Annotated in this window: 100 protein-coding genes, 4 pseudogenes and 1 other annotated feature (1 of these 105 only partly in view); of the genes and pseudogenes, 36 read left to right on the top strand and 68 right to left on the bottom strand. The window is 36.9% G+C overall.

Going from position 1 to position 96839, the window contains the following annotated elements; genetic code table 11:
* Positions 1 to 442: 442 nt before the first annotated feature.
* From AC1DCY_RS04115 to comGA, 3 genes and pseudogenes are all read right to left on the bottom strand, one after another.
* Positions 443 to 595, bottom strand: a pseudogene (locus AC1DCY_RS04115) (prepilin-type N-terminal cleavage/methylation domain-containing protein); the annotation flags it as partial.
* A 10-nt stretch (positions 596 to 605) separates the two neighbouring features.
* On the bottom strand, positions 606 to 1679 hold the full coding sequence (gene comGB, locus AC1DCY_RS04110) for a competence type IV pilus assembly protein ComGB (protein ID WP_477347684.1): 1074 nt from the start codon (positions 1677 to 1679) through the stop codon (positions 606 to 608).
* The gene (gene comGA, locus AC1DCY_RS04105) at positions 1657 to 2676 is read right to left on the bottom strand and encodes a competence type IV pilus ATPase ComGA (protein ID WP_477347682.1); all 1020 of its coding nucleotides are present in this window, start codon (positions 2674 to 2676) and stop codon (positions 1657 to 1659) included. The genes comGB and comGA overlap by 23 nt, the downstream gene beginning before the upstream one ends.
* A gap of 326 nt (positions 2677 to 3002) precedes the next feature.
* Between comGA and AC1DCY_RS04100 the strand changes: the two genes are divergently transcribed.
* Together AC1DCY_RS04100 and AC1DCY_RS04095 are read left to right on the top strand one after the other, a co-directional pair.
* On the top strand, positions 3003 to 3713 hold the full coding sequence (locus tag AC1DCY_RS04100) for a helix-turn-helix transcriptional regulator (RefSeq protein WP_477347680.1): 711 nt from the start codon (positions 3003 to 3005) through the stop codon (positions 3711 to 3713).
* Positions 3714 to 3833: 120 nt separating this feature from the next.
* Positions 3834 to 4076: a DUF2626 family protein gene (locus AC1DCY_RS04095; RefSeq protein ID WP_376074512.1), complete on the top strand. Its 243-nt coding sequence runs from the start codon at positions 3834 to 3836 to the stop codon at positions 4074 to 4076.
* 278 nt (positions 4077 to 4354) lie between these two features.
* On the opposite strand, the gene AC1DCY_RS04090 is transcribed toward AC1DCY_RS04095, so the two are convergent.
* Positions 4355 to 4999, bottom strand: coding sequence for an MBL fold metallo-hydrolase (locus AC1DCY_RS04090; RefSeq protein WP_477347678.1), 645 nt, complete (start codon positions 4997 to 4999; stop codon positions 4355 to 4357).
* 168 nt (positions 5000 to 5167) lie between these two features.
* Here AC1DCY_RS04090 and AC1DCY_RS04085 point away from each other — a divergent pair, with 168 nt between their 5' ends.
* Positions 5168 to 5347 carry a DUF2759 domain-containing protein gene (locus tag AC1DCY_RS04085; protein WP_477347676.1) on the top strand — a complete coding sequence of 60 codons (180 nt, stop codon included), beginning with the start codon at positions 5168 to 5170 and terminating at the stop codon, positions 5345 to 5347.
* A gap of 342 nt (positions 5348 to 5689) precedes the next feature.
* Here AC1DCY_RS04085 and AC1DCY_RS04080 read toward each other — a convergent pair whose 3' ends face one another.
* The 6 genes from AC1DCY_RS04080 to rpmG all read right to left on the bottom strand — a co-directional run bounded on the left by AC1DCY_RS04080 (position 5690) and on the right by rpmG (position 9634).
* On the bottom strand, positions 5690 to 5845 hold the full coding sequence (locus tag AC1DCY_RS04080; protein WP_477347674.1) for a hypothetical protein: 156 nt from the start codon (positions 5843 to 5845) through the stop codon (positions 5690 to 5692).
* 205 nt (positions 5846 to 6050) lie between these two features.
* Complete coding sequence (locus AC1DCY_RS04075; RefSeq protein WP_477347672.1) at positions 6051 to 7946, bottom strand: LTA synthase family protein; 1896 nt, start codon at positions 7944 to 7946, stop codon at positions 6051 to 6053.
* A gap of 281 nt (positions 7947 to 8227) precedes the next feature.
* Positions 8228 to 8437, bottom strand: a complete 210-nt coding sequence (locus AC1DCY_RS04070; RefSeq protein WP_387081991.1) for a YqgQ family protein — start codon at positions 8435 to 8437, stop codon at positions 8228 to 8230.
* A 1-nt stretch (position 8438) separates the two neighbouring features.
* The gene (locus AC1DCY_RS04065) at positions 8439 to 9023 is read right to left on the bottom strand and encodes a 5-formyltetrahydrofolate cyclo-ligase (protein ID WP_477347669.1); all 585 of its coding nucleotides are present in this window, start codon (positions 9021 to 9023) and stop codon (positions 8439 to 8441) included.
* Between the two features lie 13 nt (positions 9024 to 9036).
* Positions 9037 to 9261, bottom strand: a complete 225-nt coding sequence (locus AC1DCY_RS04060; protein ID WP_477347667.1) for a hypothetical protein — start codon at positions 9259 to 9261, stop codon at positions 9037 to 9039.
* Between the two features lie 223 nt (positions 9262 to 9484).
* Positions 9485 to 9634: a 50S ribosomal protein L33 gene (gene rpmG / locus AC1DCY_RS04055; protein ID WP_008408521.1), complete on the bottom strand. Its 150-nt coding sequence runs from the start codon at positions 9632 to 9634 to the stop codon at positions 9485 to 9487.
* A 150-nt stretch (positions 9635 to 9784) separates the two neighbouring features.
* On the opposite strand from rpmG, the gene AC1DCY_RS04050 reads away from it, so the two are divergent.
* Positions 9785 to 10231, top strand: a complete 447-nt coding sequence (locus AC1DCY_RS04050) for a hypothetical protein (RefSeq protein ID WP_477347698.1) — start codon at positions 9785 to 9787, stop codon at positions 10229 to 10231.
* 3 nt (positions 10232 to 10234) lie between these two features.
* Entirely contained in the window at positions 10235 to 10732 is a 498-nt protein-coding gene (locus tag AC1DCY_RS04045; protein WP_477347663.1) for a hypothetical protein, read from the top strand.
* 89 nt (positions 10733 to 10821) lie between these two features.
* Here AC1DCY_RS04045 and AC1DCY_RS04040 read toward each other — a convergent pair whose 3' ends face one another.
* The 10 genes from AC1DCY_RS04040 to AC1DCY_RS03995 all read right to left on the bottom strand — a co-directional run bounded on the left by AC1DCY_RS04040 (position 10822) and on the right by AC1DCY_RS03995 (position 20493).
* The gene (locus AC1DCY_RS04040) at positions 10822 to 11394 is read right to left on the bottom strand and encodes an anthranilate synthase component II (protein ID WP_477347661.1); all 573 of its coding nucleotides are present in this window, start codon (positions 11392 to 11394) and stop codon (positions 10822 to 10824) included.
* Positions 11391 to 12776: an anthranilate synthase component I gene (gene trpE, locus AC1DCY_RS04035; RefSeq protein WP_477347659.1), complete on the bottom strand. Its 1386-nt coding sequence runs from the start codon at positions 12774 to 12776 to the stop codon at positions 11391 to 11393. Before trpE ends, AC1DCY_RS04040 begins: the two co-directional genes overlap by 4 nt.
* 183 nt (positions 12777 to 12959) lie before the next feature.
* Positions 12960 to 13205: a binding site (T-box leader), on the bottom strand.
* 39 nt (positions 13206 to 13244) lie between these two features.
* Positions 13245 to 14315: a mechanosensitive ion channel family protein gene (locus AC1DCY_RS04030; protein WP_477347657.1), complete on the bottom strand. Its 1071-nt coding sequence runs from the start codon at positions 14313 to 14315 to the stop codon at positions 13245 to 13247.
* Between the two features lie 73 nt (positions 14316 to 14388).
* The gene (locus tag AC1DCY_RS04025; RefSeq protein ID WP_477347655.1) at positions 14389 to 15261 is read right to left on the bottom strand and encodes a vWA domain-containing protein; all 873 of its coding nucleotides are present in this window, start codon (positions 15259 to 15261) and stop codon (positions 14389 to 14391) included.
* A gap of 494 nt (positions 15262 to 15755) precedes the next feature.
* The gene (gene phoU / locus AC1DCY_RS04020; RefSeq protein ID WP_477347653.1) at positions 15756 to 16415 is read right to left on the bottom strand and encodes a phosphate signaling complex protein PhoU; all 660 of its coding nucleotides are present in this window, start codon (positions 16413 to 16415) and stop codon (positions 15756 to 15758) included.
* A gap of 12 nt (positions 16416 to 16427) precedes the next feature.
* The gene (pstB, locus tag AC1DCY_RS04015; protein ID WP_477347651.1) at positions 16428 to 17261 is read right to left on the bottom strand and encodes a phosphate ABC transporter ATP-binding protein PstB; all 834 of its coding nucleotides are present in this window, start codon (positions 17259 to 17261) and stop codon (positions 16428 to 16430) included.
* Between the two features lie 12 nt (positions 17262 to 17273).
* Positions 17274 to 18152: a phosphate ABC transporter permease PstA gene (pstA, locus tag AC1DCY_RS04010; RefSeq protein ID WP_477347650.1), complete on the bottom strand. Its 879-nt coding sequence runs from the start codon at positions 18150 to 18152 to the stop codon at positions 17274 to 17276.
* A gap of 1 nt (position 18153) precedes the next feature.
* Positions 18154 to 19101 carry a phosphate ABC transporter permease subunit PstC gene (gene pstC / locus AC1DCY_RS04005; protein ID WP_477347648.1) on the bottom strand — a complete coding sequence of 316 codons (948 nt, stop codon included), beginning with the start codon at positions 19099 to 19101 and terminating at the stop codon, positions 18154 to 18156.
* Positions 19102 to 19165: 64 nt separating this feature from the next.
* Positions 19166 to 20140: a PstS family phosphate ABC transporter substrate-binding protein gene (locus AC1DCY_RS04000; protein ID WP_477347646.1), complete on the bottom strand. Its 975-nt coding sequence runs from the start codon at positions 20138 to 20140 to the stop codon at positions 19166 to 19168.
* A gap of 17 nt (positions 20141 to 20157) precedes the next feature.
* A complete protein-coding gene (locus AC1DCY_RS03995) occupies positions 20158 to 20493 on the bottom strand; it encodes a hypothetical protein (protein ID WP_477347644.1) in 336 nt (111 codons plus the stop codon).
* Between the two features lie 103 nt (positions 20494 to 20596).
* On the opposite strand from AC1DCY_RS03995, the gene AC1DCY_RS03990 reads away from it, so the two are divergent.
* Complete coding sequence (locus AC1DCY_RS03990; protein ID WP_477347641.1) at positions 20597 to 20791, top strand: hypothetical protein; 195 nt, start codon at positions 20597 to 20599, stop codon at positions 20789 to 20791.
* 133 nt (positions 20792 to 20924) lie between these two features.
* Here the strand turns inward: AC1DCY_RS03990 and AC1DCY_RS03985 are convergent, their stop codons facing one another.
* The 5 genes from AC1DCY_RS03985 to AC1DCY_RS03965 form a co-directional block, all read right to left on the bottom strand.
* On the bottom strand, positions 20925 to 23129 hold the full coding sequence (locus tag AC1DCY_RS03985; protein WP_477347640.1) for a peptidoglycan D,D-transpeptidase FtsI family protein: 2205 nt from the start codon (positions 23127 to 23129) through the stop codon (positions 20925 to 20927).
* A gap of 292 nt (positions 23130 to 23421) precedes the next feature.
* A complete protein-coding gene (locus AC1DCY_RS03980) occupies positions 23422 to 23667 on the bottom strand; it encodes a hypothetical protein (protein WP_477347638.1) in 246 nt (81 codons plus the stop codon).
* A 265-nt stretch (positions 23668 to 23932) separates the two neighbouring features.
* Positions 23933 to 24538 (bottom strand): superoxide dismutase, encoded by a 606-nt coding sequence (locus tag AC1DCY_RS03975; protein WP_053485466.1) that lies wholly within the window; start codon positions 24536 to 24538, stop codon positions 23933 to 23935.
* Positions 24539 to 24715: 177 nt separating this feature from the next.
* A complete protein-coding gene (locus AC1DCY_RS03970; protein ID WP_477347637.1) occupies positions 24716 to 25195 on the bottom strand; it encodes a DUF456 domain-containing protein in 480 nt (159 codons plus the stop codon).
* Positions 25196 to 25407: 212 nt separating this feature from the next.
* Positions 25408 to 27039, bottom strand: coding sequence for a Na/Pi cotransporter family protein (locus AC1DCY_RS03965; protein WP_477347635.1), 1632 nt, complete (start codon positions 27037 to 27039; stop codon positions 25408 to 25410).
* 195 nt (positions 27040 to 27234) lie between these two features.
* Between AC1DCY_RS03965 and AC1DCY_RS03960 the strand changes: the two genes are divergently transcribed.
* The 4 genes from AC1DCY_RS03960 to AC1DCY_RS03945 all read left to right on the top strand — a co-directional run bounded on the left by AC1DCY_RS03960 (position 27235) and on the right by AC1DCY_RS03945 (position 29947).
* Entirely contained in the window at positions 27235 to 27753 is a 519-nt protein-coding gene (locus AC1DCY_RS03960; protein WP_477347633.1) for a DUF1189 family protein, read from the top strand.
* A 53-nt stretch (positions 27754 to 27806) separates the two neighbouring features.
* The gene (locus tag AC1DCY_RS03955; protein ID WP_477347631.1) at positions 27807 to 28151 is read left to right on the top strand and encodes a hypothetical protein; all 345 of its coding nucleotides are present in this window, start codon (positions 27807 to 27809) and stop codon (positions 28149 to 28151) included.
* 95 nt (positions 28152 to 28246) lie between these two features.
* Positions 28247 to 29362, top strand: coding sequence for a flavodoxin-dependent (E)-4-hydroxy-3-methylbut-2-enyl-diphosphate synthase (gene ispG / locus AC1DCY_RS03950; RefSeq protein WP_477347629.1), 1116 nt, complete (start codon positions 28247 to 28249; stop codon positions 29360 to 29362).
* A 12-nt stretch (positions 29363 to 29374) separates the two neighbouring features.
* Positions 29375 to 29947 carry a 5' nucleotidase, NT5C type gene (locus tag AC1DCY_RS03945; RefSeq protein WP_477347627.1) on the top strand — a complete coding sequence of 191 codons (573 nt, stop codon included), beginning with the start codon at positions 29375 to 29377 and terminating at the stop codon, positions 29945 to 29947.
* A gap of 351 nt (positions 29948 to 30298) precedes the next feature.
* On the opposite strand, the gene AC1DCY_RS03940 is transcribed toward AC1DCY_RS03945, so the two are convergent.
* Positions 30299 to 30427: a hypothetical protein gene (locus AC1DCY_RS03940; protein WP_477347625.1), complete on the bottom strand. Its 129-nt coding sequence runs from the start codon at positions 30425 to 30427 to the stop codon at positions 30299 to 30301.
* 256 nt (positions 30428 to 30683) lie between these two features.
* Here AC1DCY_RS03940 and AC1DCY_RS03935 point away from each other — a divergent pair, with 256 nt between their 5' ends.
* On the top strand, positions 30684 to 31178 hold the full coding sequence (locus tag AC1DCY_RS03935; protein ID WP_477347696.1) for a hypothetical protein: 495 nt from the start codon (positions 30684 to 30686) through the stop codon (positions 31176 to 31178).
* 21 nt (positions 31179 to 31199) lie between these two features.
* Here AC1DCY_RS03935 and AC1DCY_RS03930 read toward each other — a convergent pair whose 3' ends face one another.
* The gene (locus AC1DCY_RS03930; RefSeq protein WP_477347623.1) at positions 31200 to 31559 is read right to left on the bottom strand and encodes a hypothetical protein; all 360 of its coding nucleotides are present in this window, start codon (positions 31557 to 31559) and stop codon (positions 31200 to 31202) included.
* Between the two features lie 375 nt (positions 31560 to 31934).
* Here AC1DCY_RS03930 and AC1DCY_RS03925 point away from each other — a divergent pair, with 375 nt between their 5' ends.
* From AC1DCY_RS03925 to AC1DCY_RS03905, 5 genes are all read left to right on the top strand, one after another.
* On the top strand, positions 31935 to 32339 hold the full coding sequence (locus AC1DCY_RS03925) for a MerR family transcriptional regulator (protein ID WP_477347694.1): 405 nt from the start codon (positions 31935 to 31937) through the stop codon (positions 32337 to 32339).
* 32 nt (positions 32340 to 32371) lie between these two features.
* A complete protein-coding gene (locus AC1DCY_RS03920) occupies positions 32372 to 33700 on the top strand; it encodes a hemolysin family protein (RefSeq protein ID WP_477347621.1) in 1329 nt (442 codons plus the stop codon).
* 168 nt (positions 33701 to 33868) lie between these two features.
* Positions 33869 to 34273, top strand: coding sequence for a hypothetical protein (locus AC1DCY_RS03915; protein WP_477347619.1), 405 nt, complete (start codon positions 33869 to 33871; stop codon positions 34271 to 34273).
* 158 nt (positions 34274 to 34431) lie between these two features.
* Positions 34432 to 34881 carry a helix-turn-helix transcriptional regulator gene (locus AC1DCY_RS03910; protein ID WP_477347617.1) on the top strand — a complete coding sequence of 150 codons (450 nt, stop codon included), beginning with the start codon at positions 34432 to 34434 and terminating at the stop codon, positions 34879 to 34881.
* A gap of 467 nt (positions 34882 to 35348) precedes the next feature.
* Complete coding sequence (locus AC1DCY_RS03905; protein ID WP_477347615.1) at positions 35349 to 36083, top strand: metallophosphoesterase; 735 nt, start codon at positions 35349 to 35351, stop codon at positions 36081 to 36083.
* 36 nt (positions 36084 to 36119) lie between these two features.
* Here AC1DCY_RS03905 and cyoE read toward each other — a convergent pair whose 3' ends face one another.
* The gene (gene cyoE, locus AC1DCY_RS03900; RefSeq protein ID WP_477347613.1) at positions 36120 to 37070 is read right to left on the bottom strand and encodes a heme o synthase; all 951 of its coding nucleotides are present in this window, start codon (positions 37068 to 37070) and stop codon (positions 36120 to 36122) included.
* A gap of 679 nt (positions 37071 to 37749) precedes the next feature.
* Here cyoE and proC point away from each other — a divergent pair.
* On the top strand, positions 37750 to 38550 hold the full coding sequence (gene proC / locus AC1DCY_RS03895; protein ID WP_477347611.1) for a pyrroline-5-carboxylate reductase: 801 nt from the start codon (positions 37750 to 37752) through the stop codon (positions 38548 to 38550).
* Between the two features lie 251 nt (positions 38551 to 38801).
* Positions 38802 to 39080, top strand: coding sequence for a hypothetical protein (locus AC1DCY_RS03890; protein WP_477347609.1), 279 nt, complete (start codon positions 38802 to 38804; stop codon positions 39078 to 39080).
* 88 nt (positions 39081 to 39168) lie between these two features.
* On the opposite strand, the gene AC1DCY_RS03885 is transcribed toward AC1DCY_RS03890, so the two are convergent.
* From AC1DCY_RS03885 to AC1DCY_RS03860, 6 genes are all read right to left on the bottom strand, one after another.
* Positions 39169 to 39822, bottom strand: coding sequence for an alpha/beta hydrolase (locus tag AC1DCY_RS03885; RefSeq protein WP_477347607.1), 654 nt, complete (start codon positions 39820 to 39822; stop codon positions 39169 to 39171).
* A 61-nt stretch (positions 39823 to 39883) separates the two neighbouring features.
* On the bottom strand, positions 39884 to 40087 hold the full coding sequence (locus AC1DCY_RS03880) for a hypothetical protein (protein WP_477347606.1): 204 nt from the start codon (positions 40085 to 40087) through the stop codon (positions 39884 to 39886).
* A gap of 268 nt (positions 40088 to 40355) precedes the next feature.
* Positions 40356 to 40910, bottom strand: a complete 555-nt coding sequence (locus AC1DCY_RS03875; RefSeq protein WP_477347604.1) for a hypothetical protein — start codon at positions 40908 to 40910, stop codon at positions 40356 to 40358.
* Positions 40911 to 41077: 167 nt separating this feature from the next.
* Positions 41078 to 43258, bottom strand: coding sequence for a bifunctional diguanylate cyclase/phosphodiesterase (locus AC1DCY_RS03870; protein ID WP_477347602.1), 2181 nt, complete (start codon positions 43256 to 43258; stop codon positions 41078 to 41080).
* Between the two features lie 299 nt (positions 43259 to 43557).
* The gene (locus AC1DCY_RS03865; protein WP_477347600.1) at positions 43558 to 44259 is read right to left on the bottom strand and encodes an O-linked GlcNAc transferase; all 702 of its coding nucleotides are present in this window, start codon (positions 44257 to 44259) and stop codon (positions 43558 to 43560) included.
* A gap of 224 nt (positions 44260 to 44483) precedes the next feature.
* Positions 44484 to 44963 (bottom strand): thioredoxin family protein, encoded by a 480-nt coding sequence (locus AC1DCY_RS03860; RefSeq protein ID WP_477347598.1) that lies wholly within the window; start codon positions 44961 to 44963, stop codon positions 44484 to 44486.
* A gap of 192 nt (positions 44964 to 45155) precedes the next feature.
* Between AC1DCY_RS03860 and AC1DCY_RS03855 the strand changes: the two genes are divergently transcribed.
* Both AC1DCY_RS03855 and AC1DCY_RS03850 read left to right on the top strand, forming a co-directional pair.
* Positions 45156 to 47468 (top strand): YhgE/Pip domain-containing protein, encoded by a 2313-nt coding sequence (locus AC1DCY_RS03855; RefSeq protein WP_477347596.1) that lies wholly within the window; start codon positions 45156 to 45158, stop codon positions 47466 to 47468.
* Between the two features lie 80 nt (positions 47469 to 47548).
* A complete protein-coding gene (locus AC1DCY_RS03850) occupies positions 47549 to 48058 on the top strand; it encodes a PCYCGC motif-containing (lipo)protein (RefSeq protein WP_477347595.1) in 510 nt (169 codons plus the stop codon).
* 36 nt (positions 48059 to 48094) lie between these two features.
* Here the strand turns inward: AC1DCY_RS03850 and AC1DCY_RS03845 are convergent, their stop codons facing one another.
* Positions 48095 to 48631, bottom strand: a complete 537-nt coding sequence (locus AC1DCY_RS03845; RefSeq protein WP_477347593.1) for a hydrolase — start codon at positions 48629 to 48631, stop codon at positions 48095 to 48097.
* A gap of 97 nt (positions 48632 to 48728) precedes the next feature.
* A complete protein-coding gene (locus AC1DCY_RS03840; protein ID WP_477347591.1) occupies positions 48729 to 49013 on the bottom strand; it encodes a hypothetical protein in 285 nt (94 codons plus the stop codon).
* A gap of 601 nt (positions 49014 to 49614) precedes the next feature.
* On the opposite strand from AC1DCY_RS03840, the gene serC reads away from it, so the two are divergent.
* The gene (gene serC / locus AC1DCY_RS03835) at positions 49615 to 50703 is read left to right on the top strand and encodes a 3-phosphoserine/phosphohydroxythreonine transaminase (protein ID WP_477347589.1); all 1089 of its coding nucleotides are present in this window, start codon (positions 49615 to 49617) and stop codon (positions 50701 to 50703) included.
* 86 nt (positions 50704 to 50789) lie between these two features.
* A complete protein-coding gene (locus tag AC1DCY_RS03830; protein ID WP_477347587.1) occupies positions 50790 to 50954 on the top strand; it encodes a hypothetical protein in 165 nt (54 codons plus the stop codon).
* A gap of 428 nt (positions 50955 to 51382) precedes the next feature.
* Here AC1DCY_RS03830 and AC1DCY_RS03825 read toward each other — a convergent pair whose 3' ends face one another.
* Genes AC1DCY_RS03825 through AC1DCY_RS03815 form a run of 3 tightly spaced genes read right to left on the bottom strand, consistent with a single transcriptional unit; the run spans position 51383 to position 53426 of the window.
* Positions 51383 to 51805, bottom strand: a complete 423-nt coding sequence (locus AC1DCY_RS03825) for a Fur family transcriptional regulator (RefSeq protein WP_477347585.1) — start codon at positions 51803 to 51805, stop codon at positions 51383 to 51385.
* Positions 51802 to 52665, bottom strand: a complete 864-nt coding sequence (locus AC1DCY_RS03820) for a metal ABC transporter permease (RefSeq protein ID WP_477347583.1) — start codon at positions 52663 to 52665, stop codon at positions 51802 to 51804. The genes AC1DCY_RS03825 and AC1DCY_RS03820 overlap by 4 nt, the downstream gene beginning before the upstream one ends.
* Before the next feature lie 14 nt (positions 52666 to 52679).
* A complete protein-coding gene (locus AC1DCY_RS03815; RefSeq protein WP_477347581.1) occupies positions 52680 to 53426 on the bottom strand; it encodes a metal ABC transporter ATP-binding protein in 747 nt (248 codons plus the stop codon).
* A gap of 231 nt (positions 53427 to 53657) precedes the next feature.
* Here AC1DCY_RS03815 and AC1DCY_RS03810 point away from each other — a divergent pair, with 231 nt between their 5' ends.
* Positions 53658 to 53894, top strand: coding sequence for a Nif11 family protein (locus AC1DCY_RS03810; RefSeq protein WP_477347579.1), 237 nt, complete (start codon positions 53658 to 53660; stop codon positions 53892 to 53894).
* 137 nt (positions 53895 to 54031) lie between these two features.
* Here AC1DCY_RS03810 and AC1DCY_RS03805 read toward each other — a convergent pair whose 3' ends face one another.
* A complete protein-coding gene (locus AC1DCY_RS03805) occupies positions 54032 to 54925 on the bottom strand; it encodes a deoxyribonuclease IV (RefSeq protein ID WP_477347577.1) in 894 nt (297 codons plus the stop codon).
* 12 nt (positions 54926 to 54937) lie between these two features.
* A complete protein-coding gene (locus AC1DCY_RS03800; protein WP_477347575.1) occupies positions 54938 to 56239 on the bottom strand; it encodes a DEAD/DEAH box helicase in 1302 nt (433 codons plus the stop codon).
* Between the two features lie 594 nt (positions 56240 to 56833).
* Here AC1DCY_RS03800 and AC1DCY_RS03795 point away from each other — a divergent pair.
* On the top strand, positions 56834 to 57889 hold the full coding sequence (locus AC1DCY_RS03795; protein ID WP_477347573.1) for a 2,3-butanediol dehydrogenase: 1056 nt from the start codon (positions 56834 to 56836) through the stop codon (positions 57887 to 57889).
* Positions 57890 to 57956: 67 nt separating this feature from the next.
* On the opposite strand, the gene AC1DCY_RS03790 is transcribed toward AC1DCY_RS03795, so the two are convergent.
* The 5 genes from AC1DCY_RS03790 to kdpA all read right to left on the bottom strand — a co-directional run bounded on the left by AC1DCY_RS03790 (position 57957) and on the right by kdpA (position 63012).
* Positions 57957 to 58121, bottom strand: coding sequence for a hypothetical protein (locus AC1DCY_RS03790; RefSeq protein ID WP_477347571.1), 165 nt, complete (start codon positions 58119 to 58121; stop codon positions 57957 to 57959).
* Positions 58122 to 58204: 83 nt separating this feature from the next.
* The gene (gene kdpC / locus AC1DCY_RS03785; RefSeq protein ID WP_477347569.1) at positions 58205 to 58843 is read right to left on the bottom strand and encodes a K(+)-transporting ATPase subunit C; all 639 of its coding nucleotides are present in this window, start codon (positions 58841 to 58843) and stop codon (positions 58205 to 58207) included.
* Between the two features lie 11 nt (positions 58844 to 58854).
* Positions 58855 to 60918, bottom strand: coding sequence for a potassium-transporting ATPase subunit KdpB (gene kdpB / locus AC1DCY_RS03780; protein ID WP_477347567.1), 2064 nt, complete (start codon positions 60916 to 60918; stop codon positions 58855 to 58857).
* Positions 60894 to 61139: a hypothetical protein gene (locus AC1DCY_RS03775; protein WP_477347565.1), complete on the bottom strand. Its 246-nt coding sequence runs from the start codon at positions 61137 to 61139 to the stop codon at positions 60894 to 60896. Before AC1DCY_RS03775 ends, kdpB begins: the two co-directional genes overlap by 25 nt.
* A 169-nt stretch (positions 61140 to 61308) precedes the next feature.
* Complete coding sequence (kdpA, locus tag AC1DCY_RS03770; protein WP_477347563.1) at positions 61309 to 63012, bottom strand: potassium-transporting ATPase subunit KdpA; 1704 nt, start codon at positions 63010 to 63012, stop codon at positions 61309 to 61311.
* A 372-nt stretch (positions 63013 to 63384) separates the two neighbouring features.
* Between kdpA and AC1DCY_RS03765 the strand changes: the two genes are divergently transcribed.
* The 6 genes from AC1DCY_RS03765 to AC1DCY_RS03740 all read left to right on the top strand — a co-directional run bounded on the left by AC1DCY_RS03765 (position 63385) and on the right by AC1DCY_RS03740 (position 70190).
* A complete protein-coding gene (locus AC1DCY_RS03765) occupies positions 63385 to 66105 on the top strand; it encodes an ATP-binding protein (RefSeq protein ID WP_477347561.1) in 2721 nt (906 codons plus the stop codon).
* A 147-nt stretch (positions 66106 to 66252) separates the two neighbouring features.
* Positions 66253 to 66957 (top strand): response regulator transcription factor, encoded by a 705-nt coding sequence (locus tag AC1DCY_RS03760; RefSeq protein ID WP_477347559.1) that lies wholly within the window; start codon positions 66253 to 66255, stop codon positions 66955 to 66957.
* A gap of 517 nt (positions 66958 to 67474) precedes the next feature.
* On the top strand, positions 67475 to 67702 hold the full coding sequence (locus AC1DCY_RS03755; protein WP_049663835.1) for a FeoA family protein: 228 nt from the start codon (positions 67475 to 67477) through the stop codon (positions 67700 to 67702).
* Positions 67699 to 69678 carry a ferrous iron transport protein B gene (gene feoB / locus AC1DCY_RS03750; protein WP_477347557.1) on the top strand — a complete coding sequence of 660 codons (1980 nt, stop codon included), beginning with the start codon at positions 67699 to 67701 and terminating at the stop codon, positions 69676 to 69678. Before AC1DCY_RS03755 ends, feoB begins: the two co-directional genes overlap by 4 nt.
* Before the next feature lie 10 nt (positions 69679 to 69688).
* On the top strand, positions 69689 to 69868 hold the full coding sequence (locus AC1DCY_RS03745) for a FeoB-associated Cys-rich membrane protein (RefSeq protein WP_400723044.1): 180 nt from the start codon (positions 69689 to 69691) through the stop codon (positions 69866 to 69868).
* 169 nt (positions 69869 to 70037) lie between these two features.
* Positions 70038 to 70190 carry a hypothetical protein gene (locus tag AC1DCY_RS03740; protein ID WP_477347555.1) on the top strand — a complete coding sequence of 51 codons (153 nt, stop codon included), beginning with the start codon at positions 70038 to 70040 and terminating at the stop codon, positions 70188 to 70190.
* A 6-nt stretch (positions 70191 to 70196) separates the two neighbouring features.
* Here the strand turns inward: AC1DCY_RS03740 and AC1DCY_RS03735 are convergent, their stop codons facing one another.
* A complete protein-coding gene (locus AC1DCY_RS03735; RefSeq protein WP_477347553.1) occupies positions 70197 to 71885 on the bottom strand; it encodes a methyl-accepting chemotaxis protein in 1689 nt (562 codons plus the stop codon).
* Positions 71886 to 72229: 344 nt separating this feature from the next.
* On the opposite strand from AC1DCY_RS03735, the gene vrrA reads away from it, so the two are divergent.
* Together vrrA and AC1DCY_RS03725 are read left to right on the top strand one after the other, a co-directional pair.
* On the top strand, positions 72230 to 72754 hold the full coding sequence (gene vrrA, locus AC1DCY_RS03730) for a VrrA/YqfQ family protein (RefSeq protein ID WP_477347551.1): 525 nt from the start codon (positions 72230 to 72232) through the stop codon (positions 72752 to 72754).
* A gap of 73 nt (positions 72755 to 72827) precedes the next feature.
* Positions 72828 to 73796, top strand: coding sequence for a 4-hydroxy-3-methylbut-2-enyl diphosphate reductase (locus AC1DCY_RS03725; protein ID WP_477347549.1), 969 nt, complete (start codon positions 72828 to 72830; stop codon positions 73794 to 73796).
* Positions 73797 to 74007: 211 nt separating this feature from the next.
* On the opposite strand, the gene AC1DCY_RS03720 is transcribed toward AC1DCY_RS03725, so the two are convergent.
* On the bottom strand, positions 74008 to 74709 hold the full coding sequence (locus AC1DCY_RS03720; RefSeq protein ID WP_477347548.1) for a response regulator: 702 nt from the start codon (positions 74707 to 74709) through the stop codon (positions 74008 to 74010).
* Between the two features lie 203 nt (positions 74710 to 74912).
* A complete protein-coding gene (locus AC1DCY_RS03715; RefSeq protein ID WP_477347692.1) occupies positions 74913 to 76493 on the bottom strand; it encodes an ATP-binding protein in 1581 nt (526 codons plus the stop codon).
* A 112-nt stretch (positions 76494 to 76605) separates the two neighbouring features.
* Here AC1DCY_RS03715 and AC1DCY_RS03710 point away from each other — a divergent pair, with 112 nt between their 5' ends.
* The 3 genes from AC1DCY_RS03710 (at position 76606) to AC1DCY_RS03700 (ending at position 79955) form a co-directional block, all read left to right on the top strand.
* The gene (locus tag AC1DCY_RS03710) at positions 76606 to 77655 is read left to right on the top strand and encodes a TRAP transporter substrate-binding protein (protein ID WP_477347547.1); all 1050 of its coding nucleotides are present in this window, start codon (positions 76606 to 76608) and stop codon (positions 77653 to 77655) included.
* Positions 77656 to 77943: 288 nt separating this feature from the next.
* Positions 77944 to 79209: a dicarboxylate/amino acid:cation symporter gene (locus AC1DCY_RS03705; RefSeq protein WP_477347546.1), complete on the top strand. Its 1266-nt coding sequence runs from the start codon at positions 77944 to 77946 to the stop codon at positions 79207 to 79209.
* A 209-nt stretch (positions 79210 to 79418) separates the two neighbouring features.
* The gene (locus AC1DCY_RS03700) at positions 79419 to 79955 is read left to right on the top strand and encodes a tubby C-terminal domain-like protein (protein WP_477347544.1); all 537 of its coding nucleotides are present in this window, start codon (positions 79419 to 79421) and stop codon (positions 79953 to 79955) included.
* Between the two features lie 434 nt (positions 79956 to 80389).
* On the opposite strand, the gene AC1DCY_RS03695 is transcribed toward AC1DCY_RS03700, so the two are convergent.
* The 3 genes and pseudogenes from AC1DCY_RS03695 to AC1DCY_RS03685 form a co-directional block, all read right to left on the bottom strand.
* On the bottom strand, positions 80390 to 80848 hold the full coding sequence (locus AC1DCY_RS03695) for a hypothetical protein (RefSeq protein ID WP_477347542.1): 459 nt from the start codon (positions 80846 to 80848) through the stop codon (positions 80390 to 80392).
* 438 nt (positions 80849 to 81286) lie between these two features.
* A complete protein-coding gene (locus AC1DCY_RS03690; protein ID WP_477347541.1) occupies positions 81287 to 82231 on the bottom strand; it encodes a DNA/RNA non-specific endonuclease in 945 nt (314 codons plus the stop codon).
* A gap of 428 nt (positions 82232 to 82659) precedes the next feature.
* Positions 82660 to 82887, bottom strand: a pseudogene (locus AC1DCY_RS03685) (alpha/beta fold hydrolase); the annotation flags it as partial.
* Positions 82888 to 83101: 214 nt separating this feature from the next.
* Here AC1DCY_RS03685 and AC1DCY_RS03680 point away from each other — a divergent pair.
* Complete coding sequence (locus AC1DCY_RS03680) at positions 83102 to 83281, top strand: hypothetical protein (RefSeq protein WP_049663817.1); 180 nt, start codon at positions 83102 to 83104, stop codon at positions 83279 to 83281.
* Between the two features lie 69 nt (positions 83282 to 83350).
* Here AC1DCY_RS03680 and AC1DCY_RS03675 read toward each other — a convergent pair whose 3' ends face one another.
* From AC1DCY_RS03675 to rpoD, 16 genes and pseudogenes are all read right to left on the bottom strand, one after another.
* Positions 83351 to 84241, bottom strand: a complete 891-nt coding sequence (locus tag AC1DCY_RS03675) for a PhzF family phenazine biosynthesis isomerase (protein WP_477347538.1) — start codon at positions 84239 to 84241, stop codon at positions 83351 to 83353.
* A gap of 55 nt (positions 84242 to 84296) precedes the next feature.
* A complete protein-coding gene (gene lepB, locus AC1DCY_RS03670) occupies positions 84297 to 84863 on the bottom strand; it encodes a signal peptidase I (RefSeq protein WP_477347536.1) in 567 nt (188 codons plus the stop codon).
* A 196-nt stretch (positions 84864 to 85059) separates the two neighbouring features.
* Positions 85060 to 86402 (bottom strand): annotated as a pseudogene (locus AC1DCY_RS03665) (purine-cytosine permease family protein).
* Between the two features lie 81 nt (positions 86403 to 86483).
* On the bottom strand, positions 86484 to 86801 hold the full coding sequence (locus AC1DCY_RS03660) for a cupin domain-containing protein (protein WP_477347534.1): 318 nt from the start codon (positions 86799 to 86801) through the stop codon (positions 86484 to 86486).
* Between the two features lie 16 nt (positions 86802 to 86817).
* Positions 86818 to 88550, bottom strand: a pseudogene (locus AC1DCY_RS03655) (hydantoinase B/oxoprolinase family protein).
* Entirely contained in the window at positions 88550 to 90592 is a 2043-nt protein-coding gene (locus tag AC1DCY_RS03650; protein ID WP_477347690.1) for a hydantoinase/oxoprolinase family protein, read from the bottom strand. Before AC1DCY_RS03650 ends, AC1DCY_RS03655 begins: the two are co-directional and overlap by 1 nt.
* Positions 90593 to 90622: 30 nt before the next feature.
* Entirely contained in the window at positions 90623 to 91168 is a 546-nt protein-coding gene (locus tag AC1DCY_RS03645; protein WP_477347533.1) for a helix-turn-helix domain-containing protein, read from the bottom strand.
* A 460-nt stretch (positions 91169 to 91628) separates the two neighbouring features.
* Complete coding sequence (locus tag AC1DCY_RS03640; RefSeq protein WP_477347531.1) at positions 91629 to 92165, bottom strand: NADPH-dependent FMN reductase; 537 nt, start codon at positions 92163 to 92165, stop codon at positions 91629 to 91631.
* Between the two features lie 163 nt (positions 92166 to 92328).
* Positions 92329 to 92577, bottom strand: a complete 249-nt coding sequence (locus AC1DCY_RS03635) for a DUF2164 domain-containing protein (RefSeq protein ID WP_477347529.1) — start codon at positions 92575 to 92577, stop codon at positions 92329 to 92331.
* Between the two features lie 83 nt (positions 92578 to 92660).
* On the bottom strand, positions 92661 to 92822 hold the full coding sequence (locus AC1DCY_RS03630) for a hypothetical protein (RefSeq protein ID WP_477347527.1): 162 nt from the start codon (positions 92820 to 92822) through the stop codon (positions 92661 to 92663).
* An 82-nt stretch (positions 92823 to 92904) separates the two neighbouring features.
* On the bottom strand, positions 92905 to 93129 hold the full coding sequence (locus AC1DCY_RS03625; protein WP_427524020.1) for a hypothetical protein: 225 nt from the start codon (positions 93127 to 93129) through the stop codon (positions 92905 to 92907).
* Positions 93130 to 93144: 15 nt separating this feature from the next.
* Positions 93145 to 94266 (bottom strand): Nif3-like dinuclear metal center hexameric protein, encoded by a 1122-nt coding sequence (locus AC1DCY_RS03620; RefSeq protein ID WP_477347525.1) that lies wholly within the window; start codon positions 94264 to 94266, stop codon positions 93145 to 93147.
* A gap of 1 nt (position 94267) precedes the next feature.
* A complete protein-coding gene (locus tag AC1DCY_RS03615) occupies positions 94268 to 94960 on the bottom strand; it encodes a tRNA (adenine(22)-N(1))-methyltransferase (RefSeq protein WP_477347523.1) in 693 nt (230 codons plus the stop codon).
* Positions 94961 to 95146: 186 nt separating this feature from the next.
* A complete protein-coding gene (locus AC1DCY_RS03610; RefSeq protein ID WP_477347521.1) occupies positions 95147 to 95494 on the bottom strand; it encodes a c-type cytochrome in 348 nt (115 codons plus the stop codon).
* Positions 95495 to 95939: 445 nt separating this feature from the next.
* Positions 95940 to 96503, bottom strand: a complete 564-nt coding sequence (locus AC1DCY_RS03605; RefSeq protein ID WP_477347519.1) for a hypothetical protein — start codon at positions 96501 to 96503, stop codon at positions 95940 to 95942.
* Positions 96504 to 96808: 305 nt separating this feature from the next.
* On the bottom strand, positions 96809 to 96839 hold the 3' end of the coding sequence (gene rpoD, locus AC1DCY_RS03600; RefSeq protein WP_049663796.1) for an RNA polymerase sigma factor RpoD. It continues 1097 nt past the right edge of the window; only the last 31 of its 1128 coding nucleotides appear in the window; its start codon lies beyond the right edge, outside the window; it ends in the stop codon at positions 96809 to 96811.

Raw genomic sequence — 96839 nt, 5'->3', positions numbered from 1 at the left:
CTCCATAGCCTTACGTATCTCGTTCTGTTGCTGTAGAACCTGCTTCATTGGACTCTCCATAGCCTTACGTATCTCGTTCTGTTGCTGTAGAACCTGCTTCATTGGACTCTCCATAGCCTTACGTATCTCGTTCTGTTGCTGTGTGATTTGATTGAATATTTTTTCTGAACGTTCCATTATGTACCTCCTAACTAACAATAACCTTATATTACTAATTAAACCATAAATGGTTTCATAACCGAAACTATTAACCCTAGATAGTTTCACTAGATTCTATAATTGCTATTGAATGGTTAGAAAAATTCGAAATGTTATGTGTAAATAAAACAATACTCTGTATTTCTTATAGAACAACAGCTAATTTCATTTATGTATTTTCACTAAAAAGCTCCAAACCCTTGATATGACTGATTTAATTGCATAGGTTGCTTTTCAACTCTTTTATAGAAATATACGCTTTACAGCCCTTCTCATCGACGGTGGCAAAATGTTTCGTAACATTTGGGATTGTTATTAAAATTAATACGGAAATAATTAGCAAAACAATGAGCATTTCGATCAATGTAAATCCAGCTTGCTGCTTTATCCGTTTCATTATTATCCTCCTATACTAGTTCAATCATGTGATATATCGGTAATAATAAACTTAAATATGCGGCAACTATGCACATTGCAATAATGATAAAGAAGGTCGGCTGCACAAACGCAAGAATTTTATGCAATAGTTGCTCTTGCTTTTCAGTCAATAATTCGCTGTACAGTACCAGCTCTTTTCCTAGATAGCCACTTTGCTCTCCATGTTCAACAAATGTCGAGAAATCCTTTTGCCAAACTGTCATCAATTGAACAGCTTGTGTCAGCGTATCACCAAAAACAACACGTTCCTTTATACATCGTGCCAGATATTGTAGAAACGGCTGAAGTCGCTGTTCCTCTAAAATTTGTAGACTCGCCTGTAAAGAAAAACCACTTTGGAGTAGACTTCCTAAATAAGCAGCAAATTGTCTCGTCAAAGACATTCGGATATAAATTCGAATCAATGGCGTTTTTAGGATAATATTTAGCCGGTGAGCAATCCGACGGCGTTTAAGATAAAGGTGAAAAATCAAAATACTACAAATTACTGCTATGCCTACGACAATTAAAGCATCGGGAAAATGCAATAATACTTTTGACAAAGCAATGCTTGTCTCCTCAGTGCCAGTAGTTCGACTTGTCACCATTTTTTCTATTTTAGGAAAGAATATGGTGCGAAACACTAAAAACAACAGCATCAAAAATAAAAGGAGTACTACTGGATATAAGAGTAGCTTCATTAATTTTTTCTTCGTCGATTCACTTAAAGCCATTTGCTTTGCCACACCTTTTAACGTCTCGATCATATGCCCATTGTTTTCGGCAACTGTAATTGCTACTAAATGCTGCTTTGGAATTTGCAATGCTTCAAAAACTCCTGAAACACCTACACCCTGCCTCAGCTTTTCATTGACTAGTTTTTGTATTTCTTCATGCGCTTCAATATGATGGGGTAATAGAATAGAAATAGCCTGTGAGAATAAATAACCTTCTTGCATTAACACGCTTAATCGACTAAAAAAATGAGCTTGCTCCCTTACTCGCCATTTTGTTGCCTTTTTGTAATCTAATCGAATTCTTTCAATAAACTTTTGCATTCGCATAGATCCGACTCTCTATCAATTCTTTTTGACCTGCAAGCGTTAGATTATGTGGTAGCTCAAAGCTAGTTTTTTGCATAATTGCTTTGATGGCCATTTGAAGATGAACATCGCTTAGTATTTCAAACAATGCACGGCGTTCTTCCTGAACTATTGGTGATTGAAAAAGCGTTTGAGCAACAATGCCTACCACAGTTTGACGAAGTTCTTCTACTGAAATACCTAAGTCAATAAATCGATAAAGGCAGTTTACCGAATCTTTAGCATGAATACTTGTTAACACTAAATGACCTGTTAAAGATGCTTCGATTGCGATTTTTGCAGTCTCTTTATCACGTATTTCACCAATCATAATAACGTCAGGTGAGTGGCGTAAAATAGCCTTTAAGCCTGTAGCGTATGTAACGCCAGCTCGTTCGTTTACTTGTATCTGCAAAAGGTTAGCCTGGTTATTTTCCACAGGGTCTTCTAAGGAAATGACATGTCGATTTAGCTCTGTCGAACAATAATGGATAAGAGAATACAAGGATGATGACTTACCAGAGCCAGTTGCACCTGTGAAACACAAAAGTCCTTGTCGATGTTTCACTAGTTCCATTAACATTTCTGCAACATATTTGGAATAGGATAAGGAAGTAAGTGGGAATGCATGATTTTGTAGAAGTAGTCGGATAATTAGGCTTTCTTTTAAAAATACCGAGGGAAGTGTCGAGACACGGAAGGCATATTGATTTTGTTCCATAGCTTTTTGGAAGGAGCCGCTTTGGGGTTTGCGTCGCTCGCTAATATCTAATGCCGCTAAAAATTTATAAAAGGAAATCATTCGTTCTGCCAGCTCATTCGGTAATTCACCGGCTTGGAGTAACTTATCATATTTTCGAAAATAAATACGATATCGCACACTTTCTGGAACTAATAATAAATCTGACGCACCGAAATGGTAGGCCTTTAGTAAAAGTTGCTCACATTTTTGCTCAACAATCGTTTCAAAATTTTGCATATTCGCACCCCTCTTCTGGTTCATTCGAATATGACCGCTCTATTCGTTATTTCCTAGTATAGATAGGAAGCTGTTAAGTGAAAAGCCCTTTTCTTAAAATAAAAATTTGCTATAAAATTTCCTGCCAAACCTGCTTTTTGCTATAAAAATGTTGATAACATGCAAAATTCCACTAAATATGAACATAATCTTATGAAAAAGTTAATATTTATGTCTAAAGGAACTGTATCTTTTTCAATAATGCAATATAATAGAATTAACATGATTTTTTTCCTACACTTGGTAGAACAGCTATATTTCAAAAAAAATACATAGAGGTGAAGCAAATGATCAATCCATTAAAAATTACTAGTACATTGGCCGATGAAACTAGATATTCTATTTATGAGTACATACTGCAAGAGAAGAAAACTGTAACAGTCCAAAATATCGCTGATAAATTCGGCATCCATCCAAATGTTGCACGTCTACATTTAACAAAACTCTCAGAAATTAATATCATTACAGCTGATTTTGCCAAAACTGGGAAGGGTGGTAGACCTGGGCGTGTTTATAAGGCCTCAGATAAAGGTGTATCATTAACGTTCCCGAGACGTGATGAAGATCGACTATTAAAATGGACAATCCAATTAATTCAAGAATTTGGACCATCTGCATTAGAAAAATGCAAGGAAATTAGCTACCAAGACGGCTACCAACAAATGAAGAATTATGTAAATGCTGAGTTACAATTAAATAATACCCTTTCCTTCGAACAGAAACTTCAGTTATTAACTGACAATGCAGCATTAATTGGCTATATTCCGCAAGTACAACAAACAGAGCATGGTAAAAGTGTGACTTTCTCCATTTTTAATTGTCCATTCCAGGAGCAGCTTTCTAGTCATTCAGAAATTGTATGTTCTTTACATGAATCCTATTTAAAGGGACAGGTTGATGCGTTATATGCAAGCAATGAATTTGTACAAATTGATAGCATGATACATAATTGCGATTTATGTAAGTATGAAATAAACGTGACAGAAATTGATAGTTAATTTTTAAATATCCAATTGTTTGTCACAAAGAAGAAGAAGTTCCAGTTTACAGATACCTTTCATATCATTTATAATGAGTAAGAGATTATTGTGTCGTGGGCAAAAGGAGGGGAAATCTTCATGGATAATATGTATAAAGTTATGGCATTCTGGACAGGTATTTTTGCAGTCATGTTCTACCTTGGTGGTATGAACGAAGTATCGCTATTATTCGTAGGTAATACAGGTTTATTCTTATTATTAGGCTTCTTAAACCTTTCAGAACGTATGTACATGTACATTTTCGGAGCATATTTAACTGTGTTCTTTGCTGGCTTCACGTACTATACAACATTCATTCACGTACCTGGTGTCGGTCATTAATACAAAGAAAAACGCGTGTCTCACCGAAAGTGAGACATGCTTTTTTTATGTAAATGCATTCACCAGATGCATGATCATATATCAAGACATAGTAAAATCCCCCTTTGCAATTACATGGTTAGATTTTGGTTATTTTATCTATCCAACGAATTGCAAGGGGGATTTTTGTATTTTATGAAGTTAATTTAGGTTTTAATAACCACGAAGTTCTGTAGTTGATTGGAAACGGAAATCACCTCACGCTATGATGATGAGCCATTTCTAACTATCGCCTAACCTTAAAAACCATTCAAGAAAGGATTTGTCTCCATTTCTGCACCGACCGTTGTATAATTCCCATGACCAGAGTAGATAATAGTATCCTCAGGTAGTGTCAATAGCTTATCATGAATGGATGTAAGTAATGTTTTTGTCGAGCCTCCAAGTAAATCTGTACGACCTACACCTTGTTCAAATAGTGTATCTCCAACAATAGCGAAGCCATCATTTTCAAATATATATGAAATACTACCTGGTGAATGTCCCGGCGTAAAAATCGCTTTAAAATAAAAATCGCTTATTTCAAATAGCTGTTCTTTTTTTATAATATTTTCATCAGCTGGTGCATCAACAATATAATCTGGTAATGCTGCGTATTTACTAGAGCCATTTTTTGTTGGATCTCCTAACCAACTCACTTCTTTTTCATGAATCCATAATGGCCCATTAAAAGCCTTGCGGACTGCATCCACGGCACCGATATGGTCGAAATGTGCATGTGTTAAAAAAATGGCTAATGGTTTTAGATTGTTACTACGTATAGCCTTGATAATTCGATCTGCTTCTTCTCCTGGATCAAATATTAAGCATTCCTTATTTTTATTCGATACGATATAACAATTCGTTTGGACAGGTCCAAGAGAATAACTTCGTACGTTTATCATTGTTATCACCTCTATTTCAATTATACAGCCTTTGCCACAATTTGACGATAAATGTTCATAGTTTAATCTATTTTAGTTCTCGACAAAAACAGGTAGAACGTTTACAATTAAGGAGGAATATTGTTTACGACATTCATTTTCTGATGTCGAAAGGAGTGTCAATTTTTAATGAACTTATTAATGGTTATTTTTGGTCTAGTTGCAATTTTAGCTGTAGTTGGTACATTCCAAGCAATTAAAGAAAAGAACCTTTTAAGCGTTGTTTTCAACTTATTAAGTGCTGCAGTATTCGGTTGGTTCGTAATTATGACTCTAATTAATAGCGGATACCCACCAAAACTACACTAAAATTCAGACAGAAAAAAGAGTGGCCTCCATTTCGAGGCTGCTCTTTTTCTATCGTTTATATATATTTTTGTTTTAACTCTTCTATTGGAGCAGTTCTTTTTGACTTTTTTGAGCTGCTACGAGCAATTCTTCACCTTTCCTAAAACGACAATACCTTTCCCCTTAGCTGTTAATTTGGCTGCACATGAGCGTTTAAAACTTCAATTTGATATTATACATGAAAATTAATCTATACTCCTATTTATGTGGAACGGGAATTTTTTTTATCATTCAGGTTCATCATCAAAGGTTGTGAATGACATTTGTTAAACCTATGCCATTTACCTTCATTCAGTAAAACCATCACGTCCTGTGATAACGCCTTCGTGACCAACATCGTGTTGTTGCCGCTGACGCTACGTTAGCACTGCGTTTTCGCACAAACAACATCTGCCGCTGACGCTTCGCTTTCGCGCAAAAAACATTTGTTGGCCGAGGCCCTGCAGCGAAGCAGCTCATCGGACGCCTCCAAAAAAGTGCTCAGTCGGAACGGAAATCAACCACTCTTTATGTGATAATCCACTATTTATCGAAATGGCCATAATACAGTTCGGAGTAGATACTTCTTCACTCCTGCTAAAAATCGCCTAATGAAATTGAATATTATGCTTTTTGATACAGAGCAAAAAAAGAGATCTCACTAAACATGAGATCTCTCTTATTATTACTTGGCTGCTCCTTGCTTCAAGTTACCAGTCTTTTGGTCATAGAAGCGGAGTAAATCACCATTAATGATGGCATCCGAACTTTCAAGTTCTTTCGTAGCTCGATCAGCGTATGGCTGACATGGCTCACCATCAATTTCTTCGCCAGTTGCTTTGTCATAACAAGCTTCACCAGCATATACATATTTATCTGTTACAAAACGACCATCGCGGAATACAACGAAGTCTTCATGCTCTGGTGAGAATAGGTCTGCACCAAGTTGCATATCTTTTGAAGTTTCAACACCCAGAAGGTGTAAAATTGTTGGACGTAAATCCATTTGTCCAGAAATCTCTGTCATTTCTTTACCATCACCTGATCCAGGAATATGGATGTATAAAGGTACTTCTTGTAGCATTGCATTATCAAATGGTGTAATGCTATCTTTTCCTAAATATTGAGCCATCGCTTTGTTGTGGTTTTCTGAAATACCGTAATGGTCACCATACATTACAATAATAGAGTTATCATATACACCTTGATCTTTTAAACTTTGGAAGAAGTCTTTAAGTGCTTCATCCATATAACGTACTGTTTGGAAATAACGATTTAATGTACCTGAGTTTGAAGTATATTCAGGAATCATTACATCTTCTGGATCCAATGTGAATGGATAGTGGTTCGTTAAAGTAATTAGACGAGAATAGAACGGCTGTGGCATATCTTTCATTAATGCTGCAGATTGCTCTAGGAATGGGACATCTTTCATACCCCAGTTAACAGCTTGCCCTTCGCCAATCTTATATGAATCTATGTCATAAAATTTATTAATGTGTAATGATTGATACATCATGTCACGGTTCCAGAATGATTTATTATTTGGATGCATGACATTTGTAAAGTAGCCATTATCTCCAAGGCGCTCAGCCATTGAGTTATACGTATTTCCACCGTGCGTGAAAAATACCGCACCACGACCTAAACCGAACAATGAGTTTTCAGTAATAAACTCTGAGTCAGAAGTTTTCCCTAATCCAGTTTGGTGATAGAAGTTACTGAAATAATACGTATCTTTATCTTTAGTTAAAGAGTTTAAGAATGGTGTAATTTCATGACCGTCCATTTGATTATTAATCACAAAGTTTTGTAATGATTCCATTGACACAACAATCAAATTACGATCCTTGTATTTACCAAACATTTGAGGGTTGACCGCTGCTTGATTAGAACGAATATAGTTGTTCACTTCTACTAATTCACTGCCATCCGCTAATGCACGTTGGGCAGAAGATTTTGATTGAATATAAATGTCATATAAATGGTAGTTATAAGTACCGATGTTTTTTACAAGTAATTCACGATCAAAGCTACGTGTTAATAATTGTGGACGCTCTGTTTCAGCTAATCCTAAGTTTAAGAACGAAACAGCAATCGCTAATACGAAGTACGCGCGACGGAATTCAACGTTTACTTTTACTGCATTTTTCATCATAGGCAAATATTTATTAGCTAAAATTAGAATAAGTACGTCAACGAAATATAATAAATCCCAAGGGCTAACAATCGCTGCTACTGAAGTTCCTAAATCCCCAAAGTTACTTGTTTGGAATAATACCGGTAACGTAATAAAGTCGTTGTAGAAACGATAGAACGCGACATTCCCGTATAAGACAATAGACAAAATAACACTGATAGTTATTATATAACGATTTTTAACTTTTGGTGATTTAAAGAATAACGATATACCATAAGCAAATAGCACGAAGCTTAATGGATTAATAAACAAAATAAATTGTTGCATCGCATTTTCGATTTTCATCTCAAAGCTTGTGTGATAAACAATGACCGTTTTTATCCAAGTTGCTACAATTGCTAGTATCATAAATGAATGTTTAGGCCACTTTATTGATTTCATCCTTAACATCCTCCCTACTTTCTTACAAAAAAATAATAATTTTTAACAATTTGTTACTGAAACAAAATATATCTTAATCCATTTTTTACAGATAATCAATAGATATATTTTTGGAAAAACTGTACTACTCGTTCGTATATGCGCCAGATAGTAATATATACGTTTTTGTTTGTAAAAAGTTTCGTAAATCATAAAAACAGTGGAACACCACTGTTTTTTAAGAATATTACATACATGTTACATTATTTTTACAATACCACAAATGAATTATATTTAAAACATTACTGATTATTTTCTTTCATGCGAAGCTTTGTTGTTTCTTGTCGAATTAGTAATAATGCCATTTGGTAATCTTTTATATCTAGTACATTCGCTTTATACAACTCACGAATTTCATCCTCCATTAACATCAAATCACCAATGGGATCACGTGTGTAAATATAAGTGCCATATGTTTTTAATAATTGGTAAATATCTAACATTTTGTCCATTTTAGTTCGCTCCTCGTTGTGTTACACAGTCAATTCGTTTTGTCGGTGTCACAATGATATCTACTGGGCAATCGTGCGCTTCTGTAGGTACGTGTTCATATAGCTGCTCATTAAATAGCAGAGACATGAGCTTACCCTTCTTATAGTTTAATATATAGCGATCATAATAACCACCGCCATAGCCTATTCGATAGCCGCACTTATCAAAAACAACTCCTGGAACAAGTATGACATCCATTTCATTTGCGTCAACAAACTCACACTTCTCCGGAATTGGCTCACGCAAATGCATATAAACAGTTTCTAACTGGGCAAACGATTCAATGACATAAAATAACATTCCCCTTGATTTTGGGTTGCATTTAGGTACAGCGACTTTTTTACCAAGTTGCCATAGTTCTTCTATCAATTGAATTGTGTCGACTTCTGGCTTATTGGAAATGGTAATGCCAATTGTAGTTGCTTCTATTATATATGGTTCCTGTAGCACTTTTTTAACTACAGCATTCGATAGATCGTGGTAAGCTACCTCGCTCATTTTGGCAAGAGCTTCCTTGACCTCGTTCCGTAAAGTTGTTTTATCCATGCTAAGTTACCCCCTAATCAATTTCGCCTTGGCGTAATTGCCGCTGACGCTTCGCTTTCGCGCAGAAAACATTTGCCGCTGACGCTTCGCTTTCGCGCAGAAAACATTTGTAGCTGACGCTTCGCTTTCGCGCAGAAAACATTTGTAGCTGCCGCTTCGCTTTCGCTACAGATAAACAATGCGTCCGGATTTTGGATTGTGCCCAGGCCTGCACGAGGGCCGACACGATGTCGGTCATTTCGGTAATGCCACAGGATGTGGCGTTCTTAGACTGAGTCCCTCTATTTCAGTAGGTGTTTGGACACCCACTGAAAAGTACTTAAATTCGCATTCTTCACACCACCTATAGAGGTGCGAGACTTCTGTACCTGTCGTTACGCTTTCGGTGCAAAAGACATTTGCTGAAAGCAAGTTAAAATGTAGAAAGCCAAAACCACAAGTGGTTTTGGCTTAATGAGCGATTACTTAGTTTCACGGTGAAGAGTGTATTTCTTCTCGCGAGAGCAATATTTTTTAAGTTCAAGACGCTCTGGATTGTTACGCTTGTTCTTTTTAGAAATGTAGTTACGTTCGCCGCAATCTGTGCAAGCTAAAGTAATGTTTACGCGCATTATTAACCCTCCCACTCTATATCAAGAATTTAAATTTTGAGCATGATTTATACGACTAACCTATTATAACATAAAATGAAAAAAAATCTACCTTCATTTCATATTAAGTTTGCATATGGTAAAATACCTTATAATTACATACTTAATGAGGTGAAACTATTGGATTTATCCATCATACTTATGATTGTGGGAGTTCTCCTAATTATTGCGTCGTTCTTTTTCAAAAACAGCTCGAAAAAGGTCGAACAAGATGTAGAGGAGCTATCCATCTCTATTTTTCAAGAAACAAATAATTTAAAACGTCGTCTGAAAATTGTTGAGGAAGAGCTGTTATTAGAGCCCGAGTTTCAGGTTAAATCAGCGCAAAATAATGCTATACCAAATCCACAGGTTCAACAGGTCATGCAAGCTGTTCAACAGGCTGCTCAGGCATCGAAGACAGGACAAGCGGCTCCAAAAACGAAACCTATACATCAAATTATTGTAAGTCAAGTGCTTGAATTAAATAAGCAAGGTCTTTCTGTAGCAGATATAAGTATTCGTTCAAATTTAACTGAAGAGCAAGTCCGCCAAGTGATTGCAAACGGAGGTCGGTAATTCATGAATAAGTCCGCTATCCGTGCATTTGGTATTGCACTTTTTCTTGTCGGAGCTTTACTTGCTTTAGCAGCACGTTTTGATCTCAATATCGGTCTTCCAACTAAAGCTTCCACAAATACAGAACATGTAGAGGAGCTACAAAAAAAGCTTGAACAGGCAAATAAAGAAATTGCATCGTTAAAGGAACAAGCTAAGCAAGCTCCGAAGGAAAATAATCAGAAGACAGATGCTCCTGAAACAAAGGCTAAAGACAATCATAAACCAGCAGATACACCGACAAATGCTACAACAATGACACTTCAAATTTACAGCGGTATTACACTATATATTGTGGCGCAAAAACTTGAAGATGGTGGCATCATCGACAATAGTGTTGAAATGGAACTTTTACTTGCTAACCCTAAATACTCTCGAAGCTTACAAATTGGCTCCTACGAGGTCAATTCTTCGATGTCCTTAGAGGAAATTGCAAAATTGATTACAGGGAAAAAGCAATAACACACCCTTCCTTTTGATTGGAAATATTATAAAAAAGGCTGTCATCCAAAAATCACAACTACTGATTTTTGATGACAGCCTTTTGATTTTTATGAAATTTGTTCTAAGAAAGCTCGCATCATTATACTGCCCTCTTGTGTCCCAATGGATTCTGGATGAAATTGCAGCCCAAAGAGCGGGTACTCCTTATGTTGAATTGCCATAATTTCACCATCATCACCGGACTTTGCTACAATATTAAAATCCTCATGTAACGTGTTTTGCTCAATGACGAGGGAATGATAGCGCATTACTTCGATTTTACCGTCTAACTGAGCAAATAAGCCTGTTTTTTCATATTGAATCGTCGATAATTTTCCATGCATTATATTTTTTGCTTGAACAATGTTACCCCCAAAAGCCTGCCCTATCGATTGGTGCCCAAGACAAATGCCCAAAATCGGAAATTTCGTATAAAGCTCTTTGACAACATCCACTGTTATTCCTGCATCAATTGGCGTACCTGGACCGGGCGATAAAATAATGGCTTCAGGTTGCATTTTCTGAATGTCTTCAATTGTTATTTCATCATTACGTACTACTTTCACATCTTTCTCAAGCATTCGTATTTGCTGAAATAAATTATATGTGAATGAATCATAGTTATCGATTAGTAAAATCATTTTTTTACCTCCAATAGCGCGCGAGCTTTATTTAGCGTTTCCTCGTATTCAGACAAGGGCACAGAATCGTAAACAATACCAGCTCCTGCCTGCACATGGGCACGATGATCCTTTATGATCATTGTCCGAATGGCTAGTGCTAAATCCATATCCCCTGTAGCGGAAATATAGCCTACTGCACCTGCATAGACACCACGTTTCACAGGCTCGAACTCATTGATTAACTGCATAGCGCGAATTTTCGGTGCACCTGATACTGTACCAGCAGGTAAGCAAGCTCGAAGAACATCCAAGACATGTACATCATCACGTAATTCGCCGATAACCTCTGAAACAATATGCATAACATGTTTATATCGCTCAATACTCATATATTTTATAAGCTTCACTGAACCCACTTTGGCAATACGTCCAAGATCATTACGCCCTAAATCCACTAGCATACGATGTTCAGCGATTTCTTTGTCATCATTTAATAACGCTTCCGCGATCGCGTTATCATGCTCCACTGTTTTACCTCTAGGCTTCGTTCCCGCGATAGGATTTGTCGTAACCTTTCGATCTTTCACCTTAACGAGACTTTCAGGTGATGTTCCTAAAATGGTATACGTACCAAAATCCATATAAAACATATAAGGTGAAGGATTAGAAGTACGTAATTGACGATATAAAGCGAAAGAATTACCTGTATATGGTGAAGTGAAGCGTTGAGATAAAACAATCTGGAAAATATCTCCCTTACGAATATGCTGCTTTGCACGTTCAACCAGTGCCACAAAATTTTCTTTGGTGATCATCGGTCTGAAATCTAGCTTTTCAAACGTCGTGTCGTCAAACGTTGTTCCAGCATAAAGCTGCTCTTTCATCGTAGAAATAGCCATTTCCATCGCTTCAAGAGAACGCCCTTCATCAAATAAATCGATTGCTGCTAGTGTAATCTCTTGCTTTAAATGATCAAAAACGATAAATGTATCATAGAAGAAGATATGAACATCCGGCATTTCTAAATCATCCTGCAAGTATTCACCTATTTTTTCTGTATAAAACGCTGTTTCATAACCAAAGAACCCAATTGCTCCTCCAAAAAAAGCGAACGGATACTGTGCCTTATGCAATGGCATAACTTGCTGTAATTTTACTAATACATTGTCACTCGATTTTTCTGTTTCTCCACTTTTGGTAAAAGAATAACCATTCCTATCTCCAATCAGTTCTGCAATTGGATTGACGGCAATAAATGAGTAACGCCCACTTTCTTCATGCTTGGCTGACGATTCGAAAAGCATCTTATGCTCCCCTTCAAGTGATTGATAAACGGAAATTGGCGTCATCATATCACCCTGTAATGCCTTCATGGCAAACTTTCTAAGCTCAACTGTCATACTCTTTCTCTCCTTTTCTACGCTCTGCTCTTCTACACCAAAATCTATCAAGTATGCATTGACGGAATGGACGCTACCACTTAGTTAGCATTTCGCTTACATTTCTATAAACATTGCGTCCGGATTTTGAACTGTGTAAACACTATTCATTCCGCCAAAACATATAAAAAGGCCTTCCCATCGCAAAAGGACGGAAAAGCCGTGGTGCCACCTTCATTGGTCTTCATTACAATCAGCTGATACTCGGATACCCACTGAAAGAGTTAAAAGACCCACTCTATACCTTGTAACGTAGGCAGACGCTAATCCATACTTTGTTCAGGATTAGAGCTCCGAAGTCCATTCACTATTTATTTGTACTAGTTTCCACCAGCCACTAGCTCTCTATAACAAATAATAATAGCTACTACTCTTCATCAAAGCTGATTACATGTATTCATTGTAAAGTAAAAAAACTAACAATTCAATTTATTTTTTATTACGAAGCCATTCATCTTCAGCTGGATTTGCTAGTATAATATTTAGCTCTTGAAAGACTTGACGTATAGCAAATAAAATATCTTGTCGCACATTTAGCATCTCTGCCGTATCATTTGTTGTCACATAGAAACGCACAAGGACGCGATAAGAAGTTGGATAAAATTCATCTATAAATACATGAATCAATTCTTTTTCTGTTTGAGCATGCAAATAAATTTCCTTTTGAATAGCACTTAAAGCACTGCGTAGTATTTCTTCTTCGTTTTCAGCAGCTACAAATAAAAATTGCTCACATTTTCGTTTTTCTCGTCTCGATAAATTATAGATTGGTCGATTTACCAAATAGGAGTTAGGTACATAAACAAGCCCTTTATCTCCCGTTTGAATTAAAGTACTTCGAAGATTAATATCCTCGATGGTCCCTTCAATTTTTTGGTCCTCCGTTGCTATCCAATCGCCAATTTGAAACGGGTTATCTAGTGCGACTGACATCCCACCAAAAACATGTGCTAGTGTATCTCGAATACCAAAGGCAATCGCGACACCAGTTAAGCCAATCCCGGTTAAAAAGCCATTCAAATTAAAATCCCAGAAAGAAGCAATCGTAAACATCGCCAATATCATAATAAGCACTTTTCCTATACGAAGAAAAAATGGTAACAGGACATTTGGTTCCTCATCGTTATTCAACGGTAGTGGCTGCTTTGTATAAAAATTTAAAACATCGTATACGCCTTTGAAAGCAAAAAAGACCATAATAGACAATACAAAATTTTTAGTTGCTACATGTGTAAATAAAAAGATTTCTAATAATATTGATAAGCTGAGTACAATTACCGCAGACATAAATGCATAGCGAATCGCTTTATTAAATTGTGCGAGTACTGTTGCCTGAAAGTTACGCTGACGATCTCTCAGAAATTTAACAGTACGATTAATAATTTTCTTTATAACAAACTGCTGAAAAAGCCAACCAATTACACAAAGTGCAACGGCAATAATAATTTCCATCCACGTTGGGGCTGAAATATTAGGAAATAACCATTTCAATGAATTCAAATTTCATTCTCCTCTAACTACTATGTATATTCGCAGAAAAGGAGCCGATCAACAATGGCGACCAGCTCCGTTTTTATTGAATTGCATCATCCGTAAAAAAAGCCTTATTAGCAAACCAAAATTGCTGCTCATTAAAATTATGTTCATGCATAGCGATAACCGAAAATTCAGCATGGTACTTACGCTTCATTTCTTCAAGCACAGCCTTCGCTTGCTTTCCAACAAGATACTGTCCATCGATTGGAGTCCCTTCTGTAAAAATAATAATATCCGCTTCTGTACAATGTTGATTTTCTTGGAGCAAGCCCTTTACAAAATGGAGCACAGGCAGAATGGCAGCTTCTCCCTTTGCCTTATAATCAATAAAATCCTTAAAATCGGATAAATTTACATGCCCGTTTTCGAATCGAAAATGCACATGAACTTGACAGTCATATGGAACGATATATAAATCTCGACGTTCGCGGTGCGCGGTCATAAATAACGGTAAAATTATGCTTTTACAAAGCTCAGAATATGCCTCCATACCAGTTGTTTGCTCAAGACAAATAATTATTGGACCTGTTTCTTTTTTGTATTCATCAAACGGAACATATAGGATATTTCCTTTTTTTATTGTTTGACGATCAAGCTTTCTACGCCTAGCTACCTGCCTCTTTCGCTCATAATATAAGCGCTGCTCTTTTCCATTGGCTAATCGTTCGGCTTGCTCAATGGCCGGTATATTTTCGCAAATTTCATGCATGATATCTGCCATTTCAAGTGCAAATGCTGCCATGTTCCGTAAAGTTTCACTCTTGTAAAAGAAATCAATAAAAAAATGTTGTTCCTTGTTACTTAATTCCTCAAGATGTAAGTTTTCATATAGAAAACGTAAAAAATCACGTTGTTCCGATGTGAATTCCACATCAAATTTCTTTATGAGTGATTCTACATCGTCTTTCACGAAGCAGCACCTCCTCAGCACATTTTTTTGGATAATGTCTATAGTATATCCAAAATAATTTTTTGACAATACAATAACGTTTGCTGTATCTTGACGCTATTTTGATTAATAATGTTGCTGTTATTTATTATTAATAAAGTATGACTCTTCGGCAAAACAAAGGTTGATTTTCGTTCCGACTGAGCGCTTTCTAAGGGGCGCCCGAGGAGTCGCTCAGTCTCCACTCCAATCAACCATTTCACTTAGCATGTACTTCTGGCATGTCACTCAAATTTATAGTGATAAATCATCAAGATGTGTTTTTGTGCGAAAGCGCAGTGTTAACAAAGCTGCAGCAATAATGTAAGTGGAGGGAGCAGTTGGAATGCTCGCTCACAAGAAAGCGAGTAGCATGAAATACACCTCATTTAAAACACTTCAACATTTACAAAGATTTTCTCGACCATTTTGTTTTTCAACAATAAAAAAAGAGCCTATAATCGGCTCTTCTCTTACTAATTATTTAATTCATAATGTTTACCTTTAACTAAGTAAAATAAGTGTTCAGCAATATTTGTTGCATGGTCAGCTGAGCGCTCTAAATATCGGCAAACAAAGGTTAAGTGTGTAATTTGAGAAATATGTGCTGGATTTTCAGCTCCTGCGCGTAGCAATAGCGGGATTGTCGCTCCATATAAATCATCCACGTAATCATCTAGCTCAGCAATTTCCTTAGCATGAACAGTATCTTCCTCTGTAAAAGCTTTGATAATACTCTCTAGCATTTCTACAGTCTTGTTACACATCGTTTGCAAATTTGTTGTAGGAAAAACAAGCGGTTCTTTGCCAATTCGAATTGTCTCTTTGGCAATATTCACTGCATAGTCCCCTACTCTCTCCATATCAGATGCCGCTTTGACAAGCACCATGAGACGACGTAAATCAGTAGCTACAGGCTGCTGCTTAGCAATCATTAAAATAACATGGTCATTGATTTCTTCTTCAAGACGATTGATGATTAAATCGTCCTCAAGAATCTTTAAGGATGTCTCTAAATCCTGATTTAATAATGCTTCAAATGCTATTTTAAGAGCGTTGATACTGCTATTGGCGATCTCGATAAATTGTTCTTGGACTTCTTTTAATTCCTGTTCAAAACGTTCACGTACTACCATCTAATCTCCTCCTTAACCGAAACGGCCTGAAATATAATCTTCAGTACGTTGATCTGCTGGTGTTTGGAAGATAACGTCTGTTTTATCGTACTCAACAACCTCTCCACTTAGGAAAAATGCTGTACGATCTGAAATTCGTGCTGCTTGTTGCATATTATGTGTCACGATAATAATTGAATAATCTTTTTTCAGCTCTTGTACAAGCTCCTCGACTTTTAATGTTGAAATCGGATCAAGTGCAGATGTTGGTTCATCCATTAAAATAACATCTGGTTCAATCGCTAAACAACGCGCCATACAGATTCGTTGTTGCTGACCACCTGATAAACCATATGCATTTTGATTTAAGCGATCTTTTACTTCATCCCAAATAGCCGCACCGCGTAAAGATTTTTCGACAATCTCATCAAGAATCTTCTTATTTTTGATGCCATGGATACGTGGACCATATGCAATATTATCGTAAATAGACTTTGGGAATGGGTTTGGTTTCTGGAATACCATCCCTACTCGAGTACGTAATTCTTCGACAGTATAGCTTTTATCTAAAATATTACGCTCACGATATACTATTTCCCCTGATGTTCGAACACCTGGCACAAGCTCTACCATTCTATTTAGCGTTTTTAAATAAGTAGATTTCCCACAACCTGAAGGGCCAATTATAGCTGTCACTTCATTTTCATAGATGCTTAAATTGATGTCTTTTAATCCATGATGATCACCATACCACAAATTTAAATTACGTGTATCATATACTACTTTTTTGGCAACATTAGGAGATGGCGTTGTAGCCGTATGAATTGGTTTGACAATTGATTTTTCCTCTTTAATACCCAGTACCATAAGGTCACCTCATTAATAACGTTTTTGGAATTTATTTCGAATAAAGATGGCAATAGAATTCATCAGTAAAAGTACTATCATAAGCACTAAAATACCAGCCGCAGCTACACTTTGAAATGCCTCTTGCGGACGCTTTGCCCAATCATAAATTTGCATTGGTAAAGCGGTGAATTGACTCAATAAACCATTCGGTAAAAACTGTAAAATAACAGGGACCCCAATAACAACAAGTGGTGCTGTTTCCCCAATAGCACGAGACAGTGCTAATATGCTTCCTGTTACAATCCCAGGGATGGCTGCTGGTAGTACAACATGCATAATCGTTTGCCACTTCGTTGCACCCATACCATATGAAGCTTCTCGTTGCTCATTTGGTACTGCACGAATGGCCTCCTGTGCCGCAACAATAATAACTGGTAAAATTAATAAACTCATTGTTAAGCCGGCTGCTAAAACACTTTTTCCTAGTCCCATCATTCGAACGAAAATTGTTAACCCAAGTAAACCAAAAACAATGGAAGGTACACCTGATAGGTTAGAGATATTCATACGAATAAAGTCATTTAGTTTATTTTTCTTTGCATATTCCTCTAAATAGATTGCAGTCCCTACACCTAAAATAATGGACACTGGAGCAACAACTGCCATCAGCCACAGAGAACCTACTAAAGCTGTCTTGATCCCCGCTTTATCTGCAAAACGCGATGCAAAATTTGTTAAAAAGTCCATCGATAAAGAGTCGATGCCTTGTGTCACAATACGATAAAGCAAAATTGCTAATGTCACTAATGCAAAGGCAGTTGCTAGGAAAAATAAAGCTTTCCAGACTTTATTGAAAGTAATACGCTTTGTCATTCGTTTCATGACGACCGTGTCATCAATATAGCGCATGTTAGTAAACCTCCCTGAAGCGTTTCGAAATATAGTGAGCAACTAAATTCATCACTAATGTAAAGATAAATAATGTGAATCCAACTGCATAAAGAGAGTAATAGATCGTCGTACCATAACCAGCATCACCTGTTGAAACTTGTACAATATAGGCAGTCATTGTTTGAATCGAGTCTGTCACATTGAAATCAAATTTAGGTGTAGATCCACCAGCAAGTGATACAATCATTGTTTCTCCAATTGCCCGGGAAATAGCGAGAACAACCGAAGCGACAATACCTGATAATGCAGCTGGTAAAACTACTTTAATAGATACTTCAAACTTCGTTGCCCCAAGAGCTAAAGCCCCTTCACGCATACTATTCGGAACAGATGACATCGCATCCTCTGAAAGTGACGTAATCATCGGTAAAATCATAATCCCAACAACAATCCCTGGACTTATTGCATTAAAAAGTTTCAATCCTGGAATAATTTCTTGTAATAATGGTGTCACAAATGTTAATGCAAAGAAACCATAAACGATGGTTGGTATCCCAGCTAAAACCTCTAAAACAGGTTTAACAATACGTCTTGTTTTTTCACTTGCATACTCACTTAAATAAATTGCTGAACCAATTCCAAATGGTACCGCTACTACCGCAGCAATTAGCGTGATTTTCATCGTTCCAGCGATTAGTGGTAAAATCCCAAATAACGGTTCCTTTCCTGAAAACGGTAGCCACTGTGTACCAAATAGGAAATCCGTAATCGAAACACGTTTAAAGAATTCAAACGTTTCAAAAATAAGGGTGAAAACAATGCCAAATGTCGTCAATATGGAGATAAGAGCTGCAGAAAATAATAGAGCTGGCATGGCTTTTTCCACTATTTTCTTAGTTTTATGATTGCGCGATTTTGCAATTAATTGCTGCACAGATGATGTCTTGTTTTCTTTTTGAGAAACCATTGGGAACTCCTTTCAAATAAGAGAGGGAAAGAGCATACATCTCTTTCCCTCTATGCATGTCTACTTATTTTAAGCCTTCTAAAGTTTTTAAAGCCTCTGCATACTTATCTTCAGGTAGACTGACATAACCTACTGCATCTGCCATTTCTCCTGCGTTTTCAAGTGTAAATTTCATGAAATCATATGCCGCATCGCTCTCTTTTATAACACTATTTTTTACATATACGAATAATGGTCGAGAAAGTGGTTTGTATTCACCTGATTCAATTGTTTTATTATTTGGCTCAACGCCATCCACTTTTACAACCCCTAATTTATCTTTATTTTCTAGATAATAAGCGTAGCCAAAGAAACCAATTGCATTTTTGTCAGCTGCAACACCTTGCACAAGGATATTATCATCCTCTGATAATGTTGCTGACTTTGCTAGATCAGCGCCGTCTAAAATAACTTCATCAAAGTAATCAAACGTCCCTGATACTGTAGGTTTTGCGTAATACACGATTTTTTCGTTTGGCCATGATGGATCAATGTCAGACCATTTTTTTTCTTTACCATCTTCCATCCAAATTTTCTTTAATTGCTCAACTGTTAAATCCTTTGCCCAATCATTTTCAGGATTCACAACTACTGATATACCGTCATATGCTAAAGGAAGCTCTGTATAAGCAATTCCTGCTTTTTCAAGTTTCGCTTTCTCTTCATCTTTTATACTACGAGATGCGTCCGAAAAATCTGTCTCACCTGCGATGAATTTTTCAAAACCACCACCTGTACCAGAAATACCTACCGATACTTTGACATCTGGTTGAGTCCCAGCATACTTTTCTACAACTGCTTCAATAATTGGTGCAACTGTTGACGAACCATCTCCCGTTACAGTCCCTTGCAGTTTTTCGTCAGCAGCGTTTTGTCCTGTGCTAGATGGTGCGTTTGTTTCTGCATTGTTACCTTTTTGTGCAGAGTCGCTACCACATGCCCCAAGCATTAATGCTGACCCCATTACCGCTGTCATCGTTAAGTACTTCCACTTTTTCATCTCATTTGCCTCCGTCATTAACATTTTATAGTTGTTTGTCTTACAATCTTTACTATAATGACTGAATGTTGAAGTCGTATAAACAGTTCGTAAAAGAGTCGTAAATGATTGTAATGCTTTGTAAATGATTGTAAAGATGAATTTACAATTGCAATCATTTTCGCCTTAGCGCAATTGTAGCTGTCGCTTCGCTTTCGCACAGAAAAACAATGTAGCTGTCGCCTCGCTTTCGCTACAGAAAACACTTGCCGCAGACGCTTCGCTTTCCCACAGATACCTGAGTTCCTATATTTCAGTAGGGGTTTGGCCCCCCATTGAAATTGGACCACATTAAATTCATCTCCCTCATTCAAAGATAGGAGTCCTCTTCTAAATGAAGATAAAACTTGCTTCATTTTGGAAAAATGCTATAATAAGCAATTGTGTCAGGAAATAATCTATGAGGAGTTTTACTTTGTGATAAAGCATGCAAAAGTACAAAATGCTGATTACTTTAAAACGTATTTAACACTTGTTATGGAACATCGGGAATTTACTTTACCGGAAGCCGTTGATTTTATGGTAGAGTCTTATTTCTGTAATAATATAGAGCTTTATGGATTAAAACCGAAACAACAATTTGAAATAGCTATTCAACAATTATCTGTCTAATAAGACATTTATAAAACAAATAAAACACGGTATGAAAATGTTGATCTTCATACCGTGTTTTTTCGTGGGTATTCAATAATACTCTGAAACTGTAAAAAAACCGCTAGGCATAGAAATGCACTAGCGGTTTTTCTTATTTTTGCTCATCTTCACCAATTTTGTCTTGTGTAATAGCTGGTAAAATTGGCTGTTTTACGTTACTGTCAGTCACTTTTTCAGCTTCGTATTTTGCTTTTAACTCAAAATATTTATCTACAGCTTCTCTAGCAATAACATTATTATTCGTTAAATGCGCACCTGTGTTAGTCGTTGCCCATGGAATGACAACTGCATAGGCAATTTCAGGATTTTCATAAGGAGCAAAACCAACATGAGTAAAGGTAAGTGTATCCGTACCATTATACTCTTTTAAAGGTCCATAATATACTACCTGAGCAGTACCTGTTTTTCCTGCCGCTGTATACGGTGCATTTGCAAATTGAGCTCGCGCAGTACCTTGCGAACCTGTATAAACTAGGCGTAATCCTTTTTTTATCCAATCAATTTCTTCTGTAGGATTATCGATACGATTTAAAATTGTTGGCCCTATTTCAGTCACTAATTGACCTAACTGTTGCCCATCATTTGATGGCTCACGTACCTCTTTCACAACATGGGGCTTAATACGATAACCACCATTAGCGATTGTCGAGATATACTGCGCCAATTGTAAAGGCGTGTACGTATCATATTGTCCAATCGCTAAGTCGAGTGTTTTACCACCCATCGTTGGACCAGATGGACCCTCTACACCACTAAATTCATTCGGTAAATCAATACCTGTTTTTACACCTAAGCCAAATTGCGCATAATTATTACGCATTTTAGGGAATGTATCGTCTTTTAAACGAAGTGGCATCCCATAGCTATACGGTGTTCCATTAATAAGCATTGCAATTTTAAACATATAAACATTTGACGAACGTTCTAGAGCAGTTAAGTCATTCAGCGAAATATAACCATTTCTGTTGAAAATTGAAGTTTTTGGAGATGTCCCTGCTAATACAATTGGTTCATCTCCCATTGTGGTACCCATTGAAACAACTCCTTGATTATAACCAGTAAGGAGAGTTGCTGCCTTCACTGCAGAACCTGCCTCATAAGCTGTTGTAAAGGTACCATATGAATAATCGACTACTTCATTTTTCCCTGTTTCAGGATTTTTCTCAATCTTCTTACCGACCATTGATAAAACATCGCCTGTATTTGGGTCCATCATGACTAAAAAGGCACGATCAAGTAAATACGAACCACCTTGGGATTTTAATTTAAGCAATTCTCGCTCGACAATTTTTTCTGTTTCTAATTGTAGTTCACTATCAATTGTAAGTTTTAAATCTTTACCTGGCTCACCTTCAAAGGTAGTAACGGTATCAACTACCTGCCCTTTTTTATTCGTAATATTTTTAACAACTGATTTTTGTCCTTGCAGTAAATCTTCATATTGTGCTTCTATATAACTTTCACCAACACGGTCATTTCGTGAATAATCACGAGCTAAATAATAATTCAGCTTTTCTTTTGGAATCCCTTTTGTTGGTACTGTTGTACGTCCTAAAATACCAAGTGTTGATAATTTTAAACGCTTCCAGTCAGTTGTTGTGTTCACGCCTGGTAGTTGAGTTAAACGCTCAGAGACACGTGCAAATTCATCCGCAGACACATTTTCACTCTTAATAATTTGTGGTGATAAACTGTAGCCTGATACCATCTCTCGATAGATTGCTAATACTTCTAAGTCATGTTCTGTCAATTGCAACAATTCTTCGTTCGTGATTCGTTCACGAACAAGCTTATCTATCTGTGCATTGATTTGACTTTCCGATACATTTTCTTGTGCTCTAATTTTCTTTTGTTCTTTCTCTGTTACCTTTGCATAGGCAGCGTCATGATTTTTTAGCATCCAAAAATCCTGTTTATCACGTAAAGTGACACGGTTTGTTGGCTGCTCAATCAATTGTGACAGCTTTTCTGCTATGTCTAGCATTTCGTCCGTTTTTGTCGATGGCATTTTCGTATACGTAATGGCATTTTCTGGTTGGTTATCCACTAAAATTCGCCCGTATCGATCATACATTCGTCCCCTTGGCACACTTGTATTGACAGCTACTTCCTCTTTACGCTCTAAATCGCGTACATAATCTTCCCCTTTTACGATTTGCATATAGCCTAGCCTAAAAATTAGCATCGAAAATACGATAAATATAGCAAAGAAAAGGACATTCATACGAAATGTTAAATTAGAGTGATGTTTTGCTTTAACACTCGTCGCGCGATTTTTTCCCGGTGCTTTGCGCATATGTATTCCTCCTCATCTAATTACAATTTAAATACACGATATTTAGTATACCATTCGAAGGTACGACAGGAAAGCATGCACTTGAGAATTTATAATTGAAAACATCATTTATTTGACGGCACTTTAAGATGAAAAGTTTCTGTTTTTTATCGATTGCTTGAAAAATAGTTTTAACAATCAATTATGCCTCGGCATAATTGCGTCCGTAATCGGCTTTGTGTTTGCACAAAGCACTCCTTCCCGATTTCCGTGACATCCGCCAGAGGCTTTAGGCCAGCATTATGTTGGTCACTCAGTCGTGTGTTGTTGTTGCTGCCGCTTCGCTTTCGCACAGATAAAACCGTGTTGCTGCCGCTTCGCTTTCGCACAGATAAAACCGTGTTGCTGCCGCTTCGCTTTCGCACAGATAAAACCGTGTTGCTGCCGCTTCGCTTTCGCACAGATAAATTGCCACAGGACGTGGCGTTCTTAAACTGAGTTCCTCTATTTCAGGGGATGTTTGGACACCCGCTGAAAAGTAACTTAAAACCGCATTCATCACACCACCTATAGATGCGGGAGACTTCCGCTGAAAGAAGTTAAATATTGGGAGGGTGAGGCACAATGTGAAGCTTCCCCAAACGATCCTGCTTCCCCCTTTTTCAGCCCAACAGACAGTAAATTTCTCTCCGACGTGTTGGTGCATTCTTCTCCACTTTGAATTGTATTGGATACCTCAAACATTATAGAACCTAAATAGAAAGCAAAAAAGGCTATGCCTTGGCGAGTAATCACCTTTGGCATAGCCTTCTAATAAACAGTAATTATTTTGCAGCTTGGAATTTAGCTTCCACTACATCCCAGTTTACTACGTTCCAAAATGCACCGATGTAATCTGGACGACGGTTTTGGTAGTTTAAGTAGTAAGCATGCTCCCAAACGTCTAAACCTAGGACTGGAGTTTTACCTTCCATAACTGGAGAGTCTTGGTTTGGAGTAGATGTAACAGCAACTGAGTCACCATCAACGATTAACCAAGCCCAACCTGAACCGAAGCGAGTTGTAGCAGCTTTTGCAAATTCTTCTTTGAATGCATCGAAAGAACCGAATTTCGCATCGATTGCTTTTGCAACTTCGCCAACTGGAGTTTTTGAACCGCCTGGAGCGATTAATTCCCAGAATAATGTATGGTTAGCATGTCCGCCACCGTTGTTACGTACAGCAGTTTGTTTGTCAGCTGGAAGAGCATCAATGTTTGCGATAAGATCGTTAATGTCTTTTTCAGCAAATTCAGTGCCTTCTACTGCTGCGTTTAAGTTTGTTACATAAGTATTGTGGTGTTTAGAATGGTGAATTTCCATTGTTTTTGCATCGATATGTGGTTCTAATGCGTCATAAGCGTAAGTTAATTGTGGTAATTCGTAAGCCATTGTTAAGTTCCTCCCTAAAGTAAAGAAATAATTAGTACATTCATAGATTATCAAAATTGGTCAAACCATTCAACGAAAAATACTTCAAATTGAAGATTTCAGCCTTTTGACTGAAAAACCAATACGATTACTATCCTACCCTGTTTTTTAAATCGCTAAACTTTGTATGAAAGAAAATCATATCGCTATAAAGAACACAACGATCATGACGATTTGAATCACTGCTTTTGAAAGTGTTGATGCCAAGAAGCCAACGAGAGATCCAATCCCGCTTTTCACAGCCTCTCCAAATGTACGACGCTCTACGATTAACTCTCCAATCACAGCTCCTAAAAATGGGCCGACTAATATACCTACAACCGGAATGACGAACGGACCAATTAATAAACCAATGGTACTGCCCCACATACCAGCATTTGAACCACCAAATTTTTTAATACCAAAGGCATTGGCTACAGAATCAGCAACAAATAAAATGACAACAAATATAATTTCACTCGCCCAGAACCACCAGCTTAGCTCCGTAAATGAAAAAAATAATCCATATACTAAAAAACCACCGATTAAAAAAATCACACCTGGAATTATCGGGTATACCAATCCAACAAATGAAATGATAAAGCAGGCAATCACTAAGATCCAGCCAACAACTTCCATAAAAATTCTCTCCTTTTGTTGAGCATCAGGTTAGTTAATCAGAAGAAGATAATCTATTCTACTATCGTGAGCTGAGCCACTTCTTCGGCTACAATCAGCTAAAAATGAGCATACATAGCTCAAAACTAGCAAATAAATCCTTGTTCCTACTCAACCAGCCTGATCATGCATTGCCTTTCATACGGATTCACTAAGCTAAAAGTTTCGTTCATTTAATTTCGAATCCCTAAAATAGAGTCAGCTATATTTACAGCATGATCTCCTATACGCTCTAAATTGCTAACGATATCCGTATAGACGATTCCTGCCGCTCCATTACATTCATTTGTATTTAAACGCGCAATATGCTTTTGTCTTAGCTTATCTTCCATATCATCTATCAAGCTTTCGAGTTCAGTTACTTCCTGTGCCAAGCTCAAACTAGCTGTATCCAGAGCCGCAATACTCTTTCGTACAGCTTCAATAGCCAAGCTAAACATGCCTATTAAATCTTGTCGCGCTGACTTACTTAAACTTACCTCATGATGATCTTTATATTGTAAAAGCTCTAAAATATTTTCAAAATGATCGCCAATACGTTCAATGTCTCGAACATTTGTTAGAAGTGTATGGTGTCTTACTGAGTCTGCTCGAGAAAGTGGCTGCTTAGACACCATCACTAAATAATTCGTGATTTCCTTGTCTAAATGATTGAGTGCTACTTCTAATTGTAAAACTGTAGGAATATGAGCAGCTTCACCTGTTTTCATATATAAAAATGTTTCTTCTAAACCATGAAGTGCATGTTCCCCCATACGTAACACTTCCTCTTTCGCTTGCCCAAGTGCAATTGCCGGAGAGGAATCAATGAATGATGGATCTAAATGCTTCGTTGTCACATCAATATTTCCATCATGCCCAGGAACTAGCTTCGTGACAAGCGCAGCCAATGCTCCAATAAATGGAAGCTGAATCAACATATTAATTATGTTAAATGAGCCATGCGCTATCGCTATTTGCATTTTCGCTTCTAAATGGAATAGCCCACTAATCCACTGAACGTAATGCATAAAGGGTGTAAAGAACACCATGAAAATGATCGTACCTATAATATTAAATAGTACATGGGCTGCCGCCGCACGTTTAGCGTATATAGAAGCACCAAGTGTAGCTAAAACTGCCGTAATGGTCGTGCCTATATTTTCACCAAATAAAATAGGTAAAGCACTATCTAAGCCAATTAAATGCTCAGCATATAAGCCCTGTAGCACACCAACAGTTGCTGTTGAACTTTGGACAAGCAATGTAAAAACTGTTCCTAGAAAAATTCCTACAATGGGCTGATCCCTTAGATGAAGCGTTAATGATGTTAGGTCCGCTAATTGATGAAGTGACTGCATGCTTGCACTCATTAGCTCTAATCCTAAAAATAATCCCCCAAAGCCAAATAATATTTGCCCGATATACTGATATGTTGCTTTCTTAAAGAAAAATAACAATCCAGCACCAATCGCCAATAATGGATAAAAATATATGCCGATATTAATGCCAATAATAAAGGCGGTTATGGTCGTCCCAATATTTGCCCCCATAATGACACCGATTGCTTGACGTAATGTTAAAAAACCTGCACTCACTAGCCCAACCGTAATCACCGTTGTTGCAGAGCTCGACTGGATACAAATCGTTACAATTATGCCCACTAGCACTCCCATTAAAGGATTTGTTGTAAAACGATTCAACCATTCACGCAGTCGATCATCTGATGATTTTTGCAGCCCATCCCCCATAAATTTTATGGAAAATAAAAAGACTCCTAAACCGCCTAAAAATTGAAACAGTATGCTTTGCCAATCTATTGTCAATTGTATTCGCTCCAATTCCTACATCTCTACTTCTCTATTCCTAATCTTTAAAGGATAGTATAGAAAAAGTAAAGAAAACCTTTAACTTCTTTACACAATATTAACATTTCATTATCGTATTCTCAGTTATTATTTCTAATTTCATATCTTGTCAAAGTTGAACATGGTAAAATAGCGATTGGAGGAGATATGCATATGAAACACTCACAACTATTTATCGATAGCTTAATTCATCCAAAAAAACTTGCTGCCTATCGTTTATTACCTATCGGAAAAGTCATTCAATATACCTTTCTTCTAATTACTGTTGTTACAGTTTTCTCTTTTGGTCGTTTTACGGCAGGAATGTCTGTTGATACATTGGATATGAATAGTTTAAATGGTCTAACTGAATACATAGAAGGCGTTAAATGGGTATTGTATCCCGTGACATTCATCATGCTTTTTGTTTTTACTACGATGCTTATTTTTGCACAAATTGCTCTCTATGCCTTAGCAGGTCTACTGATCTTACAAGTCATGAAGCGTCGCGGAGAATACCGTCACATTTGGCGTACTACGACATTTGCCATGACTTGGGCAATTCTAATAAGTATGCTATCAGATTATCTACCGATTAACAGCACAATTATCTCTGTTTTCTCTTTATTTTTAACTGTAACTCTACTAATCGTAGCCATCACAAAATATCCAAAACAACCAATCACAAAATAATATGCATGATTCCCTCCTCTTCTAAATATAGTGTTAGAAAAGGAGGGGATTTTTTGCGTGCTTTTGTGTTAACAGCTATCATCATTATTTTTGCTTTTGTTGCGAAAGTAGATTTGACAGAAGGTTCATTACACCTTGCTGCCATTTATCCGAAAGATACTAAAAACGCCCTTTGTGAGCAGCAGCGAGAACCAAACTATATCACTGTACAGACTATTCAAGGCGATACTATTCACAGTTTATTTGCACTGCATCCCGCCAAAGTACCAATGACCTTTCCTGAACGTTTACAACTATTTTATGAATTAAATCCACACTTACAATTACAGGCTCTTGTTCCTGGTGAAAATATTAAGCTTCCTCTGTCGTTTGAATTTGAAAACAATTGTGGAAAATGAAAAGTTAGCGTTTCTTCCTTGTCCTTATTTTCCTACACTGCTAAAATAAATGTCAGTGACGGTCGAAAGTATGGCCCGAAAAGGAGAGAAAGTTAATGACTGAAATTTGTCACCGTACAAATACACGTCCCGTGCGTGTCGGTAACTTAACAATTGGTGGTAGTAATGAATTATTCATTCAAAGTATGTGTACAACAAAAACACATGATGTCGAAGCAACAGTAGCAGAAATTCTTCGTCTTGAGGAAGCAGGATGTCAAATTGTTCGTGTCGCAGTACCAGATGAGCGTGCAGCTGATGCGATTGCAGAAATTAAGAAACGTATCAATATTCCATTAGTAGCTGATATTCACTTTGACTATAAATTAGCGTTAAAAGCAATTGAAAATGGTATCGATAAAGTTCGTATTAACCCAGGTAATATTGGGCGTAAGGAAAAAGTTGAAGCTGTTGTTAATGCAGCTAAGGCTAAAGGTATTCCAATCCGTATCGGGGTAAACGCTGGTTCATTAGAGCGTCATATTTTAGAAAAATATGGTTACCCTACTGCAGATGGTATGGTAGAATCTGCCCTTCACCATATTAAAATTTTGGAAGACTTGGACTTCCACGATATTATCGTATCCATGAAGGCATCAGACGTAAATTTAGCGATTGAGGCCTATGAAAAAGCGTCTAAAGCCTTTGATTATCCTCTACATTTAGGAATTACTGAATCAGGTACATTATTTGCTGGTACAGTAAAATCAGCGGCTGGCCTTGGCGCAATCCTTTCAAAAGGTATTGGTAATACATTACGTATTTCACTATCTGCAGACCCTGTTGAAGAGGTTAAAGTAGCACGTGAACTATTAAAATCATTCGGTCTTGCTTCTAATATGGCAACACTTATTTCTTGCCCAACATGTGGTCGTATCGAAATTGATTTAATTTCAATTGCCAATGAGGTAGAAGAATATATTTCTAAACTTAATGTACCGTTAAAAGTAGCTGTTCTTGGTTGTGCGGTAAACGGTCCTGGCGAAGCACGTGAAGCCGATATCGGCATTGCTGGTGCTCGTGGTGAAGGTTTACTATTTATGAAGGGTAAAACAGTTCGTAAAGTGCCTGAAGAAACAATGGTAGAAGAGTTGAAAAAAGAAATCGATAAATTAGCAGCTGAAATGGTAGAAAAACGTGCAGCTGAAGAAGCAGAAAAAGCGAACGCCTAAGGAGGTGCTAGCATGAAAAAGCCACGCTTTGGTATTGATATCGATGGAACAGTGACATGTCCTAGTACACTTATTCCACATATCAATAAACAATACAATGTAAATATTACACTTGACGATGTGTGCGAATATGATTTTTTATCAGCTTTTCCCCACCCTGTTGATCGTGTAGCATTTAATACATGGTTTAAAGAAAATGAGCCATTTATGTATGAAGTATCTGAAGCAGCTAAAGATGCGAAAGATATTTTAAATACGTGGAAAGAAAACTACGAACTTTATTACATCTCTGCTCGTGGTGAGAATGTATCAGATGTTACGGTAAATTGGTTTAACTCACAGTCTATTCCGTACGATCATATCGAGCTCATAGGTAGTCACGATAAGGTTTCCGTAGCAAAAAAACATAGTGTTGAGGCATTCTTTGAAGATAAACACGATAATGCGGTCATGCTTGCGGAGGAATTAAAAATACCGGTTGTATTATTTGACACTCCGTATAATCGTCTTGCTGTTCCGGACAATGTCGTACGCGTTTATAACTGGCAAGAAGCCAACCAATTTATCACAAACTATTTTAAATAAATCAATTATGCCTCGGCATAATTGCGTCCGGAATCGGCTTTGTGCTTAGGCCTGCACGAGGGCCGACAGGATGTCGGTCATTTCGGTAATGCCACAGGACGTGGCGTTTTTACCGATGCAGGTCAGTTAGCCGTTATCGCATGGATGCGATGGTTTTAGGCTAACATCCCCTAAGCACTCCTTTCCGATTTCCGTGACATCCGCCGGAGGCTTTAACTTCTTTCAGCGGATGTTTGTACACCTGCTAAAAAAAACTTAAAACGGCATTCATCTCACCACCTATAAAGGTGAGAGACTTTTGCTGAAATAAGTTAACGGAGTCGTGTTCATACATTGAACACGACTCTTCTTTTATATATCAAGTATCCCTCGTAACCAACGCTCCACGAAATTCTCAAAGGTAATTCCATAATTTTCATAAACAGCATGGTACACGAAATAAGTTCCTAATCGCTCAAGTAATTCATCATTAATCTTCATCACAAACCGCTCCTTTTATTTTATCAATTTCGCCTTGGCGTAATTGTAGCTGCCGTTACAAAAACATTTGCTGAACGAAGATAAATTAACTAAATTTTCAGATACTCAAACTTCCAATTTCTCGAACATTCTAGTAGAGGTCGCATCGTTGCAAAACCGTCACAAACTGCCGCCTTCATGCCCTTTCTTCGTAGTTTTCTTTTCGTTAATATAGTAGTAACAATTTGCAATACTGGAGGGACTACTTGTGAGATGGATGACAAAGGTAGCTTGTATAACATGTCTTTGTGCGCCGCTAGCTGGCTGTGGTGATCGATTATCTGAAATTAAAGACGCGGTTTCAGGCATAAATTCAGCAGCAGAAACTGCAGCCAGTGCAGTTGATCGTGATGTACATGCTATACGAGCAATTGCCATTAACTATAAAGATACATCTTTTACGGTTAATAACCTGTTTAAAACTATTTTACGTGACGTACGCTGGGATTATGACGATGAAAAAAGTGAGCTTCATGTGAGAGGTACATGGCAAGCACCACTATTTTCTGAGCAACCATGGGATGATACGATGAAAAAACAACTAGCAGAAACAGGTGTAGTAAAGGTTACGTGCACTATTAAGAACAATAAAATTGATAGCGCCCTCACAAATGTAACACTTATTTTTAATGACGAAACGATTCTAGAAATGACTGGCGAAGATGCACTTTATCACCTATATGATACATATTTACAAAAAGAAACTTTGTAGCTTTTCTATTTTTAAACAATTTTATAATGTATAGCTCTTCGGCAAAACGTGGGGTTGATTTCCGTTCCGACTGGGCGCTTTGTTGCTGTCGCTTCGCTTTCGCACAGATAAAACATTTGTCGCTGTCGCTTTGCTTTCGCGCAGATAAAACATTTGTCGCTGACGCTTCGCTTTCGCGCAGATAAAACATTTGTTGCTGTCGCTTCGCTTTCCCACAGAGCAAAGCTTCCTGGGGGGCGTCCGATGAGCCGCTTGGGGCAACAGATGTTTTTTGTGCGAAAGCGTAGTGTAACGTAGCGGCAGCGACAGGATGTTGGTCACGAAGGCGTTATCACAGGACGTGATGGTTTTAGCCTTCCTTCCCCTATCGCCGATCCCCAAGGAGTCGCCCAGTCGTAACGAAGATCAACTACTTCACATAGCATATTTCTTTTAACATGTTACTCTTATCTATAGAGATAAAACGAAAACATCATTAACGGAAAGCTGTACACAAGAACAGAAATCACCCCCTGCCCTCGTTTTGCCGAAGAGACATATTTTGTTTAACCGGACATTTTCATTGACTTATTAGTTTCATGGATACAGCTTTTCTAACATTTTATTTGTTAGGAAAGCTATTTTTTTGTTCACTTACAAATAAGCCCCTCCCCCAGAGAAATCTTACAATTTCGAAATATTGGACTCTCTTATTTGAAACCAACCAAACCAGCAAGTTATAATCAAAGTATCACGTGATGGTTTGGAGGTGTTTGCATTGGGACAGAGAGATTAAAAATTGGCGAGCTTGCAGAAAAAACAAGCATTACAAAAAGAACAATCGATTATTATACAAACATTGGCTTATTAGAAGCAGAACGTTCTGCATCCAATTATCGCTACTATGCCCCTGCAATGATTGAACGACTTCATTTTATTGAGCAACGCAAACAGCAAGGTCTTTCACTCATAGATATACAATATGAACTAAACATCACTCCGCATGAAGAAATCGATGTACAAATGCTACGTGTAAAAAAGCAAGACTTAGAGCAGGATGTAACTTTTCTACTTGAACAAATAAACAAACAAGACAATAAAAATATTGCAAAGATTAAAAAAAATGTTTCTCCCGAAAGTATTGCACTCATGCAGTCTTTACTTTTACTTATTCATAATTAGGAGGTGACGTTCTGTTCATACAGAACGACTATTTGGAGACCATACTCAACTTATCGATTTTTACCATTTTATTAGCTTTAACTGGCTTTTTCGTGGCAACGGAATTTGCTATTGTAAAAGTACGTTCCTCAAGGCTTGACCAATTAATTGCGGAGGGCAATAAAAAAGCCATTTCTGCAAAGTATGTTGTCAATCATTTAGACGAATACTTATCTGCCTGTCAGCTTGGTATTACTGTAACAGCGCTTGGTATCGGGATGGTCGGTGAAAAAACCTTTGAATTTATGCTACACCCTCTTTTTAGCTTGATTGGCATTTCAGATAAATATATGACAATCTTTACAATTGGTAGTGCTTTTGCCATTGCAACATTTTTACATGTTGTTGTCGGGGAGTTGGCACCAAAAACTGCTGCGATTCAAAAGGCTGAAACGATCACACTCCTTTTTGCCAAGCCTATTATGCTGTTCTATAAAGTGATGTATCCATTTATCTGGTTCTTGAACGGCTCAGCTCGAGTATTAATTGGCCTATTTGGTATGAAGCCTGCTTCAGAGCATGAATTATCACATACAGAGGAAGAATTACGATTACTGCTATCTGAAAGCTTTGAAAGTGGTGAAATCAATAAAACAGAGCTAAAGTTTGTGAATAATGTCTTTGAATTTGATGAACGTATTGCTCGCGAAATTATGGTTCCTCGAACAGAGATTGTTGGAATTGAAAAAAATGAATCTTTTACAAATATGATTCATTTTATCGCCGCTGAAAAATATACTCGTTATCCTGTTTATGATGGTGATCGTGATAATATTTTGGGCTTTGTCAACGTTAAGGAATTGTTTACACACGGTTTGCTTGAGCAGCTTACAGACGATTCCTTAATCCTTAAAGATTTCATTAATCCTGTTATACGAGTAATTGAAACGATTCCTATTCAAGAATTACTTGTGCGTATGCAAAAAGAGCGAATTCATATGGCCATTTTAATGGATGAATACGGCGGGACATCAGGGCTTGTAACAGTCGAGGATATTTTAGAAGAAATTGTAGGTGAGATTCGCGATGAGTTTGACGATGATGAAATTGCAGAAATCCGAAAAGTAAGCGACGATCACTATATTTTAAACGCAAAAATGCTCATTGAAGATGTTGAAAAACTTTTAAATGTTACACTTGAAGCAGAAGAAGTTGAAACACTAGGCGGTTGGTTTTTAACATTAAATAATGGTATTAAAGCAACTAAAAATATTGAGCTGGCGCCATATATATTTAGTATTTATGAGCAGCAAGGCCATCGGATTCATTACATCGAGGTCCGTCCCCTTCGTAATATTTTACCTACTGTTTTAGAAGCATAATCTGACTGATACGGTTTTCTAAATAGCGTATAACAATTTTGGCTTTACAAGTATCATTTAATTAGGGATAATCTGGTTTCCCTAAATACTTTCTTCTTATTCCATTATTAGGCATATCCATATATAATAAATATATGGATATGATTCTATTTTCAGGGGGCATTACATATGAAATTGTTTAAACTATATCATTCGGACGGTATTCATATCATTACCGACGTCAAAAAACACAAAACTAACATTGAATTAAAAACAATTACAGGTGAAGTATTATATATTATCGTAGTAACAGATGAAAACTACACAGTGTACGATGATCGCTTTGCTGGTGCTTCAAAGCAATTAAATTCTGTGGAGGCATTTGATATTGACGGAAGCTTCCGTAGCTTAGATTTTGATAATATGCGTTCCCTCTTCAAAGAGGCATTTACAAAGCTATTACAAGAGATTGCAGAATGTGTCAATGATAATGATGAACTAGTAGATATTGATACACTACGACATAAAGTAAGCGCTCAAATTAAAGGTATCCATTTCCGCGTTATTTCTGACACAAAAAAATACGAGATTTAAAAATCTAACAGACTGTCTAATAAATAGATTGCGGGACAGTCTGTTTTTTACATTACAAATATTCAGTACTTTCACCACAGTTGTCACGAAACAGAAAACATCTCATACCACTTTCATGTATAATAGTATTTATCTATCTGGAAGAAAGGGTGTTTTGGATGAATCGTGAACAATTAATCACACTTATTTCAGAAAAACTGAAATTAATCCGTACTGAAAAAGATTTAACACAGGATCAGATGAGTGATTTACTAGGACTCTCTAAAAAAACACTTGTTCAAATTGAAAAAGGTCGTATTTATACTGGTTGGACTACAACGGTTGCGGTTTGTGCATTATTCCGAGAAAGCTCAATTTTACAGCATGAGCTTGGCGGGGATCCACTTGAGGTTGTCGACTTAATCGCTAATAACGGAACATTACACCCTAAGGAAAAGACGATGGGTGGATACATATGGTGGAAAAATCTTAGCGAGCACAAAGGTTATCGTCTACAACAAAACGTCATTAGTCAACATTTTCGAATTTTAGATACGAATAACTATCGACTACTATCAACATTCGAAGAGTCAATAGCTAAACAAGAATGGGAAAAGTTTCAAGAATAATTAAGGTACTGTACTTGCACATAACGTAGAAGCATCGCATCCAAATACTTCTAAGTTATGTGCAAGAAGTACTAGAATCAGAAAGAGCCTTTGTAAACGCTGACGATATGCGAGTGATAGCACTCTTTTTCTACATTTGTCTTTTTGATTTCCTCTACTCTACTTTCTTTAATATTTTCTCTCACACCCTAGGTCTTTTCATGCATTTATCAAAATTCCTATAAATGAAGATACGGAAATGACAGCAATGCATTTTCAATTCTCTCCCTACGCTATCCAACACTATAGACAAATGAATACGGAAACGGAGTCACTTCTTCATAGGATAAAGTGTAACTAGAAAACGATAGTATGGAATGATAACATTCCCATCAAATTTTTGGTTAAAAGTTACATTAGTCGAAATTTGTAACACTATTCTCTATACTTAACAATAGCTTCTCTAATACTGGAAAGGATGCTTCTTTATGGATCGAATATTAGCAATTAGTGATATACATGGGGAATTAGAACTTTTTGAAGAATTATTATTAAAAACAAATTATGATACTACGCAAGATCAGTTATTTTTACTTGGCGATTATATTGATCGAGGACCTGCATCTTGTGGCGTTTTAAACTTAGTGGGAGAATTGCATGCAAAAGGTGCACGTGTTCTATTAGGTAATCATGAAGCCATTATGCTAAAAGCCTGTCGCTCTGGTCATCCTAAGCCGTGGAATCATTGGGTGGAACTTTGCGGTGGCGAGGCAACACTTGCAAGCTATGGTTATCATTTAGACGATTTTAAGGAAGTCATTGAAAATGAGACATTACCTAACTTTATTCAGACCTTACCAAAGCTCGAAGAACATTTACAGCTTATCGAAACCTTTGATACTTACATCGAAATAGAGGATGCCATTTTTGTACATGGCGGTGTTGTTCCTGGAGTAGCTTTGGCAGAAACAGATCCCATGCAATTTTTATGGATTCGTGAAGAATTTCATGTAGGTTATCAAGGCGAGAAAACTGTAATCTTTGGCCATACACCTACCTATAGACTTCACCAAAATCCAACAGATTACAGTGTCTATTTTGGCGAAAATAATATCATTGGTATAGATGGTGGAGCTGTTTTTGGAGGTCAGTTACACGCATTTGAATGGCCAAGTCGTCAAATAATCTCGGTAGAAAAGGAAAAGCCAACAAGTGTAGAATAACCTGTTGGCTTTTTGTGCTGAATGAAGATAAAAGATTTAATACAATTTAAAAATAACACCTACTAAAGAGTACACAATAACAGTTGTAAATAAAATTGTCATATGGATAAGTGAGAAAACAAACATTTTTGTTGCCCATTTTATTTGATCTTTATTACTGTGGTAACCGTAAATACTCATCACAAGCCATGCAATGCTTAGCAATAGAGCAACAAGCATAATACCAACACTTAAAGTGCCAAATAAGAAGCTGGATAAGATTAATAAGATTAAATAAAAGTTCGTTTGATAATAAGTACGACGCATCCCTTTTACAACCGGAAGCATTGGAACGCTGGCAGCTTCGTAATCAGCATGCTTACGAATGGCAATGGCATAGAAATGGGGCATCTGCCAAATGACCATAACCAAAAATAGGCCAAGTATCGCAGGATGTGTAATATCATAAGAAACAGCTGCCCAACCAATGTACGCTGGAATCGCCCCTCCTATACTCCCAACTTCCGTGTTATAAATCGTATGTCGTTTTGTCCACATCGTATAGGGTACTACATATAAAAACACCCCTAAAAGACCAAATGCTGCAGCTAATGGTGAAGCAAGTGCCAACACAGATGCCCCGATAATGAGCATGGCAAAAGCTAAAATTAACGCTGATTTAGCTGACATTTCACCTGTTACAGTTGGTCGACTTTGCGTACGAGGCATTACAGCATCAATGTCGCGATCATACACATTATTAAATGCACCAGCAGCACCAATAACAAGTGCAGAGCCAATCGTCGCGAAAATAATTTCAGGTATATTCTCTACAAAAGTCATTTTATTTTTGTACATACCTAGCGTTAAACCAGCCCACATAGGAATTAAATTGGATTTAATGATTCCTGTTTTTACTGTCTGCGCTAAAATAGAAGAGCGTGAGGACTTCTCCAATGACTTCTTGGAAGAATGTAGTTTTTGCTCCGTTTTTAGATTTTGTTCCATTCATCTTAATTCCTTTTCTCTCTTAATTTCTACACGCTTTACCATTAGAAAGCGACAAATTTTGCATGCAATCAATTATGCCTCGGCATAATTGCGTCCGGAATCGGCTTTGTGCTTAGGCCTGCAGGATGCAGGTCAGTTAGCCGTTATCGCATGGATGCGATGATTTTAGGCTAACATCCTTTAAAGAACTCCTTTCCGATTCCGTGACATCCGCCGGAGGCATTGGGCCAACGTAATGTTGGTCACTCAGTCGTTGCCACAGGACGTGGCGTTCTTAGACTGAGTTCCTCTATTTCAGCGGATGTTGGCACATTCTTTGCCAAGTAGCTTACACCCGCATTCATCACCATCTATAAGATGGTTGACTTCTGTAGCTGACGCGTTGCTTTCGCTACAAAAAAATTCGCTAAAAAAATGAGACATATCAAATTATTATTCTACCTCTTTTAGATAGAGTCTGTCTCAATGTTCACATAAAGTACATGATTTTCTTACTCTTTATATTTTACCTAATAAAAATTGAGATACACGTTCATTCACAACATCTTCTATGATACCACCGACTGACGTGAATTTGAACCTAATTGGCTTGATTCTTTGCATATTACTATTCAAGGAAAACAATCTACTCTATACTAAGGTGTATGTTTTAACTATATGAAGGAGTGTCTACCACGTGAAATACGGATTTATCGGCCTTGGAAATATGACAACAGCCATTATTAAAGGAATGTGTAAAAGCGGAGATTTTGATCCTACTTTTATTTATGGCTATAATCGTACCAAAGCCAAAACAACAAAATTAGCAAACTCTTACGGTATTCAAGCCGCAAGCTCTATTGAAGATATTATGTCAAATTGTGACGTCATTATCCTCGGTGTTAAACCCCAAATGTTACCAGATGTTTTACCAGAGGTGAAAAAGCATTTACAAGACAACCATGTCATTGTTTCCATTGCCGCAGGTAAAAATATTTCATATTTTCAAGGTTATCTATCTGAAGTTACCCCTATTATTCGTGTAATGCCAAACATTAATGCGCTTATAGGTGCCTCCACAAGCTGCTTTATAGCGAGTGAACCAGTATCAGATGTCCAGCTTCAGCATGTCATTTCACTGTTTGAAACAGTTGGCACAATAATCGAGGTACCTGAACATTTATTTTCCATATTTACAACGATTGGTGGTGCTTCACCAGCATTCACCTATATGTATATTGACGCTTTAGCGCGTGCTGCTGTACGTGAAGGGATGCCAAAAAGCATGGCGCTTGATATTGCGGCAAATGCAGTACTCGGCAGTGCAAAAATGATTATACAATCTCAGGAACATCCCTGGGCACTTGTAGATCAGGTATGTTCACCGGGAGGGACAACTATTCAAGGTGTATCCTCATTACAAAGCAATCATTTTGAAACAACGATTCACGATGCAGTAGCTGCCGTGACTGACAAAGATCGAAGCTTATCAAAATAGCTCTTGATTGATCTACTAAAGATTAAAAATGAAAACCGAGACATCCTTCATGTCTCGGTTTTCATTTTGTTTAATGAGTAATTTTAAATAAAGTTATAGCTCTTCGGCAAAGTGAGGAGTTGATTTCCGTTCCGACTGAGCGCTTTGTTGCTGACGCTTCGCTTTCGCACAGAGCAAAGCTTCCTGGGGGCGTCCGATGAGCCGCTTCACTCGCGATGCTCGCTCCAGGGTCTCGGGCCAACAGATGTTTTTTGCGCGAAAGCGTAGTGCTAACGCAGCGTCAGCAGCACGATGTTGGTCACGAAGGCGTTATCACAGGACGTGATGGTTTTAGCCTTCGTTCCCCTATCGCTGATCCCCAAGGAGTCGCTCAGTCTCCACTCCAATCAACTACTACACATAGCATGTACTTACTGTCATTTAACTATAATATAGTGATAAAACGAAACTTTAACTTCACGGTCTTGTCTGCATTAAAGCGTAGCGTCAGCAACAAATGTTTTCTCTGCGAAAGCGTAGTGTTAACGTAGCGTCAGGAACGACTCAACATATCCCAAAAGGAGAATAGCCTTGAACGAATCAACTCATTTTAAAGGATTTCCTTGACCATTTTGTTTTTTATTGAATATTATCTTGTAATTCCTGTGCTAAAAATGCAGTTAGATCACGTAAATTTTCTGGTGTAACACCGTGACCGTCAGGATACTGTTTAAATGTCACAGTAGCTCCAAATTGCTCAAATATTTCTTTACTTTCAACGCCCCATTGCGACGGGATGACATAATCATAATCACCATGAGAAATAAATGCATGTAAGTGATTGATTGGGCGAATTGCATATTCCTCTGTCACGAATTTCGGCGTATAGCCACTTAATGCTACTATTCCTGTAATTAAATTACCCATTGCAAAAGCAAGTGACTGTGCCAAAACGGCTCCTTGACTAAATCCAAGCATGTACACTTTATGTGGATCAATTTGATATTCATCAATTGCCTCTAGCACAAATCGTTGTAAAGCAACTAACACTTTATCGAAAATTTCACGGTCTGGTTTACCGATATCTTGGATTGTGAAAAAAGCATAGCCAGGCTTTTGCGTAATAGGTCCACGTAAACTAAAGATATGACATTGCTCTTTAAAGTCCTGCACTAATTGTGGTAAATCATCTTCATTGCTACCCATTCCATGCAATAAAAAAATCGCTGGATATTTTCTATTTGGGTCCATATTCGTTGGTTGTGTATGTTTAAATGTAAATGGTGTATTCATATTAAAATTCCTTTCAGGTGAACTTGGTGTCACCTTATTATACTGCAAAAGATATTAGCTATCATACTATTGGCTCATCACCATAACGTGCGGTTGATTTCCGTTCCGGCTGGGCGCTTTGTAGCTGTCGCTTTGCTTTCGCTACAGAAAACATTTGTTGCTGACGCTTCGCTTTCGCACAGAGCAAAGCTTCCTGGGGGCGTCCGATGAGCCGCTTCACTCGCGTGGCTCGCTCCAGGGTCTCATCTGTGACGCTAATCCCCAAGGAGTCGCCCAGTCTCCACTCCAATCAACTTAAATACATGACAAACATTTAACAAATGTCACCCCAACTTTTAGTGATGAGCCAAACTATATTAATTTTGTTTTATCCGGAATTAACAGGCAGTAATTTATCTGTGCCGAAAGCGTAGCATCAGGTACAAGACCCCCACCTCAATATTCAACGAAAGCAAAAGATAGGTAGAAAATTGACTACCCGTAAAAGCCCAATAAGTGAAGACTAATAATCAGCGAGGATAAAACCCCACTGATTAAAGTTTCACTTTATTAATAAGCCCATCAGTGTGATAAGCAATATAACCGTTAATTATGCGAATCGTTTCTTGCGGATCTGCGTTAAATAGTACTTTTGATTGCTCTGGTGTTGAGACAAGTACCGTTAATAAATCTACGCGCATTGAATGTCCAGCAGAGCTATATGCATAATCGTAAACAATATCTTCCTCAGTCACATTGTCTGTCATATACTGTTTATGAAACAATTCTTTAGCGGCATCCATTTGTTCCGCAACCTGCTGACGAATTCGCATTTGATGCATCAATAGCTCTTCTTCTAGTACAGTGGTCTTTAACCACTCTTTCTTTTCGAGCATCTTCAAAAATTCTTTTTCCCAAACTTGCTCATTTTCAGTAAAATACAGCATATTCATCATTAACATATCCCAAAAATCGATTTGGGATTGAGCTGATTTACGCTGTACCTCTATTGCCTCTTTAAAGTGTTTCTCAACCTTCGTAATATCCATATTGCGCACTAAATGATTACATACATTTTCAATAAATTTATTTGCCACTTCTTGTGCCATGAAAAAACCCGTCCTTTATCTCTACAAATCATTTCCTCACTATCATACCATGATTGTAGAATATAAAGAAACGAGTAACATAGTACAATGCGGGCTGTCATAGATTTACATAGCTAACCAAAAAACATCCTCGTCATTAGATGAAACAAGGATGTTTTTTGAACACTTTATACTTCAGATGCAGTAATTGAATCTAATATAGACTTTGCATTATTATGAAGCGTTTGGTAGTTCTCTTGTAATATTTGTGGAGGTACAGGTTTGCTAAATAAGAAGCCCTGAACAGTATCACATTCGCTGTCTATTAGATATGATAGCTGTTCTATCTCTTCTATCCCTTCAGCAACTACCTTTAACTGTAGATGTTTCGCCATAGAGAGAATCATGTCAACTAATGCCTTATCTGTAGAGTTTGATTGTATTTTCTGAACGAACGACCGATCAATTTTTAAACAATCTATAGGAAAATCCTTCAAATAAGATAATGACGAATAGCCCGTCCCAAAATCATCTACTGCGATTGTAACCCCAAGTGCCTTTAATTTATGTAAGATCGTCGTCATATGATCAATATTGATGGTCATACTTTCCGTTATCTCTAGCTGCAAATATTTTGGCTCTAATTGTGTATTCTCAAGAACATTGCGAATTATTTCAACTAAATTTTGCTGAAAAAGTTGACCTAATGACAGATTGACCGCTACTTTAATGGGTGGCAATCCAGCTGCTTCCCAACTCTTTACTTGTTTACAGGCTGTTTCTAGTACCCATTGTCCTATAGGAACTATTAATCCCGATTCCTCAGCAATTGGAATAAAGACTCCTGGCGAAATCCAACCCTTTTTCGGATGCTGCCATCTGATTAAAGCCTCTACTGACTTTATTTGTCCCGTATGTAAATCTAGTTGCGGTTGATATTCTAAAAAAAGCTCTTGATTAGCTAATGCATCATGTAAATCATTTTCTAATAAAAGTCTTTCTGTCGTTTCATTAGATATCGAGGACTCATAAAACCGTATACGAGTTGGCATTTTCTGAGCTTCATGCATAGCATAGAGTGCAAATCTAATAAGTTCCTCTTCTCTATTGGAGTTTGTTGGAAATAAAGCAATACCAATATTTAATTGACTATTGAGAGAAAAATGTTGTATTTGGAATGATTCTTCCATGACAAATTGAAGCTGTTGACTGAGCTGCGTCAATTGATGGGTATTGCTTACCTCATCAATATAAACGACAAAATGATCTTCTCTCAGCAAGCAAAGTAAATACTTCTCTGGTAAAACAGTTTTCAATCTTTGCGCGATTAGATTTATCATTTGGTCTGCATACGTACTACCCAAAGACGCTTTAATTGCAGCAATTCTTTCTATGCCGATAGCAAGAATTGCCTTTTTTGATTTAGATATGTATAAATCTTTTTTTAATGATTCCATCAAAAAACGTTCATTTGGTAATTTCGTAATCTCATTATGATACGCCATATAATGCATCTTTTCACGAGATTCTTCTAAATGCTCTTGTGTATCTATTAACTGCTTAAATGGTTTTTCGATAGATGAAAAATAAATAGCTCTAAATAAAAGATAAAATGCACCTAACTCAAACATATGGCCTGCGAAGTTTTTAATATCATAAACATCTTGATACATTGTAAAAAGAAAATCACTCATTATTAAATAAATCGAACTACATAATAATAAAAATATAATTTTAGGCGCATTCTTAAAATTTTTAAGTAATAGAACCATAATCACCATTTGAAGCGCTACAGCTGTATATTGTAAAGTATTTTTTAAAACAGTAGGACCTTCACCTTCTATTATAAGAGGGGGCAAAATAGGCGTTGGAGCATAGATAACGACAAAACAACCAGTGATTATTACAAACGGCAAGCTATAAATAAACCAACGATAAATCGATTTTATTTCCTTTTCCTTTATAAAGAAAATAATGAGAAAACCAATCGATAATAGTAATCGACAAAACATGTAAAACCATGTTGATGCATACGGCGTACTTTCAGTAATGAAAAATGGCATTCCTTTATAGGAAAGTGCGTGAGCTATTTCTAATAAGCTAATCGTTAAAAATAATGACCCAGCATAGAGGACTCTATTCGATAAAATATAAGGCGTAATTAGCCATGTCTGAATCGAAATAGACATTGTAACTACAGTAATAAGCATTTCCATCATTAAATGAAGCGTTACATAATTGTTCTCTCCAAATATCCAATAAAATTTATCACTACCCAAACCAATTACGATTAATAACATCAGTGATAATAGGATGAATTGAATGCCCTGCTTCACAAATGAAAAATCTTCATTAAATTTCCACATCATAACACCCCTTCTTAATCTCTAAATAATCTCCTTCCATATATTGTTTTATTGATGAATTTAGTATAATTATACTATAATTTTATCGATAAGTACCGACTTTTCAACCAAACAAAAATAAAAACTTAGGACTAAATATTAAAATAAAGTAAAACTTTAATCAGTAGAAGGGGTTCTTCATCCTACACTGATTATTAATCTTCACTTATCAGGCTTTTTCGAGATAAAAAGTATCGCTACAAAAAACATGTGCTGAATGAAAATAAAAAAGATGCCTCAGCTTTTGAGACATCTTCTATCTGTTATGAAAATACATAGCTATCCATATTATCTATTGTATTTTGGATAGCATCTTTTAATGATCGCTGATGTTCGCCACAATCAGCTATTGCCTCTTCTAATGTAATTGCAGCATTTGCCATAAACGGTGCCATCTGCAAATCCTTTGCTAGTTGAATAAGAACAAGTGCCTTATTCCATTTCCAACGCGCATTTTTTGAATCTAAGTTAATAGCTTGCTCTAGGTAGCCAAGTGCATCAAATGGCATCCATCCAAAGCGATGCATCGTTTGACCTGTGATGCCCCAATATAGCGCCTTGTTAGGGTTTTCTTTTACTGCTTGTCTAAAACAATGGACACTCTCATTGTAATGATGTGCAAATAAAAACAATTCACCCTGTGTGAAAAATGAATGTGCCTTTTCATATGGAGTACCTGTTGCCGCTACATCCTCTAGTTCTTTAATTCGCTTTGAAAACTCTGCTTCATCTTTTATTGCACGAATTTCGACAACGGCATCCGATTCAGGATAGCTTTCATCCGCTCGTTCTGCATGTTGAGTTTCAACACCCAGTACAGGCTTTGGATAGCTAGCAAAATCATACTCTTCTAATAATTTAATATATTTATCAGCTAGCGCTTTCTCATTTTCATCTGTAACTTGCTTAGCCGCCTCAAAGCACTTCATTAGCTCACCATTATAAAAATAATCATCCATTGCCATTCAATATTCCTCCAATGTACAACTCTTCAGTATATTTAGTATACACTACAAAAACCAATTATGCCTCGGCATAATTGATTCCAAAATCGGCAGTGGCCTTAACTTCTTTCAACAATAGAGGTTCAGTACCTGCCGTTTCACTTTCGCTACAAAGAACATTGCTGAAAGACGTTAAAAAAAGAAGACTGAATCAAAAATAACTTTTGATTCAGTCTCAGCTTCGCTTATTTTTTTAATACTTCTTTAGTTAAAAATGCACGTAAATCTTTTTCTGGTAATGCACCTACAAAACGATTAACTTCTTTACCACCTTCAAAGCGAATAAAAGTTGGTGTCGAATTAAAATTGTATTTACTCCATAATTCATCGTACTCATATACATTTAATTGTGCAATTTCAATACCAAGCTCCTTAGCAATCGGCATTAACTCAGGTGTAAAAGCTTTACAGTGCACACAAATTGGACTGAAGAAATAAGCATTTACATCTTCACCAGCCGCCAATTTTTTTTCAAGCTCGTCGGGTAACATAATGTTTTGATAATTTTTGTCATCCAATTGATCAATTGTTTCTTGTTTCAGTTCTTTGTCGCCATAAGGATTATTTGCACTTGCTAATTTACTTTTGTTCGATACATTTGTTAGCACAATAATTGCCACAAATAACAAAACAATAACTGAGCCAATAATAAGTAGTTTTTTCACTAGAATGTGTTCCTCCTTTTTTACACCAAAAAATCCTAGTTTTAGTGCATTCGCGATTGATTATAAATTGTTTTTAAATCCTAGTAAACTAATTAGTCTTTGAAAATAAGTTTTTCCATAATTCAAACATAATTTGGCCCGAATTTGGGAACATACATATATAATGCTCAATACGAATGTGGAGTGGTTAAAATGAAACACACTATCCGAAATATTTTTCTAATTTATAAAGGTGATATCCATAATATCTTAACAAACTGGGTAGTTGCTGTCATTATTGGTGGGCTCATTTTTTTACCTTCTCTTTATGCGTGGCTCAATATTTATGCCTCTATGGATCCTTATGCGCATACAGCCAACATGAAAATTGCTATTGTCAATGAAGATATAGGAGCGAATGTTAGAGGAGAAGATATTAATGTCGGAAACGAGGTAGTAGACAATTTAAGTACCAATCAAAACTTTACTTGGGAATTTATCTCTCATGATCAAGCCATTGATAATTTAAAAAATGGTAACTATTTTGCGGTTATTGTTGTCCCTAGTGATTTTTCTCAAAAACTGACCTCTATACTATCAAATGTGCCTACTAAAGCGCATATCGATTATTATGTAAATGAAAAAATAAATCCAATCGCACCCAAAATTACAAGTAAAGGTGCTAGTGGCCTGACGCAACAAGTTTCTAGTGAATTTATCTCAACTGTCAGCGGAACACTTTTTTCTATTTTTAATACGATCGGTGTGGAGATGGAAAAGGAAATTCCAGATTTTAAGAAATTCGAAAATTACATTTTTACAATCGAACATAACCTTCCTGATATCGGAACGTTTTTAGCAAAAACTGCTAAAGGCGGAAAAGAAGCTGAGACATTACTGAACCACACGATTACCCAAGTTCCTGAAGTTGAAAAATTAACAAATGATGGTCTAACAACTATCAACTCAGGCTTAAAATTGATTAATGAAGCTGATACATTGTTCAACCAGTTGTCCCCTATCGTAAAAAAAGATCTAGAAGCTGTGCAAAATATTGCTCAACGATTTACAGATATAATAGGGAAAATACAAAATGCTAATGTGGATTCAGCTACCCTTGCACAAATAAAGGATACGATTAAAAATCAACTGGATGCATCCCGTGATAAAGTAAACTCTAGCATCCAAACACTTGAAGCACTTCAAAAATTAACACAAGCTGATGCTTCGACACGTAAACAACTTGAAAACAAAGTGCAAAACATCCTAACGGCGCTACAGCAAAGCAATTCTGAAGATGTTAAGACGTTGCTAGCTAATAATAAAATTATTGAACAACTTGAAGCTATACGCGGGAATTTACAAGCAAACCCTAGTTTAACCGATTATTCCTTAAGCTCTCTAACAGCACTAAATCAGCTAAATACTTTATTAACGGACGCCTCTACTAAAGTACAGCAGTTAAATAATATTGATGTCGAAACGCTAAAAAAAGATCTTGCTGATGTTCAAAATGTTGCGCAAAATGCTTCAAACAATCTTCATCAATTCCTTACTCATTATAACGATAACCTAGAGCCACAAATTCATACGACCTTGGCTTCTGCGAGAAATACGTTAACAAATGCATCAACCATGCTAACAAAAGTAAAAAGTGTACTGCCTCAAGCAACCGATCGTTTAACAAATGCTAAAGATATGTTAGCAACAGCTAATAAGACAATTGGTACAGTACAATCAGATTTTCCTGCTTTAAGTACAAAAATTAAAGATCTTGCAGACAAGCTAAGAAAATTAGAAAGCGAAGCTGATATTTCTGAAATCGTTCAATTATTGAAAAACGATGTTAACGCTGAGAGAGATTTCTTTGAGGAGCCTATTAAGCTTGAGGAACATAGAATGTTTCCAATTGCTAATTATGGAACAGCTATGACACCTTTTTACACTGTGCTTTCCATTTGGGTTGGTTGTTTATTATTAATTTCTCTTTTATCTGTAGATATTCACGACAATAATCAATATAGTATTCGCCAAATATACTTTGGACGTTTATTAACATTTGCAACTTTTTCATTTATACAAACGCTCATTATTACAATAGGGGATGTTGTTCTTTTAGATGGATCAATAAGTGCTCCTTACTACTTTATTCCATTTGGGCTATTTATTAGTTTAGTGTTCATTACAGTTGTCTATACGCTAGTATCCGTATTCGGAAATGTTGGAAAAGCATTAGCCATTGTCATGTTAGTGCTGCAAATTGCAGGTTCCGGTGGCACATATCCTGTAGAATTACTACCAAAGTTTTTCCAAATGATAAATCCATTTCTTCCTTTCACTTATGCAATTGGAATGATGCGAGAGGCAGTTGGTGGGATTATTTGGTCGAAGGTCTGGATTGATCTTGCCTTTTTATCTTTCTTCTGGCTCATTTTCATTCTATTTGGTTTCTTCTTAAAAAAATTACTGAGTGAGAAAATGGAACTTTTAATGAACAAAACACGCGGATTAGATATATTTCATTAATATTCACTTGCGCTTCCTGTAAATGTTTAAGTGAACGATGTTATAATGGAAGTATTGTAAACATGTAGGAGGCGCTTTTGTTGAAAAAACTACTATCTATTTTTACTTTGTCGTTATTAGTGTTAAGTGCTTGTGGTGAAGATAAACAGGTTGTTGAAAAAAATCAGAATGAAGCGCAAAAAGAAGCTTCACACGAAGGACATGTACATGCTTCTGGAGATATTCAGGAGGAAACTGCTTCTGCTGATGTTTTACCTTCGTTTTTAGATAATAAATCAGAAGATATTCGTTTAGTGTATCAAATCGCTGGTCAGTCTACAGAAATTTTAAAGTGGATGCCATGCTATTGCGGATGTGGCGAATCAGCTGGTCACAAAAGCAATTTAAACTGCTTTATTGAGGACAAGCTTGAGGATGGCACAATTGTCTGGGATGATCACGGTACTCGTTGTCTCGTTTGCCTAGAAATTGCTGTACAGTCTGCAAAAATGCATAAAGATGGTATGAGCCTGAAAGAAATTCGTCAAACAATTGATAACACATATAAAGAAGGCTACGCAAAACCAACACCGACTGATATGCCTGCTTAATAATAAAAAAACTCATCGTTATGATGAGTTTTTTTATTATTTAACGAGTTGAAGCACTGTTTTAAAATGTGGATGATCTGCACGTTGTAGTAACTCGTATAAAATCATTTCCACACTTGTTGGTAAAATTCCAAGTGCCTTCATCTTCTCAAGCCCTATCTCTTTATTCGCCTTTGTACGCGAAGAAACTGCATCTGCAACAACTTCAACATCAAACCCTTGTTCTTTTAGCTGTACAGCTGTTTGGTAGACACAAATATGTGTTTCGATACCTGTCACGATAAATTGAGAACGACCACTTGCCTTCAATGCATCTACAAATTCTTGCTCCTGACAAGCACTAAATGCCATTTTAGCAATAGCTTGCCCTTGAAGATGTTGAGCAATATCTAATGCAGTCCCACCTAAACGACTAGGATTTTGTTCGAGCCATAAAATAGGTACCTCCAATGCTTGCATAGCTTGTACCAACTTGGCCACATTTTCAATCACCGCTTCACTTTCATCAACAATTGTCGCTAACTTTCCTTGTACGTCAACAACAACTAAACACGCTTCTTCTATTGTAAACATTAAAACACCCCTTATATCCTTATTCACAATTCATTATACCGAAAGTTACTTGGTTTATGTGGTAGGATAGAAATATTTCGTCCACCTTAAATTTCGTTCAAAGTTTTTCTCGTTTAGAAACGTATAACTTATAATTTTTAATGATAATAGATAGAATTACATAAATAAATAGAACATCTATTGCTAGTGTACCAATATTAAAATGGGTTTGAGTAAATTTTTTTGGAGTAAATAGTGAGAAGAAACTATTTATCTCGTCGTTTCTACCATAAAAAGCAACCCATTCTAACGGTGCACCAAAAGTTGTAGATATATTAATAAAAATCGTTAATATTAATGCAATGAATATACTAAACCAAATTAATCGTTCTTTATTTTTCATAATTTTGCCCTCCTAATTTGATTAGTTTTTATACAAAACATTAGCGATAGAAAAGCAGTCAATATTGGCTGCTTTTTTGTGTTCCTTTCTACCTCTGAATGTATCAGTCTTTACCCTATAAGAACTTAAACTATACCTACAGAAAGCGTCCTTCTGGAGTGGAATGTGCAAGCGAGTACTCATTTGGCAGAAGAAATCCCATTTAAACAAACACGAACATTTTATAATTACACCGTTTTCGCAATGTGTAAATCACGAAATATTAACTCACATATGTACAACCATATTTCGGTTTGTTCGTATTTAAAGCTAAAACGCTATTATGAATTTTAACTCAATTGTGTACATTTTGTTGCGAGCCTGTCGTTATTCTCCTCGAATAGTGAGAATTTTATTTTTTCTCTTGAAAATTGAGTTATAATCCAGTAAAGTGCTTTTAACGGTCAGTATTCCGCTTAATCTATTATCAATAAATGAAAAAGTTAGCTAGATGACTATGAACTGATTGTAAAAGCCCGATAGATTCAACAACCAATTAGTAAGGACTAAAAACCCTATGATCAAGGTTTAACCTTATAAAACAAACAAGGAGTGTACCACTTTGACACAACGTGCATACAATTTTAACGCAGGCCCATCTGCCCTACCACTAGAAGTATTAGAAAAAGCTCAACAACAATTAGTAAACTTCCGTGACTCAGGCATGTCTATAATGGAAATGAGCCACCGCAGTGCCATTTTCGACGAAGTACATAATGAAGCAATTGCTTTATTGAAAAAGCTTTATGCTATCCCAGAAAACTATGAAGTTCTTTTCCTACAAGGTGGGGCTAGTCTTCAATTCACTATGATTCCAATGAACTTCTTACAGGCAGATCAAAAAGCTAGCTATGTATTATCAGGGTCATGGTCTGAAAAAGCATTCAAAGAGGCTAAATTATTTGGTACGCCTGTAGAAGCTGCTAGTACAAAAGAAAATAAATACCGCAATATCCCAGCTTTAGCAGATATCCAATTCAATGAAGAAGATGCTTATTTGCATATCACTTCAAACAATACGATTTACGGTACGCAATGGAAGGAATTCCCTGAAACAGGAAATGTACCGCTTGTTGCGGATATGTCTAGTGATATCCTTTCTAAGCCAGTGGATGTAAGTAAATTTGGTCTTATTTATGCAGGTGCTCAAAAAAATCTTGGTCCATCTGGTGTAACAGTAGTCATTATTCGTAAAGATTTGCTAGAGAAAGCGAATAAAAATATTCCTACAATATTAAAATATTCAACACACGCTGACAGCAACTCTTTATACAATACACCACCAACTTTTGGTATCTATATGTTAGGTGAAGTATTAAAATGGGTAGAATCAAAAGGCGGCGTTGCTGAAATTGCCAAGCATAACGAGCTAAAAGCAAAAGTAATTTATGATGCTATTGACAATAGCAACGGATTTTATACAGGTCATGCAACACCTGAAAGCCGTTCTTTAATGAACATCACTTTCCGTGTTGCTGATGAAGAGCTTGAAAAACAATTCCTTGCAGAAGCAAAAGCAGCAGGATTTGTTGGACTTAATGGACACCGTTCTGTAGGAGGCTGCCGTGCTTCTACTTATAACGCTGTACCGTTAGAAGCTTGTGAAGCATTACGTGACTTTATGGTAGAATTCCAACAAAAACATCAATAATAATCAATTTCGCCTTGGCGTAATTGTAGCTGACGATTTGCTTTCGCTACAGATAAACAATGCGTTCGGAGGCTTTAGGCCAACAGATGTTTTTTGCGCGAAAGCGTAGCGGCAGCGGCAGATGTTTTTTGCGCGAAAGCGTAGCGTCAGCAACGTGTTTTTGTCTGTGCGAAAGCGAAGCGACAGCAACACAACACAACACAACACGAAGATGGTCACTCAGTCGTTGCCACAGGACGTGGCGTTCTTAGACTGAGTTCCTCTATTTCAGTAAGTGTTTGGATACCCACTGAAAAGGGACCACACATTCGCATTCATCTTCACCTTCAGAGGTGGGACCCTTTTACTGAATGAAGATAAAAAAAGACGAATGATTTACTAACGTAATCATTCGTCTTTTTTAATATTTGCGGAAAGAAAACAAATACTCATGAAGCAGCCAATACCTTCTATTCAGAATGAAAAAAAATCTTTTTAAATGCCTAGCGGACATATTACCAATCTCTTTTCACTCGAAAATCATAGATTATTAGAGTAATGCGCAATAATAGTCGGGAAGGCCATTATACAATAAAATTGAAGCTGCTCGTTTAACAGCATAATTACTATAAAAGGGGTAGCTCCAAGTTAAACCTCACTTGGAACTACCCCCTTTCTTCAAATATTGTCATTTCAGATCTTACAAAGTTTCATGTTTACACTCTGGACATTTACCATAGATCTCAAATTTATGATTTTCAATTTCATAGTCTGGCAGCTTTTCTCCAAGCATTTCCATAGGGCAGAGATTTAACTCCTTAACATTACCACAATCCATACAAATAAAATGATGGTGATGATGTTCAGACTCACAATGCATACGGAAATTTCGTTCTCCAGATAACTCAGTTTCCTCCAGTATTCCTAGCTTCACAAACGTTGCAAGGTTGCGATAAATCGTATCGAAACTCATACCCGGAAAATCTTTCTTCAAAACATCTAATAAATCTCGAGCAGTTAAATATTTATCTGTTGCTGCAAACATATCTAATATTAACTCCCGCTTATCTGTTTTTTTAAAGCCGTTTTCTTTTAAAATTTCCCACGCTCTTGAAACATTCACTGCGCTACCTCCTCCCGATTTGCAGCCATTTTAAATACTATTTTCTTCACTAGTATTACAAGTAACAAAATTAAGATAGAAGTAACGACAATTGTACCACCGGGTGCTAAATCTAAATAAAATGCACTGACTAAACCGATTAACACAGCCGTTTCGCCAAAGACAATTGCATAGATGATTGTTTGCTTAAAGCCCTTTGCAAGTCGCATTGCAGCTGCAACTGGTAACGTCATAAGTGATGATACAAGTAAAATACCGACGATGCGCATACTTGCAGCAATAACAAGCGCTGTAACGATCATAAATAAGAGATGGATCCAACGTGCAGGCAGACCGCTAGCTTTTGCATATTCCTCGTCGAAAGATAAAACAAAAAGTTCTTTAAAAAATATAAACAAAAAGATAATGACAACGGCAGCAATTCCTACCACTACCCATAAATCCTGACGTGATACAGCTGACACTGAACCAAATAAATAGCTCATTAAATCCGTGCTAAAGCCACTCGCAAGCGAGATAAAAATAGCACTAATACCAATCCCACCAGACATAATAATTGGAATAGCAAGCTCTTCATAGTGCTTATATAAACGTCTAAGACGCTCAATTAAAATCGAACCGCTGACAGAGGCCAGTATGCCTAAGTAAATCGGATTTAGCATTGCTAAGGCTGTAACAGATTGACTGATATATAAGCTTCCCGCTATACCTGCTAGTGTTACATGTGATAAGGCATCTGCAATAAGAGAAAGCCTGCGAACGACAATAAAAACACCTAGTAGCGGTGCCAATATGCCAATTAATAGCCCAGAGAAAAAGGCATTTTGTAAAAATTCATAGTTAAAAATTGCTTCGATCATTATGCCTTCTCCTTCTAGTGAATCTTTCTCACTGAATGGCCATACCAAGCATCAAGCGCATCGTGAGAAATTGTATCAAATTCATTTTTGTAACCGTGGAAATGTATGGTTTGATTTAAGCATGCCACATGACTGATACGGTTCGATACTGTATCAACATCGTGTGTAACAAGAATCATTGTAATTCCTTGTTCCCGATTCAATTTCGCCAGCATATCATAAAATGACTGTACATTCTCATGATCAATGCCGACAGTTGGTTCATCTAAAATTAGTAACTTTGGTTCACTAACTAAGGCTCTTGCAATAAAGACACGTTGTTGTTGCCCACCAGATAACTCACCAATATTACGATTCATAAATGCTTCCATTCCAACCGCTTTTAATGCTTCAAACACTTTATCCTTTGCATCTCGTCCAGGTCTTTTAAATAACCCTAATTTTTTCGATAATCCACTTTTCACTACTTCTTGGACGGTAGCTGGAAATCCTGAATTGAAGGCATTAGATTTTTGTGACACATACCCTATCCATTCACGATGCTTAAAAGTTGAACTTGGTTCACCAAATAGCTTTATTTCTCCAGACATTGGTTTTAGTAACCCTAAAATAATTTTTAACAATGTAGATTTCCCTGAACCATTGGGACCAAGAAGTGCTAAAAAATCTCCCTCTTCTACACGAAAAGAGATATTTTTTAAAACTTGAGTATAGTCATATTGAAATGACACGTTTTCAATGTCAATTAATGATTGTTTCATGTATGTTCTCTTCTTTCTAATTCAAAATCATTACGATTTACAAGTTGTAAGTATAAATGAAAGTACAGTATTTGTAAAGAAAATAAGATTGCTATTCTACTGTTTTCGATTTCAAGTTGTTATAGACATTGATTCTGACACATTAATGTGAAGCTTTTTCATAGCTGCCACGACGTTCACAAGAATGATTTTGTTTCAAGAAACTAAACAACTTTAAAAGGAGGATTAGCTTTGAGTATTCAATTTTTACAGCAATTAACACAAAGTAGTGATAAGGAAATTGTTAAGATTGCACGTGCTGAAGGATTTGAAATTACGAGTTCTGAAGTAAAAAAACTCCGGCCTTATTTGGAGCAATTCTCATTTTCATGGCTCTTTTTAGGTATTCCAAAAGATATTCTTGTAGAGGTTGAAGCTGTTTTAGGTAGAAAGCGTTCCAGACAATTGATTGCATTGTTTACGAAATAATCAATTCCCCTTGGCGTAATTGTAGCTGTCGGTTCGCTTTCGCTACAGAAAGCATTTGCCGCTGTCGCTGCAATTACATTTCAATGAAGAAAAAAGTAGCCCGAAATTCAGTCTATGCTGATTTCGGGCTTTTTAGTTTATCCTCTTAGAGCATCGATTAACTCTGGTTTAAACTCTCCATTACGGAGCATTTCAATTTCATGTTTATAAGGTGCCGATTTTGATTTGGCATCACTATTTAAAGCAACAAATGGTGTTTCTAGGATTTTAGGAATCTCCATTAATTGTGGGTGATGCACAATATTTTTTAAAGCATCAAAGCCAATATGACCGAAGCCAATATTTTCGTGACGGTCTTTTCCTGCACCACGGACATTTTTTGAGTCATTGATATGAAGGACTTTGATACGATCAACACCTATAAGTTTATCAAACTCATTTAAGACGCCATCAAAATCTTCTACAATGTTATAACCAGCGTCATGAGTATGGCATGTATCAAAACATACTGAAAGACGCTCATTATTTGTTACGCCATCGATAATTTTAGCAAGCTCTTCAAAGGAACGACCACATTCAGTTCCCTTCCCCGCCATTGTCTCTAATGCGATTTGTACAGGGTAATCCTGTGACAACACTTCGTTTAAACCTTCAATAATCTTGGCAATACCTGCGTCTGCTCCCGCACCTACATGAGCACCTGGATGCAAAACAATTTGTGTTGCTTCCAACGCCGCTGTACGTTCGATTTCAGACTGTAAAAAATCTACACCTAGACGGAAAGTTTCAGGTTTTTCTGTGTTCGCAATATTGATAATGTATGGAGCATGGACAACAATATTTGTCATGCCATGCTCTTTCATGTGTAGTAAACCATTCATAATATTAAGGTCAGCAATTGCTTTACGACGAGTGTTTTGAGGTGCACCTGTATAAATCATAAAGGTATTTGCCCCATATGAAAGGGCCTCTTTACTTGATCCGAGCAGCATTTCTTTTCCGCTCATTGAAACATGTGATCCAAGTAGCATTTGAATGCCTCCTTATTTTTTACCGCGAGCTTTTAAACGACGTTCACGTTTTTTAACTTTTTCCATTTCCCATTTCATATTACGCTTGTAGCCTGGTTTTACTTTTTTCGGCTTACGTACTAATGACTTTGCTTTTGCATCGATTTCATTTTCATGCTTCACACGATTTTTACGTGCATGGCGTTCTTTTAGTTCAGACCATTCGCCATCTTTTACGTCTTTTTGAACAAATGGAATGCCCATCTTCTCAACACGTACTACTGCATCCTCATCTGATGGCTCAAACAACGTGATAGCAGTTCCTTTATTCCCTGCACGCGCTGTACGTCCCACACGGTGAATAAAGAATTCTAAGTCCTCTGGAATTTCGTAGTTAATGACATGTGAAATTCCTTGAATATCAATACCACGCGCTGCAAGATCTGTTGCAACGATATATTGATAGTCCAATTCTCGAATTTGCTTCATCATCTTCTTACGATCACGTGGACTTAAGTCACCATGTATTTGACCACAGCGAATCCCATTTTCATTTAAGTAGCCAGCAACATGCTCTGCTGTTTTACGTGTGTTGGTGAAAATTACTGCTAAAAATGGATTGATTCCTTCAATAACTTCCAACAAACGTTTGTTACGTGATTTAGAACGCACTGGTACAAGCACAAAGTCAATTCCTTCTGCGACCGGGCGTTTATCGTTCATATGGATATGAACAGGTGCTTCCATATATTTTTTTAAGAAAGGCTGAAGCTTTTCTGGAATTGTTGCTGAGAATACAAACATTTCAAGGTTTTCTGGCATTTGGGAAGCAAAACCATCGATTTCCTCTATAAAGCCCATATCGAAGGCTAAATCTGCCTCGTCAACTACTAAAATTGATGCCGTATGCACAAATAACGCTTGCGCTGAAACGAGATCACGAATACGTCCTGGCGTCCCGACAACAATTTGTGGTTGCGTTTTTAACTTATCAATGGAGCGTTGTTTGTCCGTACCTCCAATAAATAGTTTCGCTTGAATAGTTGTTCCTTCTATTAATTGATTTAACGCATCAAATATTTGTTGTGCAAGCTCACGTGTAGGTGACGTAATAACAGCTTGTACTTCCTGCTTGTCAGCATTAATTCGTTGCACAATCGGAATTAAAAAACTATGTGTTTTTCCCGTTCCTGTATGCGCTTGTCCGATTGCACTCTTTCCTTTTAATAGTAGCGGAATGATTTCCTTTTGAATCGGCGTTGGTTCTGTAAAGCCAAGTCTTGCAATTGCGTCCTGCAAAAATGGCTGAAAATTATAATCAGTATATTTTGACATAATTCGTTCCTCCTAACATCTTTCACATTGTATCATGATTCGAACTCCAGGTATATTAACGTCCTATTATCTCAAGCATGAACATAATTTTATACTTTTATCATGGCTGTAGCGAAGCCCTTATCAAAGTTACTCGAAATACTGTGAATATGCAATAAAAAAAAGCATTCAGACCTTTAGACAAACGCTACTCCTAATTGCATAAAGTTGTTTAGTAATGTAATCATAAGACTTCGACATTCCCATTTTGTGAGGAACGTCGAAATTGACTCGTTTTCTTCTAGGATGAGTTTTCAATATAATTTAGTCGATATTTTCTAAGTATGTAAAAATTAATAATATTTTGATTCAGTTTGCTACTTATTATAATGATGGACTCATGGAGAGTGACGACTCCTTCGAGATGAGCTTGCGCGAAAAACACTACTCGGAGTGAACATCAACCTTTGTTTTTTCGATACACTTTATTTATATTTTGTCGAAAAGAAGAACAAGAATTAGTATTTTTTATGGCAATTCATTGTTAACTAATGCCTTGCAGAATTTCCATATGTTACGATAAAAATGTAAGATACTAGAGGAGGTTGACTTATCATGAAAGCAGCAAGATGGTACAAAGCAAAAGACATCCGTGTAGAAAACATTGAAGAACCAGTAATTTCAACTGGAAAAGTAAAAATTAAAGTACATTGGACAGGAATTTGTGGTAGTGATTTACATGAATACGCAGCTGGCCCAATATTCATTCCAGTAGAACAACCTCACTATGTAAGTAAAGATATTGCACCAATTGTTATGGGACATGAGTTTTCTGGTGAAGTAGTAGAAATTGGCGAAGGTGTTACAACGGTACAAGTTGGAGATCCTGTAGTTGTAGAACCTATTCTTGCATGTGGCGAATGTGCCGCTTGTAAAAAAGGGAAATACAATATTTGTAAGCACTTAGGCTTCCACGGTCTTTCTGGCGGTGGCGGAGGTTTCTCTGAATATACAATGGTAGATGAAAAAATGGTACATAAAATGCCAGAGGGTCTTTCCTACGAACAAGGTGCACTTGTTGAACCAGCGGCAGTAGCATTACATGCAGTTCGTCAAAGTAAACTAAAAGCTGGCGATACGGCGGCTGTCTTTGGTACTGGGCCAATCGGGCTTCTTGTTATCGAGGCATTGCGTGCAGCTGGAGCAGCCGAAATTTATGCGGTAGAGCTTTCGGCAGAGCGTGCTGCTAAAGCATTGGAGCTGGGCGCAACAGCAGTTATTAATCCTAAAGATGAGGATGCAGTAGCTCGACTACATGAATTAACAAATGGTGGCGTAGATGTTGCATTTGAAGTGACTGGTGTTCCTGTAGTATTACAGCAAGCTATTGATTCAACAACATTTGAAGGTGAAACAATTATCGTTTCTATTTGGGAAACTGAAGCTTCTATTCTGCCAAACAATATCGTACTGACAGAGCGTTCTGTAAAAGGGATTATTGCTTATCGCGATATTTTCCCAGCAGTTATGGAATTAATGAAACAAGGCTACTTCCCTGCTGAGAAACTTGTAACGAAACGAATTGCTCTTAATGAAGTCGTAACAGAAGGCTTCGAGGCACTAATGAAAGAGCGAAACCATATTAAAATTCTTGTAAATTCACAAGCTTAATTTATTTATATAGAGACAGGTAGAGAAAATAGCTTCTCTACCTGTTTTTCAATTTGTTGTTCTCCTTCTATTTCTCATCATCATCATAACGTAGGGTTGATTTCCGTTCCGACTGGGCGCTTTGTTGCTGACGCTTCGCTTTCGCACAGAGCAAAGCTTCCTGGGGGCGTCCGATGAGCCGCTTCACTCGCGCTGCTCGCTCCAGGGTCTCATCTGTGACGCTAATCCCCAAGGAGTCGCCCAGTCTCCACTCCAATCAACTTATATACAAGGTAAATCTATTAATAAATGTCACCCCACCTTTAGGTAATGAACCTATTTCCTCTCCATTTTCTTCATAATATCCAGATTAGCCATTAGGAAGTTCACCTTGTTTTCTCCAAAAATCCCTAATGTACGTTTTTCTGTATTTGCTTCTATAATTTTTTCAATCTCATCCTTCGAAAGCCTACTTGCTTGAGCAATTCGTTCGACTTGTATTTCTGCAGCCTTCACACTAATATGTGGATCCAAACCTGAGCCTGAAGCGGTCATTAAATCAGCGGGTATGTCTTGTCGTTTTACGGATGGGTTTGCTAGTAAAAACTTCTCGATATCTGCTTCTATCCGTTTCTTTAATTCCGGGTTGGATGGTGCATAGTTAAACGTTCCAGAGCTAACACCACTATAGTTCACCTGGCCATTTTCGTCTGGGATCGTATCCTCTTTCGTATAGACATTATAGTTAACAGAGGAGACACGCCCCCAGAAATAGTGTGGTGCAGTGAAAGCTTGACCGATTAATTCTGAACCAACAGCTTCACCATCCGCTTCTATTAAACTGCCATTTGCTTTATGATGAAATAACCCTTGAGCTAATGCAGTCACTGCAAATGGGTATATAAAACCACATAAAACGAACATTGTTAATGTCATTAAAAATGCTTGCTTTGAGTTCTCAAAAAATTTCCGCATGTACCTTCCTCCTATAAACCAAACGTATGGAATAGTGGCCCAACTAGTAAATCAATCAACTTAATGCCGATAAAGGGAGCGATAATTCCGCCAACACCATAAACAAGTAAGTTTTTATTTAATAATTTTGCAGCACTCATCGGCTCATACTTTACACCCTTCATTGCAATAGGTATTAATAGTGGTATAATCACTGCGTTAAAAATTAAAGCAGAAATAATCGCACTAGATGGCGAATTGAGATGCATAATGTTTAATGTCCCCATTTCTGGTACAGCGACCATTAGCATAGCTGGAATAATGGCAAAATACTTTGCGATATCATTTGCAATACTGAAAGTCGTTAACGCACCTCTCGTCATGAGCAACTGCTTCCCTATCTCTACAACTTCAATAATTTTAGTAGGATTTAAATCTAAATCGACCATGTTCGCAGCTTCCTTTGCAGCGTTCGTTCCCGAATTCATGGCAAGACCTACGTTAGCTTGTGCTAATGCTGGGGCATCATTTGTTCCGTCCCCTGTCATAGCTACTACTTTCCCTTGAGCCTGCTCATCTTTAATAACTTGAATTTTGTCTTCTGGCTTACTTTCTGCTATAAAGCTGTCCACACCTGCTTCCTTTGCGATAGCTGCTGCGGTTAATGGATTATCTCCTGTACACATGATCGTTTTAATACCCATTGCTCGAAGCTGATCAAAGCGTTCCTTGAGTCCTGCCTTTACGACATCCTTTAAGTAAATGACACCTAAAATTTTATCGTTTAACGCTACTACAAGTGGTGTCCCGCCAACAGAAGATACTTGTTGAATCAGCTGTTCCAAATTTGTAGGAATACTATGACCTGCTTTTAAGCTCTCTTTTTTTATCGTATCATAGGCTCCTTTTCGAATTTTTGTGCCATCCTTCATATCCAAACCACTCATACGAGTCTGTGCGGTAAAGGGAATATGTTCACTTGACTTGATAACGTATTCTTCATCGTCAGTATTCACTCCTAATTCACAAGCAAGTGACAAAATAGACTTTCCTTCAGGTGTATCATCTGTTAAAGAACTAAGCCATGCAGCTTGCATTAAATCTTTACTTTCCACCCCTTTTACCGGAAGAAATTCTGCTGCCATGCGATTTCCATAAGTAATCGTTCCAGTTTTATCTAAAATTAATGTATCTACATCTCCACACGCCTCTACGGCTCTTCCAGACATCGCAATAACATTAAACTGAGTAACTCTATCCATTCCTGCAATACCGATTGCCGATAATAATCCACCAATGGTTGTAGGAATTAAACAAACTGTAAGTGCAATTAACGTTGCGATAGAAATCGGTACATTTAAATACGTTGTCATTGGATAGAGCGTCACAACAACTAATAAGAAAATAATCGTTAAGCTTACTAAAAGTGTGTTGAGTGCTATCTCATTTGGCGTTTTTTTACGACTGGCTCCTTCAATGAGCGTGATCATTTTATCTAAAAATGATTCGCCAGGCATCGAGGTAATTTCAATCATCAGCCAGTCACTCGTAACCGTTGTACCACCTGTAACTGATGAAAAGTCTCCACCCCGCTCCTTTACAACAGGGGCAGATTCACCTGTTATCGCCGATTCATCCACAGTAGCAATTCCTTCGATGACTTCTCCATCATTTGGAATAACCTCTCCTGCCTGAACTAAAACAATATCACCTTTCTTTAATTCATGTGCTTGTTTAAGTATTTCAGAGCCATCACTAAGTAAGACACGAGCCTGTGTCACTGTTTTAGTATTTTTTAACGTTTGAACCTGTGCTTTCCCTCGTCCTTCAGCAATCGACTCAGCAAAGTTTGCAAATAGAATGGTTACAAAAAGAATGACAGCGACGATCGCATTATATAATCGATCATGTACTCCTACTTCACTACCAAACATATTCGGAAAGAGGGTTAATAGCAGGACAAACACAAATCCTACTTCTACTACAAACATAACAGGATTTTTCAACATATATACTGGACTAAATTTCTTTAAAGCATCTATAATCGAGCTTTTTAGCATATCGCCCGTCATCAAACCTTTTCTTGCTGTTTCCATAGGTGTCGCTCCTTATTAAAAATCAATTTCGCCTTGGCGTAATTGCCGCTGACGCTTCGCTTTCGCGCAGAAAACATTTGTAGCTGCCGCTTCGCTTTCGCTACAGTAAACATTTGCCGCTGACGCTTCGCTTTCGCGCAGAAAACATTTGTAGCTGYCGCTTYGCTTTCGCTACAGWAAACATTTGTAGCTGCCGCTTTGCTTTCGCTACAGATAAACAATGCGTCCGGATTTTGAATTGTGCCCAGGCCTGCACGAGGGCCGACAAGATGTCGGTCATTTCCGTAATGCCACAGGACGTGGCGTTCTTAGACTGAGTTCCTCTATTTCAGTAGTTATTTAAAAGAAACCACATCCGCATTCATCTCACTACATTCAGAGGCGGGAATCTTAAGCTGAATGAAGATAAAGTTGTAAGTGCTCCGTAATTGGCCCGAGTGCTAATGCCGGTAAAAATGTAAGAGCACCAATCATTAAAACGATAGCTACAAGTAAAAATGTAAAAATAGTATTATCTGTTTTCAATGTTCCCACCGAGTCACTGTGAAACATTTTTTTCGCAAGTAGAGACGCTATTGCTAGTTGAATAATAATCGTCAAATAACGTCCGAAGAACATGGCAAGCCCTGTCGTCACATTCCAAAATGTTGAGTTGTCAGCTAATCCCTCAAAACCTGAGCCATTATTTGCAGAGGCAGAGGCAAATTCATATAGAACTTGAGATAAACCATGTGCCCCCGGATTCGTTATGGCTGCTACTCCTGACGGTGTTAGTACCGCAAGCGCTGAAAATAGCAAAATAATAGCAGGATGGATGAGAATACAGAGCGCAATTAGCTTCATTTCCTTCTCCTCAATTTTCTTACCTAAAAATTGAGGTGTTCGACCAATCATCAAACAGGCGATAAAAATTGTTAGTAACACATACATCATCATGTTCATCAGGCCGACTCCCTTGCCTCCAAACACAACATTTAGCATCATATTAAACATCGGTACAAGACCACCAAGCGGCGTTAATGTATCATGCATATTGTTGACAGATCCCGTTGTAAAAGCAGTGGTCACTGTCGTAAATAACGCTGATTGGGCCACCCCAAAGCGCATCTCTTTTCCTTCCATACTTCCTAGATCCTGTGCAATTCCGAGCTCACTAATGATTGGATTACCAGCTCTCTCCGCAACATATACCGTCACCAATCCGACTAGGAACAGCGCACTCATTGCCGCAAAAATGGCTAGCCCTTGCTTTCCAAATATCGTTTTCCTTTTTCCATATACAACCATTAAACTAAAGGCCACTACACAAGCACCTGGTAATAGCATCATAGATAACATTTCCACAATATTAGAAATGACCGTTGGATTTTCAAAAGGTGTTGTTGAATTCGCTCCATTGAAGCCACCACCATTTGTTCCTATATGCTTGATAGATTCAAGAGAAGCTACAGGTCCAAGTGCAATATCTTGTAATTTACCTTCTATTGTTTGTACAGTTTTATTCGCACTCAAGGTTTGTGGTGTACCTTGAGATACTAAAATAATGGCCACAACAATAGATATAGGCATTAACACACGTGTGATAACACGCACAAAATCCACAAAGAAATTACCAATAGTGTCAGTTTTAGCAACAAGACGACGGCAGAACGCCATACAAGCCGCATAACCAGTAGCTGCAGATGTAAACATCATAAAGATAATGATTAGCATTTGTGATAAATAACTTAGTCCTGATTCGCCACTATAGTGCTGAAGATTTGTATTCGTCATAAATGAAATTATGGTATTAAATGAAAGTGTTGCTTCCATATTGTCAATCTCATTTGGGTTTAAAAACAACATAGCTTGAATTCGTAAAAGAACGTATCCAATGAACACCATAAAGGCGTTCGACAAAATTAATGAAAGTACATACTGTTTACCCGTCATATCTACTTGCTTAATGCCACATAATTTATAAATAACGGCATCAAATCTGTCCAATATTGGATCAAGCCATGTTTTTTGTTGCATTGTCACCCTAAATAAATAGTGACCAGCTAAAATAACGATTGGTAAAGAAATAATTAATACGATGGCGATTTGCCACATACCGCAATACCTCCTACAAGCCTATTAATAGTTTTCAGGATAAAGTAATGCATGCCCTAGATAACCGAAAAGGAACACAAGTACTATCCCCATAACAATCCACATTTTTCATTCCTCCCTACTTTTCATCGACCAGCTTGAAGCACCAAGCTGTTAACGCATAAAGACATGCAAAGCTTATGATAAGTAAGCCAATCATCCAAAAGTCCATCAATCGAGCACCCTCCTTTATTTGGATGCTCTCATCATACTGACTTTCAAATTAATGTAGTGTTAGGAAATCGCTTTTCCTATTAAGAAACTATAAAGAGGGAAAATCTTAATACTTTCTTAATGGAAGATAACGCTATAATACAAATGAGGTGAAAGAGGATGGAAAATACACGTCCAACTCCAGAGACGTTTTTAGCGAGGCTTCAACAGGAAGAACAATTTGTAGGGAAGCTCAAGATCTTTCTTGGTTATGCTGCTGGAGTAGGTAAAACTTATGCAATGCTAGATGCAGCACATCAAGCACAAAAACTTGGTAAAGATGTGGTAGTTGGCTATGTAGAACCACATCCTCGTCCAGATACGTTTGCTTTACTCGAGGGACTTGAGCAAATCCCTACGAAAAAAATAATTTATAAAGGAAAACCTTTTCAGGAATTAGATATTGATGAAGTACTAAAGCGCAAACCGGAAATTGTCATTATTGATGAATTGGCACATACCAATGTTCCGACAATGCGTCACAAGAAACGTTTTGGAGATGTGGAGGAATTACTTGCAAAAGGTATTCATGTCTATACAACCGTAAATATTCAACATATTGAAAGCCTACACGATATAGTTGAAGAAATAACCGGGATAAAAGTACGGGAGCGTATTCCAGATTATTTAATTGATCAAGCCGCACAAATAAAAATTGTTGATATTGAACCAGATGAGTTAATTCAACGCCTACAAGAAGGCAAAATTTATGTAAAACAACAAGCTGAAAAAGCGTTGCAATCTTTTTTTCGTAAACAAAATTTAGTATCACTTCGAGAAATTGCATTACGGAGAGCCGCAGATACGATTAACTATAAGCAGGTAAACAACGACGAATCTATAAAGCATCATGTACAAATCGAAGAGCATTTACTTGTTGGTATTAGTAGCTCTCCTACGAATGCCAAGGTTATTCGAACTACCGCACGACTAGCGCAAGCATTACATGGGAAATTTACAGCTCTTTACGTTCAAAACATCCAAGAACAAGTTAGGAATAACGCAAATTCCGAACGACTTCAGCAGCATATAAAGCTTGTTGAACAGCTTGGTGGTCATGTCGTAATCGTTCAGGAAGATGATGTAGCTGCTGCCCTTGCCAACTATGCACAAATTAGTGGTGTCACTAAATTAGTCATTGGTAGAACTAGCATGAGAAAAAAATGGTGGCGACCAAACACAAAAATCAGTGATCGACTCAACGAATTTGTGCCGAATTTAGCCATACATATAGTCCCGGATCAAGAAAATGAACAATTCTACTTCCCTACTGTAAAAAATAAGCTATCATTTGAATGGCTTGACTTATTAAAAATGGCAGTAGTGTTTGGCATAGTATCAGTTGTTGGGCTATATTTTTACACAATCGGCGTCAGCGACTCGAACATCATCACTATCTACATTTTAGGTGTCTTAATTCTTGCCATTTGGTCATCAGGATGGATGATGAGCATTATTAGCTCCATCATAGCCGTACTGCTTTTTAATTATTTTTTTACAGAACCACGATTTTCATTTAACGCCTATCATCGCGACTATCCGATGACCTTTGTGATCATGTTCCTTTCAGGATTCATTACAAGTAGCCTAACGAAAAAAATAAAGGAACAAACCATTGTAGCTGTTCGTAAATCTTATCGAATGGAGGTACTCCTTGATACAAATCGTAGGCTACAACATGCTAAGTCAATAGAAGAAATTATTATGGAAGGCATGTCACAAATCGTTAAATTAGTAGAAAAACCAGTACAATTTTTTGAGATAGAAAATAACTTAATTGTGAACTCTATTTTTTTCCGTACCGAGAGCATATCTAATATTGAAAATAAGAAGATAGCATCCCTCTTCGAGAATCCGAATGAGCATGGTGTAGTAAGCTGGGTTATCAATAATAAGCATGTAGCAGGCGTATCCACTGATATATTTCCTGAAGTGAATGCCTACTATTTACCGGTTATTTCAAATGGGAGTGTTAAAGGTGTTATCGGTGTTGCCCTTTCAAAGCAATCACCATTACCTGCATTTGAACGTAATATTTTGCATGCCATTATAAATGATTTTTCATTCGCACTTGATAAATGGTATTTACAAAAACTCAATGTAGAAGTAGCTAGAGAAGCTGAAATGGAACAAATGCGAGCAAACCTTTTGCGCGCAGTTTCTCATGATTTAAGAACACCGCTAACTGCTATTTCTGGTAATGCAGAGATATTATTATCCAGTGTTTCTCAAATTCGAGAGGATGAAAAAAGTAAAATATATGAGGATATTTATAAAAATTCGAAATGGCTTGTACAAATGGTTGAAAACTTACTTGCTGTGTCTAAATTAGAAGACGGACAATTTGCAATGGAGATGCAATTGGAACTTGTAGAAGATATTATTCAAGAGGCACTAACGCATGTCGTTCGTCTAAACAATACACATGAAATATCCTATCATATTGAACCAGAATTTTTGTTTGCTGTAATGGATGCACGACTGATTATTCAAGTTCTAATTAATATTATTGATAATGCATTGACCTATACACCTTCAGGCAGTGTTATTACTATAAAGGTCAAAGAATCTGAACGTTTCGTACACTTTAGCATTGCAGATAATGGACCTGGCATTGATGATGCTATAAAAACCACCCTTTTTGAACCATTTACAACCGGAAAAGTACAGCGTAGCGATAGTCGAAGAGGCTTAGGATTAGGCTTGGCTCTATGTCAAACTATATTAAAATTACATGGTAGTGAAATAACAGTTTCGGATAATAAACCAAAAGGAACGACTTTTAATTTTTCACTTAAAAAAGGAAGCTTATCATCAAAAGTTGGGGATGACATTTGTTAAAACGCATGCCATGTATATAAGTAAGTTGAAGCGAAGACTGGGCGACTTCTTGGTGAAATCAATCAGACGCCCCTAGGAAAGCGCCCAGTCGTAATGGAAATCAATCCTACACGATGGTGATGCACCAAAAAGGAGTAATGAAATTCGATGAATAAACGAATTCTAGTAGTAGAAGATGATATAGCCATTGGCAATTTAATTAAAATGACATTAGCTACTCAGCAATATGAATTTGACATTGCCAGAGATGGTAATAGTGCTCTACAAAAGGCACTTGCCATGAATCCAGACGTTTTTATATTGGATTTAGGACTACCAGACATAGACGGTGTAGAGCTTATTACGAAAATTAGAAGTTGGACTCAAACACCTATTATCGTAGTTAGTGCACGTGGCGAAGAGCACGATAAAATCAATGCTTTAGATGCGGGTGCAGACGATTATGTTACAAAGCCTTTCGGTGTTGAAGAGCTATTAGCACGAATTCGAGTAGCTTTGCGAAGAATGTCATTTGAGCATCAGCAAGAAAATGAACCCTCTGTCTTTGTAAATGGTCATTTACAAATAAACTACCCGGCAAATACAGTGTTTGTAAATGAAAAAGAAGTACATTTGACGCCTATTGAATATAAGCTCTTGGTTATTTTATCAAAGCATGTCGGCAAAGTTTTAACGCATAATTTTATTTTAAAGGAAATTTGGCACAACGCACTTCAATCAGATGTTCCAAGTCTAAGAGTTTTTATGGCTACTCTTCGAAAGAAAATAGAGAACAATCCAGCTAACCCAAAGTTAATCCAGACACATGTCCGCGTTGGGTACAGAATGCTTCGTTGTCACGATGAAGAATAAGGTTCGATCTTGAATTAACTTTGCTATTCCAATATTACTAACAATTATGCCTCGGCATAATTGTAGCTGTCGCTTTGCTTTCGCGAAAGCGCAGTGCTAACGTAGCGGCAGCAAAAGGTTTTATCTGTGCGAAAGCGAAGCGGCAGCAACAACTCGAGAGCGGATGTTTGGACATCCGCTGAAAAGTAACTTAAACCCGGCTTCATTTCACCATTATAAAGGCGGGAGACTTCTGTACCTGTCGCTACTCTTTCGGTACATAAAACATTTGTACCTGTCGCTACTCTTTCGGTACATAAAACATTTGTACCTGTCGCTACTCTTTCGGTACATAAAACATCTATAGCTGACGCTTTGCTTTCGTTACAAAAGACATTTGTAACTGCCTTTTCACTTACGATACATAAAACACTTGCTGAAAGAAGTTAAACGGTAAACTTATTATTGATTGACTGAATAAAAAATGATAATATTTATTTGATAATGATTATCACTCACAAGAAAGTAGGTAGATCTTATGAACCTTCACGCTGTTCAATTAGGTGAAAAAGTTAAAGTGAAAGATCTACAACAAATTGACTCTCTTTTATGTAAACGATTAAATGCTTTTGGAATAAAAGAAGGCTGTCAAGTTTGTATGGTCCAAAAAGGATGGTTTTCTGGAGCTTGCATATTGGAATGTCAAGGTCAGAAAATCGGGCTTAGAAAAAAAGATTTAATGGATATAAAGGTCGAACAAGTATGAGTAGATTAGCTTTAATAGGAAACCCTAATATCGGTAAAACATCATTGTTCAACACGTTGACAAATTCTTATGAATACGTTGGCAATTGGAGTGGTGTAACCGTTGAAAAAAAAGTAGGACAAGTAAAAAAACTACAAAAAGAAATAATTGATTTACCTGGTGTATATACGCTTAACCCTATTTCAAAAGATGAGAGTGTTGTTACTTCATTTTTACTGGAAGATCAGGTAGATGGAATTTTAAATATTATCGATGCCTCTAATTTCGAACGAAATATGCAATTAACAGTAGATATACTTGAACTTAGAAAGCCTGTTTTCATCTGTTTAAATATGATTGACGTAGCGAAAAAGAAAGGCATTTCAATTGATGTCGAAAAATTACAGAGTTCTTTGGGAGTACCTGTTATTCCAATAAGCGCTCGTACTGGTAAAGGTGTCGAAGGTATTTATACTGCTATTCAAGCCTCCGATCGTACTCAACACCGTTTTACATTAGCCTATGGTGACTTAATTGAAGAAGGCATCTCAAAAATTGAAGCATTGTTACAGTATGTTCCTGAAGAACAAAGAAGATGGTGTACTATTCAATTTTTAATAGGAAATGAAGCCGTCGAGGCTTATTTGAAAGAAAAGGATTACTTTGAAAAACTAGCTGCTATGCGAGATGCTTTAGAGAAGCAAGTAGGAGAACCATTAAATAAAGCTATAGCTAAAAAACGTGATTTATATATTTCTAACATCTATAGCGAAGTAATTATACAAGAGAAAAGTGAAATACAATGGTCAGAGAAAGTTGATAAAATTCTAACACATCCAATTTTAGGTGTTCCGATTTTCTTAGCGCTTATGTTTTTAATGTTTCAAGCAACGTTTGCCTGGATCGGTACCCCGCTTTCTGATTTCCTGGATGGCATTGTAGGAGGCCCTCTTACAGATACTGTTACTCAGGGCTTAGAAGCTATTGGTGCAGCTCCTTTTATTGTTCATTTAATATGTGATGGGATCATTGCGGGTGTTGGCGGTGTTTTAGTTTTCATTCCACAAATCTTTGTACTATTTTTCTTTATTTCACTATTAGAAGATTCAGGGTATATGGCGAGAATTGCTGTTGTAATGGATCGCCTTATGGAATTTTTCGGCTTAAACGGCAAAGCCTTTATTCCGATGATTGTAAGCTTTGGATGTAATGTTCCAGGTGTAATGGCTGCGAGAACAATTGAACAGCCACGAGAACGACTATTAACAATTCTTGTTGCTCCGTTTATGAGTTGCTCAGCAAGGTTACCTGTATATGCTTTGTTCGGTGCAGCATTCTTTTCTCAACATCAATCGTTAGTGGTGTTCTCCCTATATGTAATGGGTATAGTGATAGCGCTTATTGTGACAAAAATATTATCAATGACGATTTTGAAAAATGAAACTTCAGTTTTTATTGTTGAATTACCAGCCTATCATGTACCACAGCTTAAAACACTTTGGCGTTCTACTTGGGAAAAAGGAAAAGGATTTTTCCGCAAAGCTGGTACTATTATCTTTGCCGGCTCCGTGATTATTTGGCTTCTTTCTTATTTAGGACCACACGGCGCTAATGTCAATATGGATGATAGCTTTTTAGCAATTATCGGTGGCGCTTTTGGTGTGTTGTTTATCCCGCTTGGCTTTGGAACATGGCAAGCCGGTGCATCCCTTATTGCTGGATTCCTGGCAAAAGAAGTGATTGTTTCGACAATGGCGATTATTTATGGCGTAAGTGAAGGTGTCTTATCCTCTACGATGACAACACATTTTACTCCTTTAAGCGCTTATACATTCTTGGCCTTTGTATTACTGTATATGCCTTGTTTAGCAACAGTAGGCGCAATAAAACGGGAAACACAGTCTGTGAAATGGACTGTATTTGCAACAATATACCCATTTGTTGTAGCTTATATTATTGCACTTATGATTTATGGTATCGGGAACTTATTCATGTGAGGTGTAAAGAATGACTTTATTGATTAATATCTTAATCGGTTCCATTATATTTGGCTATGCAGGTATTACCTTATATAAGAGCATTAAGAAACAGAAAAAGGGCAAATGCGCATCATGCTCATTACAGAAGAGTTGTTCCTCTAACGTCTGTGCCCCTCCTTCTAAACTTAAAGATTTTACTACTAAATAAATTTGTATGAAAATATAGCGAGGTAATTCCCAATGGAAAATTCCATTGGGAACTACCTCGCTTTTTTGTGTGCTTTTAGATTGAAGGATTTTGTTCTAAAGCTCAAGTATTTAGTAATGTACTAGAGAAAGATTACTCTACAGCCAATGTAGTGATGACATTTTTTAATGTGTATACCCTTGGAGTGCAGGCTGGACGCCCCCAGGAAGCTTTGCTCTGTGCGAAAGCGAAGCGACAGCAACAAATGTTTTATCTGCGCGAAAGCGAAGCGTCAGCGACAAAGCGCCCAGCCGCAACGGAAATCAACTCCACGTTATGGTAATAAGCCTTAAACTTTAAATTTATTGATTTCTTCCTTCACAGACACCGCTTCTGCACTTAATGCCCTTGCAACAGCATTTATTTCCTGAATAGTCGCAGTTTGCTCTTCTATTGTCGTTGCTATTGTTTCAGATTGCTGTGCAGCATAATTGGAAGAAGAGGACATTTCATTGACCGATGCTGCCATTTCTTCAGTACTTGCAGAAATTTGTTGCGTAGAAGCAGACACATCCTCGATTTGAGATGTCATATCACCAATCGCTTTTAAAATTCCATCAAAGGCATTTTGGGCATTCTGAATAAATGTAACACCCTCATCTACATTCAACACTGTTACATTTACAGCCTTTTCTACTTCCTTCGTTTCTTGCTGAATAAGTGCTATTACATCCACTATTTGATTGGCAGAAGCTTTGGATTCCTCTGCTAATTTACGTACTTCATCTGCCACGACCGCGAAGCCTTTACCATGCTCTCCTGCACGAGCTGCCTCAATCGCAGCATTTAAAGCTAAAAGATTTGTTTGCTCAGTAATCTCAGTAATTACTTTCGTAATATTAACGATTTCAGCTGATTGCGTGCTTAGCTTCTGAATACGTTCATTTGTTGTATTTGAAGATTGTTGGATAATTGACATTTGGTTTTCTGCAATATGCAACGTTTTTTCACCATCATTTGCAATAGATTGTGTGTCTACGGCTTTAGAATGAAGCATTTGAGTAGCCTCAGCAATACGTTGAACACCTTGAGCAGTTTCATCCATTGCTATCGAACATTCACGACCAGTAACAGCTGCTTGGTTATCACTAATCGCCATTCTCTCTATCAGGTTTGCAATATCATGAGATGAATTTGAAATTTCTTCTGTACTCGCTGCTAATTCTTCAGCTGCTGATGTTGTATGCTCAACATTTGCCGTCATGCTATGTATTAGTGAATGTAAATTAGACTTCATCAAATTAAAAGAATCTGCCAAATCTTTAATTTCATCCTTCGCTCTAACTTCGATATCCTTTTGACATAAATCTCCTTTTGCAATTACCTTTGCTGCTGAAGTTAACTTATTGACGGGAACAACGATGGAACGTACAAATATAATCCCAACTGCTACACAAATCAATAAAATAATGCAGAACATCCATAAGAACCACTGCTTATTATCGTCAATCAGCTTTTCAACATGTGCTAAAGAATTTTGCATGTCTGTAATGTTTTCTTGTTGAAACAAATCTACTTTGTCATTAATCTCAATTGATGTAGTATCAAAATCAAGCATCAATTTATTCCCTAGCTCAGGCCCGCCTTGAATATAGCTATGAGCCATTTTCTGACCAGTACTATAATACTCATCAAACGCTACTTTAATCGCATCTAATCTTTTCTGGTCTTCTGGATGCATTTTTTTTACTTTCTCCAAATCTTTAATAAAGATTTTGCTATATTTTTCTGCTTGCTCAAATCCATCATCTAAATTATCGAGTGCTCTTGTAGCACTAATATCAGTCAAATATTGTTGAACCTGTACAACTGCTAATTTCATCTCATCTGCTAATAACGTCGTTTGAAGTGTTTTTTCTTTCATCAAATGTACTTGCTCTAGTTGGGATTTAGCATTTTGTTGCTGAAATACCCCCATAACTAAAACTAATACTACGATAAGGCCAAACGACACTATACTTTTAACTTTAATTGTCACAAAATACCTCCTATTTTAAACCTCTGCTATTTTAGTCTAGCGAAAAATATTTTAACATTTTTTACATTATTTTGATATGTTTCGCTTAATTACCTCAAAATCATCTCTTTCCAAGATAACGATTTACCAATAAAACATTATACCTTTACAATCAAACGGAAAAGTGAAAAATTGTGTAGTTTTCAAGAATTTTTACCACTTATTAGCTACATTTAAGTGAGATACACTTATTATCACCTTAGTTATTTATTTTGTGCGTGTCGAACGCTTACTTACCCATTTGCATATCATATTTATAATCAGGTATGTCATCAATGTTAAATCACTACCGAAAGGAGATCGTTATGGTATTTAGACCACAATTCCCAATGTATCCTGGTGGCATGAGAATGCCCATGCAAATGCCGATGCAAATGCCCATGCAAATGCCCATGCAAATGCCAACACCTCCACAAATGTCACCGCAGTCCTTTTTCCAGCCTGGAGGCTTTCCAAATCAACCACGAATTCCGGGTGGCTTTCCAATGTCCAGTGGAATAGGGTCATTTGGAGGACAAATGCCAATGCAGGAACCTTCAAAAATTGGTTCATTTTTGCAGCAGGCGAATAGCCTATTTAACTCAGCGAAAACATATACGCCTTACATTCAGCAAGCAATGCCAATGGTAAAAAATATTCCGTCACTTTTAAAATTGTATAAAGGATTTCAAGGTCTTCCTGCTGCAGGGGCTGCAGCAGTAGCAGCTGATGCAGCGGCTAGCGAAGGAGCAGGTTCTACTAGAAGTCGAAAAGCATCTCGACAAAAGGGATCATTTACTCCTGCTGAACCCCTTCCATCTAAGCCCCGCATTTTCCAGCCACCTATGTAGATGAAGGTTTCTTTGTATTCGCCGTCCCTGTCCGTTATAATGTAGATAGGTAAGCTTGAAAGGAGTCACAACCATGCAAGTATTAAAAATTAATCCACGTGGCTATTGCTATGGTGTTGTTGATGCGATGGTCATCGCTCGAAACGCCGCACTCGATAAAACATTACCAAGACCTATCTACATTTTAGGTATGATTGTGCATAATAAACATGTCACGGATGCCTTTGAAGCTGATGGCATCATCACATTAGATGGCGAGAATCGTTTAGACATTATTGAACAAGTTGAAACTGGCACTGTTATTTTCACAGCGCATGGTGTTTCACCTGAAATTCGTGAAATTGCAAAGCGAAAAGGCTTAGTATCCATTGATGCTACATGTCCTGACGTAACAGTTACACACGATTTAATTCGTGAAAAATCAGCAAATGGCTATGATATTATATATATCGGTAAAAAAGGCCATCCCGAGCCAGAGGGAGCAATTGGGGTTGCACCAGATCACGTGCATTTAGTGCAATCATCCACTGATATTGATGTATTAAATTTAACGAATGATAAATTACTAGTAACGAATCAAACGACGATGAGTCAATGGGATGTCGCTCATTTAATGGATAGTTTAAAAGAGAAATTCCCACATATTGAAGTGCATAAGGAGATTTGTTTGGCAACTCAGGTTCGTCAAGAGGCAGTTGCTAAGCAAGCTGGGGATACAGATTTACTTATTGTTGTTGGTGACCCAAAATCGAATAATTCGAATCGTTTAACGCAGGTGTCTGTTGAAATTGCAGGGACGCCATCTTATCGAATTGCAGACGTTTCTGAGCTAAAAGTTGAATGGTTAAAAGGAATTAATTCCGTCGCTGTTACAGCAGGTGCTTCAACGCCAACACCAATTGTCAAAGAGGTTATTTCATTCCTTGAGCAATTCGATGAAAATGATGAATCAACACATATTATCGCGCGTACAGTTACATTAGATAAAATTTTACCTAAAATTAAAACGCCAAAGCCTGTTGACAAAATTATGCCTTACTAAGAACTTATGCGCTAAAGTGCTCGTTTACGTCCGACAAGCGCTGGAGAGCCCGAGGCAAAAACTTTTGCCCGAGGGATCGAAGCGACCTCGAGGATGTAGCGCTTTAGCCTAGACGAAGACAATGCCTTTGGTTATCCACAACTTAAAAATCTATATTTACTTTAACAGTAAAAAAATCCTGATTGTCTATTTTGACAATCAGGATTTCTCATTATTTACTAAAATAATAATTGACTGGACGACCAATGCCACCATAATGCACATCCATCGTAATTTCCTCTTGCTTCTCTAAATAATCTAAGTATCTTCTTGCTGTTACGCGCGCAATACCTACGCCACTGGCTACTTCTTCTGCCGATGCTCCTTCTACAGATTGCAAAAAGTGCACAACTTTCTCTAGTGTTGCACGGTTAAAACCCTTAGGTAAACTTTTTTCTGACCGTAAGACATTTGACTGCTGAACCTCACTATGCCCATCATGATAATGGAATAACTGATCCAGCTCTCCTTGTGTTAATTCACGCTCCGTTTGCATTTGCTTTTTGAAGCGCAAATAGTTTTCAAGTGTTCCTTGTACTCGTTCAAATGAAAAAGGTTTCATAATATAATCAAAGACGCCCAGATGCAGGACCTGTTTTACAGTTTCCATATCATTAGCAGCAGTTACCGTAATTACATCTACAGGTAACTTGAGTTCACGAATTTTTCGTAAGCTTGTCACTCCATCTTGCTCTGGCATGAAAATATCCATAAATACTAATTCTGGTTTAAGTTTTTGAATTTGAGCAATCCCTTCAACTCCATTTGAGGCTTGTCCAATTACTTCAAATCCAGCTATCTTTTCAATAAATTGGCGATTAACCTCTCGCACCATTGGATCGTCCTCTATTAATAAAACCTTTGTTTGTGTCACTGTTAGTCCTCCATACACTCTGTTCTATCTCTAAATGTGTAATTATTTATTTAAGGAAGCGATCCTCGCTTCTATTTCAACTATTCAATATTACATTACTCATAGGATTTTCCTAGGGATGTCAAATGAACCCAAAGGTGTCGTCCAGTCTTTACTTTATTCAAAAAAACAATTGCTATCATTAGCATTTGGTGATGAGCCTATTAAGTATGGTAAAAAGTTATTAAAAAGCTTGTTCCTTTATTCGGTTCACTTATGACTTCGATTTCTCCCTTTCCTTTCTGTACAATCTCTTTTATTAAAAAAAGTCCAATGCCTCGACCTTTTTTCTCTTTTGTTGAATAGCCATTATCAAAAATATGTGCCTTTACTTCATTTGTCATGCCAATACCATTATCCGTTACTAAGATTGCTAGTACATCCTCATCCTCATCAACAGAAACATGGACAATTTTTTCTTCGATTTGTATATCCCTTAATGCGTCAAAAGCATTTTCAATTAAGTTACCAAATAAAATAACGAAATCATGATGATCTAAATTTTCAGGAAATGTTGTCAAACGGCTTTCTCTGTCAATCTCCAGTAGAATTCCCTGTTCTTTCGCATAAGAAATTTTACTAAGCAATAGCCCTGAAATATTTTCATTTTTTATCCGCTCATTTAGAAAGTTTGTAATTTCATCGTGTTCTTCTTTTATTTGCGTTAAGTAAGAAAGTGCTTGTTTATGATGTCCAAGCTGTAAAAGACCAGCAATTGTGTGTAATTTATTTTTATGCTCATGTGTTTGTACGCGTAATGCTTGTACAAATGCCTTTACACCCGTTAATTCCTCTGCAAGCTTTTTCACTTCTGTACGATCCTTAAACATGGCCACAGCGCCAACCGTTTTCCCATTAACTTGTATAGGAATACGATTACTCATAATACTGTGATCATTAATATAGAGCTCACGATTGAAAATAGGCTGATCTAGCTCCAAAATTTCCGGTAATCGTGTATCAGGTAAAACATCAAAAATTTTCTTCCCTATTAATGTTGATGGCTGTTTGTGAACGCCTAATATTTCACATGCCTTTTCATTAAATATCGTAATTGTCAAATCATTATCAATGGCTATAATCCCTTCATGCATTGCGTTAAAGGTTTCCGTTCGTTCTACGTACATTTTAGCAATTTCATGGGGCTCTAGCCCAAACATTTGCTTTTTCATATGAAGCCCTAAATTATGAGCTCCCCATGCACTAAAGAAAAGAGACAATAAGATTGTAATTATTAATTCAGTTTGAATAGATCGAAGTAACTCTACAACAGTTAAAACACTATAGCCAACTACTACTACCCCTATTTGTTTTCCTTCTTTACTCATAATCGGGACGAATGCTCGTACCATATCTCCATGTTCACCATGTGCGATGGATGTATAATAATGCTCAGAAAACGCAGCATTTAGATCTCCAGACTCCGAGACTTGCCCGATCTCCTCTGTATTTGGATGTGAGTACTTGCGCCTTTGCATATCAAGTACAACAATATACTGTGCGCCATTTATATCACGTATTTCCTCCACTACAGGATTTATGTGTTTCGTAGCCTCGTTAAAATTATTATTTGATATGTAAGTTTTCAACTCAGGAAGCTGTGATACTGTTTTTGCCACAAGTAAAGCCTGATCTGCAAGCTTATCCTTTTGCTCAGTCATGACGAACCCTAGCAAAAATGTTCCACCTATACTAAAGGAGAGCATGAGAATAAAAAAAGTCAGAGACATGATTTTTCTCTTCATCGATATTTTTTGAAATTTCAAGATGTACGCCTCCCTCTTACTATATTTTAGCTTACTCCATATGTTAGAATAACAAAAACATCAGAAAATACGAATAAATTAGGTGTAATAGATGAAAAAATTTATTATTGGAACAATAGCAACCGTTTTATTGTTAACGATAGCGTTTGGTGTTCAACAAGGCTTACTATTCGCCAAGCCTCTTCCCTATGACGATGAGCAAAAAGGTTTGAATACGCAAATTACGATTCATTTAAGTCATGTTGTTGCTGAGAATACACCAAAAGGACAGGCGGCAAGTAAATTCGCCGAGCTTGTTGAGGAAAAAACAAATGGTGAGGTGAAGGTACATGTCTATCCCAACTCCTCCCTGTTTAATGATGGAAATGAGTTTCAAGCTTTGCAAAATGGACAAGTAGAAATGATTATCCCTACTTTTTCAAAGATGACATCCTATATACCAAACTGGCAGGTACTTGATTTACCTTACCTTTTTAATACAGATGATGAAGTTCATGAGGTTCTTACAGGTTCAATCGGTGACCAATTGTTAAATGAACTTAAACCTTTTCATATAAAAGGACTAGGCTTTTGGCATAATGGCTTTAAACATTTAACCTCTGTCGATCACCCTATTCATACATTTGAAGATTTAAAAGGCTTACGTGTCCGTACAATGCCAAGTAAAACTCTTGAAAAGCAATTTGAGACTGTTGGGGCTACACCAACCCCAACTCCATTCAGCGAAGTTTTTACTGATTTAGAATCGAATGCCATCGATGCTCAAGAAAACACAGCGTCCAATATTTATTCTAAAGGTTTTTATAAAGTGCAGAAGCATATGACTTTAACTAATCATGGCATTTTAGGATACACCGTTTTAATTAATGAAAAGTTTTGGAAGTCCTTACCTTTAAAAATTCAAAAACAGATTATGGAAGCTATGAAAGAAACTACAGACTGGCAATTTGAACAAGCTGTAGAAATGAACAAAGAAGATTTGCAAAAACTTGAGCAGCAGGATAATTTTGAGATCTATACGATGAGCAATAAGGAACGCCAACGTTTTAAAGAAAAACTAGCACCTGTTTATGATTTTTATAGAAACAATGTACAAGAAAACGATGTTTTATCAGAAATTGAAAAAATTGTTTCCCCTTAAACTATTTTTTCACTGCGGGATCAATACTTTTGTTCATTAATGATAAAATCCTCACTAGCGTGGGGATTTTTTTCTTTTGTATTATAATAGATTCCGAAATTACAAAACTACTATATAACAGCTTCAAACCCTTGCTATCACTAACTTTATCCATATTCCAACTAAAAATGAACAAAATGAACAATAGAAACTTTACGGTCATAAAAGCTATTGTCGGAAAATTTCAGCTATGATTACCTCATGAAAGCGTTCACATAATATTCATAAATAGTGTAAGGGGAGAACTTTATGCGTATAAATTTTAAAAACTTAACTGTACAAGTACTGATTGCTATTGTGCTAGGTATTATTGTTGGTGCTACGTTCCCAGAGTTCGGAGCGCAGTTGAAAATATTAGCAGATATTTTTATTAAATTAATTAAGATGTTAATAGCTCCTATCATTTTCTTAACAGTTGTTATTGGAATTGGTAGTATGGGCGATGTAAAAAAAGTTGGTAAAATTGGTGGGAAGGCATTAATCTATTTTGAAATTGTCTCTACTTTCGCACTAGCAATCGGCTTAATCGTTGTCAATATTGTAAAACCTGGTAAAGGCTTTAATACAGCGGCTGCAAACGGTGCAGATGTATCCCAATATACAGATGCAGCAGCCGCTACAGAGCATGGTATTGGTGCATTTATTATGCATATTATACCTGATAATGTTGTCGGAGCACTTGCAAATGGAGAGTTATTACCTGTTTTATTCTCAGCTGTTTTATTTGGTATAGCTGCTGCAGCTATTGGTGAACCGGCTAAACCAGTTATTAAATTTTTCGAACAAGTAGCAGATATATTCTTTAAAATTGTTAATATGGTCATGAAAGTTTCCCCGATCGGTGCATTTGGCGCTATGAGCTACACAATCGGAAACTTCGGTCTTAAATCACTAGGAAACTTAGGATTTTTAATGCTTTCCGTTTATATTACAATGTTTATTTTTATCGTATTCATCATTGGTCTTATTACACGTTACTTTGGATTCAGTATCTTTAAGTTTATTAAATATATTAAAGATGAAATTTTTATCGTTATTGGAACATCATCATCAGAATCTGCCCTTCCTTCGATGATGCGCAAATTAGAAAACTATGGTTGCTCTAAACAAGTCGTTGGTCTTGTCATTCCAACGGGGTACTCCTTTAACTTAGATGGTACGTCGATTTACTTATCTATGGCGGCTATTTTTATCGCACAAGCTTATGGAGTTGATTTAGATGTTTGGCATCAAATTACATTACTTGCTATTTTAATGCTAACATCTAAAGGTGCGGCCGGTGTAACAGGCTCAGGCTTTATCACACTCGCTGCAACATTAGCAGCATTCCCTATGATTCCAGTAGAAGGGATTGCACTTTTAATCGGGGTCGATCGCTTTATGTCAGAAGCCCGCGCCGTTACAAACTTAATTGGTAATGGTGTAGCAACAGTTGTCGTTTCAAAAATGGAAAAAGAATTCGATCCAGAGCAGGAAAAACGTGCTCTTGCAGGAGAAGTTACAATTCAACAATAAAATGAAAGGCTGTCCGAACGTGGAAATTCCACATTATCGGCCAGCCTTTTTCATTGTTAAAATTCTATTCTTATTGATTCCTTTTCAATTACTATGTATTTGATAGAGTTTATATATTTCGTAAAATAGCCATTTTATGAAAATTTTTGTTGAAGGTGAAACCTAGAGTTAAGCTTCCCCGTATAGTAAGTAGATTGGAGGCTTTTTTTATGACTACTTTTACCCTTACCTACCCAAAAGCTTTCGAAAGCTTTTCAAATATTCCTATTGTGAATGAACAACATGAGACAGTTAGTTTGCTACAAAAGGTTGAACGTTCATCCGTTGGAAAAGCAATCAACGCTGTTATGCTAGTTGCTGCACAACAGTCATTACCACATCGCTATGAAACACGCACTACTTTAGGAGCATCACTTTTTCAAGTGCAATCTACATTATTAACAAAAGGGGTTAGCCATCAGCTTATTATGCCAGATGGATCCATTTTACCGATACAACGGAAGACGGTTCAATTACTTGAATCCTCCTACTCTTTTACAATGGATGGACTCGCTTTTCGCTTTGAAAAGGATTTTACTTCAACCGCCTATTTATATTGTAATGATGAAAAAATAGCAAGCGCTAGTAATATAGAAACTGAACTTGTACGTACTGGTATATCTTTTAAACTTTTTAACTCTGACGATACGCTCTTTGTTGCTTTGTTAGCAACTCTATATCAGGCTTTATTCTCAATGAGTAATTAGGAGGCTTATCGTCATAGAGTGGGGTTGATTTTCGTTCCAACCGAACGCTTGGGCCAACAGATGTTTTTTGCGCGAAAGCGAAGCGGCAGCGGCAGCGGCAACAGCATCATGTTGGACACGAAGGCGTTATCACAGGACGTGATGGTTTTAGCCTTCGTTCCTCTATTGCTGATTCCCAAGGAGTCGCCTAGTCGCCACTCCAATCAACATATATATATGACATATGGTTTAATAATTATTATCTCTGATTTTGGATATGAACTCCTATTGCTAGGATTTTTTTGATATTAAAAATTATTAAGTAACTTATTTATAGCTTCTACGACTACTGAAGGTGCATCATTTTGTATATATTAAGCAGCTCAATATCTTCAAGTAAAGCACCCCGTTAAAACTTTTCCGTTTATTTGATTGTTTATAAAAGGCTGTTTTCTTTATTTTACAGCTTCTTTAAAAATGTTTAAAAAGTTGTTATCGTCCTCGAAAACATAGTTTTTCGTATTGTGGTTTACATAAACTACGCCATCGTCTATATTTAGCCAAAATGAACTCAATGAATCAACAGTGAAGCTTACATAATATTTATATTTAAAGGTAGCTCCATTGTACTTTTTAAATGTTGCATTTTTAAAACTATTTATAAGCTCTTGCTTTATTTCTTTTGAAATTAAAATGTCTGAAGCTGTTGGTAATGGATTTTCCCTTTTGGGTGTCTGGTCCGTTGTTCTAATTGCTACGGATGCATTTTCTGAACTTAAATTCCCATTTTCAAAACCTAATATTTCATTTGAAGAATAATCCCTATATTCATCATACAAGTCTTTCCCTTTTATTAAACCAACAAGGCAAACTATGGCGATTAAAATGGTGTAAAAAATTTTCTTTACGCTCAAATACACACCCCCATCTTTTTTTATTTATTATAGATTATACATTGTAACAAATTAGGATTATTAAACAACAATCGTTACGAACTGAATCATAAAAAATAGACCAACATATTTTATATGTTGGTCTATTTATTTACATACGTTTGAAGGTTGTCACCCTAAGATAAGATTTAGATGCAGTTTTTTGATTTTACATCTTTCTTCGTTTCTATAATAGATTTAGAGACTGGTGAAAAATAGTGGACCATATTGAAGTAAAGCACCCCGTTAGCCATCCATGTAACGCAAAACCAGTGCTACACCACAGAATATGAAAGATGATTAAGTTCTTTCATGGGAGTTTAATAAGAACAGCGACGCTTCTTCAACAATCGCTCCCGATTGTTTCTGTAAAGTCATCCGTTTATTTCATTCATTTACTTTGCCTTGAGTTCTAGGTGCTTATTCCCCTACCATACCGTCGTTATCATTGTCTTTCATATATGGGTATAACCAGTGATCACTCGTTATTGGCATGCTATAACCTGCTGCTTTTGCTTCTTTAATCGTTACTTGACCATTTCCATCTGTATCAACGCTAGAAATATCTTCAGTGCCATTCAAAGCATTGGACTTATTCGAACTTGTTGACTTATTTGAGTTAGTTGATTTACTTTCAGTTAATCCTAGAGATTTATTTATTTCATCAGGGTTGCCGTTATCAAACTCATCTACAATTTTATTCCCTTTTAAAGTGTAAGTGTACTTGTAATGAGAAGGAATCTGCGTTTCCGTATTAGGATATGTGATTATTGCTTCAAAACTAGTAGCTCCACCTGCTTTACGGATAGCGTCTTCCATATATGCTTGATCACCATGTCGGTTAAGCGTACTATCTTGTGGCGTAATATTATAAGCATTTGATACCCCACCAAGAGAATCTGCAATAACATGTCCTTCATCTAAATCTGCTCTTTCGACACCAGGAACTTTTGCTTCATCAGCGTAGTATCTGCCAGACGATGTTACAGGTTCGGTACGGTCATCTTGTAGAACGATTTCGTCAGCAATGACACGGATTACTTGGCCATATTCGTTGGTGAAAGAATAGTACATTCGGTCCCCAAAACCAATGTCAACGACGGCGTTAGGTTCGCGATTACCAGACAAATCACCACCATCAACTTCAATTAGTTTGTAACCTTTGAACAGTTGATCTTTTGATTGAGTTGATGATTCCTCTACTACTTGTTTTTCAGTCGCAGTTTTTTCTTTTTCACTATTTTTTGTAGTTACTTCTTGTGAATCAGCTTTCCCATCAGTATTCGATACATCTTCTACGTTAGTACAACCAACTGTAAAGATGGCTGTTAAAAGTAAAATTAAATAGTTTATTTTCTTTTTCATTTTAGGACTCCTTATAATATTTTTTTACTGAGCATTCTAGAGATCTTTGAATAAAACATAAATTAACATTGTTAACCTAAGTATATTACAATATTAATTTTATTACAGTAGATACTTAGTTCGAAGTATGTAGTGTTAAATTCCAATAAAGATTAGTAGAGTCCATTGCATTATATTTTTCAAATTTAAACACAGTAAAAGATAGTAAGAACAACTATGAGAATTAGGTTGTTGAAGATATACCCAGTCTGGCTGTGAGACGATTTGAAATACAGTATTGTGATACATAGGTCATCTCGATTCGTCTCACGCTCTGTTGAATATTAGACCTTAACAGCAAAGAGGACGGCTAAATTATGTACATGCGGATTGGTGCAGCAGATCAGTTTTATTAATGAGGTTCGATATTTTCCCCTGGGCTATTAATTTTCTCGACTTGTTCTAGGATTTGAACTTTTCTCACTTTTACCAAGTCCTGCTCTATCGTAAACTAACACTTCTGTAAATGCTGAAACATCAGAGACTATAGAAATCCACCCTTTAGAATAATCACCATATCCCGCATCCATAACCACTGTAGGTTTACCATTTTTTTCACCTATCAATTTGGCATACAATTTAAAATCACTAATTGGTACAAACATTTCTTTAGACATATTATAGTTTCCTTTTTTAAGACTTCATCGAATATTTAAGAACTGATATCTTAATAAAAAATCAGCCTTTTTTTATTTTCCACTACTGCTAGAATCATTCAATATATTCCGGGACACGAAATAAATTCGCTTTGTTTTGACCATTTTAAGCCGTCCTTCTAAAAAAGGAGTACACTAAAGAGGTAGAAATACTATACATTTGGAGGCATTTAAAATGGATACAAAAGCAGCAGACATTAAAAATTTAATGACGTTAGATCTACTTGTTCAAATTCTAGAGGAACGCGGTATTATGACAGATCGAGAATTAAAAGAACGTCTCACTAATAATGTTAAACTTTCCTCTATGGATGCAGATTTAAAAGAAAAAGTTATTGAAGAAATAAAACATTAATGGAATGGATGGCATTTCAAAAAGGGGCCGCGTCTTAAGTAATGAGTTTACTTTACGCAGCCCTCTTTTTTATATTTGCACCTTTAGCTCCTTCACGTGTACAGCAGTTCCTGTAATCGAAATATTCAGTTTTCCCTCATCATTTTTTACATGTACATGCACACGCCCATCCTTCCCAAGTTCCTGACCTTGTTCTACGGTAAGTGTTTTTGGCAATTGAGCTTCTCGATCGATATAATTTGCAAAATATGCTCCCATAACACCAGAGGCAGTACCTGTAGTTATATCTTCAATTGTCCCAGAATAAGGTGATGAAAAATGTCGTGCGTGCATATCTGCATACTTATCAAATGCCTCTAAGCAAAAAGGATGCACAGATGCTTTTGGCATTTCTTCAAGGACATCCGGAAAATCTGCAGTTTGTGGAGTCATTTTTTCAAAGTAGGTTAAATTTTTAATAGGTACTAGCAATGTCCAAATTCCTGTACTTCCATAAACTATCGGTAATTCAGGATGTATCGCTTCCTCAGTCAGCCCAATTGATTGTGCAAGCTTAGTTTTTGAACCGTTAAAGGTTTTAAACTGAGGTGCTGCATGCTGCATAGTGATATGAATCTCCCCTTTTTGTTCTTTTATCTCAATTGGGAGAATTCCTGCATTCGTTTCAATAGTTAGTTTTGACTTATTTTCTAGTAAACCTTGTGTTTTCAGTGCATATATCGTTGCCATTGTTGCATGTCCACATAAATTCATCTCATGTCCTGGCGTGAAATAACGTATACGTAAATCTGCTTTATCTGAGTTTAGCGCAAAGGCGGTTTCATTAAAACCTACTTGCTTAGCAATAGCCTGCATTTCTATTTCACTATATCGATCTCCCTCTATGACGACACCTGCCGGATTTCCCATATTGGGTATTGTGCTAAACGCATCATAATGATGGACCGTAACCATTTTCATATTCTTTTCCTTCCTTTATTTAAGTTTTACATACATCAAAGCTTGGCTACTCTAACTAGCGTGTACTACCAAGCCTTTCAAATGGCCACAACAAAAAGTCTGCTGTTCCTAAAATTTTATCCTGCGAAACAAATCCAACCTCCGAACTTCGACTGTCTATGCTTACTCGGCGGTTATCCCCTAGAACGAAAAAATGCCCCGATGGTACAGTCTTTTCTCCTAATTGTTCCTCTAGAGTGAAATCATATGTAAAATCACCTTTATCAAGTAACGCTTCTTTATACTGAGTTAAATAAGGCTCTTCAAATGCCTTTCCGTTTATATATAAAACGTCATCTTTGTAGGCTATATGATCTCCTGGTAAACCGATGATTCTTTTAATATAATTCTTATCTTCTTTTGTTTCAAAGACAATTACATCGAAGCGGTCATAACTGGAAATTCGCGGTCCCACTTTATTCACAATGATTTTATCTCCGTTTTCAAAAGTTGGCTCCATTGAAGCACCTTTTACAACTACAGGAGATAGAATAAAATAACGTACACCCATTGTCATAATGATTGTTAGTCCAATTACTTTAAACCATGCCCAAAATTCATTCTTAGATTGTTTTTGTGTCACACTTTACACTCCAATCCTTTTTTCTCTAATATCCAAATTCCCTTACATTAATAAACACGAACTAACTGTATAAAAGTTCCATTTTTTCTAAAAACGCTTCCAATAACAAAAAGAATTAGCGCAGAGGCTTTTTGCCGCAACACTAATTCTTAGTTTTTAGAACAAAATACCGCTAGAGGATGGTGTTTAATTTTTTCTACTTAGTCTTCCTTACTTCTTGTTCAGTTAGGGAGCCTGTAAATTCATCTGGTGCTACTTGTTTTTTCACTCTCATAGCTATTAAATAGACAATCATTGACACAATTAAAGATTGAACTGCAGGTAGGCCAATTGGATTGACATATTGTGAGTAGTAGCCTATTGCCACTGCAGCAACTACAGCAATCGTAGCCATCCAATTCCAGCCTTTAATTTCTATCCATTGTTTATTACGAATAAAAAAGAAGTCAGCAAACATAACACCTGCGATTGCTGGATATAGTAATGCGGTTAAGTAAAGGAAATCTGTGAAGTAATCTAGAATTCCCATTAGCGCAATAAAAATCGCTATAATCGTACCAACAAAAGTAAGCAAAGCTCGTCCTTTACCTGAAGTAACATTTAAAACGTTTGCTAATGCTAAGCCCATACTATAATTATTCACTAGCTGTGATGTCCAAGTAGCTAACCATAAAATGAGGAAACCCCAAACTGGGAATCCTAGATTCATCATGACATTAACGATATCAGCATCGCCTACACCAACAGACATTATGGCACCTACGATAAACAACGGGAATCCGATTAAAACGATACCACTTGGAATCAATAAATTATCTTTCCATAATGGTTTTGCATAACGTGTATAATCAGATGCAATTACCCATTGCGAGACATTAACACCAATTACAAGACTAATTGCTGCTGCTATAGTCATCGACTGCTCAGGATTCCAGGATGAAATTGTTTCCCATCCTGTATTTTTTAACGCCAAGTAAATGCCACCAATAATTAATAGCAATCCCGATGGAACAGCTAAATAATCTGTCCATTTCATAGATCCATAACCGATAATTGAAGGTGCTGCAAAAAGAAGACCCGCTATTGTTGTTATCACTGCCCAAGCTAACCAATTATGCTTATAATCGATTCCAAACATGGCAGCCATTGCATTACCAGCAACAGCCGTTTGTAAAGCCCACCATCCTAGGGAACAATAAATATCGTTAAACCAACGATTAATTTAGCTTGAATAGTACCAAAGCTTGTTTTTGCTATTACGGAAGATGGAAGACCTGTTTTAGCCCCGATATAGCCTTGTAATGTATTACCTAGCCATTGAAAACCAAATAATGCGATAATCAAAATTAGCAGAATTTTTCCTAACCCAAAGCTTGCTGTTAAACTAGCTCCTACCATTAAAACTGGAATTGTAAACTCAAGGCCACCAAAAATCATAGTTGGTGTAATCCAATGCTGTCGATCAGTTTCAGGTATTGCTGTTAATGCTGGGTCTTTACCAAGCATTGATGTTTTTTCTGTATTTACTTCATTTTCCATTTCTACTTAACCCCCTTACTTTATCCAATGATATTATTTTTAGTTTGTTAGATACCGTAGAATAAAATCTGAATATTCGACCTATTTAACATCTAATAATGCATAAACAATCTCTACTATTTCTTCACTATCATTTATGCACCAATGCGACTCTCCAGCTGGAATAAAGGATGCCTCCCCTTGAGAAATTCGATAGTTTTTCCCTCCAGATTCTCCTGTAAGAGAACCCCTTATTATAAAGGAATACTCATGTTCTATATGTGATGTAGTACCTGTTAAAGGTAATCGCTCACCAGGTTTTATTTTGACGAAGCCAAATTTAATTTCAATTTCTTTATATTGATCTTGAAATAAATTTTGCTGAACAATATCTTCTTGCGTAATCTCTTTAATAATCATAGCAGTTCTCCTTTTACTACGAATTTCTTTTTGGCAGTTCCTCATAGCTATAATCTGTTTCGTCTACTTGAACATAAAAGAATGTTTCCGCTTCCTCCTTCGAAAAGTAGCCATTTTTGACATCGCTTGCTACTTGTGCAGCTGGTCGATTACGCGGATTTCCATAGCCCCCGCCAGTACCAGTTATTAATTGAACAACATCATTTTTATTTAACTTATATCTTGGGTATACACCGTATGGACCATCAATTTCACCAGTTGCTTTTTTAATGTAAAACTCATTTGGTGAACCATAATTGCCATTATCAATGCCCCACGGTAAAAATTTATTTCGCCCAAATGTTACAGTCACCGCTTGATTATCTGTCAAAGCTCTGTAGGAACGAGTAACCCCTTTACCACCAATATATTCTCCAACACCTGCTCCATTTCTATCCTCTCTTAAGATTCATCAATTAACACTCCATATCGTGTTTCTGCTACTTCTATTGGTACATTGTAAGTTTCACCATCTGAAAAGCAGAATTGACCAGATGCACCGTCTGCATCATTTCCACCACCCCATCCACCTACAGATGGCTCAACAATTAAGAATGGTTCCCCTGTATCATGGTGTGTACCACTTAATGTCACTGCACAAACCGATAAAAATTGACCAGCTGTTAATCGACTAGGAATGTGTGGAGCTAACGCTTTCCATACTAAATCTAAGCTACCAAGCAATGTTTCAAAGTAATTGGAAACAGGCACCGGTCTTTCGGCAGACATAATTGACTGTTGATCAACGATAACTTTTAATGGCTTAAATACACCATCATTAACATCTTGAGCTGGATTTGTAATAGCTAAAAAGATGGCGCGTACAGCTGATACTAATCCAGTATATGAACAATTGACTGGACCAGGTACTTGTGACGAGCTTCCTCTAAAATCACAAATAAATTCATCATCTGTAATAGTTACCTTAACTTTAATAGGAAACGGACCATTTCCAATACCATCAGTGTCGATAAAATCCTCCGCATAAAATTCTCCCTTTGGAAGCTTAGCAATTTCTTGCTTGGCCATCGTTTCACCGTGAGCTAAATGATAGTCAATCGCTGCTAAAATGATTTCTACTGAATGTTTATCACATAATTCTTTGACGCGCTTTTCACCTGTTCTAAGAGCGGCAACTTGGGCAAACATATCTCCTAACGACAGGTCTGGGAAGCGCACATTTGAACGAATAATCTCGACAATTGCCTCGTTTAATTTACCTTCGTCATAGAGTTTTATACACGAAAACTGAAGCCCTTCTTGGAAAATATCTACTGAGTCATTGGTAAACGAACCTGGATCCTTACCCCCAACTTCTGTCCAGTGGGCTTTATTTGCGGAAAAAGCAATCAATGTCCCTTGATAAAAAATCGGCATAACGAGTCCGACATCTGATAAATGGGATCCCCCTCCTTGGTAAGGGTCATTGATAATAATAATATCCCCTTCTTTTAATTTATCGCCTGGATATTTTTTCAACGTTTCCTTGACCATAAAAGTCAGCATACCTATGAAGCCTGTAACACCATTACCCTGTGTTAGTAAATTACCCTCTGAATCTGTTAAGCCACTCGCATAATCTAAAACCTCATAGATAATCGGACTCATAGAAGTTCGAGCCAAAGCAACAAACATCTCATCTCCAGCAGATAACAGCGCATCTTTCACTATTTCTAACGTAAATGGATCAATTTGCGTGTTCAATGTCATTATATTTCCTCCTTTTCAATAACGATGTTTCCGTAGGCATCTATATAGAGCGACTGATTTTTATAAATCACAGTAGCGGCGGCTTTTTCTTCTACGATGATAGGACCTTTTACTTTTTCTTCAATCGGCAATAACTCACGATCATAAATATTTGTTTTAACCCATCCATCCTGTTCATAATACACATCACGTTGTTCTAGCAATGCATCCTGTATGCTACTTTGACGACTAATTGTCTTCAGCCCAGGCTTGCTTACCTTTCCAAAAGCTGTCACATGGATATTGACTATTTCCGTCTCTGCGTTTGGCAATTTAAACGTAAAATTTTTCTCGTGTAATTGGTTAAAATCTGCAATCGCCTTGTCAATTGTTACTTTATTCCATTGGCTGTCATCTATTGGGACTTTAACTGTATGCTCTTGACCTACATAGCGCATATCGGCAAAGCGTAGGAAAAACACGTTATCCTTACTCATGTTCTCAGCTTCAAAATGTTGAATAGCTTTGCTTTCAATTTCAACCCATACTCTATTTATTTCAATTAAATCAAGTACATGCATTCGTTTAATATATGTTTGAATATAATCTCGGCGTAAATCTGTCATAAGCATTCCCCATGCAGAAAATACAGGTGATGCAATAGGAATAATGACTTTTTTAACACCTAATTCAAGTGCTAAAGCAGGTGCATGCATCGAACCACCACCACCAAAAGCAATCATTGTGAAGTCTTGAGGGTTATGACCTTTCCGAATTGAAATTAACTTTAGTGCATTTAACATATTAGAATTCGCAATTCGAATTATGCCGAGTGCAGCTTCTTCTGCAGACATGTTAAACCGATTCCCTATTTTTTTCTCAATTACATTTTTAACATTATCGAGATTGACATTAAAATCAAAATTTTTCGGTGACAATCTACCAGTTATCAAATTGGCATCGGTTGTTGTTGGTTCTGTTCCACCTTGTCCATAAGCAACTGGGCCAGGACGGGCACCTGCGGATTGTGGTCCTACTTTTAAAGAGCCTGCATTATCAATCCAAGCAATAGAACCTCCACCGTTACCAATCTCTACAATATCAACAACGGGCGTTTTAATCGGATAGCCTGCATGGCGATTATCTTTTTCAATATAATAATCTGTTGAAACCTTCACCTCACCATTTTCAATTAAAGAGCACTTCGCTGTTGTTCCCCCAATATCAAAAGCAATAATATTTTTTTCATCTAATATTTCACCAAGTACAGATGCACCTAAAATACCAGCAACTGGGCCAGACTCCACCATATTTATTGGAGAACGCTTTGCATGATCAAACTTTGTTGTACCCCCATTTGATTGCATAATATAGCTTTGTTCAATATCCACTGTATCCTGTAATTTTTGCTCAAGACGATCAATGTATGTTGTAGCAGTTGGCTGCACATAAGCATTCAATACTGCCGTATTTGTTCGTTCATATTCACGCCATTCTTGTGTAATTTCACTTGACGCAGTTACTTGTATCTCTGGCCATAATTCCTTAATCTTTTGCATAGCCACTTTTTCGTGTTCATTATTAACGTAAGAATGTAAAAAGGAGACAGCAATCGCCTCTACCTGTTCTTTCTTAAAATAGTTCACTATTTCTTCAAGCTCATTAACATTAATCGCTTCTAATACTTGTCCTTTATAATTAAGTCTTTCTGTAACTTCCCTACGTAAATACCGCTCCACGAACGGCTGTGGTTTTTGGTACTTGACATTAAACAAATCTGGTCGATTTCCACGTGCGATTTCTAATACATCTCTAAAACCTTTTGTCGTAATCAAGCCAGTTTTAGCTCCCTTTCGCTCTGTCAATGCATTGATGATTACCGTAGTACCATGGATAAACATTTCTAATTCTGTTCGATCAAGAGCACTTTTTTTAATAACATCGATAACTCCTTGCTCAAAATATGGCGGAGTTGTATTACTTTTCTCATAGCCAAAGTTCCCCTGCCCATCCACATATACTAAATCAGTAAATGTACCCCCGATATCTGTTGCAACTCTCATTTCATACACCCAACCTTCCTTATTAATTTTTTAGAAAATTACTGGCGTTAAAACAGATAAGACAACACTTTCTTCATTTAAAGGATTTTCCCATGTATGCGGTACTTCAGAGGGATAATGAATCGTTTCACCCTCTCGAAGAAAATATTCCTGTCCATCTACCTTAAAAAGTATCGCACCTTTCAGGACATAATAGAATTCTTCACCGGGGTGAATAGATTCTTGATTTTTTTCCACTTGACCTGGAGCAAGTTTTACTAGTAATGGCTCAAGATTTCTACCACTAAAATTACCATTGAGACGCGTATACTCCACTGAAGATCCTTCTAGTTTAAAAGGTTTACGATCATCCTCCTTCACAACATATGTATTATTTGAAATCGACTCAAAAAAATAAGTGATAGGTACTGAAAAAGCATCAGCTATTTTTTTTAAAGAAGTAATAGCCAATGATGAAGAACCTCTTTCAATTTGTGATAGAAAGCTAATCGATAAATTAGTCTTTTCACTTAAGTTTTTTAGCGTCATGCCTTGTTCTATTCTCGTTTTTTTTATGATTTGATGTATTTCTTCCAAATGGCCACCTCTTTTTTTGTTACACTGTAATTTTTATAGTATAAGTGAAATTTTTTTAATGATATCACATAATTTTCTAAATAGAAAGATAATTCAGATTTTATATTGCGTTTTTGCGACGATATTTTACAATTCTCTTAATTTGTTTAATATCGTGTAAAAACTTTTGCGCAGATACGATCCAAGTTTAATCTTTGAGACGCTGATTTCCGATATGGGCGATAGACTACTTTCTCTCGGGAAGCTTCACTCTGAGACGAGGGCAAAGTGACGGAGCACTCAGAATACCCTATTCTGTATTCAAAAGGTCATATACAAGCGAATATCTGTAAAAATCCTTTTAATATAAACCTTTATTTTTCGAATCAGCATGCCTATTCTTTTTGTTTTAGATCATGCACTAACAAATGCATAAAAAAAGCAATATGCACTTTTTTTCAGTACATACTGCTTAAGGTCCCTATCGAATTGTTTTTAATGCTGTTGCCCAAGGGATAAGTTGATCTAGCATTTGATTTACTGAATCTGCTTGCACATCCTTTGGTTTAAATACTGTGCCATTTTCAAAATCTGTAAACAAAGATAGGGCAGGATGGACGCGAACATCTGCTACTAATAGTTCACCAAGAATTCCACGTAAATGTTCAGCTGCTCTTGCACCTCCAACAGAACCGTAAGAAACAATACCTGCCGCCTTATTATTCCATTCCACTCGTAAGTAGTCTAATGCATTTTTTAATGCCCCTGTAATGGAATGGTTATACTCTGCAACGATAAATACAAAACCATCACATGCAGCAACTTTTTGTGACCATGTAGCTGCTCCTGAAGCATCTCCGCCTGGCTCACCTAGAAGTGGTAATTTAAAGTCCGCGATATCAATAATTTCATATTCCGCATCACCGCGTTTTTCAGCTATTTCCTTTACCCATTCGCCAACTTGTGGGCTTAAACGACCTTCACGCGTACTACCTAAAATAACCCCTATTTTCACCATGTTTTGCCTCCTTGTTTTATCCCTCAAATTGTAACCGAATCATTACTTTCATCAAATGAATAAAATCGGCTCTCTTAGCCATGTTGTACAGGAAACAGCCTCTTTATTCAAAGGTCAGATGATTAATTAGCAACTTTATTATTTACTTTGAAACAAAATAAAATTATTTTAAATTGATAGGTCTTTCTAATGCTGCAAGTTCATCCTCAATCGATGCATATTGTCTTTCTACAACATATTTTGCATCTGAGATAGCCGCATTATAAATATGCGGAGCAATATTTTCTTTTATAAAGTCTAATACTCTTTCTGCTTCAAATTCTGTAATATCCTCATCACGATTATTATAGAAAAAACGTTGAATATCAGCTAATATTGTTTCCTGTTGTTCTTTTGTTAATCGAATAAACAATCCAAAACTCTCCTCTCATAGCAATTTATACTCACCTATCATAACACTCTAAAATTAAACAATGCATACACAAAAAGACTGAATTATATTAAAGTTTCACAATAAATTATGTTTGACTCTTCGGCAAAACGAGGGGTTGATTTCCGTTCCGGCTGGGCGCTTTGTTGTTGCTGACGCTTCGCTTTCGCACAGAGCAAAGCGAGTAGCCTGGAACGGAAATCACCCTCATTTTTAGAGCAAAACATTCACAAAGATTTCCTTAAGCGTTTTGTTTTCTACATAAAAAGACTGAATTATATTAAATTCTATAATTCAGCCTTTTTATTATTACTGCTTACATTTAAATGAATAGTTTGTTGATAAAAAACTCTTTTCCTTTGAGACGATGGCTTCTCCACCGTCTTTTTCACATTGCTCTGTCATAGTATCAATTTTTTTGGCATTCATCGTATTCGTCATCAATGTCATACCTACCCCAAACACAGCAATCAGCAAACCAATCATCATCCATAACTTACCGGCTTTATTGCCAGCAGGTCTTTCACTCGCCACAACTATTCCCCTCTCTTACACGAATAAAAACGGTTCTGTCTGAATAGTAGATTGTACAAATTCAACAGAATATTTTTTATCCTCACACATTCTTGCCATCTTTTTAGCTACTCCTGCAATCATCACTTTCTCCACATGATGTCCTGGATCTACGATTTGTAGATCAATTGCTTGAGCGTCTTGTGCAGTATGGAAATACATATCTCCTGTTAAAAATACATCTGCACCAGCACGTTTCGCAGAATAGATATATTTGTTGCCGTCGCCACCGACAAGCGCAACTTTTTTCACCTTCGACTGTAAATCACCAACAACTCGGACAGCAGGTACGTCTAGCTGCTGTTTGACGAATTGCGTAAATTCATGAAGAGTCATTTCTTGTGGTAAATAACCAACTCGTCCTAAACCCATTACATTCGTTTGCTGGTCTAAGCGAATGATATCATAGGCAGGTTCTTCATATGGATGTGCATTTAACATTGCCTTTAAAACACGATTTTTTATTGATTCTGGAAATACTACTTCTACCTTCACTTCTTCTTCAACATGTAATTCACCAATAGAACCTACATGTGGATTTGCACCTTCTAGTGCACGGAAACGGCCTTCTCCCAATGTAGTATAGCTACACGCTTCATAATCTCCAATGCGACCTGCTCCTGCCTTTGCTAATGCCTCTCGTAAATCATTAGCATTTGCAGTCGGTATAAAAACTGCCAGCTTCAACATATTTTCCGCATATGTTTCTTCTAAAATAGAACGGTTTTCAAGCTGTAGAGCATCTGCTAGTAAATCGTTAACACCGCCTTCAGCCACATCTAGATTCGTGTGTGCTGCATAAACGGCAATATCATTTTTTATAAGTTTTTCATATAAACGCCCAGCTGGATTGTCCGTACGAATATTTGAAAGGCGTCTAAAAATAGGTGGATGATGCGCTATTATTAGCTCGCATCCTTGGGCAACCGCCTCATCTGCTACTGCTTCATTAACATCTAATGTGACTAATACTTTACTTACAGGTTTATTTAATGTGCCGATTGCAAGACCAATTGGGTCATTTTCCATACAGGCTAGTTTTTTTGGCGACCATGATTCGAACAATTGTATAACTTCTTGACCGTTTACTGTTTTCAACTCACAGAACCCCTTCCACTAAATTGAGTAGAGCTACTAACTCTGCACGTTTTTCTTCAATTTCAGGTGTTTGATCTGCCCCTTCAATGGACTTTAATACACGCTGCCAATTTTCTTTTTCACGCGACCATTTTTTAATAAATGCTGGTGATTTTCGTTGCATTAATTTCGGACCAAATAAAATTTCCGGTTCCGTTAACGTCATTGAGCTTCTTTGCAATACAAGAATTTCATAAATTTTTTCGTCTTCCTCTAAAATCTCTTCGTCCTGAATTGCCCAATTATGTGCTAACGCCCATTCGCGAATCACTTTTGCATGAATATTCGGTTGCAAAATAAGCCTTGTTACCCCTTGTAATTTTTCTGGATGCTTCTCTAAAATGGAGACTATAAGAGGTCCACCCATTCCAGCAATAGTAACTGTATCTACATGGTCAGCCTCTTCCACAGCCGCTAAACCATTCGCAAGTCGTACTGTAATTTTTTCTGTTAAGCCTTCCTTTTGCACTTGTCCAACTGCTGATTCAAATGGTCCTTTCACAACTTCCCCTGCTATTGCATAAGAAGCAATACCTTTATGAATTAAGTAGCATGGTAAATATGCATGGTCGCTGCCAATATCGGCTACAACCGCACCAGAAGGAATAAATTTTGCTACTGTTTCTAATCGTTTTGATAATTTTTGTGCGTTCATTTTTTTTACCGCCTGTCTAAAATAGTGTCCATTCTTAGTATGTATGATGTCGTGAAAAAAAACAAATGGAGTTGTCTCAAAAATTTTGAGCAACTCCATTTCATTTTTCATTTGCTGAATGAAGATAAATAAATTGTAGCTGTACTGATTACGATTAAACGCTTTCAGTACAGCTACTTTTTAAAACTATTTTAGAGTTGAAATGTACTTAGCGATTGCTTTTGCTTCCGCTTCGTTTTTCATGCCAGGCTCCATTGGAGTTCCTGGGATACCGTTTGTTAAAACATCTACGATACGAGCTTCATCTAAGCCGTGTAGATTAGGACCAAAAGCACCACTTAAGTCAGCACCGTGACAACTAATACAAGTTTGTACTAATGCAGAGTCATCAGTAGCTTCTGTTTTTTCGCCACCACCCTCTTTTTCAGCAGCGATTTCTTTTTTGTTTTCTGAGCCTGTTAAAGACATAAAGAAAATAAGACCAATACCAAATGCTAAAATTAAGATGTAAGGAACGACTGGATTGTTTTTCATATGTTTCCCCTCCTCATTTTAAATCTACTTCTATGATAATATAGAATCAGTCAACATCTAATATTGTACTTCATTAACTATGAAACGAAAAGCCCTATTCGCTAAGTTTTCCTTTGTTTGTAACAATTTCGACATTTCTGTAACTATTGGATAAAATATGTCTTGAAATCCCCAATATTTGGACTTTCCATTATCTTTTTAATCCTTACATCCTTACACGCTGTTATCTTTCCACTCTTTCCGTATTCATATACCAAGGAAATCAAAATATCTTTTTTACTATGTGTTATTAAAATAATAATCCATTAGCTAAATAAGCTATACGATTTAAGTTAATGTAAGATAAATGACAGAAACAATTTTGACCAAAAAAAGAATCCGTTAGCTATTTGAAAGCAAACAGATTCTTGTCTTTGTCAGCGAAACTATTTTACAAAATGAGTTCTTATAATAAGTTTATGATATAATAGCTAATCAGTGCCAGTAAACCTAGAACACCTGAGACCGTGAAATAAAGTAGCTTCATTTTTAAACCTGACCAAAGCCAAACCCCACAGTTTGCTGCAATCAAGCAAAACAACGCAATATTATTTCCATTAAAATATGTAGTGTAAATTCGAATAGACATACTAAACAATAAAATAGCACCCAACAAATGGAAAACAGGGGCTAATAAGTCATTTTTACGCGCCATTCTAAACGCCGTCAGAAATAATATCACAGCAGCTATTCCAACGACAACCGTTAAAATTAACATTAAGGATGATATTGTAAAATAAATAGACAACAGTGTAATCATTGCCATACATATACCTGCAATTATAAGTAGTAGCCTTCTCTTTTCTGAAGGCAATATTGCCTGTCTATGATGTACTGGTTCTAACTCCTCTACATCTGACCCCTCTGCGTATAGAGCCGCTAAAAAATCACAGTAATGCTCTGGTAATAGCTTATTCTGCTTCCAAAACAAAATCTCATTCAAGATTATTTTTTTTCGAGGATTTGTCATAATATGTACTCCAAACATTGCTTAATTATGGTTGTTATTACAATTTTATCTTAAAATCTTCTATAACACATCTGTATAAAGTAGCAAAAATAATAAGACTGTCTCATTCTAATTACTCGATATAACATTTATCGAAAAAATATCTACTATGTTTAGTATGATCTATGGAAAAATGATGAAAATTTTGTGCGGGTATTTACTTCGCTTTCACAGGTATTCTCCTATTTCATACGAATATAATAGTAGCCTGAAAAAGGGGCTATCCAATTAGTCATCACTAATTAGATAGCCCCAATTTTTTATCTTTATTCTAAGAAGTCTTTTAAACGTTTGCTA

This window comes from Lysinibacillus sp. 10T31, assembly GCF_056394365.1.
The sequence above is the reverse complement of the archived record's forward strand: the minus strand, read 5'-3'. Positions and strand labels throughout refer to the sequence as shown.

Coding starts and splice junctions, on each gene's coding strand:
- comGB (WP_477347684.1), bottom strand. CDS start 1,679: ATGCGAATGCAAAAGTTTATTGAAAGAATTCGATTAGATTACAAAAAG.
- comGA (WP_477347682.1), bottom strand. CDS start 2,676: ATGCAAAATTTTGAAACGATTGTTGAGCAAAAATGTGAGCAACTTTTA.
- AC1DCY_RS04100 (WP_477347680.1), top strand. CDS start 3,003: ATGATCAATCCATTAAAAATTACTAGTACATTGGCCGATGAAACTAGA.
- AC1DCY_RS04095 (WP_376074512.1), top strand. CDS start 3,834: ATGGATAATATGTATAAAGTTATGGCATTCTGGACAGGTATTTTTGCA.
- AC1DCY_RS04090 (WP_477347678.1), bottom strand. CDS start 4,999: ATGATAAACGTACGAAGTTATTCTCTTGGACCTGTCCAAACGAATTGT.
- AC1DCY_RS04085 (WP_477347676.1), top strand. CDS start 5,168: ATGAACTTATTAATGGTTATTTTTGGTCTAGTTGCAATTTTAGCTGTA.
- AC1DCY_RS04080 (WP_477347674.1), bottom strand. CDS start 5,845: ATGAGCTGCTTCGCTGCAGGGCCTCGGCCAACAAATGTTTTTTGCGCG.
- AC1DCY_RS04075 (WP_477347672.1), bottom strand. CDS start 7,946: ATGAAATCAATAAAGTGGCCTAAACATTCATTTATGATACTAGCAATT.
- AC1DCY_RS04070 (WP_387081991.1), bottom strand. CDS start 8,437: ATGGACAAAATGTTAGATATTTACCAATTATTAAAAACATATGGCACT.
- AC1DCY_RS04065 (WP_477347669.1), bottom strand. CDS start 9,023: ATGGATAAAACAACTTTACGGAACGAGGTCAAGGAAGCTCTTGCCAAA.
- AC1DCY_RS04060 (WP_477347667.1), bottom strand. CDS start 9,261: ATGACCGACATCGTGTCGGCCCTCGTGCAGGCCTGGGCACAATCCAAA.
- rpmG (WP_008408521.1), bottom strand. CDS start 9,634: ATGCGCGTAAACATTACTTTAGCTTGCACAGATTGCGGCGAACGTAAC.
- AC1DCY_RS04045 (WP_477347663.1), top strand. CDS start 10,235: ATGAATAAGTCCGCTATCCGTGCATTTGGTATTGCACTTTTTCTTGTC.
- AC1DCY_RS04040 (WP_477347661.1), bottom strand. CDS start 11,394: ATGATTTTACTAATCGATAACTATGATTCATTCACATATAATTTATTT.
- trpE (WP_477347659.1), bottom strand. CDS start 12,776: ATGACAGTTGAGCTTAGAAAGTTTGCCATGAAGGCATTACAGGGTGAT.
- phoU (WP_477347653.1), bottom strand. CDS start 16,415: ATGGTAGTACGTGAACGTTTTGAACAGGAATTAAAAGAAGTCCAAGAA.
- pstB (WP_477347651.1), bottom strand. CDS start 17,261: ATGGTACTGGGTATTAAAGAGGAAAAATCAATTGTCAAACCAATTCAT.
- pstA (WP_477347650.1), bottom strand. CDS start 18,152: ATGCGCTATATTGATGACACGGTCGTCATGAAACGAATGACAAAGCGT.
- pstC (WP_477347648.1), bottom strand. CDS start 19,101: ATGGTTTCTCAAAAAGAAAACAAGACATCATCTGTGCAGCAATTAATT.
- AC1DCY_RS04000 (WP_477347646.1), bottom strand. CDS start 20,140: ATGAAAAAGTGGAAGTACTTAACGATGACAGCGGTAATGGGGTCAGCA.
- AC1DCY_RS03985 (WP_477347640.1), bottom strand. CDS start 23,129: ATGCGCAAAGCACCGGGAAAAAATCGCGCGACGAGTGTTAAAGCAAAA.
- AC1DCY_RS03980 (WP_477347638.1), bottom strand. CDS start 23,667: ATGAATGCGGTTTTAAGTTACTTTTCAGCGGGTGTCCAAACATCCCCT.
- AC1DCY_RS03975 (WP_053485466.1), bottom strand. CDS start 24,538: ATGGCTTACGAATTACCACAATTAACTTACGCTTATGACGCATTAGAA.
- AC1DCY_RS03970 (WP_477347637.1), bottom strand. CDS start 25,195: ATGGAAGTTGTTGGCTGGATCTTAGTGATTGCCTGCTTTATCATTTCA.
- AC1DCY_RS03960 (WP_477347633.1), top strand. CDS start 27,235: ATGAAACACTCACAACTATTTATCGATAGCTTAATTCATCCAAAAAAA.
- ispG (WP_477347629.1), top strand. CDS start 28,247: ATGACTGAAATTTGTCACCGTACAAATACACGTCCCGTGCGTGTCGGT.
- AC1DCY_RS03945 (WP_477347627.1), top strand. CDS start 29,375: ATGAAAAAGCCACGCTTTGGTATTGATATCGATGGAACAGTGACATGT.
- AC1DCY_RS03940 (WP_477347625.1), bottom strand. CDS start 30,427: ATGAAGATTAATGATGAATTACTTGAGCGATTAGGAACTTATTTCGTG.
- AC1DCY_RS03935 (WP_477347696.1), top strand. CDS start 30,684: ATGACAAAGGTAGCTTGTATAACATGTCTTTGTGCGCCGCTAGCTGGC.
- AC1DCY_RS03915 (WP_477347619.1), top strand. CDS start 33,869: ATGAAATTGTTTAAACTATATCATTCGGACGGTATTCATATCATTACC.
- AC1DCY_RS03910 (WP_477347617.1), top strand. CDS start 34,432: ATGAATCGTGAACAATTAATCACACTTATTTCAGAAAAACTGAAATTA.
- AC1DCY_RS03905 (WP_477347615.1), top strand. CDS start 35,349: ATGGATCGAATATTAGCAATTAGTGATATACATGGGGAATTAGAACTT.
- cyoE (WP_477347613.1), bottom strand. CDS start 37,070: ATGGAACAAAATCTAAAAACGGAGCAAAAACTACATTCTTCCAAGAAG.
- AC1DCY_RS03885 (WP_477347607.1), bottom strand. CDS start 39,822: ATGAATACACCATTTACATTTAAACATACACAACCAACGAATATGGAC.
- AC1DCY_RS03875 (WP_477347604.1), bottom strand. CDS start 40,910: ATGGCACAAGAAGTGGCAAATAAATTTATTGAAAATGTATGTAATCAT.
- AC1DCY_RS03870 (WP_477347602.1), bottom strand. CDS start 43,258: ATGATGTGGAAATTTAATGAAGATTTTTCATTTGTGAAGCAGGGCATT.
- AC1DCY_RS03865 (WP_477347600.1), bottom strand. CDS start 44,259: ATGGCAATGGATGATTATTTTTATAATGGTGAGCTAATGAAGTGCTTT.
- AC1DCY_RS03855 (WP_477347596.1), top strand. CDS start 45,156: ATGAAACACACTATCCGAAATATTTTTCTAATTTATAAAGGTGATATC.
- AC1DCY_RS03845 (WP_477347593.1), bottom strand. CDS start 48,631: ATGTTTACAATAGAAGAAGCGTGTTTAGTTGTTGTTGACGTACAAGGA.
- AC1DCY_RS03840 (WP_477347591.1), bottom strand. CDS start 49,013: ATGAAAAATAAAGAACGATTAATTTGGTTTAGTATATTCATTGCATTA.
- AC1DCY_RS03830 (WP_477347587.1), top strand. CDS start 50,790: ATGTTTTTTGCGCGAAAGCGTAGCGGCAGCGGCAGATGTTTTTTGCGC.
- AC1DCY_RS03820 (WP_477347583.1), bottom strand. CDS start 52,665: ATGATCGAAGCAATTTTTAACTATGAATTTTTACAAAATGCCTTTTTC.
- AC1DCY_RS03815 (WP_477347581.1), bottom strand. CDS start 53,426: ATGAAACAATCATTAATTGACATTGAAAACGTGTCATTTCAATATGAC.
- AC1DCY_RS03805 (WP_477347577.1), bottom strand. CDS start 54,925: ATGCTACTTGGATCACATGTTTCAATGAGCGGAAAAGAAATGCTGCTC.
- AC1DCY_RS03800 (WP_477347575.1), bottom strand. CDS start 56,239: ATGTCAAAATATACTGATTATAATTTTCAGCCATTTTTGCAGGACGCA.
- AC1DCY_RS03795 (WP_477347573.1), top strand. CDS start 56,834: ATGAAAGCAGCAAGATGGTACAAAGCAAAAGACATCCGTGTAGAAAAC.
- kdpC (WP_477347569.1), bottom strand. CDS start 58,843: ATGCGGAAATTTTTTGAGAACTCAAAGCAAGCATTTTTAATGACATTA.
- kdpB (WP_477347567.1), bottom strand. CDS start 60,918: ATGGAAACAGCAAGAAAAGGTTTGATGACGGGCGATATGCTAAAAAGC.
- kdpA (WP_477347563.1), bottom strand. CDS start 63,012: ATGTGGCAAATCGCCATCGTATTAATTATTTCTTTACCAATCGTTATT.
- AC1DCY_RS03765 (WP_477347561.1), top strand. CDS start 63,385: ATGGAAAATACACGTCCAACTCCAGAGACGTTTTTAGCGAGGCTTCAA.
- AC1DCY_RS03760 (WP_477347559.1), top strand. CDS start 66,253: ATGAATAAACGAATTCTAGTAGTAGAAGATGATATAGCCATTGGCAAT.
- AC1DCY_RS03755 (WP_049663835.1), top strand. CDS start 67,475: ATGAACCTTCACGCTGTTCAATTAGGTGAAAAAGTTAAAGTGAAAGAT.
- feoB (WP_477347557.1), top strand. CDS start 67,699: ATGAGTAGATTAGCTTTAATAGGAAACCCTAATATCGGTAAAACATCA.
- AC1DCY_RS03745 (WP_400723044.1), top strand. CDS start 69,689: ATGACTTTATTGATTAATATCTTAATCGGTTCCATTATATTTGGCTAT.
- vrrA (WP_477347551.1), top strand. CDS start 72,230: ATGGTATTTAGACCACAATTCCCAATGTATCCTGGTGGCATGAGAATG.
- AC1DCY_RS03725 (WP_477347549.1), top strand. CDS start 72,828: ATGCAAGTATTAAAAATTAATCCACGTGGCTATTGCTATGGTGTTGTT.
- AC1DCY_RS03715 (WP_477347692.1), bottom strand. CDS start 76,493: ATGAAGAGAAAAATCATGTCTCTGACTTTTTTTATTCTCATGCTCTCC.
- AC1DCY_RS03710 (WP_477347547.1), top strand. CDS start 76,606: ATGAAAAAATTTATTATTGGAACAATAGCAACCGTTTTATTGTTAACG.
- AC1DCY_RS03705 (WP_477347546.1), top strand. CDS start 77,944: ATGCGTATAAATTTTAAAAACTTAACTGTACAAGTACTGATTGCTATT.
- AC1DCY_RS03700 (WP_477347544.1), top strand. CDS start 79,419: ATGACTACTTTTACCCTTACCTACCCAAAAGCTTTCGAAAGCTTTTCA.
- AC1DCY_RS03690 (WP_477347541.1), bottom strand. CDS start 82,231: ATGAAAAAGAAAATAAACTATTTAATTTTACTTTTAACAGCCATCTTT.
- AC1DCY_RS03680 (WP_049663817.1), top strand. CDS start 83,102: ATGGATACAAAAGCAGCAGACATTAAAAATTTAATGACGTTAGATCTA.
- AC1DCY_RS03675 (WP_477347538.1), bottom strand. CDS start 84,241: ATGAAAATGGTTACGGTCCATCATTATGATGCGTTTAGCACAATACCC.
- AC1DCY_RS03660 (WP_477347534.1), bottom strand. CDS start 86,801: ATGATTATTAAAGAGATTACGCAAGAAGATATTGTTCAGCAAAATTTA.
- AC1DCY_RS03650 (WP_477347690.1), bottom strand. CDS start 90,592: ATGAGAGTTGCAACAGATATCGGGGGTACATTTACTGATTTAGTATAT.
- AC1DCY_RS03640 (WP_477347531.1), bottom strand. CDS start 92,165: ATGGTGAAAATAGGGGTTATTTTAGGTAGTACGCGTGAAGGTCGTTTA.
- AC1DCY_RS03630 (WP_477347527.1), bottom strand. CDS start 92,822: ATGTTTTGCTCTAAAAATGAGGGTGATTTCCGTTCCAGGCTACTCGCT.
- AC1DCY_RS03615 (WP_477347523.1), bottom strand. CDS start 94,960: ATGAACGCACAAAAATTATCAAAACGATTAGAAACAGTAGCAAAATTT.
- AC1DCY_RS03610 (WP_477347521.1), bottom strand. CDS start 95,494: ATGAAAAACAATCCAGTCGTTCCTTACATCTTAATTTTAGCATTTGGT.
- AC1DCY_RS03605 (WP_477347519.1), bottom strand. CDS start 96,503: ATGACAAATCCTCGAAAAAAAATAATCTTGAATGAGATTTTGTTTTGG.